Consider the following 112,659-nt stretch of genomic DNA (forward strand, 5'->3'; position numbering starts at 1 on the left):
GTTCCACAACAAACTGGGAACGCAGGCTGACCGGATCGGGCGCATCGCCGCGCTAGCCCGCGAACTGGCCCCAGTGACTGGAGCCGATGCTGATCAGGCTGAAAAAGCCGCGCGCCTGGCCAAGGCCGACCTCAGCTCGGAAATGGTCTACGAATTTCCCGAGCTTCAGGGCCTTATGGGGCGGTATTACATCGAAGCGGCAGGCGAAGATGCCGCCGTGGCCGCTGTCGCGCAAGAGCACTACTCGCCTTTGGGGCCGTCGGATGATGTGCCCACGGCTCCGCTGTCGGTGACCGTTGCATTGGCCGACAAGCTGGACACGCTGGCGGGGTTCTGGGCGATTGATGAAAAGCCTACCGGCTCGAAAGACCCGTTTGCCCTGCGCCGTGCGGCACTTGGGGTTATCCGGTTGGTGCTCGACAATGACCTGCGCCTGCATCTGGATCGGTTTTTCGACGGACAGCTGCTGCGTGCTGAAAGCGCTGCAAACGATGCGCTGGCGGCGGAAAACGTTGACGAACTTTTGGATGAAATCGCAGATCACGGCGTGTTTGGCGCAGCCTTCCAGACTGTCAAGGAAAGGCTGGGCGAAGTTTCGGGCGCCGATTTCCTGAGCCTTGAAAAGAAGATCCCCGACGCATCCGACGATCTCCTTTCCTTCTTCCACGACCGCCTCAAGGTCTTCCTCCGCGACGAAGGCATCCGTCACGACGTCATTGACGCCTGTATCGCGATGGACGGCAATGATGACCTCAATCTGCTTGTCAAACGCGCCCGCGCGCTGAACGCGGTGATCGCGACTGAAGATGGCGAAAACCTCGTGCAGGGCTTCAAGCGCGCCAACAACATCCTGACCCAGGCCGAGGAAAAGGACGGGGTGGAGTATTCCTACGGTGCGGATGTGAAATTCGCCGAAACAGACAGCGAAAAGGCATTGTTTGCGGCCTTGGATGCAGCACAGGCGCAAATCGAACGCGCGCTGACATCCGAAGATTTCCCCACGGCCATGGCCGCCATGGCGGGGCTGCGCGGACCGGTGGATGCGTTCTTTGAGGATGTGCAGGTCAACACCGACAATGATATTGTTCGCCGCAACCGGCTGAACCTGCTCAGCCAGATCCGGCAAATCTGCTCCAGCGTGGCCGATCTGACCCGGATCGAAGGGTAAACGACCGGGCGCGCTGGCAGGCGCGTCCACAACGCACTTGCGTGAAGGGCGCAAGCGCTTATGCTGCACGCAAACCAAAAGGTGCTGCAGTGCAGAATAATCCGAATACGACGCTCATTACATCCGACGCGCCTGTCACCGCCCATAGGCATGGCGGGCGGGCCAAATGTCTGCAACGTCTGGTCCGGCTGGACCTGCCGGTGCCCCGAACCGTTGCGTTGTCATTTGATGCCGTTCACCAGATCGCTGAAGGGACAGCCCCGGATATTGCGGCGATCCTCGAACAGTTCGATCCGACCTCGTTGCTATGCGTCCGGCCCAGTTCCGAAGACCCCGATTGGGGTGGTCCCGGCGCGGTTCTCAATATCGGAATGAACGATGCCCGTTATGTCGACCTGTCCGACACCATGGGGGCCGAGGCCGCCGCAGCCCTGTATCTGAGGTTCGTTCAAAGCTATGCGATCCACGTGGCGCGGCTGGATGCGGATGTGTTTGATGACATCGACGCAGATGGCCGCGAGGGGCTGCGTCATTCGCTGCGCGCCTACGAGGATGAAACCGACGAGGTCTTTCCGCAGGACAGGGGCGAACAGCTGATCGGCGTTCTGCGCTCGATGGCACGTGCATGGGACGGGACGTCCGCGCGCTTGCTGCGGCAGGCCAAGGGGGCACCTGCTGATGCCGGGCTTGGGTTGGTCATTCAAGAGATGATCCCCGGCGTCGGGAAAGGGGAATGCGGATCGGGCGTTCTGCAACTGGTTGATTCCACAACCGGTATGCCACAGATCACCGGTCGCTACCTCAGCCAGAGTCAGGGACGCGATGCGTTGGGCAAAGATGTGGCCGCCCTGTTTCTGGAAAAAGACCCGCGCGGCCCCTCGCTGGAAGAGGTCGCGCCCAATGCTTTTGCCGATGTCAAAACGCATGCCGCCCTGATGCGCGAGAAACTGCGCGAAGAAATGCAGGTCGAATTCGTCATTCAGGATGGCACTGTGCATATTCTGGATGGCGTCCGGGTGCAGCGATCGGCTCGCGCGGCCATGCGCATTGCCGTACGTCTTGCTGAAGACGCTATCATACCGCCGCAAGAGGCGGTGATGCGTGTCGATCCGCACGCGCTGAACGAACTTCTGCACCGTCAGGTCCACCCTGATGCGCGCCGTGACGTGCTGACCACCGCCATTGGTGCCAGCCCCGGTGCCTCGACCGGCAAGATCGTGTTCACCTCGGCCGAAGCACAGGCCAGCGCCGCCCGTGGCGAGGCGTGTGTTCTGGTGCGCCGGGAAACCTCGCCCGAGGATGTGCGCGGGATGCACGCCGCCGTTGCGGTTCTGACGGAAAAGGGCGGCATGACCAGCCACGCGGCCGTGATCGGGCGCGGATTGGGTCTGCCCTGTATCGTCGGGGCCTCGGAAATGCGGTTTCAGACGAAAGACAAGATGCTGACCGCACCGGATGGGCGGGTATTTAAAACCGGCGATATTGTCACCATTGACGGCAGCTCGGGTCAGGTGCTGGCCGGTCAGCCCGCCATGCTCGAGGCCGCGTTGGATGACTGCTTCCAGACGCTGATGGGCTGGGCCGATGCCGAGCGTGACATCGACATCCGCGCCAATGCCGACACACCGGCTGATGCGCAGACGGCCCGGAACTTTCAGGCTCAGGGGATCGGTCTGTGCCGGACCGAACATATGTTCTTTGATCCCGGCCGTCTGATCGTGATGCGCGAAATGATCTTTGCGCAAACCTCGGCGGGCAGGGCGGCAGTGCTGGAACGCCTACTTCCGATGCAGCGCGAGGATTTTGTTCAGCTGTTCAGGATCATGGAAGGCCAGCCTGTCTGCATCCGCCTGTTCGATCCACCCTTGCATGAATTCCTGCCGACAACGCGCACCGGGCAACGGGAACTAGCTGAGGCGCTGGACCTGCCCGTGTCCGACGTCGAACGCCGGGTTGAGGCGATGACCGAATACAACCCCATGCTGGGTCTGCGCGGCGTTCGTCTGGGTGTCACCGTGCCCGAGATCTACGACATGCAGGCGCGCGCGATCTTCGAAGCCACACTTGAGGCCCGAAAAAACGGTGCCCCGGTGGTGCCCGAAGTGATGATCCCGCTGGTATCCGCCAAGCGCGAGGTTGAACTGGTCAAATCCCGCATCGACTCGGTCGCCGCCGCCGTTGAATCGGAACGGGGGCAGAAGTTCGAATATCGGCTGGGCGTCATGGTCGAAACACCACGCGCCTGTCTGCGCGCGGAAGAGATCGCGCCGCAGACCGCCTTCATGAGTTTTGGTACAAACGACCTGACGCAGATGACCTACGGCCTGTCCCGCGACGATGCCGGTCGTTTCATGTCCGCTTACGTGCGGCAGGGGGTCTTTACCGAAGATCCGTTCCACGTCCTTGATCCGGACGGGGTGGGCGAGCTGCTGAAACTCGGGGCGGAACGCGGACGTGCCGCGAAGCCGGATGTGACCCTTTCGGTCTGTGGCGAACACGGTGGAAACCCCGAATCAATCGCCATCTGCCGTGATCTTGGATTCGACTATGTGTCGTGCTCACCGTTCCGGGTTCCGGTCGCTCGGCTGGCTGCCGCTCAACTGGCGATTTCCTCCAGACTTGGGGGTTGACACTGCGCTGAACCCCAAGGAATAGTGGGTTATTCGGTCACTCGTAGGCGAAAAATATTTTCGCTACGGGCGATTTTCCACTTGCTTTTTTCAAGATACTGGACCTTTGCCTCGGTCTGGGGTATCAGCCTCGTCGCGCCCGCCGGGGGAGGGTAAGGCGCGTGATGTGCCTGTGCGAGGTTATCTGATGCTACGTTACATATTGGCTGTTGCCGCAGTGGCGGCAACCGTGCTGCCGAGTGCGTCCTTCGCCGAGAAGGAAGCGACTGATACTGCAAAACAAGAACTTGTCGCCCGCAGCGAGCTGCCAGCGCAAAGTTTTCGGGACTATTTCAAGCTGTTCCAGCCCCGCAAGGCGGCTGAACCTGTCGAAGTGTCCTTCTCCAAAGACTGGCTTGACCAGCAACCAAAGGCCACGGGCGGCGAAAACTGGGAATGCCTGTCAGAAGCCCTGTACTTCGAGGCGCGCGGCGAAAGCGTGCGCGGCCAGTTCGCGGTTGCCGAGGTGATCCTGAACCGGGTCAAAAGCAGCCGTTTCCCGGATTCCCTGTGCGGGGTGATCCATCAGGGGACCGGCAAGAAATACCAGTGCCAGTTCACATACACCTGCGATGGCCGCAAGGAAGTCATCCACGAGAAAAAGGCGTATGAGCGTGTGGCGAAAGTCGCGCGGGCTGCCATTGATGGCGTGGCGGATGAGTTGACCGAAGGGGCAACACATTATCACACTACGTCGGTTCGCCCATCCTGGTCGCGGGTCTACAAACAGACGGCGAAAATCGGCGTGCATGTTTTTTACCGCCACAACTACCGGACAGCGAGCAACTGATTGACGCACCCGCGCTGGAAGCTTGCTGGCGCGGGGCAGGTTGCATCCTATATTGCGGGCCAGGAGACCCGTGATGATTTTGAACCGCAGACACCTTTTGCAATCCGCCGCTGCAGCATTGCTGATGCCGCGTGTGGCCAGCGCGGGTTTTGCACCGCTTAATGCGCGTGTAGCCAAACACCCGATCGCGCCGGCAAGTTATCCTGAAACGGCAGTCTGGACATATGACGGGTCTGTCCCCGGCGTTGAACTGCGCGTCAGGCAGGGCGACCGCATCCAGCGCACCCTGATGAACCAGCTTCCGCAAGCCACGTCGGTCCATTGGCACGGTATTCGCATCGAGAACGCCATGGACGGCGTACCGGGCCTGACGCAGGACGCTGTCGAGACGGGCGCAAGCTTTGATTACTCTTTCTCCGTTCCCGATGCAGGGACCTATTGGTACCATGCGCATAACCAGTCGATGGAACAGGTTGCGCGCGGGCTTTACGGGCCGCTGATCGTCGAAGAAACCGCGGCCCCCGATGTGGATCAGGATCTGGTGCTGATGCTGGACGACTGGCGGCTTGATCCGGAAACCGCCCAGATCACGGATGATTTCGACAATGGCCATGACCTCAGCCTCGCTGGTCGGCTGGGGAATATCATCACTGTCAACGGATCCCTTGACCCGCGTGTTCAGGCGCGACGGAACGACCGTCTCCGGCTGCGCCTGATCAACGCCTCCAACGCGCGGATTTTTGACCTGGATCTCGACGGGTTGTCTGGTTGGATTGTCGCCCTTGACGGTATGCCACTGGGAACGCCGATCCCATTGTCGGGGGCTTTCCCAATCGCCCCCGCACAACGTATCGATCTGGTTGTGGATGTCGTGGCTGCGGGCGATACGGCAAGTCTGGTGAGTGTTGAACGCGACGGTGCCTTTGGCATCGTTCGGTTCGATGTCGACGAACCTCTCGCACCCGCGCCACGACAAGGCGTGGCAGCGTTGCCGCCCAACCCTTTGCCAGTCGTCGAGGATGTCTCATCCGCACCATTGCACCGGATGTCCCTGCAAGGCGGGGCGATGCGCTGGCTGGACAACGCCCGGATCGGGGACACTGAATTGTCAGGCCAGGAATTGGCGCAGTTGGGCCGGTTCTGGGCCCTGAACGGTTATGCGGAACGCCCGTCCGACCCGTTTCTGGACGCCCGGACCGGCGGCCTTTACAGGATTGAGTTTGTCAATGAAACAGTCTTTCCACATGCCATGCATTTGCACGGCCACCACTTCCGACTGATCCAGCCGGACGGATCGCTTGGCCCGTGGCGCGACACTGTTTTGGTTGATCGCGGACAAACCCGCCAGATCGCGCTGGTCACGGATAATCCGGGGGACTGGCTGTTGCATTGCCATATGCTGGGACATGCCGCTTCGGGTATGATGAGCTGGTTTCGCGTCACCTGACGCCGCATTCGGCGGTTGGAATGGCGTTTGTTTGAATGTTATAGGCCCTTGCAACGCCTATAGTGGGCAAGCCCTGCAACAAGCCGAAAAGGCCGGACCCATGAGTTCTGAAATCCGACTGGCATTTGCGCACCCGTCCGAACGGTCTGAGGCGACCTCGCCCCGAGGGCCGCTGGACCGCATTTCCCTGCGCGACCATATTGTCGAGGTTGAAATCGGTGCGTTTCAGGCCGAGCGGGGAACAACCCAGCGGATCTGTTTCAATATCGTGGTCGAAGTCCGGCCTCTGACCGACCCGATTGACGACGATGTGGATCGCATCCTGTCTTATGACCGGGTAACGGAATCCATTGCCTATGAGCTCGCGGCCGAGCGTCTGAACCTGCTTGAAACCCTGGCCGAGCGTGTGGCTGAACGTATCTTGCATGAACCTCAGGCTGTAAGGGTCTTTGTCCGCATCGAAAAACTGGATCGCGGTCCGGGCGCTCTTGGGGTTGAGATCGTACGCGGGAAAGACTCGGTTCATCACGATGTGACCGAGGAAGACCGCCCGCATCCCCGTCTGGTCTACCTGTCGAATGACGCCATCGCCTCGGACAATCTGACCGGGTGGATCGACCAGTTGCAGAACCGCCAACGCCCGCTGATCCTGTGTGTGGGGGCGTCAGACCTGGCTGCGCCGCAAACCGGCCACGCAATGACACAGCGCCGGATTGACCTGCTTGCGATCGAGCAAAACGCGTGGGTTCTGGCCGCACGCGATCACCGCTGCAAGGTGGTTTCAACCCGGACGGAACTGGACTGGGCCATGAAGAACGGCCAGATCTGTGTCTGGGCCCCGTCCAAGATCGTTCTGGACGCAGTGGATGGTCCTTCTGCCGCGCCATCCGACGCCGTGGCTTTGGCCGCATGGTTTGCCGCGACCTTTGAAGCCAGTGAAATGATGGTCATCGGCGGCGAATTGCCGAAAGCGCCCAAAACCCCGCTGCGGGCTGTGGCCGTGGATCAGGCCCAATTGTGAGCATCTATTTCAGACCGCTGGTTCAGCACGGCCAGATCCGGCCCGCTGGTGCGTATTCTCTGGCCGGTCAATCCCTGTGGTTTACCCATGTCGAGGCGCTTGGGCGCGACACCGCACCGCAGATCATGGCGGCATCGGATATTCCCGATGGGGCGCTGGCGCGTTTGACCGGCCCGCGCGCACCTATCGCCGGGCTGGATATGCAGGCGCCGCATATCATGGGTATTCTCAACGCCACGCCTGACAGTTTCTCGGACGGGGGTGTTCACAGCTCGGTCGAGGCCGCCCGCGATGCCGCCGCCCGGATGGTGGCGCATGGGGCCACCATTCTGGATGTCGGCGGGGAATCAACGCGCCCGGGTGCGGATTTCATTCCGGCAGATCAGGAAATTGCCCGCACCCGCCCGGTGATCGAGGCGATTCGCGCGCAAACGGATGCCCTGATTTCAATCGACACCCGCAAAGCCAGCGTCGCCAAAGCGGCGTGTGCGGCGGGCGCTGGGCTGGTCAACGATGTCTCGGGGTTCACCTTCGATCCCGAACTGGCACCGTTTTGCGCCGCCAAGGGCACACCGGTCTGCGTCATGCATATGCAGGGCGATCCGGCCACGATGCAGGAAAACCCCAGCTACGACAACGTGTTGCTGGATGTTTACGACTTCCTCGAAACCCAGATCGCTCTGCTGGAGAACCTGGGACTTCGGCGCGATCTGATCATCGTCGATCCGGGCATCGGTTTCGGCAAGACCGAAGACCATAACCTGACCTTGCTGCGTAATCTCAGCCTGTTTCACGGGCTTGGCTGCCCGATCCTGCTGGGCGTGTCCCGCAAGGGCTTTATCGGAACAATTGGACGGGAACCTGACAAGACTGCCCGCGCTCCGGGTTCAATTGCCGTGGCTTTGGCCGGATTGTCCCAGGGCGTGCAGATCATTCGCGTTCACGACGTCGCCGAGACTGCTCAGGCCTTGCGCCTATGGGCCGCTGTCCGGTAATCCGGTCTCACGGAAAATCACGGAGTGACACCAATGCGCAAGCTGTTCGGAACCGACGGGGTGCGGGGCACGGCCAACACGCATCCGATGACGGCGGAAATGGCGTTGCGCATCGGGGCTGCGGTGGGGCGCTATTTCCGGCGCGATGCGACCGGTGTGCACCGGGTCGTCATCGGCAAGGACACGCGCCTGTCCGGCTATATGCTGGAAAACGCGCTGACCGCCGGTTTGACCTCAACGGGAATGAATGTGCTGTTGCTGGGGCCGGTCCCCACGCCTGCGGTGGGTCTGATGACGCGCTCGATGCGGGCCGATCTGGGTGTCATGATCTCGGCCAGCCACAACCCGGCAGAGGACAACGGTATCAAGTTCTTTGGCCCCGACGGCTATAAACTGTCCGATCAGGCCGAGATAGACATCGAAAAGCTGATCGACGAAGGTGTCCGGCCTGCTCAGGCCCAGAATATCGGACGGGCGCGTCGTGTTGATGACGCCCGTTTCAGATACGGCGAGCGTGTGAAATCCTCGCTGCCGCGCGATGTGCGTCTGGATGGCCTGAAGGTGGTGATTGACTGTGCCAATGGCGCCGCCCACCGCACCGCGCCCGAGGTTCTTTGGGAACTGGGCGCAGACGTGATCCCGGTTGGCATTGCGCCCAACGGAAAGAACATCAACCTCAACTGCGGATCGACCAAGCCGCAACTGGCTGCCGAAACCGTCGTGGCACATGGCGCTGACGTTGGTGTCTGTCTGGACGGCGACGCGGACCGGGTCGTTATCGTCGACGAAACCGGTCAGGTCGCTGATGGCGATCAGCTTATGGCGCTGCTGGCGACGGCCTGGAAAAAATCCGGGCAGTTGAAAGGCGATGCCCTAGTGGCCACCGTGATGTCCAATCTGGGGCTTGAACGGCACCTCTCGTCACACGGTATGCGACTGGAACGCACGGCGGTCGGCGACCGCTATGTGGTCGAGCGTATGCGCGAAGGTGGCTTCAATCTGGGCGGTGAACAATCCGGTCATATCGTGATGAGCGATTATGCCACCACCGGCGATGGCCTGATGGCCGGCCTGCATTTCCTGGCCGAGATGGTTCTGTCCGGTCGCAAAGCCTCGGACCTGTCCAAGCAGTTCGAAACCGTGCCGCAGCTGTTGAAGAACGTCCGCTATGCCAACGGTCAAACTCCGCTTGAAGTTCAAAGCGTTAAAGCTGCCATTGCCGATGCCGAGGCGCGGCTGAACGGGCAGGGCCGGTTGCTGATCCGTAAATCCGGCACCGAGCCGCTGATCCGCGTTATGGCCGAATGCGAGGATGACGCGCTGCTGGTCCAGGTCGTCGACAGCATCGTGGCCGAGGTCGAAGCCGCCGCAGGCTAGCGCCCGAACAGAACCTTGCGCAGGCTGAACCATTGGCTGATGGCCATGCCCGTCAGGATCAGGGCCAGGGCGACGTAGAACCGCAGGGGCAAGGCCTCGGACAGGATCCAGGCCCCGAACACCATCGACCAGATCGGCACCTGATAATTCACCAGTGTCAGGAACACCGACCCGGCGCTGCGGGTGATCGAAACCCGCAGCAAATTGGCGAATGCTGTGGGGATCAGCCCAAGCACGATCAGGGCCAGCGATGGGCGGTTACCCTGCCATGTGGGAACACCTTCGACCAGCAGCATGATGGGCACCAGCAGAACAGCGCCGACCAGCAGGGTCAGCGCGGCCAGCGCCAGTGGCTCGACCGGCGGGCAGCGCCGCGTCAGGATCGATGTCGAGGCATAGCAGAGGGCAGCCGAGATACAGGCCAGCTGCGCCAGTGGCTCGGTCCCTTGACCCAGCTTTGCCAGACCGGGTCCGATCAGGACCAATGCGCCGGAAAACCCAAGGCACACGCCCAGAAACCGACGCAGGTTCAGCGGCTCATCGGAAAAGAAATGCGCCAGCGGCAGCACCATGAGCGGAATTGCAGCCATGGACAACCCTGCAAAGGCCGAGGGCACATATTGCTGCCCCCAGCTGAGCAGCATGAAAGGCACCGCAGTCGACAACACGCCAATCAGCAGGATTGATGTAGTCAGCGCGGGTGTCAGTACCGGCATGCGGCGCCCGGTAATCCGCATCAGGACAAGCAATGTCACCGCGCCCAAAGTGGTGCGCGATGTCGCCACGGTAATCGGGCCATAGCCTTCCAAAGCCATCGCGACGACCATGAATGTGCCGCCCCAAATAAGCCCCAGCGTGAAAACGCCGCTCCAGTCCTGTTTCGTGGGTTGTTCAACCATTCCATCCCCTTATCCCGCGTGCGCGCCGGTGTCACGGGCTGATCTTGACTTAGCGTTAGTTTTCACTTACCGTAAGCAATGACTTACGATTTGACATTTTCAGCTTTGGGCGATGCAACCCGCAGGCAGGTGTTCGAAGCCGTCGCCAGCCAGCCTCAGGCAGTGGGTGAGCTTGCGTCAAAGCTGCCGGTAAGCCGACCGGCCGTCTCTCAACATCTCAAGGTGCTGTCGGATGCCGGACTGGTGACATGCCACGCGAAAGGGACGCGCCGGATCTATGCGGTGCGCCCCGAGGGGCTGGCAGAGCTGCGCAGATGGCTCGACCGGTACTGGACCGACGTGATGAACAGCTTTGCAGATGAGGTGAACAGAGCGGGAGAGAGGCCATGACAGACCCGATTGTCAAAACAATTGTCGTAAGTGCCTCAGCTGCGCGTGCTTTCGACATCTTCGTCAACCGCATCGGTACATGGTGGCCGCTGGACAGCCACGCGGTGTCCGCATCGCAGGGACAACCGGCAAGGGACGTGGTTATTGAACCCCGGATCGGTGGCGCGGTCTATGAGGTCATGTTCGACGGAACCCGTGCCGACTGGGGCGAAGTGCTGGCGATCGATCCCGGCCGATCCGTGGCATTCACCTGGCATCCGGGCACCAACAGCGGGTCTCCTACGCGCGTCGATGTGCGTTTTGAGGATTGCGGTTCGGGGCAGGCCAAAGTCACCTTGACGCATTCCGGCTGGGACGTCTGGGCAGATGAAGCGCCCCAAAAGCGCGGCGGCTACGATACGGGATGGGATATCGTTCTGGGTGAATGTTTTGCCAAAGCGGTCTTAAAATGAAAAAGGGCGACCGCCTGGGCCGCCCTTTGCCTGACATCGGTCAGACTTAGTTCTTTTCTTTGTCGACCATCTTGCCGGCCGAGATCCACGGCATCATGCCGCGCAGCTTGGCGCCGGTCTCTTCGATCATATGCTCGTCATTGGCGCGGCGCGATGCTTTGATGGTCGGCTGGCCAACGGCGTTTTCCAGCATGAAGTCACGGACGAATTTGCCCTGCTGGATGTCGTCCAGAACCGCTTTCATGCGGGCTTTGGTCTCGTCGTATTTCAGGATGCGCGGACCGGTGACATACTGGCCATACTCAGCCGTGTTCGAGATCGAGTAATCCATGTTGGCAATGCCGCCTTCATAGATCAGGTCAACGATCAGCTTCACTTCGTGCAGACACTCGAAATAGGCCATCTCGGGTGCGTAACCGGCCTCGACCAGAGTTTCAAAGCCGCACCGGATCAGTTCGACCAGACCACCGCACAGAACGGCCTGTTCGCCGAACAGGTCGGTTTCGCATTCTTCGCGGAAGTTGGTCTCGATGATGCCCGAGCGGCCGCCACCGATGGCCGAGCAGTAGGACAGGCCGATTTCCAGCGCCTTGCCGGTTGCATCGTTGTGGACCGCGACCAGGCAGGGCACGCCGCCGCCTTTGGTGTATTCGCCGCGCACGGTGTGGCCAGGGCCTTTGGGGGCCATCATGATGACGTCAACGCCGTCTTTTGGCTCGATCAGGCCGAAATGGACGTTCAGGCCGTGGGCAAACGCGATGGCGGCACCGGGCTTGATGTTGTCATGGACGTATTTCTTGTAGGTCTCGGCCTGCAATTCGTCGGGCATGGTGAACATGATGACGTCGCACCAGGCAGCCGCTTCGGCGATGCCCATCACTGCCAGACCTTCCGCTTCGGCTTTCTTGGCCGAGGGCGAGCCTTCGCGCAGGGCGATGACCAGGTTCTTGGCACCCGAGTCGCGCAGGTTCAGCGCGTGGGCGTGACCCTGGCTGCCATAGCCCAGGATAGCCACTTTCTTGTCTTTGATCAGGTTGATGTCGCAATCGCGATCGTAATAGACGCGCATTTTGCCGGTCCTTTCTGGTTTGGTTGGGGCGGTTCTACCTGCCGCGCGTCGGATTGGCGATAGGGTTGGGCTTGAGTATTTGCAAAAAAGATGAAGAATAATTCTTGAAAACGGAAAGTACTGAATAAGTCATGCTTGACGATATCGACCGGCGCATTTTGCGTCACTTTCAGGCGAACCCCAGCCTGACCACCGCGGAACTTGCCGATCTGTGCCGGATCAGCGCAGGTGTTTGTTGGCGCAGGCTGGAAAAGATGCAGGCAGCCGGGATCATCGAAGGGCAGGAGGCGGTGATCGACTGGGCCGCGATGGGCTATGCTGTCGAGGTCTCGCTTCGGATCACCCTGGACAAGACACAGGCCCGCGCCTTTGACGAGTTTATGGAAGAGGCCCGCAACGTGGCCGAGGTGATCGAAATCCAGACATTTCTGGGCCGGGTGGATGTCCGCCTGTCGGTAATTGCGCGGGATATGAAGCACTATCAGCAGCTTTATCGGGACCGGATCCTGACCCTGCCGCATATCGCCGATATCGAAGCGCTGATGCATATCGCGCGGGTCAAGCGGGACGAGGTGTTGCCGGTATGATCGAGCTGGACGAGATTGACCGCCGTTTGCTGCGCGCGCTGCAACAGGACGCCACCCAAAGCGCAGGTGCCCTGGGTCGGAGGTTCAACCTGTCTCAGCCCGCCACATGGAGGCGTATCCGCAGGTTGGAGGACGCCGGGATCATCAAGGGCCGGCGGCTGCGTCTGAATGCCGAGGCGCTGGGATTCGGTGTGACCGTGTTTCTGGGGGTCAAGCTGGCGCGCAAGGGACAGATCAGCCTTGAGGATTTCGAACGCGCCGTAAGTGCCATCCCCGAAGTGCAGACCGTCGAGCATGTTCTGGGATTGTACGACTACCGCTTGCGTGTTGTGGCGCGGGACCTGTCCGATTTCGAACGCGTGTTGCGGCGCCGGATCATGACGCTGCCCGGCGCTGGCGATGTCGAAGCGAACGTCCTGCTGAGCGAGGAACGGCTGCCCGGACCGATTGGATGACCTGCCTTAGTATCTGGTGCGGATGTAATATCCGGGATGATGGGTCAGGCGAGCAAACGTGATCGGTTTGTCTTCTTTCCAGGTGGTACGCTCCATCTGGATCATCGACGCGCCCGCCGTGGTGCCCATGAATTCCGCCAGCCTTGCGTCAGCGGAAATAGCGCAGAACGCGACCTCGGCATCGTTGAACGGAGCGGCATTCAGCAACCACTCATGCGGTCCTTGCTGGGTCAGGTCGGCGGTTTCCACATCAGGGACGGTTCCGATATTGATCCAGCGCTCTTCAAGCTGGAACGGGCGGTTGTCCGCATAATGCATACAGATGACATGCAGAACCCGCGTCTCGGCGGGGACATCAAGCTGAGAGGACAGCCAGTGGGGGCAGGCCTCGACAGTCCGTTCCACCAGCGCATAGCGATAGGCGGCATTCTGGCTTTCGACCATCTGCCGCGCCAGTGAGAATTCCAGCTTGGCGTGTTTGCTGGGCTCTTTCTTGACCCGCGTCCCGCTTTTGCGCTTGCGTTCGATGAAACCCTGATCGGCCAGTTCCCTGAGGGCACGGTTCACCGTCGCGCGGGCGCAATTGAATTCTTCGGCCAGTTGCGTTTCGGTCGGCAGCAATGATCCCTGAGGCCACACGCGGCTTTCAATACGTCGTTTTACTTCATCTCGAACGGACTGGAAGTTAATACGCTTTTGTATCGTCACAGGAAAAATATCCCTTCAAGTAAAAAGTGTGCGCATCTGTTCAGAAGCAAGCAGAAGTGTAAAGGGGAAGTGACACTGGTTGGCGTCATTTTCTTGTGTTCCCAGTGTTATACAGCACCGAATGGGTCGATTTTACCCGCATTCCGTCGCGTCATTTTTTGTCGCGAAATGGCTTTACTGGCCAAGGTAAAGAGACCAAGACTGCACTGACGATATTGAAAGGACGCCATATGCCTGCCTTGCTGAAGAACGTTGACCCGAACGGGCTTGAAGAATTCTCGGTCGTATTCACCGATCGCTCGCTGAACCACATGTCCCAAAAGTTTCAGGGGGTAATGCGCGACATCTCGGCCATGCTGAAAGAGGTGTACAAGGCAGACGGGGTGGCCATCATTCCGGGCGGCGGTACCTATGCGATGGAGGCGGTTGCCCGGCAATTCGCGCGCGGGGCGGATGTTCTTGTGGTCCGGAACGGGTGGTTTTCGTACCGCTGGAGCCAGATCATCGAAAGCGGCGCCCTGACCAGCTCGACCACCGTGATGAAGGCACGCGAGACCGGCAATGCCAGCCCGTCCCCCTTTGCGCCCGCACCGATTGACGAGGTCGTCGCAACGATTCGCGAACAGAAACCCGGCGTTGTGTTCGCACCCCATGTTGAAACGGCGGCGGGTGTCATTCTGCCGGATGACTATGTGACCGCCCTGGCCAACGCGGCGCATGAGGTGGGTGCATTGATGGTGCTGGATTGCATCGCATCCGGGTGTGCCTGGGTGGATATGAAAGCCACCGGTGTCGACGTCCTGATCTCGGCCCCGCAAAAGGGCTGGAGCGCATCGCCTTGCGCCGGTCTGGTCATGCTGTCCGAACGGGGCGAGGCGCGTCTGGAACAGACAAGCTCGGACAGTTTTGCCATCGATCTGAAGAAGTGGCGCCAGATCATGCAGGCCTATGAAAATGGTGGCCACGCCTATCACGCCACAATGCCCACCGATGCGCTGCTGGCCTTCCGCGATACCATGGCAGAAACCAGGGGATACGGGTTCGAAAAGCTGCGCAAGGCGCAATGGGCATTGGGCGACGGCGTGCGGGCGATGTTGAAGGAGTATGGCATTGTCTCGGTGGCGGCTGACGGTTTCGGCGCGCCCGGCGTTGTGGTCAGCTACACCTCGGACCCCGAAATCCAGAACGGCAAGAAATTTGCCGCTCTGGGGATGCAGATCGCGGCCGGGGTGCCGCTGCAATGTGACGAACCCAAAGGCTTCAGCACCTTCCGTCTGGGCCTATTCGGATTGGACAAGCTTTATGATGTGGACGCCACCATCGCGCGCCTGAAACGCGTGCTGGATCAGGTTCTGTAAACGGGCCGGGCCTTAGCGAACGCCAAGGCCCATCTGCATCAGCGTCTTGCGCACAGGCGGCAGGGAATACAGCGCGCTCAGCCCCATTGCGCGCGCATCCCGCAGCGGGCGCACCTCGATCATCGAGGCGCGGTTCAGCAAATCGATCCCTTTGACCCGCATCTCGATCTCGGTGTGGCGCGCCTTGTGATAGGCGTCCAGCATCTGCGCGTCGCCCAGATCTTCGGGCCGGGACTGCGCCAGATCCAGCAGGCAGCGCAGATCGCCCAATGACATGTTCAGCCCCTGCGCGCCGATCGGTGGCACCACATGCGCGGCCTCGGCCATCAGGGCAATGCGCTCACCCGCCAGCCGTTCCGCGGACTGGCTGATGATCGGCCAGATCGTCCGGCGCGATGCCAGCTTCAAGGGGCCAAACAGGCCACAGGACCGTTCCGTCATCGCAGCCTCAAACGCTTCGGCATCAAGGGTCAAAAGGTCAACGGCCTTCGGGCCGCGTTCCATCCAGACAATGGCGGACGAAGGCTGCCCCTGCCAATCGGGCAGCGGAACCAGCGTGAACGGCCCGCCAGACCTGTGTATCTCGGTCGAGACATTCTCGTGAGGAACAGGATGCGTCACCGCAAACGCCAGCGCTTTCTGCCCATACCGTGTTGTATGCACTTTGATACCGGCGGCCTCGCGCATGGGAGAGTTGCGCCCATCTGCGGCCAGCACCAGCTTGCAGCGGATGCGGCTGCCGTCGCTCAGGCCAACGCGGGCTTCGGCAGTGCGGGTGAACAGGCTGACGGTCCCGGTGCCGGGGCGGAAATCGACATTCGGCAGCTCTGCCAGCCGCGCGACCATCTCCCGGCGCAACAGCCAGTTGGGCAGGTTCCAGCCAAACGGTTGCTCGGAAATGTCAGCGGCGTTGAAATCGCGTATGACGCGGGGTTCGGGCACGTCCCCGCCGGCATCGACAATACGCATGATCTGCAAGGGGGCCGCATGGGTATCCAGCCGTGCCCACAGGCCGCATTGCTCCAGCAGGCCGCGCGCAGGTTGCAGAAAGGCGGTGGTGCGCAGGTCGGACCCGTCCACATCCCGTTCGGTGATCGGTGGCGCGGGATCTACGCACACCACGTCAAACCCGGCGGTTCCAAACGCCGCCGCTGCGGTCAGACCGGCGATTCCACCGCCGGAAATCAGGATGTAACAACGGTCAGTCATGGCGCCTCTCATCAGTTCGGGCAGACCCTAGTTCGGTTCCACTCCCTGCGCCAAGTGACATCCTGTCCCGTATCTCAGCCGCGTGAGATCAGGATCAGGACCAGGAACATCACCGGCACCATCATCAGGGCAGGGATGTAAAGGCCGGGAAGACCAAACACCATGGCAGAACAGCCCCACATGCTGAGGACCGCGCCGACGGTATAATACAGGTCCTCCGCCTTGGCGTTGGCGGCGTCGCGGGCCAGCCACCCGAAAACCGGAATTGCAAAGAATAGGCGCTGCCAAACCGGCAGGCGTCCGGGCATCTCGATCGCACTCATGGGGCTCTCCGTTCTGTTCGTCGCTCCAGCGCATATAGGGCTGCGCATGCGGGTGCAGAACGTACGGATCGTCGCAGTGTGACAGGCTACCGCAGGCGGGCCAGAAATGCGGTCAGATCATCCGTGTGATGGTGGATGTGATCGGCCTCATGCGGGTCCGGGGCGACATGAACCGTGCGCATTCCCATCTCATGCGGGGCGGCCAGATTACGCGGGTCATCCTCGAACATGGCGGCCTTGTCAGCCTGAATGCCATCCTGTGCAAAGATGGCTTCAAAGGCGGCTTTCTCGGGCTTTGGCCGATACCCGGCATGTTCGACGCCATAAATTGCGTCAAACAGCCCCGAAAGCCCGCGCGCCTGCAAAACCCGCTCGGCGTAGGGCGCGCTGCCATTGGTGTAGACGATGCGCCGTCCGGGCAGGGCGCGAATGTGATCGGCCAGCTCTGCATCCGGGTCCATATGGCTCATGTCCACCTGATGCACCGCGTGCAGATAGGGCTCGGGGTCCAGATCATGTTCGGCCATCAACCCGGCCAGCGTAGTGCCGTATTGGCGCCAGTACTGCCCGCGCAGCCTGTCGGCCTCGGTCCGGTCCACGCCGATGGCTTGCACCACGTAATCCGTCATCAGAACTTCGATCTGATCGAACAGCTGCATATGCGGCGGATAGAGGGTGTTATCCAGATCGAACACCCATTGCGTGACATGACTGAAGGACGGTTTGACCATGGCTTGGGTTTAGGGCGCGGGCGGGGTGTTTTCAATGCCGTACTTGATTGACGCCCCCAGAGACGGATAGACATGTCCGAACGAGGAGACAGAATACCCCATGAGCCAGACCCGATCCCCCACCAAGGATGCCTATAGCCTGATACTCGAAGCCATTGATGTCGGCGTCTACAAGCCCGGCGATCGTCTGGTGGAAAGCGAGCTGGCAGAACGGTTCGGGGTGTCGCGCACCCCGATCCGCGAAGCGTTGCAACGCTTGGAAACCCAGTCTCTGCTGGAACGGGACGGTCGGTCACTGATCGTGGCGTCGCTGGACCACAACCAGATGGCCGAGCTTTATATCGTGCGGCGCGAACTGGAAGGGCTCGCCGCGCGACTGGCTGCCAAACACGCCACCGAAGAAGAGATCAGGGTTCTTCAGGACATGGTTCTCGAAGATGACAAGCTGGTGGGCGATCCGATGGCGCTGTCACGTGCCAACCGGCGCTTTCACGAACAGATCCATCTGGCCTCGCACAACCGCTACCTTGTCCAGCAGCTTGATTTGGTGCACCGGACAATGGCCTTGATGGCGACCACGTCCTTGGCCGTGCAGGGGCGCGGAGAGATTGCCCAGAGCGAACATAAAGGCATTGTCGAAGCCATTGCCGCGCGCGATGAAGAGGCGGCGGGGCGGGCGCTCAAGGACCATATCTCGATCGCGTTCATGACGCGCCTGAAACAGGACGCAAGTCGCCGCGACAAGTGATTATCAGGCCAGCGGCTCGTCTTCGCTGGCCTGCCCGTGCTGGGTCTTGTCCCAGAAAAACGGGTTGGTCGCCAATTCCCACAGCGCCTTGTAACCGGCAATCACGCCCAGCGGGAAATACAGAAACATCGTCGGAACCCAAGGCAAAAGAAACCGCCGTTCACGCGCTGATACGGCGATCAGGCCAACGCCGATACTCAGCCCCTCTGCCACCAGAAACAGCCCGATCAGCGCGGTTGAGATGGATTGCGGCAGAATAGGTCCCATCGGATTGGCCAGCCCCAGGCTTGACAGCCAGAATACCCAGAGAACGGGCGCCAGCAGAAATTGCCCCAACGTGCCCAGAAAGAACGCCTGAAGGCCCAGAAATCTGGCACCCCCAAGGTCACGCCACAGCTTTTGCGGGCTGCGCATATGCACCAGATACGTGACCATGAACCCCTTGAGCCAGCGTGAGCGCTGTTTGACCCAGGGCCAGCCCCGGAAATTCGCCTCTTCATATGTTGTGGTATCCACCATTTCGGTCCGGTAGCCGGCCCGGCACAGCCTTACGCCCAGATCAGCATCCTCGGTGACGTTATGGGCATCCCAGCCGCCAAGTTCCAACAGCTTGTCGCGACGGAAAAAGAACGTGGTGCCCCCAAGTGGCACTACCAGCCCCATGCGGGCGATCCCCGGCAGGATCACGCGGAACCAGCTGTTGTATTCGATGGTAAAGCAGCGTGACCGCCAGTTGGTGCGCGGGTTGTAGTAATCCAGAACTCCTTGCAGGCACACAACATCCGGCGCGGCCTGGGTGAAATGCGCCACCACGCGCTCGATCTGATCCGGTTGTGGGGCGTCCTCTGCGTCCCAGACGCCAACGAAGTCGCCCCGGCAGAAATCCAGCGCGTAATTCATGGCGCGCGGCTTGGTGGTCAGTCCGTTCAGCTCAGGCACCTCGACGATGCGCATCCAGCTGGGCAGGCTCACCTGTGCAAGGGCATTGCGCGTCACGTCATCCTTTTCCTCAAGCACAAGGATGACATCCAGCAACGCCTTGGGATAGGTCAGCCGCTGCAGCCTGTGCACCAGAGCATTTGCAATCTCGCGCTCCTTGTACAATGGCACCATTATCGACACGCAGGGCCGCCGCAATGTGATGGCAGCTTCGGTGTTATCCGGCTGCGTTCTCAGGCGATGCCAAAGATAAGCCAGCGTGCCAGCCGTCCGAAAGACGGCAAAAAGCACCAGAGTTCCCACAGCCATGCCCAGCATCGCCAGCAGGCCAAAGGACGGGAATACGGCAAACAGCCCCAGCACACACAACAGGGCCACCGAAGGCCCCACGCGCGACCTGAGGGTCCAGTTGCGGCAGCTTTGCGCGGGATCAACCCGCGTTTCCGCCGATCTGGCCAAAGATCCCGAGAATTGCCGCGCAATTGTGCGGTCGATCTGATCGGATGCCGCCAGCACCGGGATCACGGCATTTTCGCATTCCCGCATCCCGGCGGTCACGGTTGCGAAACGGTCGGGCCGGGCGGTGGCCACCAGAACAAGGGGGCCAATCCGCATCCAGGGGATGACATTGTGTTTCAGCCAGAAGTCGACCGGCATCAACCCGCTCAGTTCCGACATCGGCGGGATCTGTTCAAGATCCGCAATCTGCCAGCTGGATTGTGCGGACAGCGCGCTCAACACGTCCTGCCGGGTGGCATAGCCTTCGCCGACCAGTATCTCTCCCAGCGGAGCGTTCTGTCTGGTTTGCTGGCTCAGCGCATGGTTCAGCTGGGATCGGGTGATGGCCCCAGTTTCCAGCAGGCAGATGCCCAGGGGCTTCCGATACCCGGGCGCGGGGATCGGTGCGGCGGACGTGAAATCCAGAAGATTAAGCTCAGCCATAACAAAACCCTGGCGCAGTTACCTGCACTCAGGGTTGTTCGATCAGGGTTAACGCCCGGTTAACACTGCACAGACAAGCAGTTATGCTTGCTCTTTCTTCTTTTCCATGGCCTCGGCGAAGCGCTCAAACAGATAGAAACTGTCCTGCGGTCCGGGCGATGCCTCGGGGTGGTGTTGCACCGAATAAACCGGTCGGTCCGCCATGCGGATACCGCAGTTCGAACCGTCAAACAGCGACCGGTGGGTTTCCACGACGCCATCGGGCAGGGATTGCGCATCGACAGCGAAACCGTGGTTCATCGACGTGATCTCGACCTTGCCGGTGTCCAGGTCCTTGACCGGGTGGTTCGCGCCGTGGTGGCCGTGGTTCATCTTGACCGTCTGACCACCCAGCGCCAGTGCCAGCATCTGGTGTCCAAGGCAGATGCCGAACACAGGCAGGTCTGTTGTCTCCAGAATCTCTTTGATCATCGGCACGGCGTATTCACCCGTTGCCGCCGGATCGCCGGGGCCGTTCGACAGGAACACACCGTCAGGCTGATGTGCCAGCACGTCGGCTGCGGTGGCAGTCGCGGGCAGAACGGTAACGTCACACCCAGCGGATGCGAGGCAGCGCAGGATGTTGCGCTTGGCGCCATAGTCAACGGCAACAACCTTGTGGGCAGGGGCCTTCTGACGTTGGTACCCATCCGGCCAGGCCCACCGCATCTCATCCCAGCGATAGCTTTGGGCGCAGGTGACATCCTTGGCCAGGTCCATGCCTTCCAGCCCTTCAAAACCACGCGCGGCGGCGACCAGCGCCTCGATGTCGAAATTTCCCTCGGGATCATGGGCCAGCGCCACATGCGGCGCGCCCTGCTGGCGGATGGCACGGGTCAGGCGGCGGGTATCGACACCCCCGATGGCGATGCGCCCCCGACGCGCCAGCCAGCCCTTGAGCTCCTCGGCCGAACGCCAGTTTGATGGCTCGGTCGGATCCCATTTCACAACCATGCCCGCCGCGACCGGATCACCGGTTTCGTCATCCTCCGGGTTCACGCCGACGTTGCCGATATGAGGGAATGTAAAGGTCACGATCTGCCCGGCATAAGACGGGTCGGTCATGATCTCCTGATATCCGGTCATCGCGGTGTTAAAGCACAGCTCGGCCACGGTTTGCCCGGTCGCGCCGAAGCCTGCGCCGTAAAACAGGGTTCCATCGGCCAAAGCCAGACATGCGGTGGGCTTGGACGGGGCATTCGGGGCCATGGCGCGACTCTCCTGTAGGGTAAATCGGCGCATACCTAAGGGGGTTGCGCGTCTGGGTCAAGTCTGTTCAATTTTTGGGCTATTGTTGCTTTTCAATGGGTTAACTGTATTCACCCCCGGTTGTGTCAGGCTTTTTGTTTCGATATGGTCGGGGTTCCGTTGTCATGGGGATGGACAAACCAAATGGACATGCGATCACGGGTGAATGCCGCCCTGAAGCAAGCAATGAAAGACAAAGCAGCCGAGCGTCTGTCGACGCTGCGGTTGATCAACGCCGCCATCAAAGACCGCGATATCGCGGCACGTGCGTCCGACAATGAAGAAGCAAAGGGATGCAGCGACGCAGAGGTTCTTGAAATCCTTGGTAAAATGACCAAGCAGCGCAAGGAAAGCGCCCGCGCTTACGAAGAGGGCGGTCGCCTGGATCTGGCCGAACGCGAGATTCGCGAAGTTGAGGTGATCGAGGAATTTCTGCCCAAACAGCTGGACGACGATGAGGTCAGCAAGGCCATTCAAACCGCCATCACGGCAACCGGCGCGGGTTCGATCCGCGATATGGGCAAGGTGATGGGCGAGTTGAAGACGCGCTACACTGGCCGGATGGATTTCGGCAAGGTCGGTCCGATGGTCAAGGATCACCTGTGCGCAGCATCAAACGGCGACTGCTGAGGCACTGGGCCCCGTGAATTGCTACTGCGCGACTGGCTCGCGCAGTCTTAGGACCAGCTCGTCATAAAGCGTGATCCGCTCATCTTCGGACAGAAACGCCCCGATTTCGACCTCGCGCCCGTCTCCGACAAGGGTGACATAATGCGGAACCGGGCCACCTTTCTCGTGCATCGTCGGTCGCGCCCAATAGCGGTTGCAAGACCATTCGTGCTGCTCTTTGCCGGGGGTGTGGTGCACCAGCCGCGCATGTGTGCCCGACAGGGTCAGAACCTCGAAAACACTGCGGGCGCGGTAGTTGGTCTTGATGGCCAGCCAAAGCCCCAGCACAGTGATCAGCAGGAACGGCAGCAGCCCCCACAGGATTACGGAACCAAGCGTGGCCAGCAATGGGATCAGGCCAAACAGGAACACCGACAGGATCGTGATCATCGCCCCTCGCGGCGGCAGCGAGTTATGCGGCCAAAGCCGCAGTTCCTGTTCGGTTTCCGAGGTCTGATTCCACGTGTAGGGCATACCGCGATCATAGCGCAGCGCGGCCTCGTGTCGACGGGTTTTGATCAGACGACGTGGCCGACCCGAGACCAGGACAGGGCGTCATCCAGACGATCGTCACCCCAGAATACCTCCTGCCGGACAACAAAGCTGGGGGCGCCGAAAACACCCAGTTTGACGGCGGTTTCGGTTTCCGCCTCAAGGGCTGCGACGATGTTGTCGCCTTGCGCGCGCGCCAGGGTCAGTCGGGGGTCCTGCTGACACCGCAAAAGCGCCTCGGACAGCGCACTTTCGCGACCGGCTTCCACCCCTTCCTCGAACCAGATGCGATAGAGCGTTTGGGTGAACGTCACGCCCCAGCCATCCATCATTCCAAGCACCGCAACCTGATTGGCCAATGCCAGATTGGAAATCGGATAGGGCGCGGGCAGGTTGGCGTGGATGTGGTACTTGGCACAGCGGCGTTCGATGTCGCGCCACATGTAAGCCGATTTCACAGGCTTTCCGGCAAAAGGGATGTTCTGCTGGGCCGACATCACCGTGCGCACATTGAACGGGCGCCAGTTCACCGTGGCGTCGTGCTGGGCACACCATTCGTCCAGACGCATCACGGTCAGGAAGCTGTACGTGCTGCCAATGGAATACCAAAAGTCGATCTCGGGCATTGCCGACCCTCCGACTGTTCCGTCCGCACATCATAGCCGATTTCGGGGCAGTTGGCGAACGCGGGGTGAGGGCAAAGAAAAACCCCGCCACCTGGGCGGGGTTTTCTTGGTTCAGATCGGGATCAGTGCGCGTGGCCCTTGTCCCAGTCTTCCTGCTTGGGCAGCTGCTCGAACGTGTGCTCGGGCGGCGGGGTGGGCAGGGTCCATTCCAGCGTATCGGCATACTCGTTCCAGTAGTTGGGCCGTGTCTCGCGTGCGCCACGCAGCAGGGCGTAGATCACGATGCCGAAGAACAGCAGGAATGAGGCGAACGAGATGAACGCACCGATCGACGAAACATAGTTCCACTGCGCGAACGCTTCGGGATAGTCGATGTAGCGGCGCGGCATGCCCTGACGACCCAGGAAGTGCTGCGGGAAGAAGGTCAGGTTGGCGCCGATGAAGAACATCCAAAAGTGAACCTTGCCCCAGAACTCGGAATATTGGCGACCGGTCATTTTCGCGAAGTAGAAATACATCCCCGCAAAGATCGCAAAGACAGCACCCAAGCTCATCACATAGTGGAAATGCGCAACCACATAGTAGGTGTCGTGATAGGCACGGTCCACGCCAGCCTGCGACAGAACCACACCGGTTACACCGCCAACGGTGAACAGGAACAGGAAGCCGAAGGCAAACAGCATCGGTGTCTTGAACTCGATGGAACCGCCCCACATGGTCGCGATCCACGAGAAGACCTTAACGCCCGTCGGAACCGCAATGACCATCGTGGCCAGCATGAAATAGGCCTGCTGACGCAGCGACATGCCAACGGTGTACATGTGGTGCGCCCACACGACAAAGCCCAGCACACCGATTGCGATAATCGCCCAGACCATCGGCAGATAGCCAAAGATCGGCTTGCGCGAGAAGGTCGCGATGACATGGCTGATGATGCCGAAACCGGGCAGGATCACGATATACACTTCCGGGTGGCCAAAGAACCACAGGATGTGCTGATACAGGATCGGATCGCCGCCACCGGCCGGATCAAAGAAGGTAAAGCCAAAGTTGCGGTCCATCAGCAACATGGTGATCGCGCCCGCCAGAACCGGCAGCGACAGCAGAATCAGCCACGAGGTGACGAAGATCGACCAGCTGAACAGCGGCACCTTGAACAGGGTCATGCCGGGGGCACGCATGTTCAGGAAGGTGGTGATCATGTTGATCGCGCCGAGGATCGAGGAGGCGCCCGATACGTGCACGGCAAAGATCGCAAGGTCCATGGACATGCCGCCCTCGGTCGTGGACAGCGGCGGGTACAGAACCCAGCCCACGCCCGAACCCATCTGATCGTTACCACCCGGGCTCAGCAGCGAGGCCACACCCAGCGAGGTACCGGCAACATAAAGCCAGAAGGACAGGTTGTTCATCCGCGGGAACGCCATATCCGGCGCGCCGATCTGCAACGGCATGAAATAGTTGCCAAATCCGCCGAACAGGGCAGGGATGACAACAAAGAACATCATCAGAACACCGTGATAGGTGATCATCACGTTCCACAGATGCCCGTTGGGTGTACACGGGTCGGCCATGAAGCCTTCCAGGCACATGTACTGAACACCGGGGTGCATCAGTTCAAGCCGCATGTAAACGGTCATCAGAACCGAGATCAGACCGGCCAGAGCCGAAACGATCAGGTACAGAATCCCGATGTCCTTGTGGTTGGTCGACATGAACCAGCGCTGGAAAAAGCTGCGCTGGTCTTCATGGTCGTGACCATGAATGGCTGCGTCTGCCATTATAGGTGCCTCCTGTTGCAACTACACCGCGCAGCCGGACCTCTCCAACGCGCGGGATTCCTGCTGGTTTTAGAATGCGTAGGGGCGACCTTCAATGGCCGAGTTTGATCTGGATCAAGATAAATGGCCGCACCCCCCTTGAAAACGGGTGTTCGAGAAGCCGGGATCTGAGCGTTCGGGGGGCTGGTGATACAGCGGGCCTAGCGCCTGTGTTCAGGTCGTCCGCAATAGGTCCGTCTCTCAAAGCTGACCGGAAAGGCGTGAACCTTTGCCTCTAGCCCACCCCGCAGGATCAAGGACAAGAAATGGGGGTGTTGAGCCCAAAGCCAAAGTCATGATCTTACTGTGTCTGTTTGCGCTAGATTAGGACCCGACATTTGCATTTTCGGCGCGAGTGTCCGCTTTTGATGCCAGATCCGAGTCAAAGGAATACAAAAAAATCACACTTCACTTAGCCTTGTGCGGGCATCCTGTGGTAAGCTTGATGCGGACCGAATGTGGGGGACACTATGAGATTACTTCTTTCGATAACGACAGCACTTTCCGTCTGCGGTACAGCAGCTCTGCCGTTCGAACCAACACCTGAGGGATCGAGCCTTAGCAAGGCTTTCCCCGGCAAGTCGTATTCTCCTTACGCCCAACGAGGCATACCCGACCGCCCGTTGTGGGGAGATACCCACCTGCACACTTCTACTTCTTTTGATGCGGGTGCCTTTGGCAACAGATTGGACGCCCGAGCCGCTTATCGCTTCGCCAAAGGACAGGAAGTGGAAGCCACGACAGGCTTCATGGCAAGGTTGTCGCGGCCGCTTGACTGGCTGGTGGTCGCCGACCATTCCGACAACATGGGTCTCTTCGATATGATCTACGCGCAGGACCCGGCCATCATGTCGGATCCCGAGGGCAACCGTATTGCTACCATGGTGGCGAATGGCGGGAATGAAGCAGTGGCTGCGGCGCTGGAACTGATCGACGCCTATTCGCGTGGTGAGGCCATTTCCCCGGTTCTTGCAGTCGAAGCGGGTTCAAAGCCTTTCCGCTCAGTCTGGCAGCGCCAGATCGAGGCTGCCGAAGAGGCTTATGAACCTGGCCTGTTTACCAGCTTCATAGGCTATGAATGGACCTCGCTCATTCAGGGCGGGAATATGCATCGCGTGGTGATCTACCGCGACGGAGGCGAAAAGGCCGGCATGGTCGACCCATTTACAACTGAAGCGCCAATGGGCTCTATCAACCCCCGAGACCTCTGGTCTTGGATGGCCAATTACGAAGAGCGCACGCGCGGCGACGTGCTGGCGCTGGCGCACAACGGGAATCTATCGAACGGCATCATGTTCCCCGAAACCGTTCAGTATGACGGCACCGAACTCGACGAGGAATATGTTGCGACCCGCGCGCTCTGGGAGCCAATGTACGAGGCGACGCAGATCAAGGGGGACGGGGAAACACATCCCTTCCTCAGCCCCAACGACGAATTCGCAGACTACGAGACCTGGGACAAGGGCAACTTGAACCTGTCGGAACTGAAAACTGACGACATGCTGGCGGGCGAGTACGCGCGCGAGGCGCTGAAGACCGGCCTGAAGCTCGAAGCCCGGCTCGGTACCAACCCCTACAAGTTCGGCATGGTCGGATCGACCGACAGCCATACATCGCTCGCCACCGCACAGGAAGACAACTTCTTCGGCAAACACTCCGGTGCCGAACCGAACCCGCAACGGCCTGAGCACATCGTTGGCCAGTTCGGTGATGTGGCGATCCTTGGCTGGGAGATGGTCGCGTCGGGTCTAGCAGCGGTCTGGGCGACCGATAACACGCGAGAAGCGATTTTCGACGCGATGGAACGAAAGGAGGTCTACGCCACCACAGGTTCACGTATTGGCGTGCGTTTCTTCGGTGGATGGAACTATACGACGGATGATCTGACCTCGCGGACCCCCGCGACGGCGGGCTACGCAAAGGGTACGCCAATGGGAGGTGATCTGTCCGCGGCACCGGAAGGCGCGCAAGCGCCTACTTTCATGGTCTATGCCTTGAAGGACCCCATTGGTGGTAACCTCGATCGCATTCAGATCGTCAAGGGCTGGCTCGATGCCGATGGCGAGACACAGGAGAAAGTTTATGACGTTGTCTGGGCGGGGGACCGCGAGCCCGATGCGAACGGCAAGTTGCCCGCCATCGGATCGACCGTCGACGTGGGGCGCGCCACGTGGACGAACTCGATTGGTCAGGCAGAAATGGGTACGGTCTGGACTGACCCCGACTTCGATCCCTCGCAATCGGCTTTCTACTACGCCCGGGTCATTGAAATCCCGACGCCACGATGGACGGTCTACGATGCCTTTCGAATGGGCGCGTCGCTGCCCGAAGAAGCGCCGACAGAGACGCAGGAGCGAGCTTATACGTCGCCAATCTGGTATACGCCCGGCTGATGACACTTGTTTTGCTCAGTTGGTTTCCTTGGGCCGTTTTTCTGTTACTTGAAGCGTCATCAGAGGGCTTGTAACGAGAGGTAACTTGTAACGACAGGTAAGTTGCAGTTTCCGCAGGTGGGTCGGTCCTCTCAGAGGAGTCGGGCACTCTAATTCAAGAGCGGTCATTCGCTTTCTTTCGTTGAAAGACCGCTCATGCGCGGGTTGCGTCGATTGTCGTTCGGCCGGTTTGTCCGCAAAGTGCACCTTCGACTTGAGCTTGATGAAGTATTCAAAAACTTAACCAGTTTACGTCCGATTAAGAGTTGCGAAATCTGTACTCTGCTGCGTAGGCAGGCATCACCTGTGGGGAAAGTGCCGCATCTGTCTCTGATGATGTGATCTCATGCCAAATCCAAGTGTACAAAACGTACAACCCCCACTGGAAACCCGGTACAATTTGCACATTTCAGGGCTCAATCCCCCGGCTTGACCCGGCGGGGCGGGTGGACCACAACTCGGTCAAAAGCCCCTCAAGGAACGGATGGCAACCATGGTTTATGATCCCGACAACATCTTCGCCAAAATTCTGCGCGGCGAGATACCTTCGTCAAAAGTTTACGAAGACGCCGACACACTGGCCTTCATGGACATCATGCCTCGTGCCGATGGGCATTTGCTGGTGATCCCCAAAACGCCCTGCCGCAATGTGCTGGATGCCACGCCCGACCAACTGACGGCGGTCATGAACACCGTTCAAAAGATGGCTCGTGCAGTGATGAAAGCCTTCGACGCGGACGGTGTAACCATTCAGCAATTCAACGAAACCGCAGGCGGGCAGGAGGTTTTCCATCTCCACTTTCACGTCCTGCCGCGTCATGACGGCGTGTCGATGCGCCCACCTGGTAAAATGGGTGATTTCGACCTGATTGCCGAACATGCGGAGAAGATACAAATCGCTTTGTAGTCAATATCTTACGGTCTGTTTGTGAGGTGATAATCCGGACAATTACCCACACCCGCCCGCGCATATCGCCGTGATCGGAGACAAGAAAACCCGAAACCCCTCCTTGGGACCGACCAAGTGACTCAATAGCCGGATAACGCAGAAATCGCCTGCTCCCTTGCAACGCGAATTGGCCATAAGATTAAGCGGGAAGGGGGAAATGAATTGCCGTTCCGATTTGGGGTCGGAACGGCAGACTCGTAACCAAACACTTCTCGGATTTCGAGGGCGAGCCCTTGATCACCGGTTTAACATACCACTCACTCTTGATTGGCAGTTTCATATTACTCGTTAACAACTCCGGTGTATCCTAGAGAATTAAAATTTGCCTAAAGAATACCGTAAAACTGGATCGTTCTTGGTAAATTGCGACGTGTTTCGGAAACAGAGCCTTCCGCCCATCCATATTGTTGTATCAGGGAGCGACAGAATCTGATTCGACGACTGCTGAACACCAGACAGAATCAGGTTTCCGAAGCGCCAAAAACCTCCTCAAAGGTTTTCTTCAAGGCCGCATCAAGATCATCCATGGTGACCGGAAGACCCAAATCCACCAACGAGGTCACGCCGTATTCGCTGATTCCGCAGGGAACAATGCCCGAAAAATGCTCTAGGTCCGGTTCGACATTGACCGAAATGCCGTGAAAACTGACCCATTTTCGCAAACGCAAGCCAATTGCCGCGATCTTGTCCTCTGCCGGTTTGCCGGTCACCGTCAGCGGTTTGTCGTCGCGCCGCACCCAGACACCAACGCGCCCGTCGCGTATTTCGCCGTGCACGTTGAATTCGGCCAGTGCTGATATCACCCAGTTTTCCAGCTGCTTCACAAATTGGCGCACGTCGCGCCCGCGCTTGTTTAGGTCCAGCATGACATAGGCCACACGCTGACCGGGCCCGTGATAGGTGTACTCGCCGCCGCGTTTGCTTGCATAAACCGGAAAGCGGTCAGGATCGGTCAGGTCTTCGATCTTTGCCGACGTGCCTGCCGTATAAAGTGGCGGGTGTTCCAGCAACCAGATGCACTCCGCCGCGTCACCGCGCGCAATCCCGGCGACGCGCGCCTCCATAAAGGCGGTGGCGTCGTCATAACTGGTCAGACCATCGGTGATTTTCCATTCCATGGCGGCCTCATATCCGCCCAAAGCGGGCAGGGGAAGAGGGGTCAGGCCGCTTCGGCCAAACACTGTTGCAGCACCCGAGAATAGGTATCGACGCCTTGTGCGCCCGTCAGCAGGTATTTTCCGCCAAATACCATGGACGGCACACCAGAGATCCCCCGGCTGGTCCAGAACTGCTGTTTCTCTCGCACCAAAGCGATATGCTCCCCGGTCTCAAGCACCTGCCGTGCGGAATCAGGGTTCAGCCCGGCAGAAGTAACAGCCTGCAACAGAACCTCAATGTCGGAAACATCCTGTTGCCGGGTGAAATACGCGTCGAAAAGCGCAAGTTTCAATTGATGTTGCAGGCCCTGACCTTCGGCCCAATCCAGCAACTGATGCGCCTTGAATGTATTCACGATCCGGCTGTCTTCATCAAAGTTGAAGGTGAACCCCAGTTCCGTCCCGATCGCCGTTAGCCTGTCGCGTGCCTGCTGGCTCTGTTCAGGGGTCGAGCCATATTTCTCAGTGATGTGTTCCCGCAGGTTCTGCCCTTCAGGCGGCATGTTCGGGTTCAATTCGAACGGGTGCCAGCGAAGTTGGGCCTGGATGCCCTGCTGTTTCAAAGCCGCATCAAGCTGGCGAAACCCGACTATGCACCACGGGCACACGACGTCTGACACGATATCGATTTGGATGATGGGGCGGGTGTCGGGCGAAGTCATCTGCGGCTCCTGTCAGATCGAAACTGTGTTGTTTACCGGCTTAGATAAGGCTGCTGCGAAGGTTTTTAAACCAGCGTGTTTTTGCCTCTTCACATCGCGCGCGCCAACGTCTATACGCCGCTCTACCAAGTCACTGGCAGTGCGGTCGTGGCGGAATTGGTAGACGCGCAGCGTTGAGGTCGCTGTGGGGTAACTCCCGTGGAAGTTCGAGTCTTCTCGACCGCACCAAATCTTTTCGCATCCTGTGAAGCGCGGATCAGCTTTCGCGAAGCTGACTTTGCCGTTCTGGTCTGTTCTCTTGCATTGCAAATCCGTGGCCCGTAACTAAGCCAGGTGTCGGGAAGCGCGCCATACCTCTGCAATGATGCGATTTTTCCCTTCGTCCTGAATTTGCGGGCCGTAATTGCGGGTAGGTGCGATGAGACTTGTCATATCAACGATGAAAGACGAGGGGCCGTTCATCCTTGAATGGATCGCCTATTACCTTTCGATCGGGTTCACACATTTCATCGTTAACTCGAATGACTGTTCTGACGGCACCGACGCGATCCTGAAAAGATGCGAGGAGCTGGGTTTTCTGGCGCATATCGATAACCCCGGTCCCTGGAAGCATGGGCCGCAGGCGTCGGCCTATGCGAACGCTATGGAACATCCCTGGTACGCTGAAGCCGAGTGGATTCTGGTTTGTGATGTGGATGAGTTCTTAGACATCCGTGTTGGGGACGGGACGTTGGACGATCTGTTTCGCACCTTTCCACATGCAGATGGCTTTGCCGCGATATGGCAGATGTTCGGGCACAATGGGATTGTCGAGTTTGAAGACAAGTTTGTAATCGAACAATTCACATATGCATCAGAGTTGGGGGTGGTCACGCCGCAGAATGTGCGTGCCTTCAAATCGCTTGTCAGAAACAATGGGTCTTATCGGGCAATCAACACACATCGTCCGCGTGGCCCAGTCGTTGGCAAGGCCGAAAGCTTTGCATGGATTGATGGTGACGGAGATCCCTTGCCACCTGCAATGCGACGAAACGGTTGGTCCCATTCCACTACTGGCGCGGCCTTTGGGCAGCAGTTTTTCAGGATGAACCACTATGCCGTCCGGTCCATTGAGAGTTATCTGATGAAGCGGTTGCGGGGGGATGTAAACACAACCGCGTTTCATCCCAAGATGGAGGCAACGGGACAAGCCTATTGGCACATGCATTGCTTCAACAAAGTTGAAGAATTATCGATCCTTTCCAAATTGGACCGCCTTGTAAAATCGTATGATGAACTACGTGCGGATGGTGTTCTGGGAGACTTGCACGAAAAAGCTGCTGCTTATCACATGCGCCGTATCTCGGGGATACGTGAAACAGAGGCCGCGCAGGGATTCATAACTCGGTACAAGAATTTTGCCGGGGGGCGATATATAAAGGCGCTGGATCTGGGCGTGATGGAAGAAGGCGATCTTTCCTTTGATGCGGAGACCTACAAAGACCCTGAAGTTTCTTTCGCGCAAGTTGCGAAATGGACGCGTTTGGGCAAGATGTCCAAACCTGAAAACTCACGACCCAATAACTACCCCTGGTTTACCCGGCTGGATTCTCTGGGAACGGCCATGGAGTACGAAGAAGCGGCGGCGCAGCATGCATTAATCACTGATGCAAAACAGGTGGACTTGCCGTTCGATCCGAAGGACCCATCTTTCCTGCCGCAAGTGTCTCCGGAGGTTGAAAGAACGAAAGAGCAGCGACAGCGGTTCTTGCGGTCAATTAGTGGCAAGAAGAACTGGGTTTTGATCGGGCATGTCGAAACCGAAATCGTAGAAGAAATACTCGCATTGGATGCAGTCGCGCAATTGACAATCATCGGGCCATGGGGGCTGTCGTGGGATACGTTCGCCTGCAAGGATACAACGCAAGATAGTAATCTACAGGCCCTGGATCGCACGTTCTATGCATTGCTGGAGTATTTCCGCGAACCGATCATTGCGGGGCGTCTGAGGGTCTACCGAGCGCTGCCGCCTTTGATGCTGAAGTTGTTTCAGGATCAAAGTGTGGGCGTCGTAATCATACGCGGCGTTCGCGCCGAGCGTGTCATGTTGCAATTGTTGAACCGGATCGACAGGGTTCTGGCTCCGGGCGGAAGTATCGCCTTTACATCCTACAGGCGGGGCAAAGGGTCTTATTCCGGCATGTCTTCGGCTATTAACCGTTTTCTCGCGAGCAAAGCGAGTGACTATCGGATTACAAGCCTCGAGCCTCCGTGGCTTGGTATCGACAAGTTGCCACCACTTTCCAAATACGACACATAGCTTCTGGTTCTTGAAGCAACGACATGTTAGCCATTGCCCAATAAACAAAACGGGTTTCGTGTGAATTCAATACCCGTCTGCAAGTGAGGTCGAGATGTCAAACGAACCCAGAGTGTTCGGTGCTGTTCCCGGCAGCCGGAATAAACCGAACGCAGACAAGGCAACCAAGCGCAAGAATACTAAAGACGCGATCCGTCGTACGTTCCTGACGCGCCTTCCCAAGGGCGGGGTGGCTGTTGAGATCGGCGTCTGGCAGGGCGAGTTTTCTCCGACAATCCTGAAATTGCTTGAACCCAGTCAGTTGTTTCTGATCGATCCCTGGAAACATATTGGCGAGGAATCGCATACAACGGCGTTTGTCGGCCGGACCGAAGACGAAAAGATGGAAGCCATCTTCCAGAAGGTCGTCGCGTCCTTCGAAAAAGAGATCGAGGAAGGCAAGGTTGGCATCATTCGCGATTTCTCGGTGCCGGCATTAAAGCTCTTTGACGATGAAAGCATTTCATTTGCCTATGTCGATGGGGATCATTCTTACGAGGGCGTTACTGCGGACCTGGAGGCGTTGTTTCCCAAGATCAAATCGGGTGGGATCATGGCGTTCGATGATTACCACCGTCGCGGCTGGTGGGGTGATGGCGTGATCCGGGCCGTCAACGAGTTTCTGGGCAAACACCCCCGTGAATTGCGTATCCGGGCAATTGCTGGTGCGCAGATCGCTATTGAAAAAATCAACCCGCAAGATGACAGCAAGAAACAGGGCGACTGAGCGTCTGGGGTGAATGGCAGCGATGAACAAGCCTGAAAAAATCCTCATCTCTGCGATGAAAAATGAGGGCCCATATATTCTGGAATGGGTGGCTCATCATAAAGTTTTGGGTTTCGACAGGATCATTGTTTACACCAACGATTGCACGGACGGTACGAACAGAATTTTGCGCCGCCTTGAGGCCCTGGGTCATGTTGAGTTTCACAGGAACCGCGTGGGAACGGGCGGGATTCACAGATCAGCACTGAGGCAGGCCCGCCGTTTGCCCGTCGTGAAAGAAGCCAAGTGGGTCTATGTCTGCGATGCGGATGAGTTTCTGAATATTCATGTCGGAAACCATAAGGTGAACGACCTGATTGAGGCCACACCAGGCGTGGATGTCATTTCCATTCCATGGAAGATATTCTCGAACAGCGGTCGCCATGTGTTGCGCGACGCGCCAGTGACGCAGCAGTTTTTTGATGGTGAGTTAGAGTATGAGCAGGGCGGGGCGGGGCGCCGGTTCGTCAAATCGCTTTTCCGACAGGGCGAAGTCTATCTCCGCTATGGTATGCACAACCCGCATCCCAAATCCGAGTTTGAGGCAGGTGTATTCCGGTCTGTTCCCGGGGGGCACGCGAAAGAACCCGCACCTTTTGGGAATCACGTTGCACCGCCTTTTGGATTTGAGATTGCACAGATCAATCACTATGCGGTCCGCTCCACACAAGCCTATCTGGCCAAGCGCAGCCGTGGGCGAGCTAATCACTCGTCCCAGACGTTGGGAACGGAATACTGGGACCGTTGGAACAGGGGTGGCGCGGCGGATGAAACGATCCTCAGGTACAAGGACGAAGTTGACGCATTGATGGCGGAGTTTCAGTCCGATGGGCGGCTAGCCCGGCTACACCGAAAAGCATTCCTGTGGCATAAGGCGTTGATCGAAGACCTTCTCAAACAGCCGGAGTACAACGCGCTTTACCAGACGCTTGTTAATAAACCGGCTGTAGAATTTGTTGCAAAAGACCGCGGATTGCACGCACGTCTTTCGGCTGACAAGCAACCGTCTTCCAGCGAAAAACAGCCTGAATCCTGACAAACTCGCCCTCGGAGAAACTGCATATGGCTGCGGAAAATACTCTTCCCACAATCGGAATGCTCTGGTTGGAAGGTCCTCTCAGTTTTCTGGAACAGATGTGCCTTTTGTCGTTTGTCGCGAACGGACATAGGGTCGTGCTGTTCCACTACGACGAAGTCGAGAATGTACCCGAAGGTATCGAACTGATTTCGGCGAACGAAGTTCACGAACCGCAGCGGTTCATCATGAACAACCAGTTCAAAACACCGGTTCCGCAATCTGATATTTTCAGGCTGCAGTTGATGCAAAAAACCGATTTTCTCTGGTGCGACACGGATGTGATTTCTTTGAAACCGATCCCGAAAGCGGAACATATTTTCGGTTTCTTCAATCGCAATACGATCTGCAATGCGATCATGCGGTTGCCGTCAGACAGCCCCGCATTGAAAGCGTATACGGAATACAGTCTTGATCCATTCCCGATCCGACCATGGGTAGAAGGTGAGGAACGCGAGAAGCTGGAACGCCAGAAAAAGGCCGGTGAGTTGCCTCATGCCTCGGATCAGGCACACAGCGTTTACGGACCCGGTGTCATGACGTGGTTTCTGCGACATCATGGCGAGATTGAACACGCTAGCCCACCCCCGGTGTTTTATCCTTTGCCGTTTCGGCAAACGGGGCAGGCGAACGACATTCCAGCGCGGGAGTTTCGCAAAAAGTACCTTACGGATCAGACGCAGGCCGTCCATCTTTGGGGCCGTCGGATGCGTTGGTGGATTGCCAAGGGTGTAAAACGTCATTCATTTCTGGATCGAAGGCTGCGCGGTTTGGGGATCAGTCCTGCCAATGCACCTTTGCCGCGCAGAGGGCGGGGCGCGCCGCAGAAAATTGAGTTTCCCGACTCGCTTCCGGACTTGCGGATCAGCAAAGAGGAAATCAGTGAGGCCACCAACGGCGTGATGTCCGTAGCTCAGGTCGCAAATTCTGAGCAGTTCTTCAAATTGGCCCAGGTTGAATTGGATAAGATAAAAGACAAAGGGCTTTATGGGGTGAATGACAAACCCCAATCGGGTCATCAGCGAGGTTGGGATCACTATGCCAATGACGCATTGCGGTTGAATGCCATGTCTATGTCGTTGTCGAGGTTTGCCAACAATCAGCGCTATTTGCCTGATTTGAGCAACCCCAAGACCGTGACTGAGAAGATGCTGGTCATGAAGTTGTTTGCCGAGATGCCCGAAGTGTCGGCGGCGGATAAGTTGACGGCGGAAAGTTATATCCCAGAACCAGCCAGGAACCTTGTTACACCGGTGAAGCGCTATTGGGTTTCATCGTCGCCTGAGTTGCCGGAAGACCTCGATCTCGAGCCCGGCAGCTATTGGCTCAAATGCAATAACGGGCAGGGGCAAAACCACAGGATCACTTGGCCCATGAACACAGAAGACCGCAACCTAGCCAAGGAAAAGCTTACCAACTGGAGCAATAAACCCATTCCCCACGGCTTCTGGGCGGCAGAATGGTGGTATTCCACGATCGAAACGCGCTATTTCCTTGAAGAGGATCTGGCGGCTGAAGGTCAGGACATCATCGATTGGAAATTCTGGGTTGTCGCCGGAAAGGTCCAGATTGTTCAGGTCGACCGGGACCGCTCTCGGGGGCATGTGCAGATGATCCACGACCGGGATTTCAACTTTATCCCGAAAGAGCTGTACTTCCAGACAAGCGATGACACCGAGCCCAAGCCAGAGGTCTTTGACGATATGATCGCAATAGCCGAAGCGGTTGGGCAACGTGTCGAGTTTGCGCGGGTGGACCTCTATGTAATTGGCGACAAGATATATCTTGGCGAAATCACGCTCTGCCCGTTTGGCGGAAAACGCAAGATGCGTACGCCCGAACTGGATGTGCAGATGGGTGAGGCCTGGGTTGGCACCCGTCTGTTCCCGAACTGATCAGGTTACTCGACGGCGATTTCCTGACGCAGCTTTCCTGTTGTCTTGTCAAAGATCAGGACGCGGTTGTCGTCGGTCACGACCGCATACCAGTTGGACCCGATGGTCAGGGCCTGTGCCCGGGCACCGTCGGGCAGGTTGATCTGATCTGGCAAGGCAGGTGCGCGGTCCGATAGGCGGATGACAATCAGGGCGAATGTCACTAGAACCCCGCCAATCATCACCGCGGTCAGCAGCATGACCATCCGCCGCAGCAATCGCAGCTGTGGGGTTTCCTGCGGTTCTTGGGGTTCGGAAGGGACAGTCATGGGCACCCGCCAGATTGAGTTTCAGATTGCGGCTGATCCGCCGCCTCGCCTTGATAAGGCGCTTTCCCGCGATGTGCCAGACGGTGAAAACCTGTCGCGCACGCGGCTGGCGCGCCTGATCGAGGACGGCGCGGTTTGGATTGACGGAACCCGGACGCAGGACCCAAAGGCCAAGGTGTCCGAAGGGGCGCAGGTTGTCATAACTGTGGCCGAGGCGGAAGACAGCCACATCGGTGCTGAAGACATCCCGCTTGAGGTTGTTTTCGAAGACGCAGACGTGATCGTCGTTAACAAGCCAGCAGGTATGGTGGTGCACCCCGCGCCGGGCTCGCCCTGGGGTACGCTGGTCAACGCCTTGTTACACCATTGCGGTGACGCTTTGTCAGGTGTTGGGGGGGTGAAACGCCCAGGTATCGTTCACCGGATCGATAAGGAAACCAGCGGTCTTCTGGTGGTCGCCAAGTCAGACGCCGCACATCTCGGGCTGGCCGAGCAATTCGCAGCACATAGTGTCGAACGCTATTACCGCGCTGTGTGTTACGGGGTTCCGGATGCAAATGATCCCCGTTTGCGCGGCGTCAAAGGTGTCAGTTTTGAACCGGGAAACATCATGCGTGTGACCACCCAGCTTGCGCGGCACAAGACCGACCGTCAAAGGCAGGCAGTGTTGTTTCATGGCGGGCGCCACGCGGTGACACGCGCGCGGGTTGTTGAGACATTTGGCACGCCTGCTGGCCTGGCTTTGATCGAATGCTGGCTCGAGACCGGGCGAACGCACCAGATCCGCGTTCATATGGCCCATGCCGGGCATGGGCTTGTCGGGGATCCGGTCTATGGTGGAAAGCGGAAACTGGCGACCAAGGCGTTTGCGCCTGCCGCTGCCGAATGCGTGTCCGGCTTTCCCCGGCAGGCGCTTCACGCCGCCGTATTGGGGTTCGAGCACCCGGTGACCGGCGAAAACCTGCGGTTTGAAGCCGAACTGCCGCAAGATATGGAGAACCTGATTGCCGCGCTTCGTGCACCGCTGACATAATAAGCAAAGTCCTGTGAGTAAGGGTTTCTTATCTTTCCTTCATGAAAGATTAATTTCAGACTGTTAGCAGCACCTCTTGAACAGGATGGGTTCCTTACCCATATCCCATGTTAAAGACTTAAACATTTGTCGGAGGGACATCATAATGGCAAATTACGCAAATCTCCCCGCGCCGACGCCCGAGGGCGGCCTGAACCGCTATATGCAGGAGATTCGCAAATTTCCCCTGCTTGAGCCAGAAGAAGAATACATGCTGGCCAAGCGCTGGGTCGAAGAGCAGGACACAGAAGCCGCGCATAAGATGGTGACATCGCACCTGCGGCTGGCGGCCAAGATTGCCATGGGGTATCGCGGCTACGGTCTGCCGCAAGCCGAAGTGATTTCCGAAGCCAATGTGGGCCTGATGCAGGCGGTCAAACGTTTTGACCCTGAAAAGGGTTTCCGTCTGGCCACCTATGCCATGTGGTGGATTCGCGCCTCGATTCAGGAATATATTCTGCGGTCATGGTCGCTGGTGAAATTGGGCACAACTTCGGCGCAGAAAAAGCTGTTCTTTAACCTGCGTAAAGCCAAGGCACGTATCGGCGCACTGGAAGAGGGCGACTTGCGCCCCGAAAACGTCGCGCAGATTGCCAATGATCTTGGCGTGACCGAAGAGGAAGTGATTAGCATGAACCGCCGTATGTCCGGCGGGGACGCGTCTCTGAACGCCACGGTCGGGTCCGAAGGCGAAGGCACGATGCAATGGCAGGACTGGCTTGAGGATGAAGACGCCGACCAGGCCGGAGATTATGAGGCGCGCGATGAACTGGAAGCGCGTCGCGAGTTGCTTGCTGCGGCGCTGGACGTGTTGAACGACCGTGAAAAGGACATCCTGACTCAGCGCCGCTTGCTGGATCAACCGGTTACGTTGGAGGACCTCAGCGCCCAATACAATGTCAGCCGCGAGCGGATCCGTCAGATCGAAGTTCGCGCGTTCGAGAAGCTGCAAAAGAAAATGCGGGATCTGGCACGTGAAAAAGGGATGCTGGGTGTCAACTGACCACAATACCAGCCTGCAATAGCTGCGGGCTGGTTTTTACACTTGTGCGAAGAAACCGCCTCTTCGCGCACGTGTCCGGCGCGTCCTGACAGATCATTACCTGCTGAACGCGTACGGCCGCTATCCGGACTGTGAAGCCAAAAGAATGGCCGCAGGGCCAAAGCTATGGTACTGCAAGGACGCGTTTCATTTCGATGACGGTGTAACAGGTCGATCCTGCGGACCTCGCAGGGGCACGAACCCTTTGGGGTTCAAACATCTATGGAGAGCGTTATGCAAAAACCGGTTCAGTTTGGCGTGTTAGGTGCCGCGAAATTCGCGCGTGAATACATGGCACCGGCGATACATGCCGCCAACGGGGCGCGACTGGCTGCACTGGCGACGTCAGATGCGGTAAAGGCTGAACCGTTTTCGTCTTTCTGTCCCGACCTGAACGTGTTCGAAAGCTATGATGCGCTGTTGGCGGACCCTGGTATTGATGCGGTTTACATACCACTGCCCAACCATCTTCATGTGGAATGGAGCCTGAAAGCGCTGGATGCCGGCAAGCATGTGCTGTGCGAAAAGCCGATGACAATGAAGGTGGACGAGTTTGACGCATTGATCCAAAAGCGCGACGAAAGCGGCTTGCTTGCCGCCGAGGCGTATATGATCGTGCATCACCCCCAATGGCAATTGGCACGCAAACTGATTGCGGATGGTGCAATCGGCAATCTGGTGCACGTAACCGGAGCGTTCAGTTTCGACAATCGGGCAGATACCCAGAATATTCGTAACCGCGCTGAAACGGGCGGCGGCGGATTGCGAGACATCGGTGTTTACGTAATTGGCGGAGCCCGGTTTGCAACGGGGCAGGAACCGGTGGCGATACAGTCAGCCATCCGTTGGCAGGATGATATCGACATCTTCACCGAAATTCGCGCGCAGTTCCCCGGTTTTACCTACTCAAGCTACGTGTCCATTCGGATGCATCCCCATCAGGAAATGGTGTTTCACGGGGAAAATGGCCTGATCCGCCTGACTACACCGTTTAATGCGCGTGTGTTTGGTGAAGCCCGGGTCGAGTTGCACCGCCCGGGGCTTGAGGTGCTGGTCACCCGGTTCCCCGGCGCAGACCATTACAAGCTTCAGGTCGAGGCCTTTTACCGCTCGGTCAGGGAAGGGGCAGAATATCCCTGTCCGCTGGAATTCTCTCGGGGGACGCAAGAGGTGATTGACCGCGTGTTCGAGGGCGCAGTTTCGCTGTAACTTGCCCTTTGCGCGCAGGCTCGGCTATCCTTTTGCTTACGTTTAGCAGGAGATGACCCATGGCCGGAGGCTGGGCGCGCGACGGCGCAGTAAACGAACAGATCGAAGCGTCGATTTCGGATGAACTGGCGCGGATGCAGGCGCAAAAGCGGCCTGTTGGTGAAAGCCTGACCCATTGCGCCGAATGCGAAGAGCCGATCCCTGAAAAACGCCGCCTTGCTTTGCCGGGCGTGAAGCTGTGCCTTGAGTGCCAGCAGGAACGGGATGGTGCGTTCAAGGCACGTGGCGGCGTCAATCGGCGAGGGTCGAAGGACAGCCAGTTGAAGTGATCTCAGGTGCGGCTGCTTTGAGCCCAAAGCGGACACTCGCTCAATCTTGATTGGGTGTCGATTATTATCCCACAACCGTTTTATTGACTGATCGGTTGCCAGAATCGCAGTCTTAGGTGATCCTTCAAGAAATCGAAGGATCGCAATATGTTTAGGTTTCTATTAATTGCATTCGGTATTTGCGTATCTACTTCAGCGTTAACGCAAGAGTCGTCTGAAGATGTAGCGGCAAAAGATGATACCTCGGCGACCTCGTCCAGTCTGCTAACTGACGCTGAGTTGCAGACATTGGTCGCCCCGGTTGCTCTTTATCCCGACACGTTACTCATACAGATATTTGTCGCGGCAACCCAGCCATTGGAAATTGTTAAGGCTGAACGGTATTTGCTCGATAACGCCGACCGCGACCCTGTTGAACTGGAACCGGAAATCGATGCAATGGGATGGGATCCTTCTGTCAGTGTGTTGGCAACGGCGTTCCCCCAAGTTGTTGGTCAGATGGCCACCCATATCGACTGGACCGAGACAGTTGGCACTGCCATGTTGGCCCAGTCCGACGATGTGATGGATGCGGTGCAGGTCATGCGGGATCAGGCAATTAACAGCGGCGCTCTTGTTTCAGGGCCCGAGCAAACTGTCGAAGTGTCTGACGACGACAACGTAGTAATTACACCGACAGAACCCGAGACGGTATACGTTCCACAATACAATCCCGAGACGATTTATACTGGCCTGTCAACCGGGGATGTTGTGGGCGCCGCACTACTGACTTTTGGCGCTGTTGCCCTGATCGACGAAATTTTTGACGACGACGATGATTGGAACGACTACTGGGGGTGCCGAAATTGCGGTGGCTGGGGCGGCGGTCCGATTTATAGAAATCCAGACATCGACATAGACGTGGATGGCAACGTCAATATCGGCAATGATATAGATTTAGGTGACCGAACGGATATCGGATGGAACCCCGATCCTGACCGGCAACAGGAGGCCCGAAACAAAATAGCGGACCACAAAAGACCCGAAGGTGGCCGTAGCGACTTGCCGGTTAACCGTCCTGACGGTCGCACGGATGAGCTGCGTGCAAAGTTGAGCCGAGAATCCGGTGCTGCAGATATTAGCCGGGACCGCGGGGCGGCTGCAGCCGCAGTCGGTGCGGGTGCAGGGGCTGTAGCAGGCGGTGCCTTGGCGAACCGGAACAACGCTAATCGGGACAAGGCTGCCGCAAAGCAACAAGCCATTGATCGCACCAAACGTCCAGATTCAGCGAAAAAGCCAGTCGCACAAAGACCGCAGACCGCCAAGAAGCCGCAGGCGAAGAAAGCCGCATCGACGCAGCGCAAGCCCGCGGCATCCAAAGGGCAAGCGATGAAGAAAACGGCGTCCGGCGGCAGAACTCAAAGCGCGTCCAAGCGTGGACACGCCGCTAAAGGCAAGCGGAGACGGTAAGATGCGTAGATCAGTATTTTCAATTTTGTTGCTTGCCGCGACCACAAGCCCGGCCCTCTCTGAAGGAGCCAGATTTGATACGCCGCAAACCGCACTGGATGCTTTTGTTGATGCGTTGAAGGCTAATGATCAGAGCAAGCTGATCGAAATTTTCGGGCCTGAAGCCGAGGATCTGGTTGGAACGGGTGATCCGACGGAAGATCAAGAAAGAAGGCAGGAAGTGCTTGGCATGTATGCCGAGGGGTATCGTTTCCGGCCTGAGGACGATGGCGTTGTACTTCTTCTAGGTGAAGACGGTTGGCCTTTTCCTATCCCAATTCTGCGTACAGATGACGGTTGGCGCTTTGACCTGGAGGCTGGGATCGAGGAACTTTCAGCTCGTGAAATAGGCTTGAATGAGTTGGAAGTGATCGAATTGCTTGAGGCCTATGTTGACCTGCAGGCAGCTTTCCGGCTTGTGGACCATAACGGGAATGGCGTTATGGAATTCGCTCAGACGATCATTTCCGATCCGGAAGAGCAGAACGGTCTCTTCTGGCCTGGAAAAGACAGCTTTGTCGGTGCAGCGCTTGCCCGCGCCGCAGCTTCGGGGTGGAGTGACGGTCAGGTTGACTATGAAGCCGAACCGTTTCTTGGCTATTATTACACAATCCTGCAAGAGCAGGGCCCTAACGCTCCAGGGGGTGCCTACCCCTATTTCGTCGGGGATCACTTTGTTGCAGGACATGCCTTGCTGGCAATACCGGCAGACTACGGAGAAACTGGTATTCATTCCTTTCTGGTAGGCGAAAACGGCATAGTCTACGAGGCAGATTTTGGCCCGGAGACACTCAGTATTGCATCTGAAATTTCTGCTTATGATCCAGACACGAATTGGTCACAGGTCGAGTAATATTTGGATTGAAAGTGTCGCTTAAGCTCTGCGCTTTGCTGAGGCCACTATTTGCGGTTCGTGTGACAAGCTTCAGTTCGATGGTTACGTGTACCCGAATAGGTTCAGCCAGGATCGCTCTTGCAACACCCATTGTGACTGCGAGCAAATTGCCCATCTTACGACTTGATCCATTCTTCTGCCTTCACACGTTTCGACTGAATGACTGAAAAGTCCGCTTAGCGGGCATTCAGGAGCCCCTTGGGTGTGACATTGCCAGGCATGGCAGGTTATTTCAGCAAGGCAGATGTCGCCACCCTCTGTCGAGGGCGTCTCAGCCCTCCATCGCCTCCAGTTCGTCAATGAAGCCTGAGATCATCGACAGGCCTTTGTCCCAGAACTTGGGATCGCTGGCGTCCAGGCCGAACGGGGCCAGCAATTCCTTGTGGTGCTTTGATCCACCTGCACGCAGCATCTCGAAATACTTGTCCTCAAACCCGTCGGCGCCGCTTTCGTAAACGGAATAGAGCGCGTTCACCAACCCGTCGCCGAAGGCGTAGGCATAGACGTAGAAGGGCGAGTGGACGAAGTGCGGGATGTAAGCCCAGAAGGTCTCGTACCCGTCCATGAATTCAAATGCGGGGCCAAGGCTTTCGGCCTGAACGCTCATCCACAGGGCGTTGATGTCATCCGGGGTCAGCTCGCCCTCACGTCGGGCGGCGTGCAGCTTGCATTCAAAGTCGTAGAAGGCGATCTGGCGGACCACCGTATTGATCATATCTTCGACCTTGCCGGCCAGCAGTACCTTGCGCTGTTCCGGGGTTTCGGCCTGGTCCAGCATCTTGCGGAATGTCAGCATCTCACCAAAGACCGAGGCGGTTTCCGCCAACGTCAGCGGGGTGGATGACAGCATCTCGCCCTGACCGGCGGCCAGCACCTGATGGACGCCATGACCCAGTTCATGGGCAAGCGTCATCACATCGCGCGGTTTGCCCAGATAGTTGAGCATCACATAGGGGTGGACATCTGTAACTGTCGGATGTGCGAAGGCCCCCGGCGCTTTGCCCGGTTTCACCGCCGCGTCGATCCATCCTTTTGAGAAGAAAGGCGCCGCGATTTCACCCATCCGGGGGTCAAAGGCATTATACGCGTTCATCACCGTCTTTTGGGCCTCTTCCCAATTCACGATACGCGTGTCTTCCATGGGCAGGGGCGCGTTGCGGTCCCAGACCTGCATGACGTCCAGTCCAAGCCACTTGCGCTTCAGCTCATAATAGCGATGGCTCAGCTTGGGGTAGGCGGCCACGACCGCCTCGCGCAGGGCCTCGACCACTTCTGGTTCGACATCATTCGACAGGTGACGCCCGGTCTGAGCGGTCGGCATCTTGCGCCAGCGATCAACGATTTCTTTCTCTTTGGCCTGCGTGTTGTGAACGCGGGCAAAGGTTTTGATATTGTCCTGAAAGACCGATGCCAGTTCACGCGCCGCGGCCTCACGTTTCGCGCGGTCCTGTTCCGTCAGCAGATTCAGGGTGCCTTCGATGTTCAGTTCTTCACCGTCGACATGAAAGGCCAGTCCGGCAATCGTTTCGTCGAACAGACGTTCCCACGCGTCGCCGACAACCCCCAGATCATGAAGGAACTTTTCCAGTTCATCAGACAGCTGATAGGGCTTCATTGCGCGGATGCGACGGAACACAGGTTCGTAGCGGGCGAGATCCGTGTTCGCCGCAAAATGCGCTTTCAGAACATCGTCTTCGATCCGGTTGATCTCGAGCGTGAAGAACACCAGCGGAGTGGTGAAAATCGTGATCTTTTCCTGCATGTCCGACAGGAATTTGGCGCGCTCTGCATCTGTGGTCAGTTGATAATAGCGCAGACCGGCAAAGGACATGATACGCCCGGCGATGGCGTTGATCTTTTCGTTGCGATGCACACAGGTCAGCAGGTCTGCGGCCTCCAGATCGGCCAGCTTGCCTTCGTAATCAGCAGCAAACGCGGCACATTCACCTTCCAGCCAATCCAGATCGCGCGCTAATTCGGGTGCGTCTTCCGAGGTATAGAGATCGCTCAGGTCCCATTCCGGAAGATTGCCCAGATTGCCGGAACCACCGGTTGCGTTCGCGTCACGGACAGGGAAGGGAAGGTTGCGCATGGGTCACCTTTAGTAGACTGCTTTTGCAAACATCTAGGGCTGGCGCGCCCGGATCACAAGCGGCCAATCCCAAAGGTGAAAAGGTTTACGAGGAAACCAGCTTGGAAGCGCCATTGGCCTGGTTGGCCAGAAAATGCGCCGCGATCTGGTCCAGAACAGGCCCTCGAACCTCGGGTGCTTCCATCAGCACCTCGTGTTCACCATACGGAATTTCGATCAGCGTTCCGTTGGGCCAATTGGCCATGCGCGCACGAATTGCCTTGCGGTCCACAATTTGCTCATGGCTGCCCAAAAATGTCAGGCAAGGAGTTTTCGGGGCGGGCTGTTCCATCAACCATGCACATTCGTCCAGCGACTCGCGCAGCCACAGGTTTGAAGGGGCACCCAGCGCAAGTTCAGGATGTGCGTTCAACTGATCCTGCATCATCCGGTACATGTCCGGGTCACGGGTCAGCATATTTCCTTCGAAAGGTTGCGACAGGACATAGCTTTTGAGCGTCGTGGTGGGGGGGGTGCGCTCGCCCAGGCCAAGCGCTGTGCCCCAATAGGCCGTCACGCGGCTTAGGGGTTTCATGACCGGAGTGAAGAAAATTCCCCACATAGGGCCCGTGAAGGCACACGCAGCAAAGCAGCCATTCTCGATGACGGCACGCAACCCGATTGCACCGCCCATCGAATGCCCGACCACGTACCACGGTTTCGGCAGGTCCAGCGCGCCTGCAAGTTTCAGGGTGACCTGAACGTCCTGCTGGTAATCGGTGAACTGATCGACATGTCCGACCCGAGCATCGTCCAGCAACCGATCTGCAAGACCCTGACCGCGCCAGTCGACGGCCAGCATGGCGAACCCACGCTCTACGAATTCGCTGGCAGTATTGCCGTATTTTTCTATGTATTCCGTGCGTCCCGGAAACATCATGACAGTGCCATGTGCCTTTCCGCCCAGACGCCAGTGAGCAACGCGGATGCGTGTTTGATCCGACGTCGTCAACCAGTGGGCCTTTCCACCGGCGGGGCCGCCGGCCACGTCTTCAAACAAAGGGGCCGGCGAGAACTCCATCAGGCCAGTACCGATGCCAGCTTCATGGCAACACCCATGTCGCCATCAATGCTCAGCTTGCCGGACATGAACGCACCTGTCGGGTTCAATTCACCGCTGAGGATTTGTTCGAACGTGTCGGCATCCGCGCTTAGGGTGACATCAGCATCATCGTCGCTGACCCGCGCGCCGTTGGAATCCAGGACAATAGCCCCCAGATCGGCGATATCAAACTTGGCCGAGGCATCAAACGCGCCGCCTTCCAGTTTTTCATTCAAAGCGGCGGCTGCCTTTTCAAGTGTCTCGCGCATGTTTTTCCTCATATTGTTAGTGCGCCGTGAATGGACATCCCCGGTCGCAACGCTACACTGACTATTGTTATGAGCATTGCAATCTACAATCTCAAAGGTACCGTCGCGGCACTTTTTGTCCTAGTCACGATTTCCTCCACTTGCCTCGCGCAACAGGCGGATTCACGGGACGAGGGCGAATTGCTGCAACAACTTGCCCAATCGACGCCCGATCAGGCCATTGCTCTGGATCGGCAGTTGCAAGCTCTGTGGGCCCAGTCCGGTTCAGCATCGGCCGATCTGCTGCTGGAACGTGGACGCGAAGCGTTGGATGACGGAGACGTAAGTGCGGCACTGGAACATCTGACCGCCCTGACGGACCATGCGCCCGATTTTGCTGAAGGCTGGCACCTGCGCGCTTCGGCCTTTTTCGGGATCGAACGGTTTGGCATGGCCGCTGCCGATCTGGAACATGCCCTGACCCTGAACCCCAACAATTACGAGGCAATCTACGGTCTGGGCCTGATCTTTGAGATTATCGGACAACCTGACAAAGCTTACGAGGCCTATTCACGGGCATTGGCTATACATCCCCACCACGAAGAAGTAACCAATGCGGTGAATCGACTGAAGCCGCAGATTGACGGCGCAGCGCTGTAAGGTCCGGGCAGGGGGCAAAGGTGAGCGGGTCATCCCGAATAGTGGCCGTTTTGGGCCCTACGAACACAGGTAAAACCCATTACGCAATCGAACGGATGCTGGGATACCGCACAGGTGTCATCGGTCTGCCGCTGCGTCTGCTTGCGCGCGAGGTCTACGATAAGATCGTCGCCATCCGCGGGCCGTCGGTTGTTGCGCTTGTCACCGGTGAAGAGCGGATCGTACCCCCCCGGACCCAGTATTGGGTCTGTACTGTCGAGGCGATGCCCGAAGGTATGGGTGCGGATTTCGTGGCGATTGATGAAATCCAGTTGTGTGCCGATCCCGAGCGCGGCCATGTCTTTACAGATCGCCTGCTTCGGTCGCGCGGAACAAACGAGACGCTTTTTCTTGGCTCTGACACGATGCGCGGCCCGATTGCGGCGCTGGTGCCCGAGGCGCAGTTTGTCCGACGCGAGCGGATGTCGCAGCTGGTCTATTCCGGTTCGAAGAAACTCAGCCGGATGCCGGCCCGCAGCGCTATTGTCGGGTTTTCGGTAGAGAATGTGTACGCCATCGCGGAGCTTCTGCGCCGACTGAAAGGTGGTGCGGCCGTGGTCATGGGGGCCCTGAGCCCACGGACGCGGAATGCCCAGGTGGAACTTTATCAAAATGGCGAGGTTGATTATCTGGTTGCCACAGATGCCATCGGCATGGGCTTGAACCTGGATGTAAACCACGTTGCATTTTCATCCCTGACCAAATTCGACGGGCGGCGGATGCGCCCGCTGGCCCCGAATGAGCTAGCCCAGATCGCAGGCCGGGCCGGGCGTGGCATGTCGGACGGCACCTTTGGCGTGACCGGAGAGGCACCGCCGCTGGACGAAGGTGTCGCGCAAGCAATCATGGACAGCCGGTTTACGCCGATGAAAAAGCTGAACTGGCGGAATGCCGCTCTCCGGTTCGGTTCGATTGATGCGCTGATCAGCTCGCTTGAGGTCAGCCCGAGTGACGAACACCTGATCAAAGCCCGCCCTGCTGATGACCTGAATGTGTTGAAATCGCTGTCACAACAGGCCGAGATTGCCGCCCGCGCAAGTGACGGTCCATCCATCCGATTGTTTTGGGATGTGTGCAGAATCCCTGATTTTCGCGGCATCAGCCATGCAGAGCACGCCAGCCTTCTGGAAGTGATCTATGGCCACCTGCACGAATGCGGCAGTATTCCTGATGATTTCATGGCCCGGCAGATACGGCGGATTGACCAAACCCATGGGGATATCGATGCGTTATCCAAAAGGTTGGCATATATTCGCACCTGGACATATGTTGCGCAACGAAACGGTTGGGTGCGTGACGAATCACATTGGCGTGACGAAACGCGCACTGTAGAAGACAGACTGTCTGACGCACTACATGAGCGACTGACTCAAAGATTTGTGGACCGGCGTACATCGGTTTTGTTGCGGCGGCTCAAACAGAAGGAGGCCCTTTTGGCCGAAGTAAATGACAAGGGTGAAGTGACCGTCGAAGGCGAATTCGTCGGTCGTCTGGAAGGGTTCCGGTTCAGCCCGGACAAAAGCGCGCAAGGAACCGAGGCGAAAGCGCTCAAATCGGCATCTTTGCAAGCACTCGCGCCGCAATTCCATCTGCGTGCCGATCGCTTCTACAATGCGCCCGATACCGAAATTGATTTCACCGATCAGGGTGGCCTGATGTGGGGCGAATATGCCGTTGGCAAATTGGTTGCCGGGGCCGAACCTCTCAAGCCCGTGGTCGAGGTTTTTGTGGATGAGGCCGCCGGTCCGGATGTCGAACAGAAGGTGCGGCGCCGGTTGCAGCATTTCATCGACCGCAAGATCGCTGCGCTGTTCGAGCCGTTGCTGAATCTGTCGCGCGACGAGGAACTCAACGGTCTGGCGAAAGGGTTTGCTTTCCGCATGGTCGAGGCGCTGGGCGTTCTGCCGCGCGCCGGTGTCGCGCAAGAGGTCAAGGATCTGGATCAGCACGCCCGCGGCGCCTTGCGCAAGCATGGTATCCGGTTTGGCCAGTTCACCATCTTCATGCCGCTCTTGCTGAAGCCCGCACCGACGCGTCTGCGCCTAGTGCTATGGGCGCTGTATGGCGGTTTGCAGGAATTCCCCGAAGCACCGCCTCCTGGGTTGGTAACAGTGCCGGTCGCCAAGGATGCACCGCAGGGTTACGATACCATGTGCGGCTACCGCGATGCGGGCGACCGATCGATCCGTATCGATATGCTGGAACGTCTGGCGGACATGCTTCGTTCGGAAGATAGCCGCGGCGGGTTCGAAGCCAAGCCGGATATGCTGTCGATCACTGGCATGACGCTTGAACAGTTTGCAGACCTGATGCAGGGGCTCGGCTACAAAGCCGAGCGCGGCGAGCGTGACAAGGTCAAACCGGCACCGGCAGAGCAGCCTGAGACAGAGGCGGCTGAACAAGCCGTTATCGATGAGACGCCAGCACCTGACGCGGCCTCAGAAGAGGTCGCCGCGCCAGCCGAGGCCACCGAAAGCACTGAGGCGGCAGCAGAGGTCGTCGCAGAAGGTCAGGTTGCGGAACGTGCGTCGGATGAACCCGAGGTTGAAGTGTTTTACACCTTCACCTGGGGTCGTCAGCGCCAGCCGAACCGTGGCCCGCGCCGCGAGCCGGGGCAGGGCAAGGGGAAACCACGGGGCAAACCGCAGGACGGCCGTGGCAAACCGCACGGCAAGAAGGGCGGCAAGCCGCAGGGTGCCAAGACCTTCTCATCACGGCCACCGAAAAAGGAAAAGGCCATTGATCCCGACAACCCGTTCGCCGCAGCGCTTATGGGTCTGAAGGACGGCAACTGACGCAAGATGGCCGAGGCCAAACTGCGAATTGACAAATGGTTGTGGCAGGCGCGGTTCTTCAAGACCCGCAGCCTTGCCGCCAAACAGGTCAGTGGTGGCCATGTCCGGCTGAATGGAAACCGGGTGCTGAAACCGGCGCAGACCGTGGCCCCCGGTGACGTTCTGACCTTCTCGCAGGGCCGCATTGTCCGCGTGATACGTGTGGAAAAACTGGGGGAACGCCGCGGTCCGGCGCCCGAGGCGCAAACGCTGTACTTTGATATGACCGAAAAGCAGGAAGCGCCTCTTGTAAATCCGGGATTCGAGGGAAAAGGTCGACCAACCAAGAAAGATCGACGCGCTATTGATCTTTCTCGCCCGGAAGATCACTGATCCTGTCTTGAAGAGCGGGCCAGACTGAATTAGCTAGTCGCTCAAACCGCAAACAGGAATCCGACCATGACCTATGTAGTCACCGAAAACTGTATCGCCTGCAAATACACCGACTGTGTCGAAGTGTGTCCGGTGGACTGTTTCTACGAAGGTGAAAATACGCTGGTCATCCATCCTGACGAATGCATTGACTGCGGCGTGTGCGAGCCCGAGTGCCCCGCCGACGCGATCCGCCCCGATACCGAGCCAGGTATGGAGGAGTGGGTCGAGTTCAATCGCAAGTATTCCGAACAATGGCCGGTGATCGTCACCAAGAAAGACCCGCTGCCAGATGCGGAGGAGCGTGACGGTGAAGAGGGCAAGATGGAGAAGTATTTCTCGGAAGCGCCCGGCGAAGGCGGCTGAGTGATTCGTTCCAAGCGGCCTGTTTTGGCATAAAGACCGCGGCACAACCTGTTGAATGCAGGTTGAATATGATAAATTCCCGTAAGGTAAACTTTCGGGCGTCGTAAATTTGTGATATACTATACCTACATGATGACCGAGATTGGGATGCGCTCCGTAAGTATGCTCACTTTGGAGTTCTGAATTTGTGACAATATCGCCGCCTGACGGGGCTGAGACAGTCCCCGCATGTGGTGCTTTTGTTGTCCGTGTCCCGTCCGCAAGCAAGGAAGAAACTGAATGACAAAGTCGAAAAAGCTCGAGTTCCGCCCGAACGACTATGTTGTCTACCCCGCCCATGGCGTGGGCCAGATTATCTCGATCGAGGAACAGGATGTCGCGGGATTCTCGCTTGAGCTGTTCGTCATCTCATTTGAGAAAGACAAGATGACGCTGCGCGTGCCGACCAACAAGGTAACCGAATCCGGTTTGCGGTCGCTTAGCTCGCCCGATGTGATCAGCCAGGCGATGAAAACGCTGAAAGGCAAGGCCAAGGTGAAACGCGCCATGTGGTCCCGCCGTGCGCAGGAATATGAACAGAAGATCAACTCGGGTGACCTGATCTCGATCGCCGAAGTGGTCCGTGACCTGCACCGCACCGATGACCAGCGCGAGCAGAGCTATTCCGAGCGTCAGCTATATGAAGCCGCCTTGGAACGTCTGACCCGTGAGGTCGCGGCTGTTTCAGGCGCTGGCGAGGTGTCAGCTGCCAAGCAGGTGGACGAAGTTCTGACCTCACGCGCTGCCTGATTGAAGGTACTTTGACAAAACGGGCCGTTCCAAATTTGGGGCGGCCTTTTTCGTGGCTTGGTGATTTGTTTAAGTGGCGCTAATTTCACTGTATATGCAGCGGATTACCGGACAGACATGAAGCAGACTGTGAAATACCTGTATATCGGACACGACCCTGTTTCGGTCTGGTTTAGGTATGCACTGATCCTGTTTGACGTGGCGACAATCATTTTCTTTGTCGGGACGGCCCACATCCCGCATGGGCCGGGCTTGACCGTTGCAAGCCAACTGGTCGGTGTGCTGATCTTTCTGGATTTCTCTGCGCGTCTCTGGATTTCAAAAGACCGCTGGAGATTTTTGCGCCAGATCTACACAGTGGCGGATATCGTGGTCGTCCTCTCGCTGGTGCTTGATCCGTTTTTGACAGGAAACCTGGCTTTCCTGCGGATATTACGCGCCCTGCGTCTGATCCATTCCTATCACCTGCTCTGGGATTTGCGGCGCGACAGCCGTTTTTTCCGCACGCACGAGGACGCTGTTATCGCGGCGATCAACCTGCTGGTCTTTGTCTTTGCCACCTCGACGGCCGTTTTGGTGTTTTTTATCCCCGAAGACGCGCAAACGCCTTACATAGATGCGCTGTATTTTACCATGGCGACGCTCACCACGACCGGGTTTGGCGACATCACTTTGGTCACACCGGGTGGCAAGCTGTTTTCCGTCTTCATAATGGTCGTTGGCGTGGCCTTGTTCGTCCGGCTAGCGCAAGCAATTTTCGCGCCACAGAAGGTCCGTCACAAATGCCCCAGCTGTGGGTTGTACCGGCACGACCCGGACGCCGTGCATTGCAAACATTGCGGCGATACGTTGCGAATTGAAACTGGGGGCGCTTCCTAGATCTGGGCGCTGAGGGCAAGCAGAAACGTGATCTCCGCCAATTGCTGTGACGCGCCCAGAATATCTCCGGTTTGACCGCCGATCTTGGTTTTCGCGACGAGCCCCAATACCGCAACGACCAAAGCCGCGCAGACTATCGCGTTAAGCGCCAGACTTCCGCACAAGCTGAAAGCGACCAGAATCGCGATGCCCACGGCGATACAGGCTGATCCTGCGCCGGGGGTGCCAACTGAATGGCTCAGGCCCGACTTTCTGGCGTTTGGAAGAAGAACCATTAGTGCTGGCATCAGGGCGCGGGAAAATACACAAGCCGCAACAACCATCCAGATCGGACCAACAGCGAGTATGGTGGAAATCGCCGAGATTCGTAAAATCTGCGAGATCATCAAGGCAAGCACGCCGTACGTTCCAATCTGGCTGTCCTTCATGATCTCCAGCCGCCGTTCAGGGGTGAAACCGCCCCAAAGCCCATCGAACGTGTCGGCCAGACCATCCTCGTGCATAGCGCCCGTCAACAGGATCAGTACCGCGACCAGCAACGAGGCTGCCGCAAACGGGGGCAGTTGAAGCCCCATCGCCAGCCAACCGGTCAGGCATGCCAGCCCGCCAACGACCAGCCCAACCAGTGGAAATGCCCATACCGATTGTGCCTGCCGGGCAAACACGGCTTTGGGCAAACGGGGCAGGGGCAGGCGGGTCAACAGCACCAGGGCCAGCGGAACATCCCACAGGGAAAACGGTTTGGTGTCGTTTTTTTGCACGCCCGTGCCTTTCGGGGTCTTGTTGGTTTCGATCCTTCGGTTAAACACGCAGTACCACTCTGATGCAATGAGGCTTTCATGCTGCCTGAACTGAATGATTTGAACACGTTCCGTGCTGTCCTGGCGGGGGCGCCGGGCCCGGATGCTGCTGCGGTGCAGGGCGCGGCCGAGCGAAACGGACAATTGACCAAACCCCCCGGAGCGCTTGGTCGGCTTGAGGATCTTGCGGTCTGGTTTGCAGGATGGCGAGGGGACGCCCGTCCACAGATCAGCGCGCCTCAGGTCATTGTGTTTGCCGGAAATCACGGTGTTACCGCGCAGGGTGTTTCGGCCTTTCCGCCGGAAGTAACCGTGCAGATGGTGATGAATTTCGAACATGGCGGGGCGGCGATAAATCAGTTGGCAAGGTCGGCAGGCGCGAAGATGGATGTTCACGCGCTGGATCTGGACAAGCCGACCGCGGATTTCACCCAAACCCCCGCCATGACAGAGGATGAATTGCTGGCCGCGTTGCGCACTGGCTGGCTGGCCGTTGATCCGCAATCCGATCTTTTGGTGGTCGGCGAAATGGGGATTGGCAACACCACCCCGGCTGCGGCTATTGCCTGCGCGCTGTTTGGTGGCGACGCGTCCGATTGGACAGGGCGCGGAACCGGTGTGGATGACGCCGGTCTGGCCAACAAAACCCGTGTCGTGGCCGAGGGTGTCGCCAAACACGCGTCAGATGATGGTCTGGACATCCTGCGCTGTCTTGGTGGGCGCGAGATTGCTGCAATGGCGGGCGCAATTGCTGCCGCGCGGGTGTTGCGCATCCCGGTGATCCTGGACGGGTTCATCTGTTCGGCTGCCGCAGCCTGCTTGTGGAAGCTGTCGGATGGTGCGCTGGATCATGCTGTGGCAGGCCACCAAAGCGCCGAAGCAGCCCATGGTGCCGTGCTGGCAAAATTGGGTAAAGAGCCTTTGCTGAGCCTTGGCCTGCGGTTGGGCGAAGGGTCCGGCGGGGCGTTGGCGATCAACATTCTGAAAAGCGCGGTCGCCTGTCATTCCGGCATGGCAACCTTTGCCGAAGCTGGGGTTTCTGACGGCTGAACTCGCACCTGACCCGGGCAAAGGCTTGGGTCAGGCCGATTTCTTGGCGTGCTCTTCAGCCAGTTCCAGCAGCGCGGTTTCCAGATCCTTTTCCAGTGCCTGCGAACGTTCGATATATTTCCTGTTTTCGGCGATTGGCATTCCGGGGACCCAAAGCTCGGCCAGATCGCGCACCGCCTTCCTGTCATGGTTGTAAAACGTCTGCTCGGCCTGGGCTGCTTCGTATTCACTCAGTCCGACATTCTCCAGAACATAGCGACCTGCGCGCAGCGAACTGTCGAACATTTCCCGCACGATGTCATTGGCACCCGCCTGATACAACTCGTACACATGGGTCCGGTCGCGGGCGCGGGCGATGATGTGCAGGTCAGGACGCTGCCGTCTGGCATAGCTGACAAGCCGCGTGACTTGCTTGTGATCATCCATAACGGCAACAAGAACGGATGCTTTGTCCAACCCCGCCGCGCGCAGCAGTTCCGGTCGAGTGGGATCGCCCAGAAAGCCTTTGACACCAAATCGGCGCATCAGCTGAATCGTTTCAATATTGTGGTCCAGAACGACTGTCTTGAAACCGCTGGCCCGCACCAGCCGGTTGACGATCTGACCAAAGCGACCAATGCCGGCGATGATAACCGGGCCCTTTTCGTCGATCACGTCCGGTTCGGGGGTGGTCGCTGAATCGCCAATCTTCTTTGACAAGGCGTCGTAGACAATGAAAAGAAGAGGTGTGATCAACATCGTCAGAGCAACGATCATCAGCAGCTTTTGCGACAGGTTGGGCGGAATAACATTCTGTTTCGTCGAAAATGCCAGCAGGACAAATCCGAACTCACCAGCCTGCGCTAACCCAAGGGTGAACAACCAGTGATCACGCCCCCGCAGTTTGAAAGCCTTGCCCACCAGATAAAGGATGATCCCCTTGGCAAGTATCACAAGCAGCGCCAGTCCAATCAGGTCCAGCGGGTCGTTGAAGAAATATCCAAAGTCTATTCCGGCCCCGACCGTGATGAAAAACAGCCCCAGAAACAACCCTTTGAACGGTTCAAGGTCACTTTCCATTTCATGTCTAAATTCAGAACTGGCCAAAACAACACCTGCCAGGAACGCGCCCAAGGCAGGTGACAGGCCGACCAGTGTCATCAGAAACGAAATGCCCACGACGATCATCAGCGCCAGTGCGGTGTACATCTCGCGCAGACGGGTTGCGTGGATGAAGCGAAACAACGGTCTTGTCAGGTAGACACCGGCCAGAATGACAAACACCACCGCGCCGATTGTGACAAGGGTAACGGCCCAGCCCGGCAGCCCTTCGACCAGCGACAAACTGTGATCGCCTGCGCCATGTGATCCTCCAGCCCCCCGGTCAATCGATCCATCTGCTTGGAAACGCGGCATGGCGGGCAGCGCCAGCAGTGGCAACAAAGCCAGAATTGGGATCACCGCGATGTCCTGCGTCAACAGAACCGAAAATGTCGCGCGGCCGCCGTTTGTCTGCATCAGGCCTTTTTCTGACAGGGTTTGAAGAACGATCGCAGTCGAGGAAAGCGAAAGGGTCAAACCCACCGCTAGGGCAACCGACCATGGATGGTTGGCGTACATAGCCACGGCAGCAATCGCGACTGTTGACAGCAACACCTGCAAACCGCCCAGACCCAATAGCTTGTCGCGCATATCCCATAAGGCGCGTGGCTCCAATTCCAGACCAATGAGAAACAGCATCATCACCACGCCAAATTCGGCCACATGCTGAAGATTTTCGGTTTCCGCTCCGACTAACCCCAGTACGGGTCCGATTATGATCCCGGCTGCAAGATAGCCCAGCACAGATCCCAACCCCAGTCTGGCAGACAGGGGAACGGCAATGACTGCCGCTGCCAGATAGATCGAAGCCTGGTATAGAAAGTCGTCCATGTGTGTCCTCGGAACCTTTTCAGGTGGGAAGGGGGGCGTCGCGTTTAAGTTGATCCATTACGATCTGGCTCTGTACTCGTGCAACGGCAGGATGCGGCAGGATCACCTGATGTAGCAAGCTGTTGAGGGCGGACAGGTCGTCACAGTAGATGTGCAGCAGATAGTCTGCCTCACCCGTCATCGTCCATGCGCTGGTAATCTCGGGGCGGGTGTCGACCATGCGGGCAAAGCTTGCGGATTGCTCGGGGCCATGGGTGCCCAGATGCACCTGAACGAACCCCTGCACCTGCAGGCCCAGTTTCAGCGGGTCCAGCCGGGCAGCGTACCCGGTGATGTACCCTTCGACTTCAAGCCGCTGTCGGCGGCGTCCCGCTTGGCTGGGCGACAGGTTCAGCATTTCACCCAGTTGATGAGCCGTCAGATGCGCGTCTTTTTGCAGCGCGGAAAGCAGTCGCTTGTCGGTTGCATCCAGCATGTGCGGAAAAATCCTGGTTTTATTAACTTATATGCGCGTTTTGCGCGTCATCCTCCAGTTTATACGAAAACAATGCGCAGAAACAGCGTCAGAAAAGTCGTATTTTTGAATCAGCAAAGAAATTCCCTTTTCGTAGGAGACGCGCCATGGGTCCTTTCCCGCACAATGCCCCGAAATCCATGATCAGCGAAGAAAACCCTGCCGGTACAGATGGGTTTGAATTCGTCGAATTCGCCCATCCAGAACCGCAGGAGCTGCGTGACCTGTTCGCAAAGATGGGGTTTGATCTGGTGGCCCGCCACAAGGAAAAACCCTCTGTCGAGCTATGGCAGCAAGGGGATGTGACGTATATCCTGAATGCTGACCCGGACAGTTTTGCGGCTAAGTTCGTGGCCGAACATGGGCCCTGTGCGCCGTCGATGGGCTGGCGGGTCGTGGACGCGCAAAAAGCGTTTGAGCATGCCGTGTCAAAAGGTGCGGAACCTTACGACCACGCTGACAAAACCATGAGTGTGCCTGCGATCAAGGGTATTGGCGGGTCGCTGATCTATTTCATTGATCAGTACTACGACACATCGCCCTATAATCAGGAATTCAACTGGATCAAGGAATCCAAACCTCGGGGCGAGGGGTTCTTCTACCTCGATCACCTGACGCACAATGTCTACAAGGGCAACATGGACAAGTGGTTCAAGTTCTATGGCGACCTGTTCAACTTCCGTGAAATTCGTTTCTTTGACATTCAGGGAAAATTCACCGGCCTTTATAGCCGCGCGCTGACATCACCCTGCGGTCGTATTCGTATTCCGATCAACGAGGACCGCGGTGAGACCGGGCAGATCGTGTCTTATCTGAAGAAATACAAAGGTGAAGGCATTCAGCATATCGCAGTGGGCAGCGACGACATCTACGCGTCAACCGATGCTATTGCTGAAAACGGCCTGAAGTTCATGCCGGGTCCGAATGAAGCTTATTACGAGATGTCCAGGACCCGCGTGGTCGGCCATGAAGAGCCGCTGGACCGGATGATGAAACACGGCATCCTGATCGACGGTGAAGGTGTCGTTGACGGGGGCGAGACGCGCATTCTGTTGCAGATCTTTTCGAAAACGGTGATTGGCCCGATCTTCTTCGAGTTTATTCAGCGCAAGGGTGATGATGGTTTCGGCGAAGGGAACTTCCAGGCGCTGTTTGAATCCATCGAGCGCGAACAGATCGAAAGCGGCGAGATTTCCGCGGCTTGATCCAAATGAACCAATAAGTCGGGGGCGGTTCTGCTGCCTCTGACGTGCCTGTCTACAGGTGATCGGTCACGGTTTTGAGCGCCTATGTCAGCTGCGTGGCATCGCCAGGGTCACGTTGCGACCTTTCTTTTGATAACGCAGTTCACTGTCACTGATAGCAATGACCTTGCCGCCGTCAATACTGTCCCCAACTTTCAGTTTTTTGTAGCGCCCACTGGGAAGCCGGACCAAGGCGCGCCGATTTGCGGGTGTGCCGTAAACGCCGATCAGATTCAGGCGACGCAAATTGATCGCGTTATCGAGCGTGGCCTGCCGGGCTACAGACGCGGTTGAGGGAATCTTGGGCGCGACCGATTTCGCCTGAAACGATCCGGCGTCGTCTGAACTCTGGTCCAGCGCGGCCGTTGATCCAAGATTGGAGTTACCAGAAGCAGGTGCCTTTGCAGTAACAAGACCCGCCGGGCGCACTCTGGGGCGCGGGACGCGGACAACGGCCAATGCGGTTGGCGTCTCGTCGATTTCTGTGCGCGCTTGCAGACTGTCCGGGCGTGCTTTTGGTCGCTTGGTCGAAAGCTCTGCCAGCGACCGCCCCCCCAACTGCCCGCGTTCGAAGCTCTCAACCAAATCTGCGGGGCGAGGTTTGGGGCGAAGACCGGCCAGTCTTTCGTCGACCTCGTCAAGTACGGGTTCATCTTCGAAACGCACTGGCGTTGCTGGCGGAACCTTCGACGGTCGGCCCTGATAAACGACAATCCCATCCGGGTTCAGCGTCCCTTCCGGCGTGGGCGTTACCAGCCCGCGATCATCCAGATTGAACCGCGCTCCTGCTATGCCATGTTGCACGTCCCGAACAAAGGGTTCGTCAGTATCGAAACTGGAAGCCGGAGGCAGGGCAACCGCATCGCTGGACAGGTCGGATTTGTCAATCGACGTCAGATACAGATCGTCCGGTTCCGGGGCTTCTGGCACGTCCAAAGCGGCCGGAGGCGTTACATTCACACCGGAGGCAGCGCTGATATCCTCATCTGCCTCGGGGTCCTGAGCCACAGATTCAACAGGGGTCGGGGCCACCTTGAGCGCCTCAAGGATTGCCGCGTCGGTAGGCGTGAGTTCCGGTTGTTCTTCGGCTTCGGCGTCAGTAGGTTCCGGTGTTGGGGGCACGTCCCTGTCCAGAGCAGGGTCAGCGGGCAAGTTTTCCGGGGGGGCAATTGCCGCAACTTCGGGCACTATCGGTGGCAGGGCGTCGATAACCGGCTCGGAAACACCTGTCTCGGTTGGAATTGGGCTCGGTGCGGCCTGATCTGTTTCTCCACCGCTGTCCAAGGCCAGCCAAACGCCGAAAGCGCCACCAAGAAGAAGCGCCGCGGCAAATGCCGGGATAGCAAAACGCGGTGCCTGCGCTTTCGTAGTCGCAAACTTATTGTCAGGTGTTTCGGGGGTCAGAAACACGTTTGGTGCCGCTGCGCCTGCAATGGGATGCGCTGGTTTCCCAGAGGATTTTGCCGGTTCGGGCTGGTCTGCGTTTTTTACCGACAGCGGTAGCTCTGCTGGTCGGGTTTCCGATGTGCCTGAACGCTGCGCGAACAATGCTTCTCGGGGGAATGCGTCTGCGTCTTCCTCGGCGCAAAACAAAACCGGTACGAATCCATGGTCCGAGGCAAAGGCCCGCGCCTCGCTCAGCGTTTCCTGCGCGACAGCTGCAACATAGGTGGTGCCGCCTTCGGTCTGATAGTCGTAGCTGAGCTCGGACAAAGCGTAAGGCGTTGCGTCGGCAAGTGCGCTCTCAATACGTTCGACCGTGTCTTCGGGGGGCAAGTCATCGGTTGCAACCTGAAGGTATCGAACCTGTTCGGAAGGCAAAACAAGCTTGCAGCTTAGGTCGTTTTCCAACGCAAAGGCGTTTTCCCGCAAAACCTGCATCTGACCGGACAGGTCCGGCGAATCCAAGGGAATCGAGCCGATAACGAACCATTCGTCATCCGAGTGATGATACAGTGATATTCTGGTCGCAGAAAAAGACAGCGCAAAGGCAGGTTTCATAATCCGCAGGAACCATAATTATCAACGTCAATGCAAACACCTTGGCGTTCGCAGACCGACATTAAAGCAGGAACTTGCCGAGGGAAAGAAAAAGGCAAACTCTCCTCTTGTATGGCAATGCATCGCCGACCCATCTTTAACACAAGCAAATCGGAGTGATAACATTGAAGACATTCGCTTTTCTGGCCGCAATGATGGCCGCAACGACCGCTGGACTTGCCCATGCGGAAGAACGTCGCATCACCGTTGACGCAACCGGAACCATCGATGTTGCCCCCGATATGGCGACGATCACATTGGGTGTGACAAATGAAAATGCCGAGGCTTCGGCAGCGATGCAGGCCACCTCGGACGCAGTTGCGAAGGTTCTTGCGCGCCTGACCGGGATGGGGATTGAAGACCGCGATATTCAGACCCGCGATCTGTCGCTTTCCCCTGTTTGGTCTGGGCGGCACGGGCAGAATGGGGAAACACCGGAAATTTCGGGGTTCGCTGCCTCGAACCGCGTGTTTGTGCGTGTGCGTGATCTGTCCAAGCTTGGAAGCATCATGGATGCGGTCATTCAGGATGGCGCCAACGATTTTGGTGGATTGAGCTTTGGGGTGCAGGATACCAAACCAATCGAAGCCCAAGCGCGCGCGCAAGCTGTCGGCGAAGCTATGGCCAAGGCCGAGCAGCTGGCACAGGCGGCGGGTGTAACCCTTGGCGCGGTGCAAACGATTTCGGAACAAACGGGGGGCGTGCGCCCGATGCCCGAGATGCGCATGATGAGCATGGCTGACGCAGGAGGTGTTCCTGTCGCAGGTGGTGAGGTTTCGGTGTCTGTCAGCGTCTCGATGGTGTTCGAGATCTCGGAATGAGTTCAACCTGTCGCGCGGGCCGTCAGCGGTTTTCGTTGCTGGCCCGAAGCGTCGAAATTGTCGGGTGACAACCAGGCCTCAAAAGCATCACGGATGCGTGGCCATTCGGTATCTATGATTGAATACCAGGCAGTGTCGCGGTTGCGCCCTTTGTAGTGGGTTGCTTGGCGAAACACGCCTTCGAAGGTAAACCCAAGCCGCTCTGCCGCACTGCGCGACGGACCATTCAGCGCGTCGCATTTCCATTCGTAACGCCTGTAACCCAGTTGATCGAACACGCGCCGCATCATCAGATACATGACTTCGGTTGATTGTGGTTTGCGCTGAAGCAGGGGTGAAAAGTGGATATGCCCGACCTCAATCGCTCCGGCGGCGGGTGCTATCCTGAGGTATGAAGCCATGCCCAATGGTATGTCATCACCGTCCAGAACAGTATGGAACATCGGGTCCGCATCCATGCAGTTGGCGCGCGCCCAGTCTTCGAACTCAGACTCGCCAGCAAACGGGCCGTAGGGCAGGTAGGTCCAGTTGTGGCCATCCGTGTCCTTTGCAAACGCCCGGAACAATCCGGGCGCATGTCTGTTCACATCAAGGGGCACGACAGAACAATACCGGCCCACCATCGGCGTATAGGGTGGCGTCGGGCGTGGAAAGTCACCCGAAACCGGTAAACCGATAGGCTGGCCAAGGTTGTTTGTGTCGTGCTGGGTCATGGTCAGGCGGTTGCTTTGGCCAGGGCCTGATCAAGGTCGGCAATCAGATCGTTCACGTCCTCGATCCCGATGGACACGCGCACCACGCCCGGACCTGCGCCTGCGGCTTCCTGCTGTTCCGGGGTCAACTGACGGTGCGTGGTCGATGCCGAATGAATGATCAGCGAGCGCGCGTCGCCCAGATTGGCTACGTGGCTGAAGATTTCCAGTGCATTGACCAGCTTGATACAGGCGTCATAGCCGCCCTTCACTGCAAAGGTGAACAATGCGCCTGCACCACGTGGATACTGAGCCTTCACCCGATCCTGATAGGGTGAAGAGGGCAGCCCGGCATAGGTGACGTAGTCCACGCGATCATCCGCTTCCAGCCAGGCCGCGATTTTTTGCGCGTTTTCAACATGACGCTCCATCCGCAGCGATAGGGTTTCGATCCCCATCAGCGTGTAGTGGGCTGCCTGCGGGTTCATGGTCATGCCCAGATCACGCAGACCGATGGCGATGCTATGGAAGGTGAAGGCCAACGGGCCAAAGGTCTCGTGGAACTTCAGTCCATGATAGGCCGGTTCGGGTTGGCTGAGCGAGGGGAACTTGTCATTTGCCGACCAGTCGAACTTGCCCGAATCCACGATGCAACCGCCGGTGACCGTACCGTTGCCGGTCAGGTACTTGGTGGTTGAATGCACGACCAGGGTCGCGCCGTGATCGATCGGGCGGCACAGATAGGGCGTGGCCGAGGTGTTGTCGACGATCAGCGGAATGCCCGCTGCATCAGCCGCGTCCGCCAGCGCACGGATATCCGTCACATAGCCGCCGGGATTGGCGATGGACTCGCAGAAAATCGCACGGGTATTCTCATCGATTGCGCCCTTCACCGCGTCCAGATCATCGGTGTCCACGAATTTTGCCGACCAGCCAAAACGTTTGATCGTCTGGCTGAACTGCGTGACCGTGCCGCCATACAGACGGGTCGAGGCGACCACGTTGCAACCCGGACCCATCAGCGGGAACAGCGCCATGATTTGGGCCGCGTGCCCGGACGAACAGCAAACAGCACCAACGCCGCCCTCAAGTGTTGCCACGCGTTCCTGAAGAACGGCCACAGTTGGATTGGTCAGGCGGGAGTAGATAAAGCCCACCTCTTGCAGGTTGAACAGGGCCGCTGCGTGGTCCGCATCGCGGAACACATAGGCAGTTGTCTGATAGATCGGTGTCTGGCGCGCTCCGGTCGCCGGGTCGGGGCGGGCGCCCGCGTGAATTTGCAACGTGTCGAAACCGTAGGTGGGGCCGTCAGACATCTTGAAATCTCCTGTTGGAATTTGTCTTGCGAAATCTGTAGGCCATTGCCCGCCTGCGCACAACGATCCTGTCAGCGCAGCCAGAGGCCCTTGCTTTTGATCGTGTTGCGGATGGCCTGTTCACGTCGTGGCAGATGATCCCGGTCAAACAGGGCGCGGACTTTTGCGCCTTTCCCCTGCAGCACCATCTTTTTCAGCGGCTCATATTGCTTGAGAACTTTCTTGACCTTGTTTGGAGCGACGATGGCCTCCACGACGTCTATCACATGGTCGCTTTCACGGGCGTAAAGCAAGGGAAACAGGCGATAGTGGCAACTGACGGACCCGTCCAGCAAACCGGGGGGCAAAACATCACGACCACCGCCGAACGAGTGAATGACAAGGGGCAGGGCGGCCTGATCCAGCCAAGGGTCAAGGCTTTGGCCAGTCAACTCCGGAATGTTTTCGTCGCGGATTGTTTTGGCGTAGTCCAGAAAACGCTCACCAAATTTTCGCGGGCATTTGTAGAAGAAATAGCCTGCATTGAAATACAGGTACCGCCGCCAGTGGTCATGGGGTTGATCGGTGTCCAGCGAGCTTTCGAAAACCAACCCGAACCGGGCGTAAAGCGCGCGCCAGATACCGTCAAAACCGGGGCCATACAGCGTTGGTTTGGGCCATGTCCCTTCAACCTTCAGTGATGCGCTGGGGCGGTCGAAGTCAAAAGGTACAGATGTGATCTCGCCAGTGATCAGCGTGTCGGTGTCAAAGAACACAAAGGGCTCATCTTCCGGCAGAGCCATCAGCGCTTCGATCTTGTTGCCGTACGGATAGCTTTCACCGAATACATGCGAGTCGAAGGGCAGAATTTCGGCACCCAGTTGTTTCAGGGCTTTCAGAACTTCTTCGTCCTGAATGCGCGGGTCCTGTTTCCAGCGGGGCCCCGGATTGGGTGTGGCGACAAATAGTTTGCCCTCGAATTGCGGTGAAGAATGGCGCAGTGAAGCCGCAAACAGCAGGGCTTCGTATTGCAGGTGGTTGTTTTGACCGACGACCGCGATGTTGAATTTCTGTGACGTTGCCTGCATCTATGCCTGTTTCCCGACAGGTGTTTGACCGTGCACCTTGCAGTCCGGATTACAGCAAGCGGCCCAAGGCGTCAAAAGCGGAAAATTTGAAATTTCATCACGCGATCCCATTTCTTTCAGGGGTCGCAGCAGAAAGGGTTACACATGCGGATCAATGCGGATTTCACAAAACGGGTCGCAGTTCATTTTGACAATAGCGAATGGGTCGCTTCCCCTGCGGCTGGCGTCGAGCGTAAAATGCTGGACCGAATTGGTGATGAGGTGGCCCGCGCAACGACCATTGTCCGCTTTGCGCCCGGCAGCGCTTTTTCCGCCCATACCCATGACGGCGGCGAGGAATATCTGGTGCTTGACGGCGTGTTTCAGGACGAGACCGGATATTTCCCCGTCGGCAGCTATGTGCGCAATCCACCGACGTCCTCGCACACTCCGTCTGCAGCGGAAGGCGCGACCATTCTGGTCAAGCTGCACCAGTTTGACCCGCAAGACCGTACGGAGGTGCGCCGCTCGATAAATGGCGATTCTGACGTACAACTGTTCAAAGATGATCATGAGGACGTTTTTGTGCGGACATGGGCGGCGGGGGACGTGGTCGAGTTGGATGCGCGCGAAGGCATGGAAGTGTTTGTCATAAGCGGCAGTTTCTCTGAATCGGGGGAGGAATTTTCTACATGGGACTGGTTGCGCTTGCCGCCCGGAACGCACTCGCGGGCCGTTGCAGGGCCTGACGGCGCCCGGGTTTGGACCAAGTCCCACCATCTTGGCGAAATGGTCTGAAAGCTTTTCGGCCCTGAAATTAACCAAAATGCCAATGAATCCGGGTTCTACGGCCCGGATTTTCAATTTTTTGACCATTTGGCAAATTTTACCAATTGATAAAAAATTTATTTGTGGCAAGCTGAGGTCATAACAAACATATCTACAGGGAGTAGAGTGATGGCACAGGGCCAGATGGCACCCGGCATCGTCGCCGGGCGGCTTTCAAGCGATCAGCTGACCTCGAATTTCACCGATCTGCATCCGCCATTGGCCCCGCATGAGGCCGCAGTTGCAGCAGACCGTTGTTATTTCTGCTATGACGCACCTTGCGTGACAGCGTGTCCGACAGACATCGATATTCCGCTATTCATCCGTCAGATTCAGGCCGGACAGCCGCAGGCAGCCGGGCGAACGATTTTTCAGCAGAACATTTTGGGTGGAATGTGCGCCCGTGTCTGTCCGACGGAAACACTGTGCGAAGAGGCCTGTGTTCGCGAGACGGCAGAAGGCAAGCCGGTCGAAATCGGACGGCTACAGCGCTTTGCGACGGATGATCTTATGTCTGCGGGCGCGCATCCGTTTGAACGTGCGGCATCAACCGGGAAGACGGTTGCTGTCGTGGGGGCAGGGCCTGCCGGTCTGGCCTGCGCGCATCGTCTTGCCATGCTGGGTCATGACGTGGTGATCCACGAAGGCAAGCCCAAACCGGGCGGTCTGAACGAATACGGGATTGCCGCCTATAAATCGACCAACAATTTTGCGCAGGCCGAAGTCGACTGGCTGTTGAAAATCGGTGGTATCACGGTTGAAACCGGGTCGGTTCTGGGTGAAGGCATCTCGCTGGATGGTCTGGTCGAAAACTACGATGCGGTGTTCCTGTCCATCGGTCTTGCCGGGGTGAATGCCCTGCGCGCGGATGGTGTTGACAAGGACGGCGTGCGGGATGCCGTCGATTTCATCTCGGACGTGCGGCAGGCTGGTGATCTTGCACAGCTTCCTGTCGGGCGGAACGTCGTCGTGATTGGCGGAGGCATGACTGCAGTGGACGCAGCGGTAAAGTCCAAATTGTTAGGTGCCGAGAACGTCACCATTGCCTATCGCCGGGGCCGCGACGCCATGGGTGCCAGCCGGTACGAGCAGGATCTGGCAGCCTCGCACGGGGTTCAGATCTTGACCAACGTGCAGCCGGTGGCGGTACACGGCAATGGGACTGCCGCCGAGATAGAACTGGAGTATACCTCAAGCCAGAACGGCCAACTCACCGGAACCGGTGAAACGGTCCGGCTGCGGGCAGACCAGATTCTCAAGGCCATCGGTCAGACGCTGGAAGGTGCGCCGGAAGGGCTGAAGCTGGACGGCAACAAGATCGCTGTCAGCGGTGCGGGACGCACTTCTGTGGCCGGTGTCTGGGCAGGCGGAGATTGCGCGGCGGGGGGCGAAGACCTGACCGTTACGGCTGTTGCCGAAGGCCGGGATGCAGCGATGGACATCCACGCGACGCTGGTTTCGTGATAGGATGGGGTATTCACCCCATTCCTTTCGCTGCTGAGGTAATCCCATGTCCCAGATCGAACAAGCCGTAGCGCAACACTACACCACCGGAGCACTGACCGACCGCGTCCGCGCGGCGCTTGAGGCCAGCGGTATCGATCCGGATGCGGCCACGGTCGCAGACCTGAAAGCAGGGGACGAGTTCCATACGGGCGGCGTTCTGGCGACCAACAACCTGTTTGCGCAGTTGTCGCCGACCCATGCGACCCGTGTTCTGGATGTCGGATGCGGTATCGGCGGGACCTCTCGCTATGTCGTGGATCGCTATGACTCGACAGTAACAGGCGTCGATCTGACACCGGAACTCGTTGAAACCGCCAAGGTGCTCAGCGATATGGTCGGGCATTCCTCGAAAACCAGCTTTCATGTGGGCAGCGCATTGGACATGCCGGTGCCGGATGCTGGGTTCGACCTGGCCGTCATGATGCATGTGGGCATGAACATAAAGGACAAGGCCGGGCTGTTCGCCGAAGTGTCGCGGGCGCTGGCCAAGGGTGGCACTTTTGCCCTGTTCGATGTGATGGCCGGAGACGTGGACGAGCCGCTGGCTTTCCCTCTGCCGTGGTCCACTGTTGCCGAAACCTCGTTCGTGGATGCGCCGGATGTTTACAAGTCTGCGGCAAGCGCCGCGGGTTTTGAACTGGTGACAGAAACGGATCGCACCGAATTCGCGATACAGTTCTTCGAGGACGTCTTTGCAAAGATTGCCGAATCCGGCCCGGCACCGCTGGGCATTCATCTGATGATGGGCGAGACGGCACCCGAAAAGTTTCAGAACTATGTCAAAAACCTCAAGGCCGGGCGCATACGTCCGACCGAAATGATATTCAAAAAATCCGGCTGAGCCGGGAAGGGAGAAGCCATGGCCGATTTGACGACTAACTTTCTGGGCATTTCCAGCCCCAACCCTTACTGGCTGGCCTCTGCGCCGCCGACGGACAAGGAATACAATGTTCGTCGCGCGTTTGAGGCCGGTTGGGGCGGTGTTGTGTGGAAGACGCTGGGGTCCGAGGGACCGCCGGTCGTAAATGTGAACGGCCCGCGGTATGGCGCGATCTACGGTGCCGACCGCCGTTTGCTGGGACTGAACAATATCGAACTGATCACCGACCGCCCGCTTGAGGTAAACCTCGAGGAAATGGCGCGGGTCAAGTCCGACTATCCGGATCGCGCCCTGATCGCTTCGATCATGGTGCCCTGCGAAGAAGAAGCCTGGAAAGCCATTCTACCGCGCGTGGCTGAAACCGGCGCGGACGGAATCGAACTGAACTTCGGTTGCCCGCACGGGATGAGCGAGCGCGGTATGGGGTCCGCCGTAGGGCAGGTGCCGGAATATATCGAGATGGTCACGCGTTGGTGCAAGCAATACTATGACCGTCCGGTCATCGTGAAACTGACACCGAATATCACCGATATCCGGAAACCTGCGGCGGCGGCCAGAAATGGTGGCGCGGATGCGGTGTCGCTGATCAACACGATCAATTCGATCACCAGCGTAAATCTGGACACGTTCAGCCCAGAACCCTCGATTGATGGCAAGGGCAGCCACGGAGGATATTGCGGCCCTGCCGTGAAGCCGATCGCCCTGTCGATGGTGTCCGAAATCGCTCGGGCCGAGGCGACGCATGGCATGCCGATCTCGGGCATCGGGGGTGTCACCACATGGCGTGATGCGGCCGAGTTTATTTCACTGGGTTGTGGCACGGTGCAGGTCTGTACCGCTGCGATGACCTATGGGTTCAAGATCATTGATGAATTGACTGCAGGTCTGTCGGAATGGATGGATGAAAAGGGTTATACCAGCATTGATGAGGTGATCGGGCGCGCGGTGCCCAATGTCACCGATTGGCAATACCTGAACCTGAACTACATCGCCAAAGCCAAGATCGATCAGGACCAGTGCATCAAATGCGGCCGATGCTACGCCGCCTGTGAAGATACCAGCCATCAGGCGATTTCAATATCGGATGACCGTGTGTTCGAGGTGATGGATGACGAATGTGTCGCCTGTAACCTCTGCGTTGATGTCTGCCCGGTGGAAGGCTGTATTTCGATGGTGCCGATGGCGGCAGGTGAAATCGATCCGCGCACCGGGAAAGAGGTTCAGCCGACCTACGCGAACTGGACCACGCACCCGAACAATCCGATGGCCAAAGCAGCGGAATGATCGAGACAGGGAATATCCCTGAGGGGCCGCTGACGCGGCCCCTGAATTCATGGCGTCAGAAGCTTTCGGTACAGCGTATCGACAAAGGGTTCTGCACCCTCAAACGGGTTTTCGTCACCCAGAATAGCCCGTACCTGAACGTCGAAATCGGCATAATGCTGCGTCAGCGCCCAGATCGAAAACATCAGATGATAAGGGTGCAACCGCGCGATTTTACCCTGATCCATCCAATTGGTGAGAATGGTGACCTTTTCGTCAACCAGTTGTTTGAGATCATTGGACAAAGCGTCGTGAATGCGGGGGGCACCTTGCACAAGCTCATTGGCAAAAAGGCGGCTTTCCCGTGGTAGCTCCTGACTCATTTGCAGTTTCCGGCGAATATAGGCCAGCATTTCCTCCATCGGATCACCGGTCTCATCCAGATCGTGCAGGGGCGCCAGCCAGGTTTCCAGCAAGCCCGAAAGCAATTCGGTGTGGATCGCTTCTTTCGACGCGAAATAGTAGAGGAGATTGGGTTTGCTCAACCCCGCCTCGGCAGCAATCTGATCGACGGTCGCCCCACGAAACCCGTGTGCGGAAAACACATTCAGGGCAGCTTCGAGAATCGCGGCTCGGTTCTTCTTCTGGATACGAGTCGGTGCGCGGTCTTTCGGCATGATTTCAGTGTGTCTCTTTTTTCGTCGGATAGGCACGGATTACACTGAAATTTCAGGCTTTGCCGCGCAATTTCTTGACTGATACCGAACCCGTGATAGCGTGAGTTTGACCAGTTGGTCAAATCAAGACACCAATAGCGAGCATAATCGCAAGCAAACAGGGAATAAGACAATGGCAGCTCCGGCGCAGAATCTCAGGATCAATGGCGACAGGTTGTGGGACAGCCTGATGGAGATGGCCAAGATCGGTCCCGGTGTTGCGGGGGGGAATAACCGGCAAACTCTGACTGACGAGGATGCCGAAGGCCGTGCCTTGTTCCAGAAATGGTGTGAAGAGGCTGGATGCACCATGGGGCTGGACCAGATGGGCAACATGTTTGCGCATCGTGAGGGCACCGACCCGGACGCTTTGCCGGTCTATGTGGGATCGCATCTGGATACGCAGCCGACCGGCGGAAAATATGACGGTGTGCTGGGCGTTCTGGGCGGGCTGGAGATTATCCGCACGCTCAATGATCTCGGGATCAAGACAAAACATCCCGTCGTGGCAACCAACTGGACTAACGAGGAAGGGACGCGATATGCGCCTGCCATGCTGTCGTCTGGTGTCTTTGCGGGAATGCACACGCAGGACTGGGCATATGGCCGTGAAGATGCCGAGGGTAAGAAGTTCGGGGATGAGCTGAACCGGATCGGTTGGCGCGGCGAAGAAGAAGTCGGCGCGCGCAAGATGCACGCTTTCTTTGAGTTGCATATCGAACAGGGTCCGATCCTTGAAGCCGAAGGAAAGGATATCGGCGTCGTCACCCACGGTCAGGGTCTGAGCTGGACACAGGTCACGGTGACCGGCAAGGATGCCCATACCGGTTCAACCCCGATGCCGATGCGCAAGAATGCCGGGCTTGCGATGGCGCGCATTCTTGAGAAAGTGGACGAAATCGCCTGGTCTCATGCACCGCATGCGGTCGGTGCCGCGGGGCATATCGACGTATTCCCGAATTCTCGCAACGTAATCCCCGGAAAAGTCGTTTTCACGGTCGATTTCCGCTCGCCCGAGCTGGAGGTGATCACCGACATGGAAAATCGCCTGCGGGTGGCGGCGGAAGATATTGTCGAAGAAATGGGCCTGCAGATCGAATTCGAGAAAGTCGGCGGTTTCGATCCGGTGAAGTTCGACGACGATTGCGTGTCTGCCGTGCGCGATGCGGCTGAAAGGCTGGGCTATTCGCATACCAACATCATCTCGGGCGCGGGGCATGATGCCTGCTGGATCAACCGTGTGGCCCCGACCGCTATGGTCATGTGCCCCTGTGTGGATGGGCTGAGCCATAATGAGGCTGAAGAGATCAGCAAGGATTGGGCGGCAGCCGGGGCAGATGTCCTGCTGCATGCCGTGGTCGAGACTGCCGAAATCGTGGAATAGGGGGCGCTGCCCCCGTCGCCCAAGGGCGACTCCCCCGGGATATTTTTGGCCAGATGAAGCAAGCGGCGCAGACCGCATCAGGGAGTTCAAAATGAGTACTGTTATTAAAAACGGAACCGTTGTCACCGCGGATTTGTCATACAAGGCGGATGTATTGGTCGAAGGCGGCGTCATCACCGAGATCGGGATGGGTCTGAAAGGTGATAACGAGCTGGACGCGACCGGCTGTTATGTGATGCCCGGTGGGATTGATCCGCATACCCATCTGGAAATGCCGTTCATGGGCACCTATTCCAGCGATGATTTCGAAAGCGGTACGCGGGCGGCCCTGGCGGGGGGCACGACTATGGTTGTTGACTTCGCACTGCCCAATCCGGGTGAAAGCCTGTTGGATGCCCTGAAGCGCTGGGACAACAAATCAACGCGGGCGAATTGCGACTACTCGTTCCACATGGCGGTGACATGGTGGGGGGAACAGGTATTTGACGACCTCAAGACCGTGATCGAGACGCGCGGCATCAACACGTTCAAGCATTTCATGGCCTATAAAGGCGCGTTGATGGTGAATGACGATGAGCTTTATGCTTCGTTCAGGCGTTTGGCCGAACTGGGCGGCATCGCAATGGTGCATGCCGAGAACGGAGACGTCGTTGCCGAACTGAGCGCCAAGCTTCTGGCCGAGGGGAACTCTGGCCCGGAAGCGCATGCTTATTCCCGACCGCCGCAAGTAGAGGGCGAGGCGACCAACCGGGCCATCATGATCGCAGATATGGCGGGCGTGCCGCTGTATGTTGTTCATACATCCTGCGAAGAGTCTCATGAGGCCATTCGCCGAGCCAGAATGCAGGGCAAGAGGGTGTGGGGCGAGCCGCTGATTCAGCATCTGACCTTGGATGAAAGCGAATATTTCAATCAGGATTGGGACCACGCCGCGCGGCGGGTCATGAGCCCCCCGTTCCGCAATAAGCAGCACCAGGACAGCCTGTGGAATGGCCTGCAATCAGGGTCGCTGAGTGTTGTGGCAACCGACCATTGCGCCTTCACGACCGAACAGAAACGCTTTGGAGTTGGGGATTTCACCAAGATCCCGAACGGGACCGGCGGTTTGGAAGATCGGATGCCGATGCTGTGGACGCATGGTGTGAATACCGGACGCCTGACGCCCAATGAATTTGTTGCAGTGACTTCAACAAACATCGCCAAGATACTGAATTGCTACCCTAAAAAAGGCGCGATCCTTGTTGGAGCGGATGCGGATATCGTCGTGTGGGATCCTGAAAAAACGAAAACGATCAGAGCCAGTACGCAGCAATCTTCGATCGACTACAACGTGTTTGAGGGCAAAGAGGTCAAAGGCCTGCCGCGCTTTACGCTGACCCGTGGACAGGTTGCGGTACATGATGGTGAAATCCGCACGCAGGAAGGCCATGGCGAGTTCGTTGCGCGCGAGGCAAATACGACCGTCAACAAGGCTTTGAGCGCGTGGAAAGAACTAACCGCCCCTCGGCCAGTTGAGCGGACAGGTATCCCGGCGACGGGGGTTTGATCCGTTGGGCCGTTTTCTGGGCGGCCCCAGCACCACTCTTTTCAAGGCAATAGAATGACCACTGAAAGCACGACCCAGCACGTCATCGAAGCAAGGCAGCTTGACCTCACCTTTCAAACCAATGACGGGCCTGTTCACGCGTTGAAAGACGTGAACCTGACGATCGACAAGGGTGAATTTGTTAGTTTCATTGGCCCCTCGGGCTGTGGGAAAACCACTTTCCTGCGCTGTATTGCGGCCTTGGAGACACCGACCGGCGGGTCGCTGACTGTCAACGGAATGACAGCGGACGAAGCACGGCGGAACAGGGCCTATGGGTATGTCTTTCAGGCAGCGGGCCTTTATCCCTGGCGCACCATAGCAAAGAACATCAAGTTGCCGCTTGAGATCATGGGCTATTCCGCATCCGAGCAGGAGGAAAGGGTGAGAAAAGTCCTGGAACTGGTTGATCTTGAAGGATTTGGCGGAAAGTTTCCCTGGCAGTTATCCGGTGGGATGCAGCAGCGCGCCAGCATCGCGCGGGCCTTGGCCTTTGATGCTGATATCTTGTTGATGGATGAGCCGTTCGGCGCTTTGGATGAGATTGTACGGGACCACTTGAACGAGCAGCTTCTGGCGCTTTGGGCCAGAACAGAAAAGACCATCGGCTTCGTGACGCATTCGATTCCAGAAGCCGTATATCTGAGCACCAAAATTGTCGTGATGAGCCCGCGGCCGGGGCGGATTACGGATGTGATCGACAGCCCGCTGCCAAAGGAACGGCCGTTGGACATTCGTGACACTCCGGAATTCATCGAAGTGGCCCATCGTGTTCGCGACGGGTTGCGGGCGGGGCATTCTTATGACGACTGATCCGGGGGCAGAAACCATCAGACGGGCCGTGGTAAGTGACTTGCCGGCTTGTGCTCGTGTGATTTGCAACTGGGCCTGGCAGACGGACTGGATGCCTGATGAATTACCGGTGGAGGAATTGTCGACCCTGATCCATGAAGCGTTCGACAGTCGCGAGATCTGGGTCGCGGGTGATCCGGTTGATTGCTACATGTCCATAGATCCGGCGCAGTGTAAAATCGGTGCGTTGTATTGCAGCCGGACGGGGCAGGGAATTGGCAAGCGTTTCGTTGCCAAGGCGAAGCGGGGTCGGACCCATCTTTGGCTGACAACACACAAACCCAATCAGGCGGCGCAGAGGTTTTACCGCCGTGAAGGGTTCGAGGTAACTGCCGAAGAACCACCCGTACCGCCGGATACAGTGCCCGTCTATCGAATGGAGTGGCACGCATGAAGCAGATCATTGCCGTTTTCACCGTCGTCGCCGTGATCGTTCTGTTCTGGTATGTCGCTTGCGTTCCGATGAACATCAAAGGGGTTTTGACCGAGCTTGAACGTGGCGGTGCCGAGGTTCAGCCACCCACCGCAAGTGCGCGCCGGGATCTGGGAGAGTTTGGTCTGGTTCTGAATAATTCGTTCGCGATTCCAGCAACTTGGGAGCAAGGCAAGCCCCGTTTGCCATCACCTCATCAGGTGGCGATTGAACTGTGGGATACAACTGTTCTGAAGAAAATCAACTCGAAAAGATCGCTGATCTTTCATGGGTGGGTGACACTCAGCGCTACGATGCTGGGCTTTGTCATCGGGACCGGGCTGGGTGTCCTGTTGGCCGTTGGGATCGTGCATAGCCGCGTGGTGGATTTGTCGGTCATGCCATGGGCTATCGTTAGCCAGACGATCCCGATTATCGCTCTGGCACCGATGATTATCGTGGTTCTTTACTCGGTCGGGGTTCAGGGGATCATTCCCAAGGCGATCATATCAGCGTATCTGAGCTTTTTCCCGGTTGTCGTCGGCATGGTCAAAGGGTTGCGCAGCCCTGACGCGATGCAACTTGACCTGTTGCGGACCTATAATGCCAGCCAATCGCAGGGGTTTTGGAAACTGCGCCTGCCGGCGTCGATGCCATACCTGTTCACCTCGTTGAAGATCGGTATTGCGGCGTCGTTGGTCGGCGCAATCGTGGGTGAGCTGCCGACAGGCGCTGTCGCAGGATTGGGTGCTCGGTTGCTGGCAGGCAGTTACTATGGTCAAACCGTGCAGATATGGTCAGCGCTGTTTGCTGCGGCCATTCTGGCCGCTTGCCTGGTCGGTTTGTTGGGATTGATTGAACGGTCGGTTCTGAAGCGGATGGGGATGGCGCAATGATGTTGGTTGGCTTTGCTTTGCTGCTGTGGGCTTTCGGCTGGTGGTTGAACAGCCGATTGGCCAGTGGCCCGCAAGCCGACAGCCAGATGGTACGCTTTCTGGCACCGGTGATTTTTGGTCTGACCATTGTTGGAGCCTGGGAGCTGGTGGTCCGTGGGCTTGAAGTGCCGCTGGTCATTCTGCCGGCACCGTCTGCCATAGCAGTGCGATTTGCAGGTAGCCTTGACATTCTTTGGGCCGACTTTGTTCAGACAATCCTGAAAGGAGCGCTCAGCGGATATGTTATCGGCTGTGGATCGGCCTTCCTTATGGCGATTGCTGTCGATCGGTGGGATTTCCTGCGTTTGGGGCTATTGCCAGTCGGAAATTTCGTCGCGGCTTTGCCCATTGTGGGGACGGCACCCATTCTGGTCATGTGGTTCGGGTTTGATTGGCATTCCAAAGCGGCGGTGGTGGTTGTGATGGTGTTCTTTCCGATGCTGGTCAACACCGTGGCCGGTCTGCGCGAGGCCACCGCAATGCAGCGTGACTTGATGGAAACTTATGCTGCAAGCTATTGGCAGAGCTTTCTGAAGCTGCGGCTGCCCGCGGCGATGCCTTTCATTTTCAACGGGTTGAAGATTTCGACAACTTTGGCTTTGATTGGCGCCATCGTGGCGGAATTCTTCGGATCGCCAACGCTCGGTATGGGATTTCGGATTTCCACCAGCGTCGGTCAATTGTCGTTGGACATGGTCTGGGCCGAAATCGTTGTTGCCGCTATCGCGGGTACGGCCTTTTATGGCCTGGTGGCGGGAATCGAAAAAGTGGTGACGTTCTGGCACCCCTCACAACGCGGATAAGACGAAGAAAATCAACAGACCCTGAAAATCGGGGCGCAACAAGCAACTAGGAGAAATGAAGATGAATAAGCTATTCAGCGGGGCGGTTGCCGCCTTTGGTCTGGCAGCCAGTACGGCGCTGGCGACGGATGAAGTGACACTGCAACTGAAATGGGTCACGCAAGCACAATTCGCGGGCTACTACGTTGCCAAGGACAAGGGCTTTTACGAGGAAGAAGGCCTGGACGTTACCATTCTGCCCGGTGGGCCTGACATCGCTCCGACGCAGGTGATTGCGGGCGGCGGTGCTGATGTGACCGTTGAATGGATGCCTGCCGCTCTGGCCGCACGTGAAAAAGGGTTGCCGTTGGTGAACATCGCCCAGCCGTTCAAAAGCTCGGGCATGATGCTGACCTGCTGGAAAGATGCCGGTATTTCGTCGCCTGAGGACCTGAAGAACCGCACGCTGGGTGTCTGGTTCTTTGGCAATGAATTTCCATTCATGAGCTGGATGAGCCAGTTGGGCATCAGCACTGATGGGAAAGGCGACAACGGTGTGGAAGTTCTGAAACAAGGCTTCAACGTCGATCCGCTGCTGCAACGTCAGGCGGATTGCATCAGCACCATGACCTACAATGAATACTGGCAGGTCATCGATGCCGGTGTCAGCCCGGATGAACTGGTAACCTTCAAATACGAAGACCAGGGTGTCGCGACGCTGGAAGATGGTCTTTACGTTTTGGAAGAAAATCTCAGCGATGCGGCCTTCACCGACAAGATGCAGCGGTTTGTTCGCGCCTCGATGAAAGGTTGGAAATACGCCGAGGAGAACCCCGACGAAGCGGCGGATATCGTGCTGGAGAACGATGCAACGGGTGCGCAGACGGAAGAACATCAGAAACGCATGATGGGTGAGATCGCAAAGTTGACCGCAGGTTCGAACGGCGCGCTGGACCCGGCGGATTTTGATCGCACCGTTGGTACCCTGCTGGCCGGAGGTTCTGACCCGGTGATCACCAAGACACCTGAAGGGGCCTGGACGCACCAGATTACGGACGCTGCTCTGAACTGACGCTAACCGTTAATTTGAAGGTCAAAAGCGCGGTCCCAATCGGGGCCGCGTTTCGCATTCGTGGTGTCGGAATTGTGTCTGTACTTGGCACCGATATAAAGTAGTATTTCCCTGTAAACTTACGCGTTTCCATACGAATGGTGGATTTCAGGGAATAAAATGCAGGAATTTTCAACAGAATTCAGCGCTGCGATTGCCTTGATCCTTGGGGGAGATTCTGAGCTGTGGGCAATTGTGCTGTTGTCTCTGAAAGTGTCCGTGTTTGCGGTGCTGGTTTCTGCTCTGATCGGAATGCCCGTGGGGGCTGCGTTGGCCGTCGCCCGGTTCCACGGCCGCCGGATGCTGATCGTCCTGATGAATGCACTGATGGGGTTTCCGCCGGTTGTCGTGGGCCTGCTGGTCTATCTGATGCTGTCCCGTTCGGGCCCCTTGGGGGTGCTTGAGCTATTGTACACTCCGACCGCCATGATCATTGCGCAGGTGGTGTTGGTCACTCCCATTGTCGCGGCTCTGACGCGCCAGGTTGTTGAAATGTTGGCTGAGGAATATTCAGAACAGCTGCGGTCCTTGGGAGTGTCACGGCTGGCCTCGGTCCCGGTTTTGTTGTGGGATGCGCGACTGGCACTGGTCACGGCCTTGCTTGCCGGTTTCGGACGCGCCATCGCCGAGGTGGGCGCGGTTATCATCGTTGGCGGAAACATCAATCATGTGACCCGCGTGATGACGACAACCATTGCGCTTGAAACGTCGAAGGGAAATCTGTCGCTGGCACTGGCGCTGGGGGCGATCCTGATCGGGATTGCAATTGCGGTAAACGCGATGGTCAGCGCGGTCAGTTTGCGGGCCGAACAGGAGGGGTTGCGCCATGCGTGACGTGATCTGCGAGATGTCGAACTGTCTGACGGTTGAAAAAGTGCAAATTCGCAGCAACGGCAAGGTTTTGCTGGATGTTCCTTCATTGGTTCTGGATGGTCCGGGGCCGACGTTGCTTCTTGGCCCCAACGGTGCGGGAAAAAGTCTGTTGCTACGGTGCTTGCATGGCCTGATCTCGCCGGATCGCGGGCGGGTGGTGCAGGACGGAAACCCTCTGGGCGCCGCGCAGAAAACGCGCCAAGCCATGGTATTTCAGAGACCGGTTCTGTTGCGACGGTCTGTTGCTGCAAACCTGGGCTTTGTCCTCAAGCGTCAGGGCATGGGGCGAGCGGCGAGAAAGGCACGTATCATCGAGTTGCTGGCCGAAGGCGGGCTGGAGGGGAAGGCCTGGCAATCTGCCCGGTCGCTCTCGGGGGGCGAGGCCCAGAGGCTGGCCATTTTGCGTGCCTTGGCGCTGGAGCCCGAAACACTGTTTCTGGACGAACCGACCAGCGCCCTTGATCCCGGCGCGACACAGATGATCGAACGTATGGTTCTACGCGCCTCGGCGCGGGGTGTACGGATCGTGATGGTCACACATGATATTGGCCAGGCCCGTCGTTTGGCGTCGGATGTGGTCATGATGCAGGGCGGTCATGTGGTTGAACACGGCCCCGCAAAACAGGTTTTGGATACCCCCGAAAGCGAAGCATCGCGTCGCTACCTCGCGGGTGGATTGGTTACCTAAAATATAAAACGGAGAAAATGATGTTCCGCGCAATACTTCGGGCAGCGGTGATAGCCTTTGGTCTGTCGGCAAATGCGGCCTTGGCAGAGACACCGTTCATTGTCGTGCAGTCTACGACATCCACCCAGAACTCGGGGCTGTTGGATTATATTCTGCCGTGGTTCGAGGCCGAGTCGGGCATTGACGTGCGCGTTGTGGCTGTAGGAACCGGTCAGGCAATCCGCAACGCAGTGAATGGTGACGGGGACGTTCTGCTGGTTCACGCTAAATCCGCCGAAGAGAAATTCGTCGCTGATGGATATGGCATGGAACGGAAGGACCTGATGTATAACGATTTTGTATTGGTGGGCCCCAAGGCGGATCCCGCCGGAATTCGCGGTGGTGCCGACATTCTGAGCGCTCTTACAGCGATTGCAAAGGCTGAAGCCCCGTTTGCGTCGCGCGGTGATGACAGCGGAACGCACAAGGCCGAGCTGCGGCATTGGTCGGCTGCGGGGCTTGACCCAACCGGCGCGTCCGGCAGTTGGTATCGGGAAACCGGTTCAGGTATGGGGGCGACGCTGAACGTTGCCAGCGGCATGGACGCGTACACTCTGACAGATAGGGCGACGTGGCTGTCCTTTGGTAACAGAGGCAATCTTGAGATCCTGATCGAAGGCGACCCGCGTCTGTTCAACCAGTATGGTGTGATCCTCGTGAATCCTGAAAAGCATCCGCATGTACGGGCGGCCGCTGGTCAGCGTTTCATCGACTGGTTGACCGGGCCCGACGGGCAGCAGGCGATTGCCTCTTTCCAGCTGGACGGTCAGCAGGTGTTTTTCCCCAATGCGCAATAAGCTGGCCTGCGGCCAGCCCCTGCGGGGCGAGTATTTTTGAAAAGATGAAGGCGCGGGTGGATTTTCACCCGCTGGCCCCATTGTGGTGGATCGTGCCAAGACCAGACAGGTCATAGCCGCCGAACTCGCGCGCCCGCTGGGCGAACTGACCCGAGCGCAACAGGGTTAGCAGTTTCTGTATCGGCGGATCGAAAAAGGCCCGACGCCAGATGGCAAGATCCAGCCGCTCGGAATGAGTGGGGACAAAACCTAAGTTGTAGAGACCGGCTAGGGCGCCAAGCCCAAAACCGGTCTCGGCCTTCCGGTCATGCAGGGCGATCGCAAGTTCTTCTTCTGTACGTGCGCAGCCGGGTCGAATGTCCAGATCATCCCGGCGCAGGCCGTGGGCGTCCAGTTGGGCGTCAAACAGGCGCTGGCTTGCCGCACTGTCCTGACGCAGTATGACGGTGCGTGACTTGAGGTCGTCAAAAGAATTGATGTCGGATATGCCCGGGGCAAGAAGCAATCCACGCTCACGTCGGGCGACTTCGTATAGGATCACCGGGGCTTCGCCTAAAGTGTCTTGCAGGGATTCCTTGTTGAATCCGCCATTTTCGTGGATGTGTAACACAGCGGCCTGTGCGCTTCGTTCACTGAGCCTGATCAGGCCATCAAAAGAACCGTCGTAATAGGTGGCCAGCCCCGACCCACTTTCACGCAGCGCCCAGTCCAGCAAGGGATCGTGGCTGCCTGCTATGATCGGGGGCAGGGGCGGTTCTGCGACTTGAGGGCCGGATCGCGACGCGTTGAGCCAGGCAATGATCTCGGCCCGCGGAAACAACAGCTTGCCCATGGCGCGCACACACGGCACCTCGCCTGACGAGGCAAGGTCATAAGCCTTCCGCTCGCCAATGCGCAGCAGATCGGCCAGTTCACGGGTGGTCAGATATTGCGCCATTCAGTCGAGGCGCACGGCGATGCCGGACGTAGTGTCAGCGGTGCTGAACCCGATCTGTTCCAGCACAAACGGGGCTGCGCCTGCAATAACGACCATCGCGGCGACGGCGGCAAGAAAGGCTTTCATGGGCTCCTCCGGTTCAGTTCCGGTCAGTTGTTGCGCGACGCAAAAAAGCAATAAGATCCTGGCGATCCTGTGCTTTGGCAATTCGCTGCATCGGCATTTTCGACCCCGGAATGTAGTGGTCTGGCCCTTGGTCGAAAAGGGCATTTATTGTCTCGTCATTCCAAATGATATCAGAGCCTTGCAATGTATCCGAGTACAAATATCCACGAACCGTGCCGGCCTGACGTCCAAATACACCGTGCAGGGTTGGGCCTGCACGTCGCGCGTTATCAGAGGACAGGCTGTGACAGATCGAACATTTGCGCGCAAACTGGCGTTCCCCGTTGTCCATCTCATCAGGATTTTTCAGGAAACTCGGTTCTGCCGAGGCCATCTGGTGTTGGTCGGACAGAGCGTCCACAGGCCAGCTGTACATCGCCTCGTCAAGTCCACCCGCATGGATGTTTTTACCGTCTTTGGAAAATGCCAAAGCCCAGACCGGACCGCGCAACGTGGCGCGAAAATCCTGTGCAATGCGCCAATCGACGGTGTCGATGACCATTATATACCCTTCGCCATCGCCTACGGCCAAAAGTTTCCGATCCGGGCTGAGTGCAAGGGCAAGGATCGGGCGGCGGTCCAGAGTGAAATCGCGCTCTTCACCGTTGGAAAGGTCAAGGATACGTGTGACACCGTCTACCGCACCATAAGCGAGCCAGTTGTCCTGTGCATTCAGGGCCAGTTCATTGATGCCGAACCCGTGCTCGACCAGACGCCTTGTTTCTTGCCCGCTGGACACGTCCCATAGACGCAAAGCGCCGTCGACGCCCGCCGAAAATAGCTGCGTGCCGTCAGGTGAGAATGCGACCGCGTTTACGCCACTGCCGGTCGGTCCAAGCCGCGCGGGTTCTGTGCCATCGACAGGCCACAGGCCGATTGTTCCATCCCAGCTGGCCGTGGCAATAAGGGTTTCTGACGCGGCAAGGCCGACAATCTTGCCCTTGTGTCGGCCAATGACTTCACCGCTTGGCCATTTGCGCAGGGTGAAATCGTCCCCGGCAGAATAGAAAGCGGAGCCGTTGAACGCGACTGCGTTCACGGCGGCCTCGTGGCCTTCGAACCAATCAGGCGTTTGCCCGGTCCAAAGACCCACTGAATTGTCGAAACTGGCTGTTGCGATGCGACCGTCTGGCGCGGTGGCAATGCCCATGATAGGCCCGCCATGCCCTTTCAGTGTAAAGAATTCTGCCACGGCAGGCAGGGGCACCAGCGCCAGCGCCAGAACCAGCCCACGCATCTATTCAGCGGGTGAGGCGGCTGCTTTGCCAGCCTCTTTTTCCTGCACCTCTTCCAGCCAGAGCGAGTGATGCTCGCGCGCCCATTGTTCTTCGACCTCTCCGGTTCCCATGGCGTCAAACGCGCCTTCCATCCCGACCGAGCCGAGATAGATATGCGCGACGATGATCGCGATGAACACATAGGCAATCATGACATGCCAGACTTGGGCGAATTGCATCTCTTCTTGCGGTGACATCTGCACTGGCAAGGTCAGACCCAGCGCCTGCGGAATGCCCGTGGCGTTTGCGACCGAGAAGGTCTTGGCGAACAGGGGCATCTCGAACGGGAACAGCAGTGACAAGCCGGACAGGCTGATCGACACGCCCAGCAGGATGCAGGCCCAGAAGATGATCTTTTGCCCCGCATTGAATTTCCGGGCGGGCGGGTGGTTGCCCTTGGTGAACAGGCCCCCGCCAGCGGCCAGCCATTTCAGGTCAGTGCGGTTGGGGATGTTATGAGCAATCCAGTTCACCGTGACAATGATCAGACCCAGCATGAAAGCCCAGGCCAGATTATTATGCAGCCACTTGCAGCCCTGTGCGATGGTGGCGAAACCTTCCTTGCCGAAGATCGGGATCAGGAAGTCGCGGCCATAGAGCGTGAGCAAACCAGTAATGGCGAGGATCAGGAACGATCCAGCAAACAGCCAATGGCCAAAACGTTCAATCCCGTTGAAACGGGTGACCGTGCGGCCCGTTTTCTCTCCATCAATGCGGATTTTCCCACGGATCAGGAAGAACAGCAGAATGATGCCCAGCATCCCGGCGATGATGTAAGTGCCATATTCGCGCAGCGGTCCGCTGCGGAAGTTCAGCCACCACATGCCGCCATCCTGTATCAACACGCTTGCGGCGGGGCCGTTTGACGATACGGTCACATTGGCCGAGCCATAGCGCAACGCACGATATACATCACTGTCCGACGCGACACCACGGGTGCCAAGCTGACCCATCAGCCCCTCGACATTGCTCTGGCCGGTATTGCCGGAGCGATATCCGTTATCCACCTGCTCACCACGTTGCCGGGCGAGAATATCTTCAAGGGTCGTCGCTCCGCCGGTTCCCGCCCTTTCAGGCGTGGCGTTGCTGTCATCGGTCGTTTGGGCGGCTGCCGAAAAGGTCAGTCCAAGGGTGAACAGAAAAGCGATGAGAAAGCGGAGCATCTGAACCTCGGTCAAATTCCAAGATCGGACAACCCGCGCCGAGCGGGTTGTCCATTGCTTTGTGCAGACAGCGGCTTAGCCGTCTTTCTGGTCGTAGGCAGTACCCCAACCCCAGGCGCCCGAGCCGAAACCGCGCGCCACGACGCGTTCACGGTAAACAGCCGACACCACGTCGCCGTCACCGGCAAGCAGGGCCTTGGTGGAGCACATTTCGGCGCAGATGGGCAGTTTGCCCTCGGCGATCCGGTTGCGACCGTATTTGGCGAACTCTGCGGTCGAGTGGTTTTCTTCGGGACCACCGGCGCAGAAGGTGCATTTGTCCATCTTGCCGCGCGAACCGAAATTGCCTGCCTGCGGGTATTGCGGCGCGCCAAACGGGCACGCGTAAAAGCAATAACCGCAACCGATGCACAGGTCCTTGGAGTGCAGGACAACACCTTCTTCGTTCTGATAGAAGCAGTCGACCGGGCACACCGCCATGCAGGGCGCATCCGAACAATGCATACAGGCCACCGAGATCGAGCGTTCGCCCGGATTGCCGTCATTGATCGTCACCACCCTGCGGCGGTTGATACCCCAGGGTACCTCATGCTCGTTCTTGCACGCGGTTACGCAGGCGTTGCATTCGATGCAGCGTTCAGCGTCGCAGAGAAACTTTGCTCTAGCCATTAATCGTCCTCCTTACGCTGCCGAGATCTTGCAGAGAGTACACTTGGTCTCCTGCATCTGGGTCACTGAATCATAGCCATAAGTCTGGGCGGTGTTGGAACTTTCGCCCAGAACATAGGGGTCAGCACCGGCGGGGTATTTGTGCCGCAAGTCCTCGCCCTGGAAATGGCCGCCAAAGTGGAAAGGCATGAAGGCGACACCGGCACCGACCCGATTGGTCAGCATCGCCATCACCTTGACCTTACCGCCTTCCGGACCTTCGACCCAGACCTGTTGCCCGTCCCGAATGCCAAGGTTGTTGGCATCGCGCGGGTTGATCTCGACGAACATGTCCTGCTGAAGTTCAGCAAGCCATGGGTTAGACCGGCTTTCGTCGCCGCCGCCTTCATATTCGACCAGACGACCTGACGTCAGGATTATCGGGTAATCCTTTGAAAAGTCGTTCTTTTGGATCGAAGCATAAAGGGTGGGCAGGCGATAGGCGTGCCGGTCCTCGTAGGTTGGATAGTCCACCACCAGATCACGCCGGTTCGTATAAAGCGGCTCGCGATGCAGTGGGATCGGATCCGGGAAGGTCCAGACGACCGCGCGGGCCTTGGCGTTCCCGAAGGGCGCACAGCCATGCTTGATCGCCACCCGCTGGATACCGCCCGAAAGGTCGGTTTTCCAGTTGGTCTCGGGGCCTGCAACGGCATCGATTGCAGCGCGTTCTTCAGCCGTCAGGTCGCCGTCCCAGCCAAGGTCCATCAGCATCTGCATCGTGAATTCAGGGTATCCGTCCTGAATTTCTGATCCAACGCTATAGACCCCTTCGGCCAGCAGGTTGTCGCCATCGCGTTCCACTCCGAACCTGGCGCGGAAGGTCAAGCCGCCTTCGGCCACCGGTTTGGACATGTCATAGAGGTTCGGAGTCCCCGTATGACCCATCTCAGCGGTTCCCCAGCACGGCCAGGGCAGACCATAATATTCGCCGTCGTTTGGTCCACCAATGGCTTGGAGCGTGGTTCGGTCGAACGTGTGCTGATTGGCCATATGGCTTTTCAAGCGTTCCGGCGACTGCCCGGTATATCCGATGGTCCAGAGGCCCGAGTTGAATTCACGCGTGATGCTTTCAACATTCGGGGTCTCGGGGTCTTCCATCTCGATATTGCGGAACAGGCGATCCGCCCAACCGAACTTATTGGCGAACTTGGCCATGATGACCTCGTCCGGCAGGCTTTCGAACAGCGGATCAACGACCTTGTCACGCCACTGCAACGAGCGGTTTGACGCGGTGACCGAGCCACGGGTTTCGAACTGCGTACAGGCGGGCAAAAGGTAGACGCCATCGGTGCGGTCATGCAGAACGGCCGAGACAGTGGGATACGGGTCAATCACGACCAGCATGTCCAGCTTTTCCATTGCCGTTTTCATTTCCGGACCCCGCGTTTGCGAGTTCGGCGCATGACCCCACAGAACCATGGCACGGACATTGTTGTCCTGATCCATGTTCGCAGGGTCTTCCAGAACACCGTCGATCCAGCGGGATACCGGGATACCGCTTTCATTCATCAGCGGTTTGTCCTTGCCGTCTTTGCCCTTGATCGTGGCGAACTGGCCCTTCAGCCAATCCAGGTCTTCGCCCCAGACGCGGCTCCAGTGGCCCCATGCGCCCGCGGACAGGCCGTAATAGCCGGGCAGGGTGTGGGACAACACACCAAGGTCTGTCGCGCCCTGCACGTTGTCGTGGCCGCGGAAGATATTGGTACCGCCACCCGAGGTACCCATGTTGCCCAGCGCAAGCTGAAGCACGCAATAGGCGCGGGTGTTGTTGTTGCCGTTGGTGTGCTGTGTGCCGCCCATGCACCAGATGACCGTGCCGGGGCGGTTGTTGGCCATGGTTCGGGCAACACGTTTCAGTTGCGAGCCAGGCACGCCGGTGACGCGTTCTGTTTCTTCAGGCGTCCATTTGGCCACCTCATCCTGAATCTGGTCCATGCCCCAGACACGGGTGCGGATGAACTCTTTATCCTCCCAACCGTTGTCGAAGATGTGCCACAGGATGCCCCAGATCAGTCCAACGTCTGTACCCGGGCGGAAACGGACATATTCATCCGCATGGGCTGCGGTGCGCGTAAATCGCGGGTCGCAGACGATCAGCGGGGCGTTGTTCTGTTCTTTCGCGCGCAGAACGTGCAGCAGAGAGACAGGGTGCGCCTCGGCCGGGTTACCGCCGATGATGAAGATGGCGCGCGAGTTGTGGATGTCGTTATACGAATTAGTCATGGCGCCGTAGCCCCATGTATTCGCAACACCCGCAACAGTGGTCGAGTGACAGATACGGGCCTGATGGTCCACGTTGTTCGTGCCCCAGTAGGCGGCGAATTTGCGGAACAGATAGGCCTGTTCGTTATTGTGTTTTGCTGAGCCCAGCCAATACACGCTGTCGGGCCCGGATTCTTCGCGGATCGACATCATGCCGTCGCCGATCTCGTTGATCGCCTCTTCCCAGCTGATGCGCTTCCACTCGCCGCCTTCCTTTTTCATCGGATATTTCAGGCGGCGCTCGCCATGGGCGTGCTCGCGAACCGACGCCCCCTTGGCACAGTGTGCACCCAGGTTGAACGGGCTGTCCCAGCCGGGTTCCTGCCCGACCCAGACACCGTTCTGCACTTCGGCAACGACGGTACAGCCGACCGAACAGTGGGTGCATACGGATTTGATGTTTTCGACGGCCTGATTGGCCGCTGTCTGGGCACTGGCTGGCGTCACGGTTCCACCCGTGGCGCTGATCGCGGCAAGGCCGCCGATCGTCAGGCCCGAGCCACGCAGGAATGCGCGGCGATCGACGGTTTTCTCGCCGACCTGGGACAGGATACTTGTCCGCTGGGGGCGTCTCGCAACCCCGTTGGTCTTTTTCCTAAGCATGTCTTTCCTCCCTTGCGCGCCGTGTCAGCCACGGCTGGCTTGGTACTGCTGAAACCGACGTCAGGGCCAATCGCAACCGTCTGCCGGGTGTGAAAGCGTCCGGTCCTAGAACCGGGTGCTCTCGATGTAGGCGCGTGTATGCGCAGTATCCTGAATGCGGGTTTCGTCGGTCGGCAGCGCGGCGGCTTCGGCCTTCCCGGTCAGGCTGGCGGCGGAAACGGCAGCAGGTGCTGCGGTTCCGGCCAGTTTGAGGAAGTCACGGCGGGTGGCGCCTTCTTCCTTGGTCTTGCTCATGGGAACCTCCTTTCCCAATTGCAGTGTAACGCCCGTTTGGGCGCTGGCGAATGACAGCGGTTCACGCTGTCGTCATCCGGAACGCTTCGCGCTCGATCTCCATGAACACCCGACCGGCAGTGCCGACGGATGCATAAAGAACCGAGTTCTCGGCTGCTTCCAAATCCGAATAGAAATGCGTGGCCCACGGGCCGATATGCTTGCTCCAGAATGCCTTTTGGTCATCAAGGGATGCCGGGCTGCCAAAACGCCCGACGATCATTCCGGCCATCATCTCCATCAATGAGGCGATGTTATCTTCGGGCTCGAACACGTTCTGGGCACGTGTGATCCCGCGAACCGCCATGTCATTGCGCAGCTGAGCCAAGGGTTTCTCGTTCAGGAAGCCCGTCAGGTAGAAACTGGCGTAAGGCAGCAACTCACCCCGGCCCAATCCGATGAACAACGCATTGAATTCCCGTTCGGCAGCGGCTGGCTTGGTAACTTTGGCAACCCGCGCCATGGATTGAATGGCCTTGCCAAGATCCGTGTCATCTCCGACCAGACCAGCCATTTGGTTCAGCAATATCTGGTCCGGAGGACCTGCCAGTAACAGACCCAGAAAGTTATAGAAATCCGCGCGCAGGCGATCCTCGGCTGAAACATCCAGAGTGTGCGCGTCACTTGCGGTCATTCGGTCATCCTTCAAATTCAAATGTCATTCGACGTGGCGACGGGGGACGTTCGAGTTCTTCCGGCTCTTCTACCTGAGCAACTGAAACCGGCTGTGGCACGGGATCGGGGTCAACCGGCACGACCTCAGGTTCAGAGAGCGTATCAGCCTCGATTTCGTTTTCTTCCGTTTCTTGCGCGTCGGCGGCCAGTGCCTCGACATGCGCCAGCATGCCTTTTCCAACCTGATAGGCGGTTTGGATGTTTTCGATCACGCAGGCCGAATCGGTGTAGTCCTCGCCGTAATCAACCAGCCCGTCGACATTGGCCAGAACAGGGTTCAACCGCCACAGCCGACGCAGGGCACGGCGCCGCAGGCGATCAGGCACTGCCTTGGACATAAAGCCTGAAATATCTTCGCCGGGTCCGAGGGTATCGGGATCGGGAAGGTTGAATTCGGCCAAAATCTCGGCGTCACTCTTTTCTTCAAGTTCGGCGTGATGGGCTGCGATCACCTGTTCTTCAAGGGCCAGCGCCTCGGCTTCAGCTTCGGCCTGAACGGCAGCCTTTCGGCGCGACCAGAAATCACGCCGCTCTGTCATTGCAGCACCCGTCTCGGGGCGCGGAATATATCCGATGCCTGCCGGATACGCGCGTCGCCCTTACCATCCTCCACCAAATCGGTTTGCTTTCTGTCGCGACGGCGCTTGACGAACACTTCGTGCTGGTGATGTTTCAGGGTGAAATCCCGTACCCAGGCGATCAGCCCTTCGGTCATTGGGATTTTCTCGACAATGTCTTCGCCGGTATCTGCGTAATCCTGCCCCTGGAACGGAGAAGCGGTGATCAGAACTGCATTCAGGGGCGTGTCGCCCTTCAGCTCATTCCGCAGTACAAGATAGATTGAGGGCTGCCCGTCCGACAGGTTGACCAGGTAGGCTTCGGTCTCGTCCGCCCAGAGGGTCAGGGGGAGGGTGGCAGCGTGGTATTCGACCGCCTCGCCTTCGCGGCGCAGTTCCTGCCAATCGGCTGGCCCTGCACCGGGCAACACGGCGACCGCGCGCCAGTTCCAGCGGGCCCAACGTGTGACCCCGGGTGTTTTGCGCACAATGACGCCAACCGGCATGTCGATCTGGCTTGCGGCCTTGGCCACTGGATCCTCCCCGAAAGGCTCTCCCCTGCCTTTCCATGTCCACTATGGTACACAAAATAGCCACGTGCCAAGCCTGCGCTTTAATACTTTGGTCGTATTCCCGGTAGCGTCTTCGTGATCAAAGCCTGAGAAGGCTTTTGTTTTATGGGATTTTGCCGCGAAACTCTGCCGGGCGCGCTGTGCGCTTCGCAGGGTTGAAGTTGCCTCATCGGGAATGCAGCCTAAAGTGCAAAGGATCGGGATTGCTTCCCGAGGGAGGGGACATGGGCACGAAACTATTGCTCTGCAATTGCGCAGGAACTCAGGCGCTGGATCCGGACAGGATCGAAAGCGCCTGCGGGATTGCATGTTCAAAGGTGCATACTGCGCTTTGCTCAAAGGAACTGCAATCCGCTGCGGCCTTGATGCAAGAGGGCGATACCGTCATCGCCTGTCTGCAGGAACAAGAGGTATTCCGGTCGCTTGCCGAAGATATGAATATCGAAATCCCCGGCTTTGTCGACCTGCGGGATCGTGCCGGTTGGTCCGATCAGGGCGCAGATGCGACGGCCAAAATGGCTGCCTTAGCTGCCGAAGCGTTCCTGCCGCAACCGGTGACGCCCAGCGTTGATGTTATCAGCGAAGGCACGTGTTTCATCATTGGTCCTGGTACCGTTGCCTTTGGACTGGCGGAAAGGTTGGCCCGAACACTGGCTGTAACCGTTCTGGTCACGGATCAGGCTGAGCCAGACTCTCGGGCCTTCGACGCCATTCGGGGACAATTGCGGTCTGTTTCGGGTGCTCTGGGTGGGTTTTCCTTGCGTCTGGACAATGTGCAGCAAGTGGTTCCCGCAGGCAGGGGTGCTTTCAATTGGACGGAACCAAGAGATGGGGCGCAATCGGCCTGCGATATCATCGTTGACCTGACGGGGGGCACGCCCTTTGTGCAGGCTCCGGCCAAGCGCGAGGGGTACCTGAGGGCTGATCCCAAGGATGCGGTGTCTGTAGAACTTTTGGCTTTTGAAGCCGCCCAACTGGTCGGAACATTCGAAAAACCACTGTACGTGCGACTGGAGGAAACACTTTGCGCCCATTCGCGGGCGGAACAGGTTGGGTGCTCAAACTGTCTGGATATCTGCCCAACCGGTGCAATCACACCCTCGGGCGAGCATGTGGCGATTGATCCAATGGTCTGCGCTGGGTGTGGCGAATGCGCGGCGGTCTGCCCGTCGACGGCGATAACCTATGAAGATCCACCTGTTTCGGCCTTGCTGTCACGGATGCATATTCTGGCACGCACGTACCGAAGGGCAGGCGGTATCGCACCCCGGTTGCTTGTGCACGACGCCTACGGTGCCGAAATGATAAGGCTTACAGCAAGGTTCGGCCGGGGATTGCCTGCGGATGTTATCCCGCTGGAATTGAAAGTGATATCCGGGTTCGGCCATTCGGAAATGCTGGCCGCGCTGGCACATGGATTTGCGCGTGTGGATGTGTTGCTGGCCCCGACGACCGAACAGGATGCGCTGGATCGCGAAATTGAACTGGCACGTGCCATAACTGGTTCGGATGGGATCGGGCTGATCGAGGAGGTGGACCCTGACGCGATGGCAGACTTGCTGTATGCTCAGAAAGTTCCCGAACCGTTGGCAGATCCGGTGTTGCCACTTGGCAACCGCCGACAAATCGCACGGTTGGCAGCACAGGCCCTGAATCCGCAGGCCAAAGCCCCGCTGCCATTGCCTGAAGGTGCGCCTTACGGTGCCGTTGCTGTGAATACAGACAGTTGCACGCTCTGTCTAAGTTGCGTGTCGCTGTGCCCGTCCGGGGCTTTGATGGATAACCCTGACAAGCCCCAGTTGAACTTTCAGCAGGATGCGTGCCTGCAATGCGGAATGTGCAAGACGATCTGCCCCGAAGACGCGATCACCTTGGTGCCGCAACTGGATCTGAGCGATGCTGCCCTGTCTCAGCAGGTCCTGAACGAGGAGGAACCGTTTGCTTGCATCGAATGCGGGGCTTTGTTCGGGGTGAAATCAACCGTTGAACGGATCATGGAAAAGCTTTCGGGCACGCACCCGATGTTTGCCACGTCGGATCAGGCACGGATGATCCAGATGTGCGACAATTGCCGAGTGAATGCTCATTTCCAGCAGCAGGACAATCCGTTCCAGTCAAAACCCAAGCCTCGGGTCGTTACCACCGAGGATTACTATTCGGATAGAAAGGATCACTGAAGCTTTAGCGGCGCGCCCAGATCAGCGGCGTCTATGCGCGAAACAAACGCCAGGATGGCTTCAAGATCGTCCAACGTCATCTTGACCGGGTGAATTGGGGATGGGCGCTCGGGATCAAAGGGCGGTGTCAACCCGTCGATCTGCGTAAATGCGGGGTGGGGATTGAGGGCAAAGAACGCTTCGAACCGTTCCGACCAATCCGGCATCGCGCGCAGGACGGCGAAAGAGGGGGTCGAGCCAAGCCCGTTCATCCGATTGCGGGGGCCAATCACATGACATCGACCACAATGGGTCATCGACAGTTCTTCGCCCAACACGGTGTTGCCGTCCAGGGTATCGTCCGACTGGGTGACCTTGGGATCAAAGCTGGCGCTGAACGGTTCACCCACCACAGGAGGAAAGCTTTCGACAGTGCGCTTGCCGATCTCTGATTGCAGCCAGTCGCGAAACCGGATTTGACGATCATCGCCTTCGATCCGCAGGTGATAAACCACGCCACCACGGGCAAAGACAGGATCGCCGGGTGGTTCGGTTACCAGCACCATGGCACCGGCATCATCTGCGACAACGCGTATCCCGGTCTTGAGAGAGAAGCGAGGAAGGATATGTTGCAACAGACCGGAGTCGTTAACCTCTACCGGGGCCGCAAGGCCAATCGCCTCCTGCGACAAGGAGGGGGTGGCGGTGAGCGTCAGGCTCAGGCACAACAAGACAAGGCGCATGGTTTAGCCTAACTATGAAGGCTGTTACGCGTCAAATGAACAGAAAGAGACGGAGACACATGCAATGAGCGGCGACCAATACATGTCGACACGCACGCCCCTGTCGGCGGGGCATACCAAGGAGAGAACAGCATGAGTGTTCGTGACGCGGTTCTGGCGAACCTGAAAAAGATCACCGATCCGGTTTCAGGTCAGGACATTGTCAGTGCGGGCATCGTGCGTGCGCTGAATGTCGAGGGCGATTCGGTTCGCTTTGTCCTTGAGATCGACCCGAAGCATGCCGAAAAGATGGAACCTGTGCGCGCAACAGCTGAAAAGGCCGCACAGATGGTTGAGGGCGTCGTAAATGTATCGGCCCTGATGACTGCTCATTCCGACAAGGCGCCGCCGGATCTGAAGCCGAAACCCAAGCCCTCGCAAACTGGACCGCAGGCCGTTCCCGGTGTCGACCGGATCATCGCGGTTGCTTCTGGCAAAGGGGGGGTGGGCAAATCCACCGTGTCGGCCAATCTGGCCTGTGCGCTGGCCGCAGAAGGGCGGCGCGTGGGTCTGCTGGACGCGGATGTTTATGGGCCGTCGCAGCCTCGGATGTTGGGTGTCTCGGGCCGTCCGGCCAGCCCCGATGGCAAGACTATCCTGCCGCTGCGCAACCACGGCGTCACCATGATGTCGATGGGGTTGATGACCAATGAAGGGCAGGCCGTTGTCTGGCGCGGGCCGATGCTGATGGGGGCGCTGCAACAGATGATGAGCCAGGTGCAATGGGGTGCCTTGGACGTGCTGATCGTCGACCTGCCGCCGGGTACCGGCGACGTGCAACTGACGCTGAGCCAGAAATTCAAGGTGGACGGCGCTATTGTCGTCTCGACGCCGCAGGACGTGGCGCTGATTGATGCCCGCAAGGGAATCGATATGTTCAATCAGCTCAAGACGCCTATCGTTGGGATGATCGAAAACATGTCCACGCATATCTGTTCGAACTGTGGGCACGAAGAACACGTCTTTGGTCATGGTGGTGTCAAGTCCGAGGCCGAGGCGATGGGCGTGCCGCTGCTGGGTGAAATCCCGTTACATCTGGACATTCGTGTCGCCGCAGACGGTGGCGCGCCAATTGTGGTCAGCAAACCAGACAGCCCTCAGGCTGAGGCTTTCCGCAAGATCGCCCGCGACATGATCGCCAAAGGCACCGCATGAGCCAACCGGTCTTTCCCCCTTTTTTGACGGGTCACCCGGTTCAGGGTGGGGAAGACCCGTTTGAACGCGCCCAGGCTATGGCGGCTTTGGGCTGCGATGCGGGGGCGGTTGTTTATAACATTCAGGCCGATTACCTGCGTGTCGCGATCGTTTTCGCGCCCGAGGTGCCGCTTCGGGACGCGATGGCGATGCTGCCGCTTTGTGCTATTGGGTTTCAGAATGCGCTGGGCGCTCTGGCCCCGCCTGAAGTGGCAGTGCATCTGGGGTGGGACGGTCTGATTTGCGTGAATGGTGCGAAATGCGGTGTGTTCCGCGTTTCGGCCTCCGGGGGAAACGCGGAAGAAGAACCGGATTGGCTGATTGTCGGCTGGGAGCTCGCATTGATGCAAACCAGCAGCGCGCCCGGCGAAACGCCGGATGTCACAGCCCTTTATGATGAAGGTTGTGCCGAGGTTTCGGCCACGCAACTGGTCGAAAGCTGGTCACGCCATATGCTGACTTGGCTCAACCGCTGGCAGGAGGATGGCAACGCGCCCCTGCATGCCGAATGGATGGGCCTGCTGCGTGGCGTAGGTGAGCCACTGGTTGATGGCGGTGTATTCCTTGGCACGGATGAGCGGTTTGGAATGCTGATCCGCGACGGGGTCAACACCCGCCTGCGCCCGCTGACGGAACTATTGGAGAACGGACGATGAAACTGGCCCGCGCGATCCATTTCGATGAAAGCGACATGAACGTGTTCCATTCTCCGGCACGTACGGGCGAATGGTGCGTTTCGGGCGGGTTCGAGTTTTCGAATTGGAGCGGCGCGGATCTGGAAGGTAAGGCGCGTCAGGCTTTTGCGAATGGCTGGCTTGGGCTGGAAACCTTTGGCCGAGTGACGTTTGTGGCGGTAACCCAGATCGAAGCCGCTGAAAGGGATCAGATCATCCGCAATCTGGCAGAACATTTCGTGCAGTATTACGGAGCGCCCTCGGTCGAAGCGGCATTGAGCGTGGCACAGAGCGAAATCGATCACATGTCAGAGCTGTGTGAAGACCATGCCGCCAACACGCTGCTGACCGTCGCCAGAGAATTGTCTGAGACAGGAGTGCACGAAGCCTTTCGTGTGATCACTCCGCAAGACGCACAGCTGGAGGTTCTGGCGGTGCATGGGTCGCTGGACGACTAGAAAGGGTCGACAAACCCGCCGAACTGACCGCGCTTGAAGATCAGACCCTTGCCGGTGCGGTACATGACCTGATCCACATGACCGACAATGATGAGATGATCTCCAGCCTCGTGCCGGGCATGCAAACGGCAGTCAAACCGTGCCAGGCAATTGGCCAGCTGCGGGCGATCAGCCTCGTCCGTGGTCCACTCGGCATGGGTGAAATCGACACCGTCGCGGGCAAATCTTAGCGCCTGATCCTGTTGATCCTGAGCCATGACGTGGATCGAGTAATGCGTGCAGGTGCTGAAAGTGTCGAAGCGGTTTGACTCTCTGGCCAGGCACCACAGCACCAGCGGCGGGTCCAGGGACACCGACGCAAACGAGTTTACGGTGATTGCACGTGGGCCGTCATCGGTTTGCGCAGTTATCACGGTGACGCCTGTTCCGAAACATCCCAGCGCCTCACGAAAGGCGTGGCTTTGATCCGGGGTCGGTGTGAAAATCTTTTCCGTCATATCGCGCGCGTGTTCCTTGGCCGCGCATCAGGTGCCATGCGTGGCCCGGATTGTCCACGAAAAGCTGAACGGCGTTTGCAAATTTCGATGTTAATTCAGGTCTTCCAGAAGACGTCCGTGTTTGCGGGTCTGGACAATGACTTCGCCAAAGGTGTTCAGCCCGCGCGCTTGCAGAATGGGCAGCATCTTGACCAGCGCCTCGGCCGTTGCCACCGCGTCGCCCAATGCCGTATGGCGCAGCGCCTCGGGGATTGAGATGTCCAGCCGTTCGCACAGCGCGTCCAGTGTATGTGTATCGCTTGCGCCGAACAAAACAGCCGACAGCAGCACAGTGTCGAGTATCGGATGATCCCATTCGACTTCCATACGCTTGGCATGGCGGCGCAGGAACGCCATGTCGAACGGGGCGTTATGGGCTACGATCACCGCATCGCGTGAGAATTGGTGAAACACACGCCCGGCTTTGACGATATCCGGCGCGCCCTGAACCATGCGATCACTGATCTTGTGCACGCGGGTCGAGGCAGCAGGGATCGGAATGCCCGGATCAACAAGCATGTCCAGATGCTCGCCCGCAACGATCTTGCCTTTCACAACGCGGACCGCGCCGATTTGAACGATCTCATCCTTGTGCGGCAGCAAACCGGTTGTTTCCGTGTCAAAGACCACAAAACACAGATCCAGCAAAGAGCGGTTTTCGAACGCACCGTCACCCGGCGTGTCCAGCAACTCGAAATCATAGACTAGCGGGCGGGCCTCATCTGGCGACATACGGGCAACGCTGTCTTCGAACACCAGCATGTAACCGGGTGCGTCACCCAGTGGCTTCATTCGGGCCGAATAGGTTTGTCGGCCGTCCACGCTGGTCAGGGTGCAGAAAACATCCTTACCTGATTTGCACAACTTTCCATACGCGTCCGTCAGCCCCGTCGATTCGATGTATTCGAAGAGCGAGGCGTTCAGGCGGGGATGCGCGATCTGGGCCAGCACCTCGGCTGCCTGACCATCATACAAAACGATCTGGTGTTTCGGACTGGCCAGCAACATGGCGACCGGAATTTCGGTCAAAAGGGCAGTAAGGCGCTGTTTTTCCGCCGCCAGATGAGCGGTTTCGGCGGCCACCGCCTCGGCTGTGTGCATGGCATTCGCGGCAAGTTGCTCGGCCAGGCCGGCCGCTGCTGGGGCCAGATCGCCCAGGTATCGCGCGGCTTGCATGTCCAGATCGGTGCTGACACCGGCATGAGCGCGGGCCCGCAGTTGCGCTGAAAGCCGTTCTATCGGTTTGGCGACATTGTCGTCAAACAACAGCCAGATACCGGCGATCAAAGCCAGCAATCCAAACCCGATCAGAACCTCGGCAAAGATGAAGTCATCAAACAGGTCAGGTTGCGCTGCCCGGGCATAGGTGATCCACAGGGCGGCGGAACTGATTGATATCCCGCCGAGCGCGAGCAGACAGAAAAACAGAAATATCCTGAGCCTCAGGCTTAACCCTGTGAGCATAGTCAAACCCCGCAGGTGGCGTCGATGATGGGGTCGGCAGGCCCGGCAGATATCCAGTCTGCATTCAGCAGACGTCCGTCATCAGAAAACTCAGCGCCGTCTGCAAGGTTGGCGCGACGATTCTCGGCACAGTTTACGGCTACGGGCAGTTTTGAAACCGGGGCCCAGCGGCCGAAGAAGTAAAGATCGACAAGCCGTTGATCTGGCACGTTTTCGTTTGTACGCACCGACACGGTGTCGATTGCGGCAAAGCGGTCGACGAAGGGCATGGCGTAGGTCCACGGGCGGTAGAGGGCGCGGCTTTCAACCTCTTGTACGATTGCCATTTCCTCGGGAAGCTGTTCGCGCGTGCGGTCATACCAGGAATACTCGCTGGAAATTGTCACAGCGATCATCCCCAAACCCGCCGCGACCGGAGTAACCCATTTTGGCAACCGCCCTCCGGTCAGCTTGTTCAGCACAAGTACGATGCCCGCAAATGCGAAGCCCGCAAAAACAGTGCCGATCAATTCCAGAAACATCGTGTCACTCCGTTCTTCAGATGCGTGTCAGCCCAGCATTCCCTTGCCGTGGCCGACCGCCGATTGCATCGTTTTTACCACAACGAAGGCGTCACGAAGATGACTTCGCTCAAAGTCCGAAAGATCGGAAGGTGGCAGATAGTTGTCTGGTTTCTTGCCCGATTTAACCAGCTGGACCTGGTGTTCAAGCCGGGTTTCAGCGATCAGATCATAGGCGTCCAGTAAATCGCGTGCGCCCGACGCGCTGAGAACGCCATTGGCCTCAGCCGCTTTAAGGCGGGCTCGGGTATTGGCCTCGGGCAGTTCGCCTTGCAAGGCGTAGATTCGTGCCAGATCCACGACCGGAACAACTCCATTGTGTTTCAGATCCAGCGTATTGCGGTGTTCGCCCGACCGGATGGTTGCAAACCCACGCAGCAACCCCAGCGGCGGGGTGTGTTTCAACGAGTTCGAGATCATATGTGCGACGAAGATCGAATTGGACCTGGCCGCCGCCAATGTGTCGGCCTGCAGGTCGGCGAACAGGTCGAACGCGCCGCCAATCGGACGCAAGTCAAACATGACCGAGGCCAGCATCTGCGCTTCGGGGTTCGGTTTGGCGATCCATCCCTTGAAATAGTCGCGCCAGACACGCACCGGCTGACACCAGCGCGGATTGGTCGCCATCATGTCGCCGGGGCAATAGAAATAGCCACAGGTATCCAGCCCGTCCGACACAAACTTGGCCAGCTTTGCAAAGTACTCCATATCCGCATCGGTCACGCCGTCATCCAGCATCAGGCAGTTGTCCTGATCCGACACGCCTGTCTGCTCCTGCCGACCTTGCGAGCCGCAGGCCAGCCACAGATACGGCACAGGGGGCGGGCCCAGTTTCTGTTCAGCAAGGGCCAGAAGGCGCCGGGTAACCGTGTCAGCAATATCGGTGATTAGGCGCGTGACGATTTCGTGCCGGTTCCCGCCTGCAACCAGTTGCACCAGCAGCTGTGGGATTTCCGCCGTTACCCGCGCCATATCTTCGGCGGTATTTGCCTGGGCGATGCGTCGCACCAGTTCGGCCGAGTTCACGGCCTGATAATGTGTCAGGTCGGTTTGTGTGACGATACCGACCAGCCGACCGCCCTCGGAAATCGGGACGTGGCCGATGCTGCGTTCCATCATGATGTGCAGAACGTCGGAACCGATGTCGCCGGGTGACAGGGTGACGGGGTTCGCGGTCATGATCTCGGAAATTGGCGTGGACGGAGGTAGTCCGTCCGCAACGTATTTGCCCGAGATATCCCGCAGCGTTGCGATGCCCTGCAACGTGTCGCCGTCCGTGATGCACAGCGACGAGATGTGCTTGTCGCGCATGATCTGCGCCGCTTTCTGAACAGGCGTATCCGCGGGGCAGGTGGCCGGGTTATGTGCCATCAGAATATCAATGGAACTGGTCGCAAGGCTTTGCGGGCCACTTCTGTCGCCGCGTGTGCGGTTGAAGAACTTGGCGACCACATCGTGACCGTCGATCAATTCGCGCACCAGATCCGGTGGCAAAACAATCAGGACCGACGGAGTGTGCGCACGCGCCTTGGTGGCTGCCTTGCCGTCTTTCAGCAGCCCGCGCTCTCCAAAAGAATTGCGCAAACCCAGTTGAGAGACAACGGCACCATTCTCATCGGTGATTTCAACCTGTCCTTCATAGATCACGAACACACCGGGAAGCGCATGACCCAGTTCATAGACCGAGGTGTCTTCCTCGACTTCCCAGACCTCGATCTGTTTTACGATCTGATCCAGGGCATCAGCCGGTAACGCGTCATAGGGATGAACGGATTTCAGAAACCGGGCGATTTCATCGTGGGACAGGGGCATCTGATGTCTCCGGTGTTCTGGTGAAAAAATCCCGCCCAGTGGTATGCCGGGCGGGAGTAGTGGATCGAAAGACGCGGTCGAAGGCAAGTGCCAACGACCGCATCATGCTCACTTGTTCTGAGCTGCACCCGCACCACGGGGAATGCGAACGCTTTCGACCAGTTCCTTGATCTCCTGAGGAGTTTCCTTGGTCATGCCAGCCACAACATAGGCGACAGCGAAGTTGACCATGGCACCGATTGCACCGAACGAGGTTGACTTGATCGTACCCAGCAGCGGGTCGGCATCGGTGAACGAGTTGGTGTCCGGAATGAACAGCCAGCCCTTATGCAGGAAGATGTAGACCAGTGTAACGACCAGACCCGCCAGCATACCCGCGACCGCACCGGTGTTGTTGATGCGGGTCGAGAAGATCCCCATCATCAATGCCGGGAAGATCGATGCTGCTGCCAAGCCGAACGCGAGAGCAACAGTCTGCGCCGCAAAACCCGGAGGGTTCAGGCCCAGATAGGTTGCAACCATAATGGCTACGGCCATCGCGACACGGGCTGACATCAGTTCGCCTTTTTCCGAGATTTGCGGGTTGATCGCGCCCTTGATCAAGTCGTGGGACACGGCCGACGAAATCGCTAGCAGCAGACCAGCAGCTGTCGACAGAGCAGCTGCAAGACCGCCTGCAGCGACCAGACCGATCACCCAACCTGGAAGGTTCGCAATCTCGGGGTTGGCCAGAACCAGGATGTCACGGTTGAACTTGGTCAGTTCGTTACCGACCCAGCCTTTTTCTTCCGCAATAGCCTGCATCGATTCAGACTTGTCGTTGTAGTACTGAATCTTGCCGTCGCCGTTCTTGTCTTCCCAATCCAGCAGACCGGTTTTTTGCCATGTGGCCATCCAGTCGTACCGTGCATCGTTGTCGATCTGTTCGACTGTAACGGCACCACCTTCGATGCCGCCATTGGGCCACATCATTTCGGTGATGTTGAGACGAGCCATCGCACCTACGGCCGGAGCAGTCAGGTACAGAAGAGCGATAAAGACCAGCGCCCAACCAGCAGACCAGCGTGCGTCAGCGACTTTGGGAACAGTGAAAAACCGCATGATGACGTGGGGCAGACCGGCAGTACCGATCATCAGCGACAACGTGAACAGCACCATATTCAGTGTGTCCGAGTGGTGCGCTGTGTATTCCGCGAAACCAAGTTCGGACACGATGCCATCCAGCTTGGTCAGCAGCGGTACGCCGCTTGCGGTGTCGCCAAACAGACCCAGCGCCGGAATCGGAGTGCCGGTCAGCTGTAGCGAGATAAAGATGGCAGGGATGGTGTAGGCGGTGATCAGCACGCAGTACTGAGCGACCTGTGTATAGGTCACGCCCTTCATCCCTCCGAACACCGCATAGGCAAACACAACGCCTGCACCGATCAACAGCCCGGTGGTGTTCGACACTTCCAAGAAGCGGCCAAAGGCAACCCCAACACCGGTCATCTGACCGATAACGTAGGTCACCGATGCAACAATCAGACAGATCACCGCAACGATGCGTGCTGTCTGGCTGTAGAAGCGGTCGCCGATGAACTCCGATACGGTGAACTTGCCGAACTTCCGCAGGTAAGGCGCAAGCAGCAGGGCCAACAGCACGTAGCCACCCGTCCATCCCATCAAGAAGGTCGAGTTGTCATAGCCGGTAAAGGCAATCAGGCCCGCCATCGAGATGAACGAGGCCGCAGACATCCAGTCTGCCGCTGTCGCCATACCGTTGGTGACCGGGTGCACGCCGCGACCGGCGGCGTAGAACTCTGATGTGGAACCCGCGCGGGCCCAGATCGCGATGCCGATGTACAGCGCAAAGGATGCGCCGACAAACAGCAGGTTGATGGTAAACTGATCCATTATCCCCGCTCTCCCTTACTCTTCATCCACGCCGTGTTCGGCGTCCAGCTTGTTCATGCGCCAGGCGTAGTTGAAGATCAGCACCAGAAAGACCAGGATCGATCCTTGCTGAGCGAACCAAAAGCCCAGATCAGTACCACCGACGGCGATGCCCGACAGCAGCGGACGCAGCAGGATGCCGAATCCAAATGACACCAGCGCCCAGATCACGAGGCTGATGTAGATGAGGCGCAGGTTGGCCTGCCAATAGCCCTTATCGGCTTCGGCTGCCTGCGCGGAGTTTGTAGATTGATCCGCCATTGCGGGTTCCTCCTTCGCTTCCTCGTTTGGCGGCCCGGTGCCCAACTCCTCCAGTGCGTCGGTCCGCTTCTCGACAATGCCCAGCACCGTGTGGTGTCAGGCAAAACTCCACAAGTCCGCCAAAGCGGTCTTTTGAAGTATTCTTTTTAGGATCAAAGCCTTGCGGCTTATCTCCTCCCCTTAACTCACCACGTCGCTGACGATCCCTTCGAGATCGCCCGCGATATCCTCGATCCTGCCCATGGCATTGATGCGTTTCAGAACACCGTGACCGTCGTAATAGGTGATCAGCGGCGCGGTCTGCGCATGATAAGCTGCCAGACGCGAAGCCACGGTTTCAGCGTTGTCATCCGCGCGGCGCTTGAATTCGGTGCTGCCGCACTTGTCGCACTTACCGTCTTCGGCAGGCTTCTTAAACTGGTCGTGGTACCCTTCACCGCAGCCCGCGCAGGTGTAGCGGCCCGAGATACGGATCACCATTTCGGCATCTTCCACTTCCAGGCTGATTGCTGCGTTGATCTTCTGGTCATTGGACGCAAGCAGACCGTCCAGTGCCTCGGCCTGAACCGTTGTGCGGGGGAACCCATCCAGAATGACACCCTCGGCGCAATCCGGTTGCGCCATACGGTCGCGCAGGATCGCAATGACGATCTCGTCACTGACCAGATCACCGGCTTCCATCACGGCTTTGGCGGCTTTTCCTGCGTCGGTGCCTGCGGCAACGGCTTCGCGCAGCAGGTCACCCGTGCTGAGTTGAACAAGTCCGAATTTCTCTTCCAGCATCCGGGCCTGCGTGCCCTTCCCGGCGCCCGGAGGGCCGAGAAGGATAAGTACTGCGGGTGTGGTGATCGTAGCAGTGTCCATCACATCCTCACTTGCCCGCGCGGTTTTCGATCAGGTCTTCGACCACCGACGGGTCGGCCAGTGTCGAAGTGTCACCCAGCGAACCGAAATCGTTTTCGGCAATCTTGCGCAGGATGCGACGCATGATCTTGCCCGAGCGTGTTTTGGGCAGGCCCGGGGCCCACTGGATCACATCGGGGCTGGCGATCGGTCCGATCTCGGTCCGGACCCAGGTGCGCAACTCCTTGCGGAGCTCTTCGCTTGGTTCACGGTCATTCATCAAAGTGACATAGCAATAGATGCCTTGCCCCTTGATTTCATGAGGATATCCGACAACAGCGGCTTCTGCGACGGCGGCGTGTGCTACCAGTGCGCTTTCCACCTCGGCCGTTCCCATGCGGTGGCCGGACACGTTGATCACATCGTCCACGCGCCCGGTAATCCAGTAGTCGCCATCCTCATCGCGACGGCAGCCATCACCAGTGAAGTAGTAGCCCTTGTAATCCGAGAAATAGGTCTTTTCGAACCGCTCATGATCACCCCAGACGGTGCGCATCTGGCCGGGCCAGCTGTCTTTGATACAGAGCACACCCTCGACACCATTGCCTTCGATCTCGACGCCGGACTGCGGATCCAACACCACTGGTTCGATGCCAAAGAACGGCTTCATTGCCGATCCGGGCTTCATTGCATGGGCGCCGGGCAGGGGGGTCATCAGGTGACCGCCGGTTTCCGTCTGCCACCATGTATCCACGATGGGACATTTGCCCTTGCCGACCACTTCGTTGTACCAGTTCCAGGCTTCGGGGTTGATCGGCTCACCCACGGTTCCCAGAGTGCGCAGATCGCTGAGGTCGCATTTCTCGACAAACTCTTTGCCCTGACCCATCAGGGCGCGGATCGCTGTGGGCGCGGTGTAGAACTGGTTCACCTTGTGTTTTTCGCAAACCTGCCAGAAGCGCGACGCGTCGGGGAAAGTTGGAACGCCTTCAAACATCAGCGTGGTCGCACCATTGGCCAGGGGGCCATAGACGATATAGCTGTGGCCGGTCACCCAGCCCACATCCGCAGTACACCAATACACGTCGCCTTCGTGATAATCGAAGGTGATCTCATGCGTCATTGCGGCGTAAACCAGATAGCCGCCGGTTGTGTGAACAACGCCTTTTGGCTGACCGGTTGAGCCAGAGGTGTAGAGAATGAACAACGGATCTTCGGCGCTCATTTCGGCAGGCGCGCAGTAGTCGTCCGCCTCAAGGGCCATTTCGTTGTAGTCAAAGTCACGACCGTCGATCCAGGTGGTCTGGCCACCGGTCCGTTTGACGACAAGGCACTTGACCGTATCCTTGCAGTGCAGCAGCGCCGCGTCGGCATTGGATTTCAGCGGCGTTTTACGCCCACCACGCGGAGCCTCGTCCGCGGTGATCACAACCTTGGCGTCACAGCCATTGATCCGGGCAGCCAGCGCGTCCGGCGAGAAGCCCGCAAAAACAATAGAGTGAATCGCGCCGATCCGCGCACAGGCCAACATGGCATAAGCGGCCTCGGGGATCATCGGCAGATAAATGACGACGCGGTCGCCTTTGCGCACACCCAAAGATTCTAGGATGTTTGCCATGCGGCAGGTGCGGCGGTGCAGTTCCGCGTAAGAGATATGCTGAGCCGGGTCATTTGGATCGTCCGGTTCCCAGATGATTGCCGTTTGATCACCGCGGGTTTTCAGGTGGCGATCCAGACAGTTGGCCGAGACATTCAAGGTGCCATCAGCATACCAGTTTATTCTAACCGAACCGAAATCGTAGTTAACGTCTTTGACCTGGGTGAAGGGTTTGATCCAGTCAACGCGCTTGCCTTGCTCGCCCCAGAATGCGTCGGGGTCACTGATCGAAGCGGCGTACATGTCGGCATATTTTTCGGCATCAACATGCGCACGGGCGACGGTTTCTGCGGATGGCGGATAGGTCTTGGCATCTGCCTGGGCAGCGGTGGTCATTTTTGAGGCTCCTCCCTCTGGACTGGATTGCGTTGGGACATTTTTTGCCACTTGGTCCGGCAATGTCGATCCCGTTCCTCCCCGAGTTCGAATATTACCGAGTTCTGAAAATAAATAAATAAATTGCCGGAATCCCTGAATTTATTTGTAAAGAAATTTCTAACTACGACCATATCTAGTAAAGAAAACGCACTAATTCCGTAAAAATCCATTTAAAATATATGGATAGGTGTAACACGTGTCCTACTTGCAGTTCCTAACACAAGTAGGTGTCAGTCCACGAATGTCGGGTTTTTCTACATGCGCAATCCAAGCGGGAACTGCTTCTGATACCAGCGGAAAACCAAGGCAGGGTTGGCACAGTAGAATGTTGGCGCTAGCTTGATCCTCAAGCGCCTCGGGAGGAGGCGCATCAATGGGAGATCAAATGATGAAAAAGATGTTGAGCGGCGCCGCTGTCGCCGCCCTGAGCTTTGCCTTTGTCGGTGAAGCTTTTGCTACTGAGTGGAACGCATCGGTCTGGGGCAAGCGTCGAGCCTTCACCGAACATGTTGAAAAACTGGCCGAACTTGTTAGCGAAAAAACCGGTGGTGAATTCACCATCAATGTCAGCTATGGCGGGTTGTCCAAGCCGCGCGAAAATCTGGACGGCATTGAAATCGGCGCCTTCGAGATGGCTCAGTTCTGTGCAGGTTACCACCGCGACAAAAACCGCGCGATTACCGTTCTGGAGCTGCCTTTTCTCGGCGTGAACAACCTGCAGGAGGAGGTGGCGGTCAGTCATGCGGTTTATGACCACCCCGCAGTCAAGGATGAGATGGCGCAATGGAACGCCCGCATCATCATGACCTCACCGATGCCGCAGTATAATCTGGTCGGCACTGGCGAGCCGCGCGATGAACTGGCTGATTTTGACGGAATGCGGGTCCGTGCAACTGGCGGTTTGGGGCAAGCCTTCGAGGCGGTCGGAGGTGTTCCGACTTCGGTCCCGGCAACCGAGGCATTCAATGCCATGGAATCCGGTGTCGTCGACACCGTGGCCTTTGCCCAGCACGCACATCTGTCTTTCGGGACAATCAACGAAGCCGACTGGTGGACGGCAAACCTGAACCCCGGAACGGTAAACTGCCCGGTCGTGGTCAACATTGACGCCTACGAGGCTCTGCCAGCCGCGCATCGCGAGGCGCTGGATAGCTCGATTGATGAAGCCATCGCACACTACCTCGCGAATTATGGCGGATTGCTCGAACAATGGGACAGCGTTCTGCAAGAAAAGGGTGTGCAGAAAGTCATGATCGACGATGCCGTGATCGCGGAGTTCCGCACCAAGGCAGCCGATCCGATCCGTGAAAAGTGGATCGCGGACATGACGGCACAGGGGCTGCCAGCGCAGGATCTTTATGATCTCGTGCAGATGACGCTGACGCAACAGCGCGGCGGCAACTGATCCTGAACCCGGGTGCCTGCCAGGCACCCGGTACACCAATATTGGGGAACACTGGAATGGCAGGACAGGCCACAGTGCTGGTGGACGGAAGCCGTCTGAGCCAGCTGGATCAGCAGTTGTTGAAACTGGAGCGTTTTCTCGCGCTCATCAGTGGTTTGGCAGTATTTGGCCTGATGGTCCTGGCCGTTATCTCGGTCAGTGGGCGCAATGCCCTGAATGCCCCATTGCCAGGTTATGTTGACTGGATCGAACAGGCGATGCCATTGATCGCATTTCTTGGCATTTCTTATGTTCAACGCGACGGTGGCCACATCCGCATGGACATCGTTTTGTCACGCCTTCACGGCAGATGGTTGTGGCTTTTCGAACTGGTCTCGGTGGTTTTGATCCTGCTTCTGATGCTTGCGCTAGTTTGGGGCAGCTGGTCTCACTTCGACCGATCCTTTGATTTGGGCGCACCATTTTGGAGCCGGGACAGTTCCATTGATATCGGAATTCCGTTGTGGCCCGCGAAACTACTGGCCCCCATCGCGTTTTCCGTTCTGTGTCTGCGGCTTGCCTTGCAGGTCTGGGGATATGGCCGCGCACTATGGCTGGGATTGGAAGCTCCGGTCGCCGTTCCGTTGATACAGGACGCGGCAGCACAAGCAGCGGCTGAGGCCGAACAGTTCGAAGGGCAGGACTGATTTATGGACACGATTGAAATTGGCCTCTGGGTCACGGGCGGGCTTCTGATCTTTGTCGTGGTCGGCATGCGCGTGGCCTTTGCTGCGGGCTTGGCCGGGCTAATTGGACTTGTTTGGATTTTTTGGGCCAAGTTTGGGTATGATCCGGCGCGGTTCGGTAAAGCGCTGACTGTTGCGGTCAAAACCGCCGGGCAAGTGCCGCATTCCAAAGTTGCCTCTCATACTCTTAGCCTGATCCCGACCTTTATCCTGATCGGGTATCTGGCTTATTACGCAGGTCTCACGCGGGCGTTGTTTGAAGCTGCCAAACGCTGGGTCGCATGGGTCCCCGGAGGGTTGGCGGTTTCAACCGTATTCGCCACCGCCGGTTTCGCCGCGGTTTCGGGTGCCTCGGTTGCCACCTCTGCCGTCTTCGCCCGTATCGCGATCCCGGAAATGCTGAAGGTCGGCTACAACAAACGCTTTGCTGCCGGTGTGGTGGCCGCCGGAGGAACGCTGGCCTCGTTGATCCCACCATCGGCCATTCTGGTGATCTACGCGATCATCGTCGAGCAGGATGTCGGGAAGCTACTTTTGGCGGGGTTCATTCCGGGTGCGTTTTCCGCGATCATCTATGCCGTGCTGATTGTCGGGATCGCCGTGATTTTCAAATCCGTCGGTCCCCCGGTCACAGGCTTTACATGGAAACAGCGCTTTTCGGCCCTTCCCGGAGCCATTCCTATTGTCGCCGTCATCCTGATCATCATCTGCTTTGTCTATAACCCATTTGGTGAAAAAGCGTGGGGCACGCCGACGGAAGGCGGCGCAATCGGCGCTTTCATTGTCTTCTGCTTCGCCCTGTTTCACGGGATGCGTTGGAGCGAGTTCAAATCCGCGCTGCTGGAGACGGCCAAGCTTACCGCAATGATCTTTTCGATCATCTGGGGCGTTCTGATCTATGTGCGGTTTCTAGGGTTCGCAGATCTTCCCGGCGCCTTTTCAGACTGGATAACCAGCCTTGAAATGTCACCCATGATGATCCTGATCTGCATTCTGCTGGCTTACGCGGTGCTTGGCATGTTCATGGATGCGATAGGAATGCTTCTTTTGACCTTGCCTGTTGTTTATCCGGCGGTCATGGCGCTGAACGGTGGTGAAACGGTCAGTGCTGCAGACAGTGCGTTTGGCATGTCCGGGCCGATGTGCGCGATTTGGTTTGGAATTCTGGTCGTCAAGATGGCCGAGTTTTGCCTGATTACGCCGCCGATTGGGTTGAATTGCTTTGTCGTCGCCGGGGTGCGCCCGGATTTGAGTGTTCAGGATGTCTTCAGGGGTGTGACACCCTTCTTCGTGGCCGACGCCCTGACCATAGCAATGCTTGTGGCATTTCCTGGTATTGTACTCTACCTGCCATCTCTTGCGGGGTAGGTAGGATGCGAGGCTCTGCCTCGCGCTCCGGGATATTTAGAGCCAGATGAAGAACGGATCCCCTGCTTCATCTGGCCAATAAATATCCCGGGGGAGGCGCCCGGCACGGGTGGCGGGGGCAGAGCCCCCTTAGGCGCGCCTAACCGGCCCGCATCAGCATTCCGAACAGGTCGCGCGGATCGTCCGGGTCGGCCAACATGTCCAGTGGCTCAAAGAATGCAGTGCCTTTGATCGCCTGCTTGACATAGCGTAGGGCTGAGAAATCTTCGATCGCGAAGCCAACACTGTCGAACAGGGTGATTTGGCGGTCGTCTGTGCGCCCTTTGGCAGCTCCGGTCATAACCTGCCACATCTCGGTCACGGGATGATCAGCATCCAGCGCTTGAATCTCGCCCTCGATCCGGGTTTGCTCGGGGTATTCGACAAAGATGTCCGAGCGCAGCAGGATATCCCGATGCAATTCAGTCTTGCCGGGACAATCGCCACCGATGGCGTTGATGTGGACGCCGGGGCCGACCATGTTGTCGGTGAGTATGGTGGCATATTTCTTGTCGGCCGTGCAGGTGGTGATGATCTGAGCGCCTTCAATAGCGTCTTCCGGTGTCTTGCATGGGATGACCGTCAGGCCTCTGCCTTGCAGGTTTGCGGTGCATTTCGCTGTTGCACCGGGATCGGTATCGTAAAGCCGGACAGTGTCGATCCCGCACATTGCCTTGAAAGCGAGGCATTGAAACTCGGACTGCGCCCCATTGCCGATCATGGCCATGGTGGTGGCATTCTTTGGGGCAAGATAGCGCCCGACCAGAGCAGACGTTGCCGCCGTGCGCAACGCCGTCAGCATGGTCATTTCGGTCAGAAGGGTGGGGTACCCAGTGTAAACATCCGCCAGCAATCCGAATGCGGTCACTGTTTGCAGACCCTCGGAGGTGTTTTTGGGATGGCCGTTCACGTATTTGAACCCATATGCCTCCCCATCCGAGGTGGGCATCAGTTCAATCACACCGTGGGGAGAATGCGCCGGAATGCGCGGGGTCTTGTCAAAGCTTTCCCACCGTTTGAAATCGGATTCCATCTGATCGGCGATCTGTACGATCATCTGTTCGACACCTATGTGGTGAATCAGCCGCATCATGTTGTCGACGGACACAAAAGGCACGAGCGCCTTTTCAGAAGGTTGGGTCATCAGAAACTCCGGGTGGGGCGGTCAAAGATGCGACGGCCCATAAGTGAGGCGGCCAGATCGACCATCAGTTTTGCGGTGCGGCCACGTTCATCCAGGAACGGGTTCAGTTCGACAAGATCCAGCGAACTGACCAGTCCGCTTTCATGCAGCAGTTCCATGACCAGATGAGCCTCGCGCTCGGTCGCACCGCCGGGAACAGTGGTGCCGACGGCAGGGGCTATGGCCGGATCCAGGAAATCAACATCCAACGAGACGTGGAGAAGAGCGTTTTCGGCTTTCACGCGATCCAGGAACGCCAGCAACGGCGCCTTGATCCCATGTTCGTCAATGCTGCGCATGTCGGCCAGCATGGCGCGGTCCTGTTCCAGCGCCAAACGTTCCGCCGGGTCGACAGAGCGCAGGCCGATCATGCCGACTCGATCGGTTGGGACGACAGCGGGTAAGGGCGGAAGCGCCTCGAATCCCGACCTTCCTGTGAAATAGGCGACAGGTGTGCCATGCAGGTTGCCGCTGTCTGAGCTGTCGGGGGTGTGAAAGTCACTATGGGCATCCAGCCACAGAACGAACAGTGGGCGGTCGACCTTAGCAGCATAGGCGGCCATCCCGGTCACGGTTCCCATGGACAATGCGTGATCGCCGCCCATGAAGATTGGAATGCCCTGTTTAGCTGCTGTCAGTGCGGTCATGCTCAGCGCTTGCGTCCATCCGACGCATTCGGGCAGCGCGAACAGGTGCGGATGCTCGGGCAGGTCCGTTTTTTCAGGTTGCACGTCGCCCCAATCGCAAACGGAGTGACCAAGATCGGCCAAGGCCTGATCCAGCCCAGCCACGCGATATGCATCAGGACCCATTCGGCAACCCTGACGCCGTTTTCCGGCGTCCATCGGCGCGCCGACTAAAATGATGTTTTTGCGTTCCATGTGGTTCATTTAGGCCGTCACTGTGTCTTGCGTGAAGAGCACAAAATGCTCAAAATGGATCATGAAACTCCTTAATGAGAAGGTAATATGGACGAATTGGATAGTCGTCTGCTGGGCGCATTGCAGCGTGACGCGCGCGCCAGCCTGTCAGAGCTGTCGGAAACGCTTGGTGTGACCCGCACTACGGTGCGCAGCCGTTTGCAACGGCTCAAGCAATCCGGAGAGATCGTTGGTTTTACCGTGTTGACGCGTCGGGATCTGGCGCAAAGCCCGGTACGTGGGCTGATGATGCTGGAAATCGAGGGGCGCGGCACCGAGCGCGTGATGTCCCGGATCGGAGCCATGCGGCAGGTCACGGCGGTCCATTCGACCAACGGCAGTTGGGATTTGATTGCCGAAATCAGTACTGAAACTCTGGTCGAACTGGACGAGGTTCTGTTTCATATTCGCAGGATCGACGGCGTTACACGTTCGGAAACGAACCTGCTGCTGTCAACACGCAAGGGGCGGCTCTAGTGCTTTGAGATGAATGCGACTTGTGCCAGAGTTTGTGAGTAGACAGGGTGCGACTTACCCTTAGGTAGGCCGCTTGCTGACTAAGGGTTCAGTATTTCCGGAAGGCTTGCGGCATGACCACATCTGAAAATGGTGACGAACCTTTGGCCGGACAGTGGGCCGAACGACTTGCTGATCTGCTGGAAAAACCCTGGCTGCGCATCGCGATACCGGTCGTTATTACCGGGATTGCCCTTTCGGTTTTGCACGATCTGTCGGCCCATGTGAAATGGTCGGATGTCCAGACCGATATTTCGGCGACATCATGGAAATTGATGTTTTTTGCGATGTGCTGGACAGCGTTCAGCTTTTTGTCGCTGTCGCTCTATGATGTGTTCGCGGTACAGAGCGTGGCAGATGGCAAGGTGCCGTTACCTGTGGCGGGGATGGCCGGAGCCAGCGGATACGCGGTGTCGAACTGCCTTGGGTTTTCCTACATCACGGGAACCGCGATCCGGTATCGGATATACGCGTCGCTTGGCTTGGACCTTGGCCGGGTGGCTGGCGTAATCGCGACCTCGTGGGTGGCGTTCTGGATGGGTCTGATCCTGATTTTGGGTTTGTTGCTGACCCTGCACCCGGATGGAATATCCAAGGTGATGCCCGTCAGCGAAACGGTCGAAACCACCATAGGATTGTGCTTGCTGGCTGCATTTGTCGCGATGTTCATTTGGCTGTCCAGCGGTGGCCGGCGGTTGGCTGTTGCGGGCGTCGGTTTCGATCTGCCCGGAGGGAAACTGGCGGGCCTGCTGACGTTGGCTGCCATTGGGGACCTGTTTGGCGCATCCATGGCGCTTTACGTACTGATGCCGGATGATCTGGGTGTCGGGTACCCGTATTTCTTCACGATCTATATCGCCGCCATTGCCGTTGGAATCCTGAGCCATGCGCCGGGTGGAATCGGCGTGTTTGAGGCGACATTGATTGCCGGTCTGGGGGCGTCAGGCCGTTCGGATGTGATTGCTGCGTTGCTGCTTTACCGGGTGGTTTACACTTTTCTACCATTTGCAGTCGCCAGCCTTTCCATTGCCGTTGCATCTGCCTTGACGCAAAGACACATGATCGGCGGTGCCGCCATCTGGGTCTATCGCGTGATCCGTCCCATGGTTCCGATGGTAGCGGCCGGGGTTGCCGCGGTGGCCGGGGTAATCTTGCTGGTGTCGGGCGCGCTGCCAGCGGGGGCGCAAAAGCTCAGCACGCTGAAAGATATGCTGCCGCTTTCGTTTGTCGAGGCTTCGCATCTTGCAGGCAGTGTCGTTGGGGTGTTGCTATTGCTGGTGTCGCGCGGGTTGTTCCGCAAGCTCTACCGGGCATGGGTCGTTGCGATGGTGTTGATGGGTGTGGGGTTCTTTGCGTCGCTTGCAAAGGGGCTCGACATCCACGAGGCGTTTTCGATGCTGGGAACGATTGGGCTGCTGGCTATGTTTCGTGGCGCGTTCTACCGGGTCAGTGGTGCGTCGATATTTCGGCTGAACATCCCATGGTTGATCAGTGTCGTGGTTCTGCTGGCAGTGATTTTCTGGATCGGGCTGTTTGCATATTCGCATGTCGAATACCAAAACGATCTGTGGTGGCAGTTTGCCTGGAACGGTGACGCCTCGCGCTTTCTGCGGTCTAGCCTTGTTGTGGCCGTGATCGTGGGCATTGTTGCCGTGAACTCTCTGTTCGGGCGTGAGATTCCGACACCACAGCGGGTTGAAATCCCAGAGGTTGTCGAGCGGCTGGTGATGGAGAGTGAGGATACGGAGTCGCAAATCTCGCTTACCGGTGACAAGCAATTCCTGGTTTCACCGGATGAGACCGCGTTTATGGCCTACGCAGACACGGGCAATGCGCTGATTTCAAAAGGAGAACCGGTTGGTGACGACAGGGCCGGGCAGCAACTGATTTGGCAGCTTCGGGAAATGGCGGATCGTGAAGGTAAACTCTGTGCGTTCTACAGTGTCTCGACCAAATATCTGCCGACTTTTCTGGATCTTGGACTGTCGATCCTGAAGATTGGCGAGGTTGCGCGGGTGTCATTGCACGATTTCTCGCTGGACGGAAAGTCGCGCAAGCGGTTCCGGCAGGCCAAGAACCGTGCTGAACGCGAAGGATATGTGTTCGAGATCATTCCGAAGGAAGAACTGAGGCCTCTGTTGTCAGATTTGCGTGGGATTTCAGACCGCTGGCTTGCGCAAAAGGCCGGTGCGGAAAAGGGCTTTGCACTGGGGGGATTTGATAATCAATACCTGTCCTATTTCGATCATGCGATCCTGCGTGATGGCAACACCGGCAAGATCATGGCCTTTGCCAATCTGTTCCAAGGAGGGAACAAGTCCGAGCTGTCACTGGACCTCATGCGTTATGAACCCGATAGCCCAAGTTTCGTCATGGACGCTCTTTTCGCCGACATGATGGATTGGGGGGCGCAGCAGGGGTTTCACTGGTTTTCACTGGGTGCGGCACCGTTTTCAGGGATCGAAAACCGTCAGCTTGCTTCGCTTTGGAACCGCATCGGTGGGTTCGTTTACGAACATGGCGAACAGTTCTACCATTTTGAGGGCCTCCGTGCGTTCAAGCAGAAGTTCGATCCGGAATGGAGCCCGAACTATCTGGCCAGCCCCGGCGGGCTGGCCGCGCCCCGCATCCTCTATGAGGTTAATATCCTGATCTCGGGCGGGTTGCGCGGGTTAACCAAGTAGCACCTAATTCAGGCTTGCGCGGGTTGGGGTTTTCTGCAGCAGATCGCCCCAATCCGTGCGATAGGCCATCTCGGCCAGAACGGTTTCGGGCAGGAATTCCTGATTTTGCCGGATTTGCCATCCGCCGCCCAAACCCTTGTAAACCGCCACCAGATTGCTGGATACCTGCTGCCGTGCCTCGATCAGATTGGCCTGCGACCGCAATAGTGCGGTCTGGGTGTTCAGCACGCGCGAATAATCGGCAATGCCATCTGTATATTGGCTGACGGCGATTTCGGCAGCTTTGCGTGAGGCGTCGACACTTTGCCGATAGAACCCGACCTGCTTACGTGCCTGCGCATAAGCGACCATGGCACTTTCAACCTCGGAATAAGCGGTCAGCACAGTGTTCTGATAATTCGCAATCAGCGCCTGGTAAGCGGCGTCCTGCGCGCGAACATTGTTCTTGATGCGGCCATAGTTCAGCACATTCCAGACCACACCCGCACTGGCCAGTCCGGTTGTGCTGCCGCCGCTGAACAGATCGCGCCCTCCGGATGCCTGCAGACCGATTGCGCCTGACAGGATGAATTGGGGATACAGGTCCGCCATCGCGATGCCCACCTGCGCCGACTGCGTGGCTGCCGCCAGTTCAGCCGCGCGCACATCCGGGCGGCGGCGCAGCAATTCAGCGGGAACGCCCACTGCCACATTTGCTCGGGCCGATGGAATGCGGCCGGTATTGCCCAGCAGACCGGTCATGCGTGAAGGTGTCGTGCCCAACAACACCGCAAGCGCGTTCTTGGTCTGTTGCAGGTCGCTTTCCAGTTCGGGTACCAGCGCCTTAGTGTTGTTCAACAGGGCGGTGGATTCCTGCACGTCCAGTTCCGTGGTGACACCATTGTTGAACCGCAGCTGAGTCAGGTCTGCCGAGTCCTGCTGCAATTTGATGTTCTCGCGCGCAATTGCCAGCGTCTCTTGTAGCGCCCGGATATTGACGTAAAGCGCGGCGACGTCCCCGGTCAGTGTCACCAACGCGTCGTCGTAGTTTGCCACTTGCAGGGCCAGATTGGATCGCGCGGCCTGAACGCCGCGCCGCTGCGCGCCCCAGACGTCCAACTCCCACTGGGCATCGAAGCCGACTTGCGAGGTCGAGAACTCGGTATCCAGCGGGATGACGCGATTAACATCCGAAATTGGCCCCAGATTGTCGCTGATCTGGCGCCGTTCAAGCGAGCCGCCAATGGCCTGCGACTGCGGGTAAAGCTCGCCAAAGGCGATACCCAGTTGCGCGCGCGCCTGCAAAACCCGCGCACCAGCGACCTGAAGTGTCAGGTTCTGGGCGTAAGCCTCGGCAATCAGTTTGTTAAGGGTCGGATCATTGAATGTCTGCCACCATTTTACGACTGGCGCACTTCGCGAGGTCAGCCCGCTTTGACCGGCGCTGGGGTTGTTGACCTCAATCCATTGTTTCACGACAGGTGAATTGGGGCGCACAAAATCCGGTCCAACGGGTGTGCAAGCCGCGAGAGTGGCGGCGCAAATGGCGGTTCCCAACAACCTGCGGAGTGTCATGGCGCGCATCCTCAGATATCCAGGGGTCGGATGAAGTTGGCGAAGGAATAAAGGCGGATGTTGATGCGCC

The 112,659-nt window shown here is 58.0% G+C and carries 106 protein-coding genes and 1 tRNA gene (2 of these 107 only partly in view); 59 read left to right on the forward strand and 48 right to left on the reverse strand.

Features of this window, described 5'->3' with window-relative positions:
* From glyS to glmM, 7 genes are all read left to right on the forward strand, one after another.
* Window positions 1-1,168 carry the 3' portion of a glycine--tRNA ligase subunit beta gene (glyS, locus tag AC2FLO_RS10035; RefSeq protein WP_496752916.1) on the forward strand. Its footprint begins 1,052 nt before the window's first position, so 1,168 of the gene's 2,220 nt are visible here — the last part of the coding sequence; its start codon lies beyond the left edge, outside the window; its stop codon occupies window positions 1,166-1,168.
* A gap of 89 nt (window positions 1,169-1,257) precedes the next feature.
* Window positions 1,258-3,798 (forward strand): putative PEP-binding protein, encoded by a 2,541-nt coding sequence (locus AC2FLO_RS10040; protein ID WP_496752915.1) that lies wholly within the window; start codon window positions 1,258-1,260, stop codon window positions 3,796-3,798.
* A gap of 187 nt (window positions 3,799-3,985) precedes the next feature.
* On the forward strand, window positions 3,986-4,627 hold the full coding sequence (locus AC2FLO_RS10045) for a cell wall hydrolase (protein ID WP_267363369.1): 642 nt from the start codon (window positions 3,986-3,988) through the stop codon (window positions 4,625-4,627).
* A 73-nt stretch (window positions 4,628-4,700) separates the two neighbouring features.
* Window positions 4,701-6,074 carry a multicopper oxidase family protein gene (locus tag AC2FLO_RS10050; protein WP_496752914.1) on the forward strand — a complete coding sequence of 458 codons (1,374 nt, stop codon included), beginning with the start codon at window positions 4,701-4,703 and terminating at the stop codon, window positions 6,072-6,074.
* 100 nt (window positions 6,075-6,174) lie between these two features.
* Window positions 6,175-7,095: a dihydroneopterin aldolase gene (locus AC2FLO_RS10055; RefSeq protein ID WP_209504247.1), complete on the forward strand. Its 921-nt coding sequence runs from the start codon at window positions 6,175-6,177 to the stop codon at window positions 7,093-7,095.
* Window positions 7,092-8,090 (forward strand): dihydropteroate synthase, encoded by a 999-nt coding sequence (folP, locus tag AC2FLO_RS10060; RefSeq protein WP_496752913.1) that lies wholly within the window; start codon window positions 7,092-7,094, stop codon window positions 8,088-8,090. Before AC2FLO_RS10055 ends, folP begins: the two co-directional genes overlap by 4 nt.
* Before the next feature lie 33 nt (window positions 8,091-8,123).
* Window positions 8,124-9,467 carry a phosphoglucosamine mutase gene (gene glmM, locus AC2FLO_RS10065; RefSeq protein ID WP_480481419.1) on the forward strand — a complete coding sequence of 448 codons (1,344 nt, stop codon included), beginning with the start codon at window positions 8,124-8,126 and terminating at the stop codon, window positions 9,465-9,467.
* Here the strand turns inward: glmM and AC2FLO_RS10070 are convergent.
* Complete coding sequence (locus AC2FLO_RS10070; RefSeq protein WP_496752912.1) at window positions 9,464-10,366, reverse strand: DMT family transporter; 903 nt, start codon at window positions 10,364-10,366, stop codon at window positions 9,464-9,466. The genes glmM and AC2FLO_RS10070 overlap by 4 nt on opposite strands.
* 78 nt (window positions 10,367-10,444) lie before the next feature.
* Between AC2FLO_RS10070 and AC2FLO_RS10075 the strand changes: the two genes are divergently transcribed.
* Window positions 10,445-10,756, forward strand: a complete 312-nt coding sequence (locus tag AC2FLO_RS10075; RefSeq protein ID WP_480583631.1) for an ArsR/SmtB family transcription factor — start codon at window positions 10,445-10,447, stop codon at window positions 10,754-10,756.
* Complete coding sequence (locus tag AC2FLO_RS10080; protein ID WP_480485984.1) at window positions 10,753-11,208, forward strand: SRPBCC family protein; 456 nt, start codon at window positions 10,753-10,755, stop codon at window positions 11,206-11,208. Before AC2FLO_RS10075 ends, AC2FLO_RS10080 begins: the two co-directional genes overlap by 4 nt.
* Window positions 11,209-11,254: 46 nt before the next feature.
* On the opposite strand, the gene ilvC is transcribed toward AC2FLO_RS10080, so the two are convergent.
* Window positions 11,255-12,277, reverse strand: a complete 1,023-nt coding sequence (ilvC, locus tag AC2FLO_RS10085) for a ketol-acid reductoisomerase (RefSeq protein ID WP_267363386.1) — start codon at window positions 12,275-12,277, stop codon at window positions 11,255-11,257.
* Window positions 12,278-12,408: 131 nt separating this feature from the next.
* Here ilvC and AC2FLO_RS10090 point away from each other — a divergent pair, with 131 nt between their 5' ends.
* Both AC2FLO_RS10090 and AC2FLO_RS10095 read left to right on the forward strand, forming a co-directional pair.
* Window positions 12,409-12,864 (forward strand): Lrp/AsnC family transcriptional regulator, encoded by a 456-nt coding sequence (locus tag AC2FLO_RS10090; protein WP_480476554.1) that lies wholly within the window; start codon window positions 12,409-12,411, stop codon window positions 12,862-12,864.
* Window positions 12,861-13,319 (forward strand): Lrp/AsnC family transcriptional regulator, encoded by a 459-nt coding sequence (locus AC2FLO_RS10095; RefSeq protein ID WP_209504239.1) that lies wholly within the window; start codon window positions 12,861-12,863, stop codon window positions 13,317-13,319. Before AC2FLO_RS10090 ends, AC2FLO_RS10095 begins: the two co-directional genes overlap by 4 nt.
* A gap of 6 nt (window positions 13,320-13,325) precedes the next feature.
* On the opposite strand, the gene hutC is transcribed toward AC2FLO_RS10095, so the two are convergent.
* Window positions 13,326-14,027 (reverse strand): histidine utilization transcriptional repressor HutC, encoded by a 702-nt coding sequence (hutC, locus tag AC2FLO_RS10100; RefSeq protein WP_496752911.1) that lies wholly within the window; start codon window positions 14,025-14,027, stop codon window positions 13,326-13,328.
* Window positions 14,028-14,257: 230 nt separating this feature from the next.
* On the opposite strand from hutC, the gene AC2FLO_RS10105 reads away from it, so the two are divergent.
* Entirely contained in the window at window positions 14,258-15,385 is a 1,128-nt protein-coding gene (locus AC2FLO_RS10105) for an aminotransferase class V-fold PLP-dependent enzyme (RefSeq protein ID WP_496752970.1), read from the forward strand.
* Window positions 15,386-15,397: 12 nt separating this feature from the next.
* On the opposite strand, the gene AC2FLO_RS10110 is transcribed toward AC2FLO_RS10105, so the two are convergent.
* From AC2FLO_RS10110 to AC2FLO_RS10120, 3 genes are all read right to left on the reverse strand, one after another.
* Entirely contained in the window at window positions 15,398-16,594 is a 1,197-nt protein-coding gene (locus tag AC2FLO_RS10110; RefSeq protein WP_496752910.1) for a UbiH/UbiF family hydroxylase, read from the reverse strand.
* Window positions 16,595-16,668: 74 nt separating this feature from the next.
* Complete coding sequence (locus tag AC2FLO_RS10115) at window positions 16,669-16,917, reverse strand: hypothetical protein (RefSeq protein WP_209504235.1); 249 nt, start codon at window positions 16,915-16,917, stop codon at window positions 16,669-16,671.
* Window positions 16,918-17,003: 86 nt separating this feature from the next.
* Window positions 17,004-17,648, reverse strand: coding sequence for a pyrimidine 5'-nucleotidase (locus AC2FLO_RS10120; protein WP_480583649.1), 645 nt, complete (start codon window positions 17,646-17,648; stop codon window positions 17,004-17,006).
* Window positions 17,649-17,748: 100 nt separating this feature from the next.
* Between AC2FLO_RS10120 and AC2FLO_RS10125 the strand changes: the two genes are divergently transcribed.
* Window positions 17,749-18,396: a GntR family transcriptional regulator gene (locus tag AC2FLO_RS10125; protein WP_267363400.1), complete on the forward strand. Its 648-nt coding sequence runs from the start codon at window positions 17,749-17,751 to the stop codon at window positions 18,394-18,396.
* Between the two features lie 3 nt (window positions 18,397-18,399).
* On the opposite strand, the gene AC2FLO_RS10130 is transcribed toward AC2FLO_RS10125, so the two are convergent.
* Together AC2FLO_RS10130 and carA are read right to left on the reverse strand one after the other, a co-directional pair.
* Window positions 18,400-20,277 (reverse strand): glycosyltransferase, encoded by a 1,878-nt coding sequence (locus tag AC2FLO_RS10130; protein WP_496752909.1) that lies wholly within the window; start codon window positions 20,275-20,277, stop codon window positions 18,400-18,402.
* An 81-nt stretch (window positions 20,278-20,358) separates the two neighbouring features.
* Window positions 20,359-21,525 (reverse strand): glutamine-hydrolyzing carbamoyl-phosphate synthase small subunit, encoded by a 1,167-nt coding sequence (gene carA, locus AC2FLO_RS10135; RefSeq protein WP_496752908.1) that lies wholly within the window; start codon window positions 21,523-21,525, stop codon window positions 20,359-20,361.
* A gap of 183 nt (window positions 21,526-21,708) precedes the next feature.
* On the opposite strand from carA, the gene AC2FLO_RS10140 reads away from it, so the two are divergent.
* On the forward strand, window positions 21,709-22,194 hold the full coding sequence (locus AC2FLO_RS10140) for a GatB/YqeY domain-containing protein (protein ID WP_267366166.1): 486 nt from the start codon (window positions 21,709-21,711) through the stop codon (window positions 22,192-22,194).
* A 21-nt stretch (window positions 22,195-22,215) separates the two neighbouring features.
* Here AC2FLO_RS10140 and AC2FLO_RS10145 read toward each other — a convergent pair whose 3' ends face one another.
* The 3 genes from AC2FLO_RS10145 to ctaD all read right to left on the reverse strand — a co-directional run bounded on the left by AC2FLO_RS10145 (window position 22,216) and on the right by ctaD (window position 25,132).
* Window positions 22,216-22,707 carry a DUF2244 domain-containing protein gene (locus AC2FLO_RS10145; RefSeq protein WP_480485972.1) on the reverse strand — a complete coding sequence of 164 codons (492 nt, stop codon included), beginning with the start codon at window positions 22,705-22,707 and terminating at the stop codon, window positions 22,216-22,218.
* A gap of 44 nt (window positions 22,708-22,751) precedes the next feature.
* Window positions 22,752-23,351, reverse strand: a complete 600-nt coding sequence (locus AC2FLO_RS10150) for a 2-hydroxychromene-2-carboxylate isomerase (protein WP_496752907.1) — start codon at window positions 23,349-23,351, stop codon at window positions 22,752-22,754.
* Between the two features lie 122 nt (window positions 23,352-23,473).
* A complete protein-coding gene (gene ctaD, locus AC2FLO_RS10155; RefSeq protein ID WP_267366169.1) occupies window positions 23,474-25,132 on the reverse strand; it encodes a cytochrome c oxidase subunit I in 1,659 nt (552 codons plus the stop codon).
* A gap of 509 nt (window positions 25,133-25,641) precedes the next feature.
* On the opposite strand from ctaD, the gene AC2FLO_RS10160 reads away from it, so the two are divergent.
* Both AC2FLO_RS10160 and AC2FLO_RS10165 read left to right on the forward strand, forming a co-directional pair.
* Complete coding sequence (locus AC2FLO_RS10160) at window positions 25,642-27,564, forward strand: DUF3604 domain-containing protein (protein WP_496752906.1); 1,923 nt, start codon at window positions 25,642-25,644, stop codon at window positions 27,562-27,564.
* A 523-nt stretch (window positions 27,565-28,087) separates the two neighbouring features.
* A complete protein-coding gene (locus AC2FLO_RS10165) occupies window positions 28,088-28,510 on the forward strand; it encodes an HIT family protein (RefSeq protein ID WP_480583665.1) in 423 nt (140 codons plus the stop codon).
* 503 nt (window positions 28,511-29,013) lie between these two features.
* On the opposite strand, the gene lipB is transcribed toward AC2FLO_RS10165, so the two are convergent.
* Together lipB and AC2FLO_RS10175 are read right to left on the reverse strand one after the other, a co-directional pair.
* A complete protein-coding gene (gene lipB, locus AC2FLO_RS10170) occupies window positions 29,014-29,670 on the reverse strand; it encodes a lipoyl(octanoyl) transferase LipB (RefSeq protein WP_480870258.1) in 657 nt (218 codons plus the stop codon).
* Window positions 29,671-29,711: 41 nt separating this feature from the next.
* Window positions 29,712-30,371: a DsbA family oxidoreductase gene (locus AC2FLO_RS10175; protein ID WP_496752905.1), complete on the reverse strand. Its 660-nt coding sequence runs from the start codon at window positions 30,369-30,371 to the stop codon at window positions 29,712-29,714.
* 141 nt (window positions 30,372-30,512) lie between these two features.
* Here AC2FLO_RS10175 and AC2FLO_RS10180 point away from each other — a divergent pair.
* The 5 genes from AC2FLO_RS10180 (at window position 30,513) to AC2FLO_RS10200 (ending at window position 36,445) form a co-directional block, all read left to right on the forward strand.
* Window positions 30,513-30,599: transfer RNA gene (locus AC2FLO_RS10180), tRNA-Leu, on the forward strand.
* A gap of 190 nt (window positions 30,600-30,789) precedes the next feature.
* Window positions 30,790-32,670, forward strand: coding sequence for a glycosyltransferase family 2 protein (locus AC2FLO_RS10185; RefSeq protein ID WP_496752904.1), 1,881 nt, complete (start codon window positions 30,790-30,792; stop codon window positions 32,668-32,670).
* Between the two features lie 94 nt (window positions 32,671-32,764).
* The gene (locus AC2FLO_RS10190) at window positions 32,765-33,436 is read left to right on the forward strand and encodes a class I SAM-dependent methyltransferase (protein WP_496752903.1); all 672 of its coding nucleotides are present in this window, start codon (window positions 32,765-32,767) and stop codon (window positions 33,434-33,436) included.
* 22 nt (window positions 33,437-33,458) lie between these two features.
* Window positions 33,459-34,511, forward strand: a complete 1,053-nt coding sequence (locus AC2FLO_RS10195) for a glycosyltransferase family 2 protein (RefSeq protein ID WP_496806706.1) — start codon at window positions 33,459-33,461, stop codon at window positions 34,509-34,511.
* Between the two features lie 26 nt (window positions 34,512-34,537).
* On the forward strand, window positions 34,538-36,445 hold the full coding sequence (locus AC2FLO_RS10200) for an ATP-grasp fold amidoligase family protein (RefSeq protein ID WP_496804338.1): 1,908 nt from the start codon (window positions 34,538-34,540) through the stop codon (window positions 36,443-36,445).
* A 5-nt stretch (window positions 36,446-36,450) separates the two neighbouring features.
* Here the strand turns inward: AC2FLO_RS10200 and AC2FLO_RS10205 are convergent, their stop codons facing one another.
* Window positions 36,451-36,753 carry a DUF6476 family protein gene (locus AC2FLO_RS10205; protein WP_480476592.1) on the reverse strand — a complete coding sequence of 101 codons (303 nt, stop codon included), beginning with the start codon at window positions 36,751-36,753 and terminating at the stop codon, window positions 36,451-36,453.
* Between AC2FLO_RS10205 and AC2FLO_RS10210 the strand changes: the two genes are divergently transcribed.
* From AC2FLO_RS10210 to AC2FLO_RS10235, 6 genes are all read left to right on the forward strand, one after another.
* On the forward strand, window positions 36,752-37,786 hold the full coding sequence (locus AC2FLO_RS10210; RefSeq protein WP_496752900.1) for an RluA family pseudouridine synthase: 1,035 nt from the start codon (window positions 36,752-36,754) through the stop codon (window positions 37,784-37,786). The two genes, AC2FLO_RS10205 and AC2FLO_RS10210, sit on opposite strands and share 2 nt — an antisense overlap.
* A 145-nt stretch (window positions 37,787-37,931) precedes the next feature.
* Window positions 37,932-38,828 carry an RNA polymerase sigma factor RpoH gene (rpoH, locus tag AC2FLO_RS10215; protein WP_496752899.1) on the forward strand — a complete coding sequence of 299 codons (897 nt, stop codon included), beginning with the start codon at window positions 37,932-37,934 and terminating at the stop codon, window positions 38,826-38,828.
* Between the two features lie 273 nt (window positions 38,829-39,101).
* Window positions 39,102-40,076, forward strand: a complete 975-nt coding sequence (locus AC2FLO_RS10220; RefSeq protein ID WP_496752898.1) for a Gfo/Idh/MocA family protein — start codon at window positions 39,102-39,104, stop codon at window positions 40,074-40,076.
* Between the two features lie 59 nt (window positions 40,077-40,135).
* The gene (locus AC2FLO_RS10225) at window positions 40,136-40,405 is read left to right on the forward strand and encodes a DksA/TraR family C4-type zinc finger protein (RefSeq protein WP_496752897.1); all 270 of its coding nucleotides are present in this window, start codon (window positions 40,136-40,138) and stop codon (window positions 40,403-40,405) included.
* A 147-nt stretch (window positions 40,406-40,552) separates the two neighbouring features.
* Window positions 40,553-41,854, forward strand: coding sequence for a DUF3300 domain-containing protein (locus AC2FLO_RS10230; protein ID WP_496752896.1), 1,302 nt, complete (start codon window positions 40,553-40,555; stop codon window positions 41,852-41,854).
* Window positions 41,820-42,746 (forward strand): DUF2950 family protein, encoded by a 927-nt coding sequence (locus tag AC2FLO_RS10235; protein WP_496752895.1) that lies wholly within the window; start codon window positions 41,820-41,822, stop codon window positions 42,744-42,746. The genes AC2FLO_RS10230 and AC2FLO_RS10235 overlap by 35 nt, the downstream gene beginning before the upstream one ends.
* Before the next feature lie 313 nt (window positions 42,747-43,059).
* Here the strand turns inward: AC2FLO_RS10235 and AC2FLO_RS10240 are convergent, their stop codons facing one another.
* From AC2FLO_RS10240 to AC2FLO_RS10250, 3 genes are all read right to left on the reverse strand, one after another.
* The gene (locus tag AC2FLO_RS10240; protein WP_496752894.1) at window positions 43,060-44,880 is read right to left on the reverse strand and encodes a M3 family oligoendopeptidase; all 1,821 of its coding nucleotides are present in this window, start codon (window positions 44,878-44,880) and stop codon (window positions 43,060-43,062) included.
* Window positions 44,881-44,965: 85 nt separating this feature from the next.
* Window positions 44,966-45,940 carry an alpha/beta fold hydrolase gene (locus AC2FLO_RS10245; RefSeq protein WP_496752893.1) on the reverse strand — a complete coding sequence of 325 codons (975 nt, stop codon included), beginning with the start codon at window positions 45,938-45,940 and terminating at the stop codon, window positions 44,966-44,968.
* A complete protein-coding gene (locus tag AC2FLO_RS10250) occupies window positions 45,940-46,230 on the reverse strand; it encodes an SCP2 sterol-binding domain-containing protein (protein ID WP_496752892.1) in 291 nt (96 codons plus the stop codon). Before AC2FLO_RS10250 ends, AC2FLO_RS10245 begins: the two co-directional genes overlap by 1 nt.
* Before the next feature lie 69 nt (window positions 46,231-46,299).
* Between AC2FLO_RS10250 and AC2FLO_RS10255 the strand changes: the two genes are divergently transcribed.
* The 6 genes from AC2FLO_RS10255 to AC2FLO_RS10280 all read left to right on the forward strand — a co-directional run bounded on the left by AC2FLO_RS10255 (window position 46,300) and on the right by AC2FLO_RS10280 (window position 52,148).
* Complete coding sequence (locus AC2FLO_RS10255) at window positions 46,300-46,869, forward strand: tetratricopeptide repeat protein (RefSeq protein WP_480583722.1); 570 nt, start codon at window positions 46,300-46,302, stop codon at window positions 46,867-46,869.
* 20 nt (window positions 46,870-46,889) lie between these two features.
* Window positions 46,890-49,703 (forward strand): helicase-related protein, encoded by a 2,814-nt coding sequence (locus AC2FLO_RS10260; RefSeq protein WP_496752891.1) that lies wholly within the window; start codon window positions 46,890-46,892, stop codon window positions 49,701-49,703.
* 6 nt (window positions 49,704-49,709) lie between these two features.
* On the forward strand, window positions 49,710-50,075 hold the full coding sequence (locus tag AC2FLO_RS10265; protein ID WP_480583727.1) for an RNA-binding S4 domain-containing protein: 366 nt from the start codon (window positions 49,710-49,712) through the stop codon (window positions 50,073-50,075).
* Window positions 50,076-50,141: 66 nt separating this feature from the next.
* Entirely contained in the window at window positions 50,142-50,480 is a 339-nt protein-coding gene (gene fdxA / locus AC2FLO_RS10270; protein ID WP_170616129.1) for a ferredoxin FdxA, read from the forward strand.
* 279 nt (window positions 50,481-50,759) lie between these two features.
* Entirely contained in the window at window positions 50,760-51,269 is a 510-nt protein-coding gene (locus tag AC2FLO_RS10275; protein ID WP_209504207.1) for a CarD family transcriptional regulator, read from the forward strand.
* Between the two features lie 117 nt (window positions 51,270-51,386).
* Window positions 51,387-52,148 (forward strand): potassium channel family protein, encoded by a 762-nt coding sequence (locus AC2FLO_RS10280; protein WP_480583730.1) that lies wholly within the window; start codon window positions 51,387-51,389, stop codon window positions 52,146-52,148.
* On the opposite strand, the gene cobS is transcribed toward AC2FLO_RS10280, so the two are convergent.
* Window positions 52,145-52,909, reverse strand: coding sequence for an adenosylcobinamide-GDP ribazoletransferase (gene cobS / locus AC2FLO_RS10285; RefSeq protein ID WP_496752890.1), 765 nt, complete (start codon window positions 52,907-52,909; stop codon window positions 52,145-52,147). The genes AC2FLO_RS10280 and cobS overlap by 4 nt on opposite strands.
* Before the next feature lie 78 nt (window positions 52,910-52,987).
* On the opposite strand from cobS, the gene cobT reads away from it, so the two are divergent.
* A complete protein-coding gene (gene cobT, locus AC2FLO_RS10290) occupies window positions 52,988-53,998 on the forward strand; it encodes a nicotinate-nucleotide--dimethylbenzimidazole phosphoribosyltransferase (RefSeq protein ID WP_496752889.1) in 1,011 nt (336 codons plus the stop codon).
* Window positions 53,999-54,028: 30 nt separating this feature from the next.
* Here the strand turns inward: cobT and AC2FLO_RS10295 are convergent, their stop codons facing one another.
* Together AC2FLO_RS10295 and AC2FLO_RS10300 are read right to left on the reverse strand one after the other, a co-directional pair.
* Window positions 54,029-55,909 (reverse strand): monovalent cation:proton antiporter-2 (CPA2) family protein, encoded by a 1,881-nt coding sequence (locus AC2FLO_RS10295; protein ID WP_496752888.1) that lies wholly within the window; start codon window positions 55,907-55,909, stop codon window positions 54,029-54,031.
* Between the two features lie 19 nt (window positions 55,910-55,928).
* Window positions 55,929-56,384, reverse strand: a complete 456-nt coding sequence (locus AC2FLO_RS10300) for an Lrp/AsnC family transcriptional regulator (protein ID WP_267364492.1) — start codon at window positions 56,382-56,384, stop codon at window positions 55,929-55,931.
* Between the two features lie 146 nt (window positions 56,385-56,530).
* Between AC2FLO_RS10300 and hppD the strand changes: the two genes are divergently transcribed.
* Window positions 56,531-57,628: a 4-hydroxyphenylpyruvate dioxygenase gene (gene hppD, locus AC2FLO_RS10305; protein ID WP_496752887.1), complete on the forward strand. Its 1,098-nt coding sequence runs from the start codon at window positions 56,531-56,533 to the stop codon at window positions 57,626-57,628.
* A gap of 87 nt (window positions 57,629-57,715) precedes the next feature.
* Here the strand turns inward: hppD and AC2FLO_RS10310 are convergent, their stop codons facing one another.
* The gene (locus AC2FLO_RS10310) at window positions 57,716-59,668 is read right to left on the reverse strand and encodes a hypothetical protein (RefSeq protein WP_496752886.1); all 1,953 of its coding nucleotides are present in this window, start codon (window positions 59,666-59,668) and stop codon (window positions 57,716-57,718) included.
* Between the two features lie 155 nt (window positions 59,669-59,823).
* Between AC2FLO_RS10310 and AC2FLO_RS10315 the strand changes: the two genes are divergently transcribed.
* Window positions 59,824-60,528 (forward strand): SIMPL domain-containing protein, encoded by a 705-nt coding sequence (locus AC2FLO_RS10315; protein ID WP_480492689.1) that lies wholly within the window; start codon window positions 59,824-59,826, stop codon window positions 60,526-60,528.
* 2 nt (window positions 60,529-60,530) lie between these two features.
* Here the strand turns inward: AC2FLO_RS10315 and AC2FLO_RS10320 are convergent, their stop codons facing one another.
* The 3 genes from AC2FLO_RS10320 to AC2FLO_RS10330 form a co-directional block, all read right to left on the reverse strand.
* Window positions 60,531-61,241, reverse strand: coding sequence for a GNAT family N-acetyltransferase (locus AC2FLO_RS10320; protein ID WP_496752885.1), 711 nt, complete (start codon window positions 61,239-61,241; stop codon window positions 60,531-60,533).
* Window positions 61,242-61,243: 2 nt separating this feature from the next.
* Window positions 61,244-62,536: an O-acetylhomoserine aminocarboxypropyltransferase/cysteine synthase family protein gene (locus AC2FLO_RS10325; RefSeq protein ID WP_496752884.1), complete on the reverse strand. Its 1,293-nt coding sequence runs from the start codon at window positions 62,534-62,536 to the stop codon at window positions 61,244-61,246.
* A 71-nt stretch (window positions 62,537-62,607) separates the two neighbouring features.
* Window positions 62,608-63,603 carry a GT-B fold glycosyltransferase domain-containing protein gene (locus AC2FLO_RS10330; protein ID WP_496752883.1) on the reverse strand — a complete coding sequence of 332 codons (996 nt, stop codon included), beginning with the start codon at window positions 63,601-63,603 and terminating at the stop codon, window positions 62,608-62,610.
* 144 nt (window positions 63,604-63,747) lie between these two features.
* On the opposite strand from AC2FLO_RS10330, the gene AC2FLO_RS10335 reads away from it, so the two are divergent.
* The 4 genes from AC2FLO_RS10335 to preA all read left to right on the forward strand — a co-directional run bounded on the left by AC2FLO_RS10335 (window position 63,748) and on the right by preA (window position 68,080).
* The gene (locus AC2FLO_RS10335; protein WP_496752882.1) at window positions 63,748-64,380 is read left to right on the forward strand and encodes a cupin domain-containing protein; all 633 of its coding nucleotides are present in this window, start codon (window positions 63,748-63,750) and stop codon (window positions 64,378-64,380) included.
* 159 nt (window positions 64,381-64,539) lie between these two features.
* Window positions 64,540-65,874, forward strand: a complete 1,335-nt coding sequence (locus AC2FLO_RS10340; RefSeq protein WP_496752881.1) for an NAD(P)-dependent oxidoreductase — start codon at window positions 64,540-64,542, stop codon at window positions 65,872-65,874.
* 46 nt (window positions 65,875-65,920) lie between these two features.
* The gene (locus AC2FLO_RS10345) at window positions 65,921-66,757 is read left to right on the forward strand and encodes a class I SAM-dependent methyltransferase (protein ID WP_496752880.1); all 837 of its coding nucleotides are present in this window, start codon (window positions 65,921-65,923) and stop codon (window positions 66,755-66,757) included.
* 18 nt (window positions 66,758-66,775) lie between these two features.
* Window positions 66,776-68,080, forward strand: coding sequence for an NAD-dependent dihydropyrimidine dehydrogenase subunit PreA (gene preA, locus AC2FLO_RS10350; protein ID WP_480505528.1), 1,305 nt, complete (start codon window positions 66,776-66,778; stop codon window positions 68,078-68,080).
* A 47-nt stretch (window positions 68,081-68,127) separates the two neighbouring features.
* Here preA and AC2FLO_RS10355 read toward each other — a convergent pair whose 3' ends face one another.
* Window positions 68,128-68,736, reverse strand: coding sequence for a TetR family transcriptional regulator C-terminal domain-containing protein (locus AC2FLO_RS10355; protein ID WP_209504191.1), 609 nt, complete (start codon window positions 68,734-68,736; stop codon window positions 68,128-68,130).
* A 172-nt stretch (window positions 68,737-68,908) separates the two neighbouring features.
* Between AC2FLO_RS10355 and AC2FLO_RS10360 the strand changes: the two genes are divergently transcribed.
* From AC2FLO_RS10360 to AC2FLO_RS10405, 10 genes are all read left to right on the forward strand, one after another.
* Complete coding sequence (locus AC2FLO_RS10360; RefSeq protein ID WP_496752879.1) at window positions 68,909-70,159, forward strand: Zn-dependent hydrolase; 1,251 nt, start codon at window positions 68,909-68,911, stop codon at window positions 70,157-70,159.
* Window positions 70,160-70,250: 91 nt separating this feature from the next.
* Entirely contained in the window at window positions 70,251-71,705 is a 1,455-nt protein-coding gene (gene hydA / locus AC2FLO_RS10365; protein WP_496752878.1) for a dihydropyrimidinase, read from the forward strand.
* Window positions 71,706-71,759: 54 nt separating this feature from the next.
* Window positions 71,760-72,557: an ABC transporter ATP-binding protein gene (locus AC2FLO_RS10370; RefSeq protein ID WP_209595940.1), complete on the forward strand. Its 798-nt coding sequence runs from the start codon at window positions 71,760-71,762 to the stop codon at window positions 72,555-72,557.
* On the forward strand, window positions 72,547-72,990 hold the full coding sequence (locus AC2FLO_RS10375) for a GNAT family N-acetyltransferase (protein ID WP_496811672.1): 444 nt from the start codon (window positions 72,547-72,549) through the stop codon (window positions 72,988-72,990). The genes AC2FLO_RS10370 and AC2FLO_RS10375 overlap by 11 nt, the downstream gene beginning before the upstream one ends.
* The gene (locus tag AC2FLO_RS10380) at window positions 72,987-73,904 is read left to right on the forward strand and encodes an ABC transporter permease (protein ID WP_496811673.1); all 918 of its coding nucleotides are present in this window, start codon (window positions 72,987-72,989) and stop codon (window positions 73,902-73,904) included. Before AC2FLO_RS10375 ends, AC2FLO_RS10380 begins: the two co-directional genes overlap by 4 nt.
* Window positions 73,901-74,746, forward strand: coding sequence for an ABC transporter permease (locus tag AC2FLO_RS10385; protein WP_496752877.1), 846 nt, complete (start codon window positions 73,901-73,903; stop codon window positions 74,744-74,746). The genes AC2FLO_RS10380 and AC2FLO_RS10385 overlap by 4 nt, the downstream gene beginning before the upstream one ends.
* Window positions 74,747-74,807: 61 nt before the next feature.
* Complete coding sequence (locus AC2FLO_RS10390; RefSeq protein WP_496752876.1) at window positions 74,808-75,797, forward strand: ABC transporter substrate-binding protein; 990 nt, start codon at window positions 74,808-74,810, stop codon at window positions 75,795-75,797.
* Between the two features lie 159 nt (window positions 75,798-75,956).
* Complete coding sequence (locus AC2FLO_RS10395; protein ID WP_496752875.1) at window positions 75,957-76,670, forward strand: ABC transporter permease; 714 nt, start codon at window positions 75,957-75,959, stop codon at window positions 76,668-76,670.
* Entirely contained in the window at window positions 76,663-77,397 is a 735-nt protein-coding gene (locus AC2FLO_RS10400; RefSeq protein ID WP_480583777.1) for an ATP-binding cassette domain-containing protein, read from the forward strand. Before AC2FLO_RS10395 ends, AC2FLO_RS10400 begins: the two co-directional genes overlap by 8 nt.
* Window positions 77,398-77,417: 20 nt before the next feature.
* Entirely contained in the window at window positions 77,418-78,233 is an 816-nt protein-coding gene (locus AC2FLO_RS10405) for an ABC transporter substrate-binding protein (RefSeq protein WP_496752874.1), read from the forward strand.
* Between the two features lie 64 nt (window positions 78,234-78,297).
* Here AC2FLO_RS10405 and AC2FLO_RS10410 read toward each other — a convergent pair whose 3' ends face one another.
* From AC2FLO_RS10410 to AC2FLO_RS10455, 10 genes are all read right to left on the reverse strand, one after another.
* Window positions 78,298-79,170, reverse strand: a complete 873-nt coding sequence (locus AC2FLO_RS10410; protein ID WP_480485906.1) for a substrate-binding domain-containing protein — start codon at window positions 79,168-79,170, stop codon at window positions 78,298-78,300.
* Entirely contained in the window at window positions 79,171-79,296 is a 126-nt protein-coding gene (locus AC2FLO_RS10415) for a hypothetical protein (RefSeq protein WP_480583783.1), read from the reverse strand.
* 13 nt (window positions 79,297-79,309) lie between these two features.
* Window positions 79,310-80,572 carry a c-type cytochrome gene (locus AC2FLO_RS10420; RefSeq protein WP_496752873.1) on the reverse strand — a complete coding sequence of 421 codons (1,263 nt, stop codon included), beginning with the start codon at window positions 80,570-80,572 and terminating at the stop codon, window positions 79,310-79,312.
* A complete protein-coding gene (locus tag AC2FLO_RS10425; protein WP_267365567.1) occupies window positions 80,573-81,775 on the reverse strand; it encodes a formate dehydrogenase subunit gamma in 1,203 nt (400 codons plus the stop codon).
* A gap of 75 nt (window positions 81,776-81,850) precedes the next feature.
* Window positions 81,851-82,444, reverse strand: a complete 594-nt coding sequence (fdh3B, locus tag AC2FLO_RS10430; protein WP_209504177.1) for a formate dehydrogenase FDH3 subunit beta — start codon at window positions 82,442-82,444, stop codon at window positions 81,851-81,853.
* Between the two features lie 12 nt (window positions 82,445-82,456).
* Window positions 82,457-85,351, reverse strand: a complete 2,895-nt coding sequence (locus AC2FLO_RS10435; protein ID WP_496752872.1) for a formate dehydrogenase subunit alpha — start codon at window positions 85,349-85,351, stop codon at window positions 82,457-82,459.
* Between the two features lie 105 nt (window positions 85,352-85,456).
* On the reverse strand, window positions 85,457-85,645 hold the full coding sequence (locus tag AC2FLO_RS10440; RefSeq protein ID WP_496752871.1) for a ubiquinol-cytochrome c reductase iron-sulfur subunit N-terminal domain-containing protein: 189 nt from the start codon (window positions 85,643-85,645) through the stop codon (window positions 85,457-85,459).
* Window positions 85,646-85,706: 61 nt separating this feature from the next.
* On the reverse strand, window positions 85,707-86,318 hold the full coding sequence (locus tag AC2FLO_RS10445; RefSeq protein WP_480583792.1) for a TorD/DmsD family molecular chaperone: 612 nt from the start codon (window positions 86,316-86,318) through the stop codon (window positions 85,707-85,709).
* Window positions 86,319-86,322: 4 nt separating this feature from the next.
* Window positions 86,323-86,898, reverse strand: a complete 576-nt coding sequence (locus AC2FLO_RS10450) for a DUF3306 domain-containing protein (protein WP_496752870.1) — start codon at window positions 86,896-86,898, stop codon at window positions 86,323-86,325.
* Window positions 86,895-87,449, reverse strand: coding sequence for a DUF3305 domain-containing protein (locus AC2FLO_RS10455; protein WP_496752869.1), 555 nt, complete (start codon window positions 87,447-87,449; stop codon window positions 86,895-86,897). The genes AC2FLO_RS10450 and AC2FLO_RS10455 overlap by 4 nt, the downstream gene beginning before the upstream one ends.
* A gap of 263 nt (window positions 87,450-87,712) precedes the next feature.
* Between AC2FLO_RS10455 and AC2FLO_RS10460 the strand changes: the two genes are divergently transcribed.
* Window positions 87,713-89,665 carry a 4Fe-4S binding protein gene (locus tag AC2FLO_RS10460; protein WP_496752868.1) on the forward strand — a complete coding sequence of 651 codons (1,953 nt, stop codon included), beginning with the start codon at window positions 87,713-87,715 and terminating at the stop codon, window positions 89,663-89,665.
* Here AC2FLO_RS10460 and AC2FLO_RS10465 read toward each other — a convergent pair.
* Window positions 89,659-90,387: a hypothetical protein gene (locus tag AC2FLO_RS10465; RefSeq protein ID WP_480583801.1), complete on the reverse strand. Its 729-nt coding sequence runs from the start codon at window positions 90,385-90,387 to the stop codon at window positions 89,659-89,661. The genes AC2FLO_RS10460 and AC2FLO_RS10465 overlap by 7 nt on opposite strands.
* 132 nt (window positions 90,388-90,519) lie before the next feature.
* On the opposite strand from AC2FLO_RS10465, the gene AC2FLO_RS10470 reads away from it, so the two are divergent.
* The 3 genes from AC2FLO_RS10470 to AC2FLO_RS10480 are packed head-to-tail and all read left to right on the forward strand — an operon-like array spanning window position 90,520 to window position 92,752.
* The gene (locus AC2FLO_RS10470; RefSeq protein WP_480583804.1) at window positions 90,520-91,581 is read left to right on the forward strand and encodes an Mrp/NBP35 family ATP-binding protein; all 1,062 of its coding nucleotides are present in this window, start codon (window positions 90,520-90,522) and stop codon (window positions 91,579-91,581) included.
* Window positions 91,578-92,276: a biotin/lipoate--protein ligase family protein gene (locus AC2FLO_RS10475; protein ID WP_496752867.1), complete on the forward strand. Its 699-nt coding sequence runs from the start codon at window positions 91,578-91,580 to the stop codon at window positions 92,274-92,276. The genes AC2FLO_RS10470 and AC2FLO_RS10475 overlap by 4 nt, the downstream gene beginning before the upstream one ends.
* Window positions 92,273-92,752: a DUF6505 family protein gene (locus tag AC2FLO_RS10480; RefSeq protein WP_496752866.1), complete on the forward strand. Its 480-nt coding sequence runs from the start codon at window positions 92,273-92,275 to the stop codon at window positions 92,750-92,752. The genes AC2FLO_RS10475 and AC2FLO_RS10480 overlap by 4 nt, the downstream gene beginning before the upstream one ends.
* Here AC2FLO_RS10480 and AC2FLO_RS10485 read toward each other — a convergent pair.
* The 8 genes from AC2FLO_RS10485 to acs all read right to left on the reverse strand — a co-directional run bounded on the left by AC2FLO_RS10485 (window position 92,749) and on the right by acs (window position 102,153).
* Window positions 92,749-93,249 (reverse strand): flavin reductase family protein, encoded by a 501-nt coding sequence (locus AC2FLO_RS10485; RefSeq protein ID WP_480481309.1) that lies wholly within the window; start codon window positions 93,247-93,249, stop codon window positions 92,749-92,751. The genes AC2FLO_RS10480 and AC2FLO_RS10485 overlap by 4 nt on opposite strands.
* A 90-nt stretch (window positions 93,250-93,339) precedes the next feature.
* The gene (locus tag AC2FLO_RS10490; RefSeq protein WP_496752865.1) at window positions 93,340-94,752 is read right to left on the reverse strand and encodes a 3'-5' exonuclease; all 1,413 of its coding nucleotides are present in this window, start codon (window positions 94,750-94,752) and stop codon (window positions 93,340-93,342) included.
* Between the two features lie 2 nt (window positions 94,753-94,754).
* Window positions 94,755-95,273 (reverse strand): hypothetical protein, encoded by a 519-nt coding sequence (locus tag AC2FLO_RS10495; protein WP_267364034.1) that lies wholly within the window; start codon window positions 95,271-95,273, stop codon window positions 94,755-94,757.
* Between the two features lie 27 nt (window positions 95,274-95,300).
* The gene (locus AC2FLO_RS10500) at window positions 95,301-97,124 is read right to left on the reverse strand and encodes a DUF294 nucleotidyltransferase-like domain-containing protein (RefSeq protein ID WP_496752864.1); all 1,824 of its coding nucleotides are present in this window, start codon (window positions 97,122-97,124) and stop codon (window positions 95,301-95,303) included.
* 108 nt (window positions 97,125-97,232) lie between these two features.
* Entirely contained in the window at window positions 97,233-99,017 is a 1,785-nt protein-coding gene (locus tag AC2FLO_RS10505) for a sodium:solute symporter family protein (RefSeq protein WP_480583816.1), read from the reverse strand.
* Window positions 99,018-99,032: 15 nt separating this feature from the next.
* A complete protein-coding gene (locus AC2FLO_RS10510) occupies window positions 99,033-99,317 on the reverse strand; it encodes a DUF4212 domain-containing protein (protein ID WP_209504901.1) in 285 nt (94 codons plus the stop codon).
* A 180-nt stretch (window positions 99,318-99,497) separates the two neighbouring features.
* On the reverse strand, window positions 99,498-100,181 hold the full coding sequence (locus AC2FLO_RS10515; RefSeq protein WP_496752863.1) for an adenylate kinase: 684 nt from the start codon (window positions 100,179-100,181) through the stop codon (window positions 99,498-99,500).
* A gap of 7 nt (window positions 100,182-100,188) precedes the next feature.
* A complete protein-coding gene (gene acs, locus AC2FLO_RS10520) occupies window positions 100,189-102,153 on the reverse strand; it encodes an acetate--CoA ligase (protein ID WP_496752862.1) in 1,965 nt (654 codons plus the stop codon).
* 430 nt (window positions 102,154-102,583) lie between these two features.
* On the opposite strand from acs, the gene AC2FLO_RS10525 reads away from it, so the two are divergent.
* The 3 genes from AC2FLO_RS10525 to AC2FLO_RS10535 are packed head-to-tail and all read left to right on the forward strand — an operon-like array spanning window position 102,584 to window position 105,693.
* Entirely contained in the window at window positions 102,584-103,600 is a 1,017-nt protein-coding gene (locus tag AC2FLO_RS10525; protein ID WP_480583824.1) for a C4-dicarboxylate TRAP transporter substrate-binding protein, read from the forward strand.
* Window positions 103,601-103,656: 56 nt separating this feature from the next.
* Window positions 103,657-104,286: a TRAP transporter small permease gene (locus AC2FLO_RS10530; RefSeq protein ID WP_480583827.1), complete on the forward strand. Its 630-nt coding sequence runs from the start codon at window positions 103,657-103,659 to the stop codon at window positions 104,284-104,286.
* A gap of 3 nt (window positions 104,287-104,289) precedes the next feature.
* Window positions 104,290-105,693 (forward strand): TRAP transporter large permease, encoded by a 1,404-nt coding sequence (locus AC2FLO_RS10535; protein ID WP_480583830.1) that lies wholly within the window; start codon window positions 104,290-104,292, stop codon window positions 105,691-105,693.
* 139 nt (window positions 105,694-105,832) lie between these two features.
* Here the strand turns inward: AC2FLO_RS10535 and ocd are convergent, their stop codons facing one another.
* Window positions 105,833-106,876 carry an ornithine cyclodeaminase gene (gene ocd, locus AC2FLO_RS10540; protein WP_496811674.1) on the reverse strand — a complete coding sequence of 348 codons (1,044 nt, stop codon included), beginning with the start codon at window positions 106,874-106,876 and terminating at the stop codon, window positions 105,833-105,835.
* A complete protein-coding gene (rocF, locus tag AC2FLO_RS10545; protein ID WP_496752860.1) occupies window positions 106,876-107,796 on the reverse strand; it encodes an arginase in 921 nt (306 codons plus the stop codon). Before rocF ends, ocd begins: the two co-directional genes overlap by 1 nt.
* An 87-nt stretch (window positions 107,797-107,883) precedes the next feature.
* On the opposite strand from rocF, the gene AC2FLO_RS10550 reads away from it, so the two are divergent.
* On the forward strand, window positions 107,884-108,312 hold the full coding sequence (locus tag AC2FLO_RS10550; RefSeq protein ID WP_496752859.1) for an Lrp/AsnC family transcriptional regulator: 429 nt from the start codon (window positions 107,884-107,886) through the stop codon (window positions 108,310-108,312).
* Between the two features lie 113 nt (window positions 108,313-108,425).
* The gene (gene mprF, locus AC2FLO_RS10555; RefSeq protein WP_496752858.1) at window positions 108,426-111,035 is read left to right on the forward strand and encodes a bifunctional lysylphosphatidylglycerol flippase/synthetase MprF; all 2,610 of its coding nucleotides are present in this window, start codon (window positions 108,426-108,428) and stop codon (window positions 111,033-111,035) included.
* Between the two features lie 3 nt (window positions 111,036-111,038).
* Here the strand turns inward: mprF and AC2FLO_RS10560 are convergent, their stop codons facing one another.
* Window positions 111,039-112,589 (reverse strand): efflux transporter outer membrane subunit, encoded by a 1,551-nt coding sequence (locus AC2FLO_RS10560; RefSeq protein WP_496752857.1) that lies wholly within the window; start codon window positions 112,587-112,589, stop codon window positions 111,039-111,041.
* An 11-nt stretch (window positions 112,590-112,600) separates the two neighbouring features.
* A protein-coding gene (locus AC2FLO_RS10565) for an HlyD family secretion protein (RefSeq protein ID WP_496752856.1) crosses the window boundary here: on the reverse strand, window positions 112,601-112,659 show its 3' portion. The gene runs 1,087 nt beyond the window's last position; only the last 59 of its 1,146 coding nucleotides appear in the window; its start codon lies beyond the right edge, outside the window; its stop codon occupies window positions 112,601-112,603.

This window comes from Ruegeria sp. TASC047 (assembly GCF_059612445.1).

What these genes read in the sequence shown, in the direction of transcription:
- fdxA (WP_170616129.1), top strand. Translation starts at nt 50,142, where the DNA reads ATGACCTATGTAGTCACCGAAAACTGTATCGCCTGCAAATACACCGAC.
- AC2FLO_RS10385 (WP_496752877.1), top strand. Translation starts at nt 73,901, where the DNA reads ATGATGTTGGTTGGCTTTGCTTTGCTGCTGTGGGCTTTCGGCTGGTGG.
- AC2FLO_RS10405 (WP_496752874.1), top strand. Translation starts at nt 77,418, where the DNA reads ATGTTCCGCGCAATACTTCGGGCAGCGGTGATAGCCTTTGGTCTGTCG.
- AC2FLO_RS10280 (WP_480583730.1), top strand. Translation starts at nt 51,387, where the DNA reads ATGAAGCAGACTGTGAAATACCTGTATATCGGACACGACCCTGTTTCG.
- AC2FLO_RS10535 (WP_480583830.1), top strand. Translation starts at nt 104,290, where the DNA reads ATGGACACGATTGAAATTGGCCTCTGGGTCACGGGCGGGCTTCTGATC.
- AC2FLO_RS10320 (WP_496752885.1), bottom strand. Translation starts at nt 61,241, where the DNA reads ATGACCCAGCACGACACAAACAACCTTGGCCAGCCTATCGGTTTACCG.
- AC2FLO_RS10200 (WP_496804338.1), top strand. Translation starts at nt 34,538, where the DNA reads ATGGCTGCGGAAAATACTCTTCCCACAATCGGAATGCTCTGGTTGGAA.
- cobT (WP_496752889.1), top strand. Translation starts at nt 52,988, where the DNA reads ATGCTGCCTGAACTGAATGATTTGAACACGTTCCGTGCTGTCCTGGCG.
- AC2FLO_RS10295 (WP_496752888.1), bottom strand. Translation starts at nt 55,909, where the DNA reads ATGGACGACTTTCTATACCAGGCTTCGATCTATCTGGCAGCGGCAGTC.
- carA (WP_496752908.1), bottom strand. Translation starts at nt 21,525, where the DNA reads ATGGCCCCGAATGCCCCGTCCAAGCCCACCGCATGTCTGGCTTTGGCC.
- AC2FLO_RS10345 (WP_496752880.1), top strand. Translation starts at nt 65,921, where the DNA reads ATGTCCCAGATCGAACAAGCCGTAGCGCAACACTACACCACCGGAGCA.
- AC2FLO_RS10395 (WP_496752875.1), top strand. Translation starts at nt 75,957, where the DNA reads ATGCAGGAATTTTCAACAGAATTCAGCGCTGCGATTGCCTTGATCCTT.
- AC2FLO_RS10275 (WP_209504207.1), top strand. Translation starts at nt 50,760, where the DNA reads ATGACAAAGTCGAAAAAGCTCGAGTTCCGCCCGAACGACTATGTTGTC.
- AC2FLO_RS10185 (WP_496752904.1), top strand. Translation starts at nt 30,790, where the DNA reads ATGAGACTTGTCATATCAACGATGAAAGACGAGGGGCCGTTCATCCTT.
- AC2FLO_RS10210 (WP_496752900.1), top strand. Translation starts at nt 36,752, where the DNA reads ATGGGCACCCGCCAGATTGAGTTTCAGATTGCGGCTGATCCGCCGCCT.
- AC2FLO_RS10460 (WP_496752868.1), top strand. Translation starts at nt 87,713, where the DNA reads ATGGGCACGAAACTATTGCTCTGCAATTGCGCAGGAACTCAGGCGCTG.
- AC2FLO_RS10505 (WP_480583816.1), bottom strand. Translation starts at nt 99,017, where the DNA reads ATGGATCAGTTTACCATCAACCTGCTGTTTGTCGGCGCATCCTTTGCG.
- AC2FLO_RS10045 (WP_267363369.1), top strand. Translation starts at nt 3,986, where the DNA reads ATGCTACGTTACATATTGGCTGTTGCCGCAGTGGCGGCAACCGTGCTG.
- AC2FLO_RS10465 (WP_480583801.1), bottom strand. Translation starts at nt 90,387, where the DNA reads ATGCGCCTTGTCTTGTTGTGCCTGAGCCTGACGCTCACCGCCACCCCC.
- hppD (WP_496752887.1), top strand. Translation starts at nt 56,531, where the DNA reads ATGGGTCCTTTCCCGCACAATGCCCCGAAATCCATGATCAGCGAAGAA.
- AC2FLO_RS10400 (WP_480583777.1), top strand. Translation starts at nt 76,663, where the DNA reads ATGCGTGACGTGATCTGCGAGATGTCGAACTGTCTGACGGTTGAAAAA.
- rocF (WP_496752860.1), bottom strand. Translation starts at nt 107,796, where the DNA reads ATGGAACGCAAAAACATCATTTTAGTCGGCGCGCCGATGGACGCCGGA.
- AC2FLO_RS10525 (WP_480583824.1), top strand. Translation starts at nt 102,584, where the DNA reads ATGAAAAAGATGTTGAGCGGCGCCGCTGTCGCCGCCCTGAGCTTTGCC.
- AC2FLO_RS10410 (WP_480485906.1), bottom strand. Translation starts at nt 79,170, where the DNA reads ATGGCGCAATATCTGACCACCCGTGAACTGGCCGATCTGCTGCGCATT.
- AC2FLO_RS10390 (WP_496752876.1), top strand. Translation starts at nt 74,808, where the DNA reads ATGAATAAGCTATTCAGCGGGGCGGTTGCCGCCTTTGGTCTGGCAGCC.
- AC2FLO_RS10265 (WP_480583727.1), top strand. Translation starts at nt 49,710, where the DNA reads ATGGCCGAGGCCAAACTGCGAATTGACAAATGGTTGTGGCAGGCGCGG.
- AC2FLO_RS10225 (WP_496752897.1), top strand. Translation starts at nt 40,136, where the DNA reads ATGGCCGGAGGCTGGGCGCGCGACGGCGCAGTAAACGAACAGATCGAA.
- AC2FLO_RS10130 (WP_496752909.1), bottom strand. Translation starts at nt 20,277, where the DNA reads ATGGCTGAGCTTAATCTTCTGGATTTCACGTCCGCCGCACCGATCCCC.
- AC2FLO_RS10050 (WP_496752914.1), top strand. Translation starts at nt 4,701, where the DNA reads ATGATTTTGAACCGCAGACACCTTTTGCAATCCGCCGCTGCAGCATTG.
- AC2FLO_RS10490 (WP_496752865.1), bottom strand. Translation starts at nt 94,752, where the DNA reads ATGCTCACAGGGTTAAGCCTGAGGCTCAGGATATTTCTGTTTTTCTGT.
- AC2FLO_RS10355 (WP_209504191.1), bottom strand. Translation starts at nt 68,736, where the DNA reads ATGCCGAAAGACCGCGCACCGACTCGTATCCAGAAGAAGAACCGAGCC.
- AC2FLO_RS10055 (WP_209504247.1), top strand. Translation starts at nt 6,175, where the DNA reads ATGAGTTCTGAAATCCGACTGGCATTTGCGCACCCGTCCGAACGGTCT.
- AC2FLO_RS10435 (WP_496752872.1), bottom strand. Translation starts at nt 85,351, where the DNA reads ATGCTTAGGAAAAAGACCAACGGGGTTGCGAGACGCCCCCAGCGGACA.
- AC2FLO_RS10105 (WP_496752970.1), top strand. Translation starts at nt 14,258, where the DNA reads ATGCCTGCCTTGCTGAAGAACGTTGACCCGAACGGGCTTGAAGAATTC.
- AC2FLO_RS10150 (WP_496752907.1), bottom strand. Translation starts at nt 23,351, where the DNA reads ATGCCCGAGATCGACTTTTGGTATTCCATTGGCAGCACGTACAGCTTC.
- AC2FLO_RS10220 (WP_496752898.1), top strand. Translation starts at nt 39,102, where the DNA reads ATGCAAAAACCGGTTCAGTTTGGCGTGTTAGGTGCCGCGAAATTCGCG.
- AC2FLO_RS10560 (WP_496752857.1), bottom strand. Translation starts at nt 112,589, where the DNA reads ATGACACTCCGCAGGTTGTTGGGAACCGCCATTTGCGCCGCCACTCTC.
- AC2FLO_RS10160 (WP_496752906.1), top strand. Translation starts at nt 25,642, where the DNA reads ATGAGATTACTTCTTTCGATAACGACAGCACTTTCCGTCTGCGGTACA.
- AC2FLO_RS10090 (WP_480476554.1), top strand. Translation starts at nt 12,409, where the DNA reads ATGCTTGACGATATCGACCGGCGCATTTTGCGTCACTTTCAGGCGAAC.
- AC2FLO_RS10335 (WP_496752882.1), top strand. Translation starts at nt 63,748, where the DNA reads ATGCGGATCAATGCGGATTTCACAAAACGGGTCGCAGTTCATTTTGAC.
- preA (WP_480505528.1), top strand. Translation starts at nt 66,776, where the DNA reads ATGGCCGATTTGACGACTAACTTTCTGGGCATTTCCAGCCCCAACCCT.
- AC2FLO_RS10245 (WP_496752893.1), bottom strand. Translation starts at nt 45,940, where the DNA reads ATGGAGTTCTCGCCGGCCCCTTTGTTTGAAGACGTGGCCGGCGGCCCC.
- AC2FLO_RS10515 (WP_496752863.1), bottom strand. Translation starts at nt 100,181, where the DNA reads ATGGACACTGCTACGATCACCACACCCGCAGTACTTATCCTTCTCGGC.
- AC2FLO_RS10330 (WP_496752883.1), bottom strand. Translation starts at nt 63,603, where the DNA reads ATGCAGGCAACGTCACAGAAATTCAACATCGCGGTCGTCGGTCAAAAC.
- AC2FLO_RS10500 (WP_496752864.1), bottom strand. Translation starts at nt 97,124, where the DNA reads ATGCCCCTGTCCCACGATGAAATCGCCCGGTTTCTGAAATCCGTTCAT.
- AC2FLO_RS10205 (WP_480476592.1), bottom strand. Translation starts at nt 36,753, where the DNA reads ATGACTGTCCCTTCCGAACCCCAAGAACCGCAGGAAACCCCACAGCTG.
- ctaD (WP_267366169.1), bottom strand. Translation starts at nt 25,132, where the DNA reads ATGGCAGACGCAGCCATTCATGGTCACGACCATGAAGACCAGCGCAGC.
- AC2FLO_RS10120 (WP_480583649.1), bottom strand. Translation starts at nt 17,648, where the DNA reads ATGGTCAAACCGTCCTTCAGTCATGTCACGCAATGGGTGTTCGATCTG.
- hydA (WP_496752878.1), top strand. Translation starts at nt 70,251, where the DNA reads ATGAGTACTGTTATTAAAAACGGAACCGTTGTCACCGCGGATTTGTCA.
- AC2FLO_RS10190 (WP_496752903.1), top strand. Translation starts at nt 32,765, where the DNA reads ATGTCAAACGAACCCAGAGTGTTCGGTGCTGTTCCCGGCAGCCGGAAT.
- AC2FLO_RS10380 (WP_496811673.1), top strand. Translation starts at nt 72,987, where the DNA reads ATGAAGCAGATCATTGCCGTTTTCACCGTCGTCGCCGTGATCGTTCTG.
- AC2FLO_RS10375 (WP_496811672.1), top strand. Translation starts at nt 72,547, where the DNA reads ATGACGACTGATCCGGGGGCAGAAACCATCAGACGGGCCGTGGTAAGT.
- AC2FLO_RS10470 (WP_480583804.1), top strand. Translation starts at nt 90,520, where the DNA reads ATGAGTGTTCGTGACGCGGTTCTGGCGAACCTGAAAAAGATCACCGAT.
- fdh3B (WP_209504177.1), bottom strand. Translation starts at nt 82,444, where the DNA reads ATGGCTAGAGCAAAGTTTCTCTGCGACGCTGAACGCTGCATCGAATGC.
- AC2FLO_RS10440 (WP_496752871.1), bottom strand. Translation starts at nt 85,645, where the DNA reads ATGAGCAAGACCAAGGAAGAAGGCGCCACCCGCCGTGACTTCCTCAAA.
- AC2FLO_RS10485 (WP_480481309.1), bottom strand. Translation starts at nt 93,249, where the DNA reads ATGACGGAAAAGATTTTCACACCGACCCCGGATCAAAGCCACGCCTTT.
- AC2FLO_RS10510 (WP_209504901.1), bottom strand. Translation starts at nt 99,317, where the DNA reads ATGGCGGATCAATCTACAAACTCCGCGCAGGCAGCCGAAGCCGATAAG.
- acs (WP_496752862.1), bottom strand. Translation starts at nt 102,153, where the DNA reads ATGACCACCGCTGCCCAGGCAGATGCCAAGACCTATCCGCCATCCGCA.
- AC2FLO_RS10075 (WP_480583631.1), top strand. Translation starts at nt 10,445, where the DNA reads ATGACTTACGATTTGACATTTTCAGCTTTGGGCGATGCAACCCGCAGG.
- AC2FLO_RS10530 (WP_480583827.1), top strand. Translation starts at nt 103,657, where the DNA reads ATGGCAGGACAGGCCACAGTGCTGGTGGACGGAAGCCGTCTGAGCCAG.
- AC2FLO_RS10195 (WP_496806706.1), top strand. Translation starts at nt 33,459, where the DNA reads ATGAACAAGCCTGAAAAAATCCTCATCTCTGCGATGAAAAATGAGGGC.
- AC2FLO_RS10145 (WP_480485972.1), bottom strand. Translation starts at nt 22,707, where the DNA reads ATGCCCTACACGTGGAATCAGACCTCGGAAACCGAACAGGAACTGCGG.
- AC2FLO_RS10240 (WP_496752894.1), bottom strand. Translation starts at nt 44,880, where the DNA reads ATGCGCAACCTTCCCTTCCCTGTCCGTGACGCGAACGCAACCGGTGGT.
- AC2FLO_RS10445 (WP_480583792.1), bottom strand. Translation starts at nt 86,318, where the DNA reads ATGACCGCAAGTGACGCGCACACTCTGGATGTTTCAGCCGAGGATCGC.
- AC2FLO_RS10115 (WP_209504235.1), bottom strand. Translation starts at nt 16,917, where the DNA reads ATGAGTGCGATCGAGATGCCCGGACGCCTGCCGGTTTGGCAGCGCCTA.
- AC2FLO_RS10140 (WP_267366166.1), top strand. Translation starts at nt 21,709, where the DNA reads ATGGACATGCGATCACGGGTGAATGCCGCCCTGAAGCAAGCAATGAAA.
- AC2FLO_RS10550 (WP_496752859.1), top strand. Translation starts at nt 107,884, where the DNA reads ATGGACGAATTGGATAGTCGTCTGCTGGGCGCATTGCAGCGTGACGCG.
- AC2FLO_RS10325 (WP_496752884.1), bottom strand. Translation starts at nt 62,536, where the DNA reads ATGTCTGACGGCCCCACCTACGGTTTCGACACGTTGCAAATTCACGCG.
- AC2FLO_RS10450 (WP_496752870.1), bottom strand. Translation starts at nt 86,898, where the DNA reads ATGACAGAGCGGCGTGATTTCTGGTCGCGCCGAAAGGCTGCCGTTCAG.
- glmM (WP_480481419.1), top strand. Translation starts at nt 8,124, where the DNA reads ATGCGCAAGCTGTTCGGAACCGACGGGGTGCGGGGCACGGCCAACACG.
- AC2FLO_RS10165 (WP_480583665.1), top strand. Translation starts at nt 28,088, where the DNA reads ATGGCAACCATGGTTTATGATCCCGACAACATCTTCGCCAAAATTCTG.
- AC2FLO_RS10475 (WP_496752867.1), top strand. Translation starts at nt 91,578, where the DNA reads ATGAGCCAACCGGTCTTTCCCCCTTTTTTGACGGGTCACCCGGTTCAG.
- rpoH (WP_496752899.1), top strand. Translation starts at nt 37,932, where the DNA reads ATGGCAAATTACGCAAATCTCCCCGCGCCGACGCCCGAGGGCGGCCTG.
- AC2FLO_RS10110 (WP_496752910.1), bottom strand. Translation starts at nt 16,594, where the DNA reads ATGACTGACCGTTGTTACATCCTGATTTCCGGCGGTGGAATCGCCGGT.
- AC2FLO_RS10230 (WP_496752896.1), top strand. Translation starts at nt 40,553, where the DNA reads ATGTTTAGGTTTCTATTAATTGCATTCGGTATTTGCGTATCTACTTCA.
- AC2FLO_RS10370 (WP_209595940.1), top strand. Translation starts at nt 71,760, where the DNA reads ATGACCACTGAAAGCACGACCCAGCACGTCATCGAAGCAAGGCAGCTT.
- AC2FLO_RS10480 (WP_496752866.1), top strand. Translation starts at nt 92,273, where the DNA reads ATGAAACTGGCCCGCGCGATCCATTTCGATGAAAGCGACATGAACGTG.
- AC2FLO_RS10250 (WP_496752892.1), bottom strand. Translation starts at nt 46,230, where the DNA reads ATGCGCGAGACACTTGAAAAGGCAGCCGCCGCTTTGAATGAAAAACTG.
- AC2FLO_RS10095 (WP_209504239.1), top strand. Translation starts at nt 12,861, where the DNA reads ATGATCGAGCTGGACGAGATTGACCGCCGTTTGCTGCGCGCGCTGCAA.
- AC2FLO_RS10175 (WP_496752905.1), bottom strand. Translation starts at nt 30,371, where the DNA reads ATGACTTCGCCCGACACCCGCCCCATCATCCAAATCGATATCGTGTCA.
- AC2FLO_RS10425 (WP_267365567.1), bottom strand. Translation starts at nt 81,775, where the DNA reads ATGCTCCGCTTTCTCATCGCTTTTCTGTTCACCCTTGGACTGACCTTT.
- AC2FLO_RS10360 (WP_496752879.1), top strand. Translation starts at nt 68,909, where the DNA reads ATGGCAGCTCCGGCGCAGAATCTCAGGATCAATGGCGACAGGTTGTGG.
- AC2FLO_RS10125 (WP_267363400.1), top strand. Translation starts at nt 17,749, where the DNA reads ATGAGCCAGACCCGATCCCCCACCAAGGATGCCTATAGCCTGATACTC.
- lipB (WP_480870258.1), bottom strand. Translation starts at nt 29,670, where the DNA reads ATGGAATGGAAAATCACCGATGGTCTGACCAGTTATGACGACGCCACC.
- AC2FLO_RS10300 (WP_267364492.1), bottom strand. Translation starts at nt 56,384, where the DNA reads ATGCTGGATGCAACCGACAAGCGACTGCTTTCCGCGCTGCAAAAAGAC.
- AC2FLO_RS10070 (WP_496752912.1), bottom strand. Translation starts at nt 10,366, where the DNA reads ATGGTTGAACAACCCACGAAACAGGACTGGAGCGGCGTTTTCACGCTG.
- AC2FLO_RS10420 (WP_496752873.1), bottom strand. Translation starts at nt 80,572, where the DNA reads ATGCGTGGGCTGGTTCTGGCGCTGGCGCTGGTGCCCCTGCCTGCCGTG.
- AC2FLO_RS10340 (WP_496752881.1), top strand. Translation starts at nt 64,540, where the DNA reads ATGGCACAGGGCCAGATGGCACCCGGCATCGTCGCCGGGCGGCTTTCA.
- AC2FLO_RS10080 (WP_480485984.1), top strand. Translation starts at nt 10,753, where the DNA reads ATGACAGACCCGATTGTCAAAACAATTGTCGTAAGTGCCTCAGCTGCG.
- AC2FLO_RS10415 (WP_480583783.1), bottom strand. Translation starts at nt 79,296, where the DNA reads ATGAAAGCCTTTCTTGCCGCCGTCGCCGCGATGGTCGTTATTGCAGGC.
- AC2FLO_RS10255 (WP_480583722.1), top strand. Translation starts at nt 46,300, where the DNA reads ATGAGCATTGCAATCTACAATCTCAAAGGTACCGTCGCGGCACTTTTT.
- ocd (WP_496811674.1), bottom strand. Translation starts at nt 106,876, where the DNA reads ATGACCCAACCTTCTGAAAAGGCGCTCGTGCCTTTTGTGTCCGTCGAC.
- ilvC (WP_267363386.1), bottom strand. Translation starts at nt 12,277, where the DNA reads ATGCGCGTCTATTACGATCGCGATTGCGACATCAACCTGATCAAAGAC.
- AC2FLO_RS10495 (WP_267364034.1), bottom strand. Translation starts at nt 95,273, where the DNA reads ATGTTTCTGGAATTGATCGGCACTGTTTTTGCGGGCTTCGCATTTGCG.
- mprF (WP_496752858.1), top strand. Translation starts at nt 108,426, where the DNA reads ATGACCACATCTGAAAATGGTGACGAACCTTTGGCCGGACAGTGGGCC.
- AC2FLO_RS10310 (WP_496752886.1), bottom strand. Translation starts at nt 59,668, where the DNA reads ATGAAACCTGCCTTTGCGCTGTCTTTTTCTGCGACCAGAATATCACTG.